The sequence below is a fragment of the Candidatus Zixiibacteriota bacterium genome (genome assembly GCA_040752815.1).
Classification (GTDB): Bacteria; Zixibacteria; MSB-5A5; order GN15; family FEB-12; genus JAGGTI01.
Map to the genome: position 1 here is coordinate 1 of JBFMGC010000001.1, position 115,343 is coordinate 115,343.

A 115,343-nucleotide genomic window follows, 5' to 3' on the forward strand; every position below is an offset into this window, starting at 1 on the left:
CTTTTGCCTGGCTGGGAAATAATCGTCGCTTGGTGGTCCGCTGGGACCGTGATATTGTGGTTTATGAGGCGTTTTTTCATGTCGCTTGCCTGCTCATCACGCTGAAGAGGTTATGAAATGGCTTCTACAACCGGCATGTGGACTACATTCATTACAATCCCGTGAAACACGGCCTCGTCGCTGCACCCAGAGAGTGGCGCTTAAGCTCTATTCACGATAATCGTTTCGAGTCAGTGTACAGCCCCGACTGGGGAGTTGAAGAGCCACCGGGGATGACTGGGGAGTTCGGCGAGTAGAAGTGATGGCAGGACCGCAGGGGTCCTGCCCTACGAAACAACCACCAAGAGGCCCGCCGCCACCCTTCCCTTGTTTTTGTTGCGCCCCGCGCCCTCTACCCCGTATCTCTGGCGCCATGGCACGTATTCAAAAACCCCCCAAAGGACGACTCGTAGTCTCTATCATCTATAACTCCCTCGACGGCCTCGCCGACGCCCTCAAGCTTCTCGAAAAACAGTTCGGCCGGGTCCAGTGCGAAACCATGGAGCTTTCCTACACCTCCGACAAATACGCCGAGGAAATGGGCACTGAACTGCAGCGCCGGTTCTATTCTTTCGAGCGGCTGGTCGAGCGTGACCGCCTGCCTGAAATCAAGGCCGCCTGCCATAAGGTCGAACAGCAACTGGGCGACCTGGTCGACGATTTCGCCTTCCGCACGGTCAATATCGACCCCGGCATCATGACTCCGGACAGTCTGGTGATGGCCTCGCATCGGGAGTATAACCACCGCATTTACATGCGCGACGGAGTTTTTGCCGAACTGGCCCTGGTGTACTCGCGCGGGCGGTTTGTGCGCCTGCCGTGGACCGTGGTTGATTTCTGCCAGGGCGAGGCGATCGAGTTTTTCCTTCGCGTAAGGCAGTCGTTTGAGATGGTCGAAGAATCGGTAACCCAGCCGGCGCAGTAGCTCCACATGAGCTGGTAAGTGACTCCTCGCCAGCGACGGCCGAGTGACTTGTACCCCACCCAACGGGTGGGATCTTCATTGCGACAATCGAGTCAGATCACGGTGAATTCAAACAATGTAGGTCAAAACCCCTGAGTCGAACGCGTTAGCGTGAGACGTGGTTTTGACAATGAGGCTTCGTTCAGAAGTTCTGCTCAGATGCAAGCAACCCACAGCAAGCTGTGGGCTACCGGCACACTGCCGCGTCGTCCGGCGGCAGGCGCGGAGGCCTGCCGATCAGATACAAGGACATTTCCATCCCACCCGCAAGCGGGTGGGCCACCGAGGACATCTTCATGCTGGAGTCATCACCATCCCACCCGCAAGCGGGTGGGCCACCGGGGCATGGAGCGGGCCGACGGGCCACAACTGCTTGCAAGGTTGGTCGGCGTTGGATATAATGTTACCAAGGATACGGACATCGGGACCGAGTCTCGCTGATGTCATTCCGCGACCATGGCAGACCCTAAGACCAAAACCCCCGCCGAGCGGTACGCGCTGCTTACCCGGCTTTCGTCCAACAATTCTGCCGAATCCTGGTTGGCCGAAAACCGTCTGACGGGTAAAAAGTGCTTTGTTAAGACGGCGCCGATTTCCGGTGACACGTCGGTTTCATCCCCCGCAGGTATACTTGAAAGGTCGTTTTCTTTTCAGTCGCGACTCCGGAGCGGGCTGATCCTGACCGCGGTGGCCTGCCATAAAGATGACAGCCGCGTGTATGTCGAATATCCGTATGTCGAGACCCTGACCAGCGATCCGATGTCTTCAGGCGTGCTATTCAAAGAGACCGGGCAACTGCTTGTGGATATCAGCCTGGCCGCCGACTTTCTCCACGCGATGGGGCTGGTACACTGTGATCTCAAGATCGAGAACTTTCGCTCACGCCGGATTAAGGGCGAGATGCGCCATATCCTGGTCGACCTGGACACGCTCCACGAAATCAACACCAAGTGGTCCGGACGGGTGGTCGGAACACCCGGGATGGTCGCGCCCGAGATCATGACAGGCGATTATCTCACTGGTAAGAGCGATCTGTTCTCGCTGGGGAAATCTCTCGAAGAGCTTATTACCGGGCATGTCGCCGAGGGCGACGAGCCCGCGCGAGCGACTGAGATGCTGGAACGCCTGCACCGGTTAACGGGTCTCCTGACCCTGCCCACTCCTGATCAGAGACCGCCGTCGGCTATCGACGCCCTCCGCTCGTCCGGGCTGATCGACGATTCCAAAGCGGCCGAATTCAAGAAGACGCTCCTGGCGATGTTGCTTACCGGGACGTTTCGTCGGGTGCGAACCAGGCTGGCGGACGAAAGGGTCTCGATTCAGAAGGCGCTCTTTCAAGAGTCAGGGTTATACTCGGTCCCCGACGACCTGGCCGGGGCAACACTGTCGGCCTTCCGCGTGAGCCCCCGCGAAACCCTGGACACCTTCAAGTGGCTCTGGCGGGTGACGTATATCCACCAGTTCGGCGACTATTGGCAGCTTGCTCTCACCGACGAAAACCTGCTTGAAGCGTTCGTACGATTGGATCGTGTGGCGCCGGTCCAACACCGACAGGCCAAGCAAAAGAGCGAATCCCCCACAGGGGGACTTCGGCAATATCTCTTTCTCAAACAGGAGTGGCGGGGGCGATGCGCGGATGGGGTTGTCGGACGGGACGTGTTGGCGATGCTGACATCGCTAAGTGACCTCGCCCGCCAACTGAATCGACCCGACGAAGCGGCTGAGTTTCTCGGGGAAATGCTGCAGCGACTGACACCCGGGGTGTCGGAGCATTCGGAGACAGCGGAGCGGCTTGTCCTTCAGCTTTATGCTGCCGGAAAAGTAGACGAGGGTTTTCACAGGTCCGTCGCGTTTGCTGAACAGTATCTGGTCCTTGAACCCAGATCGGCATTCCCATTCGAACGACTTGCCGCCTGGGCGATGATCGTCCGTGGGGATCAGACCGAAGCAGAGGTAAGGCTTCGCGCACTGATCGAGCGCAGTCGCGATGCCGGAGACATCACCTCACAGGTGCGAGCCATCGGCATGCTGGCGGGCGCCCTTAAGGCGGGAGGCCGAACCGACGTTGCCCATCAGACGTATGCGGAGTGTCTGAAGCTGGCGCGCAAGAACGGACTTGAGCCGGCGATATCGTCGGCCATCGCCGCCTACGCAGCCTTGTGCTACGAGACTGGAGATTTTTCAAAAGCAGTGAGATTAGGCCGGCTAGCTCACACGTCTGCGAGCGCAACCGGTGACTTGTATCTCGCCCACCATGCTCTCGAATCCGTTGTCGCCGGGCTGATCCGGTTGGGCGATTACCGCGAGGCAGAGCGAGTTATCGGCCAGTGGCTTCAAACCATCCACCTTCACGGCGGCAAGCTGCAGTACGCCGAATACTACCTGAACCTCGGCTGGCTGCACACCGTGCGGTGCGAGGTCGTGCCGGCACGCCAGAACCTGGCCAAAGCTCTCGGCATAGTGGAACACAGTCCGACAAGCGTCGTCACCGTTCTCGCCAACAAGAACCTGGCTTACCTGGCCTTGATGCAGGGGCGGCGCGGCGATTGTCTCGAGCACGTCGAGCAAGGCTGTGCGGTCGCCGGCAATCTCAAAGACGCGGTCTCACTCGCTGAGTTCGAATACCTTCGCACCGCATGTGATCTCCTCTACGGCGCCCCGCCCGATGCCGAGCGGCTGGCCAATACGCTTCTCAACTTGATGAACCTCAACTGCGCAAGTTACGCGGGATTGGCCTACCTGGTGCTACTGGCAGGACGGCAGGACGACATCGCTCGGCAGGCCCGGGGGTATTTCTCGGATGACAATATCGATCGAATGGCCCGGCAGGGTCCAATCGGCGGAGCCGCCCGGCCGCTCTTCAAGTGTGAAATCGATTCGGCTTTGTCGTGGGATGACTGGCTCCGCACCGCAAAATCCTCCTGCCGCATACTCGATTCGGCGGGCCACCGGTTCACGACCTCCCTGCTGTGCGAGCGCATCGCCGACCAGTGTCACCTGCATGACCATCCCAAGCTGGGTGAGCGCTTCCTGGCGCACGCCACCACACTGGCCAACGATCTGGGAAACGGCCCACTCACCCAACGTCTAACCTCGAGACAGAACGAACGGGGTCGCCTGCGCTACGAGAAACGGGCGTTGATGGACACGATCGCGGGAATTTCACAGGTTATCAAGAACCTCGCCACTTACCGAAACGCGCTCGAGAGCATTGTCACACTTGCCACGAGAATGACCGAGGCGGAGCGCGGCGTGCTGCTCACGCGTGAAAGCGCCGGCGGCGAGCTCCAAGTGAGGGCATATGTCAACTGCGACGATAAATCGCTCAGGCCTATTACCGATTTCAGCCGGAGCATTGCCGCAACGGCTCTGGAGAGACAACAGGTGTTCGTCGCCCACGACGCTCTTGCCGACGAGCGAACCAAAGGCAGTAAGAGCATCTTCGAACACAACATTCGGTCCCTGCTGTGTGTCCCGGTGGCGCCCGCCGGGCAGGTCGAGGCAATCCTGTATCTGGATCACCATACCATCCCGGCCCTTTTCGACGATGAAGACGTGCAGTTCGTCACCGCCCTGGCCGAGGTGGTGTCCGTAGTGCTCAGCAAGGCACGGGAACAGCGACGGCTCAACGCCCGGACGTCGTATCTGGAAGAGTACCTCGCCAGCGAAGGCCACAACCTGGTGTTTATCAGCCAGGACCCTGTGGTGTTGGGGCTGCTCGAATCGCTGCCGGCGATAGCCACGTCGGACGCAAGCGTACTAATTCGGGGAGAGAGCGGCACCGGCAAGGAAATTCTCTGCAATTTGATTCATGCCCAGAGCGGCCGCGCCGACCGTCCTTTGGTCAAGCTAAACTGTGCCTCGATGCCCGAAACGCTGGTGGAAAGCGAGCTGTTCGGCACGGTGAAAGGGGCTGCCACCGGTGTGGCTACACGGGCAGGCCGATTCGAGGCAGCCGATGGCGGCACGCTGTTTCTCGATGAGGTCGGCGATCTGCCGCTCAAAGTCCAGGCGAAAGTGCTGCGGGTGATCGAGAACCAGGAATTCCAGCGAGTCGGCAGCAACCGCACCATTCACACCGATATTCGCTTCGTCTACGCGACTCATCAGGATCTTCGTGCCATGGTGAGCCAAGGGACCTTCCGCGAGGACCTGTTCTACCGCATCTGTGCCGTGGAAGTCGATATCCCCCCGCTCAGGGACCGGCCCGGCGACATCCAGCCGCTCATAGATCATTTCGCCCGGCTGTTCGCGAAGGGCAATGCGCGGCCGGTCCGTTTCTCACCTCAGGCCGCTGCCCTGCTCGGCGTTTACGACTGGCCCGGCAATGTGCGGGAGCTCCGCAATCTGGTCGAGCGGCTTTCGATATTCGCTTGCCGCGACGGCACGATCGGGGTCAGCGAGCTCCCCCGCGAAATGCGGCTCCCCGGCGGAGACAGTTTCGGCTCGAAAGACCGCACGGCGCGTCTCGAGAAGTCTGTGATTCTTGGCGCCCTGATCGCCAACGAATGGAACCAGTCGGCGTCTGCAAAGGAACTGGGTCTTACTCTGTCGACGCTTCGCCGAAAAATCAAAAAGTACAACCTCAACCGTCCCTAATCCGCTCTTCACCTTGCCGACTTGCCGCTTTTGACAAGGGCGGCGGCAAATGTAACTTACACTGCCGCAGTGGCTTGACCTCCTGCGCTCGATTCTTGTGCATGATACGCGGCATTACCAAGTCACTCCTGAATCGGCAATCTGAAGGTAATCGTCTGATACTCAACGCGATGCCACAACTGCCTTCCTCGCCCGTGGCGCCGGCACTTCGCTTGCCATGGACTCTGTAGCAATAGGTTTCCAAACCTATTTCAGGCATAAAGAGAAAGAGGCAAGAAGATGCGTTTGATCAGACTTGGATTTCTGGCGCTGGTGGCTTTCTCATTAGTGGTCGCCAGCCTGAGCGGACCGGTGGCGAAGGCGGATGGTGGAGGGGGGATACTCCCGCCGGGAGAGGAAGATTCCACGGACATGGTTGTACAGGATCCTGACTCGACCGGGTCAGCTCCGGACACCACTGAGGAGTCGACCCAGACCAGTTTCTGGTACTGGATCTTGATGGTGATAATGTAGCAAAACCAGCTTGAAAGGGACGTGGTCCAAACCAGCCACGGGGGGGAGGGCAAGCTTAAGGCTGAGGGCGGAACAGAAGTTTACAAACGCACCGGGGAGATCATGCCCTCTGGCGGTGGACGACTCAAACTACCTGGGAGGTAGAAGAATGTTACAACAGACCTCGAATGGAACCCTCAACCTGTTGCTTCACGCGGCAGACCAGAGACTCAAAGTGAACGTCACCTATGCACGGCGGTGGCTCCCGCCGAAACGCGTTGTCGTCCAGCCCACGATGAAGTACGCCAACGGCTGGTATCTGTGCGGGCTGCCCGATGACAACTCGCTGGTTCTCTCGCTGAACTCAATCCTCAGAGTGCAGATCATCTGAGCGGCGCTGACGCTGCCGAGCAGCAAGCAGTACGGAGGCAGAGGTAGGGCAGAATCCCAGGATTGCTCGCGTGAGCGAGCAATCGGCGATGCTGCCATCCGTGGCTAGTGGACGTCCCCGTCCACCAGCTTGCTGCGGAAGAACTGGCGCACCGGGAGGTACGCCAGTCACGGGAGTCGGGCTCACGCGCATTGTCCACCCATTAATCTTTTCGTTGCTTTGATGGGTCACTTAGAGGGTTATTGGGACGATTCGCTCCCTCGTTGAAGGGCTCTGTGAGAGAACTCGGCGTGGTTTCACCCGAGCCGCGGCGCGCGGACGGGCATGGTAGCTCACATGACCGTCGGGCTGGGTCGCCCGACGGCACGCGGGTGTACTCGAGTCTTTCTTTGGCACAAGGCGAGAGGAACAAACACCGCAGGCTGCCATACAAAGGTAGTACATGGACAAGTTCGTTATCAACGGCCCCGCCAAGCTCCGAGGCAAGATTAAGGTCGACGGCTCCAAGAATGCCGCGCTGCCTATCCTCGCCGCCACCCTCCTGATTGAAAAGGGCGAGACGGTCATCAGGAACGTCCCTCCCCTGATGGATATCTACACGTTGTCGCAGATGCTCGAGTATATCGGGGCGCGTGTTACCTACGACGGCGTGGCCAGAGTTGTCACGGTCAATGCGGAGCATCTCACCGAGAACACCGCTCCGTACGAGCTGATGCGCAAGATGCGCGGCTCGTTTCTGGTGTTGGGACCGCTCCTAGCCCGGCTGGGTGAAGCGCGCGTCTCACTACCGGGCGGGTGTGTGCTCGGCGCCCGGCCGGTCGACTACCATATCAAGGGTTTCGCCTCTCTGGGCGCTAAAGTGACCGAGGACAGTGGCTACGTGATCGCTCGGGGGAAGCCTCTCGAGGGCGGCGCCGTTTATTTCGACAAACCCTCCCACACCGGCACCGAGAACCTTCTCTACGGCGCGGTGATGGCTAAGCGTAAGACGGTGATTACCAACGCCGCCTGCGATCCGGAAGTGGTCGACACAGCCAGTTTTCTCAATGCCGCCGGAGCCAGGATCCACGGTGCCGGCACACCCAATATCGTGGTAGAGCCGGTTAAAAGACTCAGAGCAATCGAGTACTCAGTCTCAGGTGACCGATTAGTCGCGGGAACATACGCTATCGGCGCCGCCATAACCGGCGGACAACTCGAGATCTCCGGAGTGCCATCCGAGCAGCTTGCCGTAGTGTTGCATAAGCTGCTGGAAATGGGCTGCCAAATCGAGACCAAACGAGCGAGCTTCACGGTGAGAGGCCCAAAGCGACTCACTGCTACCAATGTCACCGCGTTCCCTTATCCCGGATTTCCCACCGATCTCCAGGCTTGCATCTCGGCGGCATGCGCTATCGCGACGGGAACCTCGCATATTCGGGACACTGTTTTTGTAGATAGGTTCGCCCACGCCATGGAGTTTCGCCGTCTGGGCGCCGACATCAGCGCCGCCGGGGGCGAAGCAGTGATCAATGGCGTCGAAAGATTGCAGGGCGCGGGCGTTATGGCGCCGGACATCAGGGCGGGAGCCGGCATCGCCCTGGCCTGCCTCGTGGCGCATGGACAATCGGAGTTGTCGCGAGTGTACCATCTCGACAGGGCTTACTACCGACTCGAGGAACAGTTGTCGCGCCTGGGTGCCGATATTAAGAGAATGAAGGCATAGGCTCGGTGTATAAAACCAAACAGACCGTCCGGTACGGCGTCCTGTAGAAGAAAGCAACCCGAGATGCGTAAGAATCTGTTACTCGTAGTATCAATTATCCTGTTCGCGATCAATGCGACCGGTCAGGAGACTTATTTCGGCAAAAACAAGGTCCGCTACCGGGACTTCGACTGGAGTTACATCCAGACCCGCCATTTCGACATTTATTTCTACGAAGACGCCTACTCCATCGCCAAGTTCTCGGCCAATGTGTTGGAGGCGGCCTACAAGGAAGTCTCTGACGAACTGAATTATAATCTCCAACATCGGGTGCCCGTCTTTCTTTACAATTCCCACAACGAGCTCCAGCAGACCAACATCATCCCGAACCTGTTGAGCGAGGGAATCGGAGGGTTTACCGAACCGTTCAAGAATCGCATCGCGGTTCCGTTCACCGGTTCTTACGAAGACCTCCGCCACGTGCTTCATCACGAGCTGACTCATGCCGTCGTGCACAACATGCTGTTCGGGAACAACCTGTCGTCGATTCTCTCCCGTCAGCGCTTCTTCGACCTGCCCGCCTGGTTCTCCGAAGGATACGCCGAGTATTCGTCGCGCCACGGCTGGGATTACAATTCGGACATGTTCCTTCGTGACGCCACGGTCAACAACTACCTCGTCCCGCCCCAGTATCTCGAATACAACTATTTCGCCTATCGCCAGGGTCAGGCGATGGTCAAGTATATCGCCGATAAGTACGGCGAAGACAAGCTGCATAAGCTGATCCAGAAGGGCAAGATCCTCCTAACCATGAGCAAGACCATGAAGGCGGTGCTGGGGGTCGAAGAGAAAGACTTCTGGGATGACTTCTCCAAAGAAATGAAGCGCCGCTACTGGCCTTCCATTGCCTCGCTCAAGGAAGCCGATGAGATTGGCAAACAGTTGACCAAGGCTCGCGAGGACGGCTCATATTTCAACGAAAAGCCGGCCTTTGCACCCGACGGTGATGTGATCGCGATCTTCACCGATAAGTCCGATTACACTGAGATTGTACTGATTTCACCCTACGACGGAAAGACGATCAAGCGCCTGGTCAAGGCGGAGCGTTCCGGCGATCTCGAGTCGCTCCACGCCTACGTTTCGGGGATGTCGTTTTCACCCGACGGCGAGAATATCGTCTTTGCCGCGAAGTCGCGCGGCAAGGAATCGCTCTTCTTTGTAAGGGTTGCGGATGGCGACGTCTATCTCAAGCGGCGATTCGAGTACCAGAATATCGTCAATCCGGCCTGGTCGCCCGATGGCCGCATGGTTGCCTTTGCTGCGCTTGACGGCGATCAGCGCGATTTGTATGTGTATCACATCGACAGCGACAAGATTACCCAGGTCACGAATGACCGGTATGACGATGTTGAGCCAAGCTGGATGCCGAATTCTGCGGAGCTAGTGTTTTCGTCCGATCATCCCCACCCGCAGAATCCGGTCATCGACAATGTCGGCCACCCGTATCTTATCTCGGCCGACGCTTATATGCCGGGCGACTTCGATTACGGCATGTACAACATCTTCAAAGTCGGCATGGACGACAGGCGAATCGGGCCGATCGATGTCGGCCCGGGACAAAATCACCAGCCCATGGTCTCTCCCGACGGTACCCGGCTGGCCTTCATATCGAACCGCAACGGTATTGACAACATCTATGTCGGTGATCTGGACAGCACGCGGTATTTTGCGGTCACCGATATTCTGACCGGCGTGAGGCACGTGTCATGGTCGCCCAAGGGCGACCGGCTGGTCTTCTCTGCGTTTTACCAGGGCGCGTTTGACATCTTCCTGCTCGAGAACCTTGTACCGTTGGGAGAAAACGGCGCCCTCGCCGAGACCGACTTCGTCAAAGGCAATTACGATCTGCTCGGCAAGGCGATAACCGAACCGGCAGCCGCTACCGGACAGGTGACAGACTCTACTATAGTCAACACTGCGATGGTAACAGGTACCATTGCTGAGTCTTCCACTCCACTGGCGGTTACCGACAGCGCGGCTATCACTCCGGGCGATACTCTGGCAGTCGCCGATACAACCCGTGTAGTGGAAGAAACGGGAATTTACGACGATGAATACGTGTATGTGGGCAGCGCCGCTGACGCCGCGCTCGATTCGGTACTTCAGGATGTCCGCCGCGATCATGACAGCACGATGACCGAGACGCGGCGCAAGGAACCGGCCTCGTTCGATTCCATCCCCCCGCCGTTGCCCGACGGCGAATACAGCGTGAACAAGTACCGTCCCAGGCTGACCACCGACTTTGTCGGCGGCGGTTTCTCGTATGACACATTCTTCGGTGTGCGCGGGCAGACGATTTTTGTCTTCTCGGACTATCTCGGCAATCACCAGGTGCTGGTGGCCACCGATCTGGTCAACAGTCTCGACCAGTCGTTCGTGCAGGCGTATTATTTCAACAACACGAACCGCACCAGCCTGGGCGTCGGAGCGTTTCACACCAAAAACTACTACGAGGATTCTTACGGCTTTATCTTCTCCGATCGCTTCTACGGCGTGCAGGGTTTTGCCAGCCGACCATTCTCGATATTCAGCCGACTCGAGGCCTCGGTAGCCGAGGTGTTCATAGATCGCAAGTACTATGACCGCGCGCTGGGAGATACTCGACCGAACCGGAGCGCCCAGATAACCAGCGTCACCGGCTCGTACGTGTTCGACAACGTCCTCTGGGGCTACACCGCGCCGGTCAACGGGCGACGGTTCAAGTTCACACTCGACGGCGGCACCGACCTGTTCGACGCCGAGGGAATCGGATTCTATTCAGCGGGATTTGATTATCGCAAGTACTGGCATATCGCCCGGACGGTATCGATGGCCCTCCGGTTCAGCGGCGGAGCGTCGTTCGGGCGGACACCAAAGCAATACTTCCTCGGCGGCACAACCAACTGGATCGGCACGCGCACGCTCGAGGCCAAGGTGTACGACGTCGAGAACCTCTATTTCGCCGATGTCGTCACTCCCCTGCGCGGACAGGAATACTACGGCATATCGGGCGACCGGTACGGCCTGATCAACTGGGAGCTCCGCTTCCCCATGATCCAGTATTTCGCCATGAAGTATCCCCTGCCGATTCTGCTAAGCAACGTTACCGGCGCGGTATTCACCGATGTCGGTGCAGCCTGGTTCGGCGGCAAATTCAAAGGGGGCACATCTGACAACGGGGTCAGCCGGCTTCAGGATATCAAGGCCGGGTTCGGTGTCGGCATGAGGATCAACCTGTTCGGTTTTGCGCTTCTTCGCTACGATGTCGCCTGGTCCACCGATCTTGACGATGTCGCCGACAAACCATCACACTATTTCTCCTTCGGCGCAGACTTTTAGAGCAAAAACAAAAGGCGCGACTGGGAGGAGGTCACGCCTTTTTCGTCGCTACAAGACCGTCAATAGTAGGAGGGTTGGACTGATTGCCGATCTCGTTAGCTTTGCGCATTAAACCTGATAGGTTCGCTAAAACATAGGTCCACTCGAATATAAGTCAAGGGAAAAATGTGGACTCCAACCGGTGGAGCACCTGCTTTCGACGGCGCGGCCATCTACGCCTCAGTCATCATTGGCGCCGCCGGTAGAACGTTTGCCGCGATTGTTCTTCTTGTCATTCGATATCGAGCGACCGAAGCGATCCAGCTCCAGCGCCATCTGCCGCAGCTTATCATCCGCCTTGTACATCACCGATCCCCTCGTGAATCCGCCCCGAGCAAGGCGTTTTCCACCGGAAACTCCCGTGAGAATCGCAATCCCTTCATCGACTGTTCTGATAGGATAAATGTGAAACTTCCCGGCCTTGACCGACTCGATTACGTCAGGGCGAAGCAACAAATCCTGCACGTTCTGCTGCGGGATGATCACACCCTGGGTACCGGTCAGACGGCGGCTCTTGCAGACGTCGTAGAAACCCTCGATCTTCTCGTTCACGCCGCCGATCGGCTGGATCTCGCCCTTCTGATTGACCGAGCCGGTGACCGCGATCCCCTGCTTGATTGGCAGACCTGTCAGCGACGACAGAATCGCGAAAACCTCGGTGGCCGACGCAGAGTCGCCGTCGACTCCGGAATATGACTGCTCGAATGAGATCGACGCCGACATGGCGAGCGGTTTATCCTGCGCAAACATCTGGCGGAAGTAGCCGGCTAAGATGGCCACCCCCTTGGTGTGCAGCGGACCGGAGAGATCCGCCTCCCGCTCGATATTGATAATGCCGGCCTTACCCAGCGAGGTATTCACGGTGATACGCGTGGGACGGCCGAAGGGGTATTCTCCTGTGCTGTACACCGCCAGCCCGTTGATCTGACCGACTGCACGACCAGTGGTCGACACCAGAAGCACCTCGTTGTCGTACAGTTCCTGTACCTTATCCTCCACGAGATTCAGGCGCCGGCGTCGATTGACAATGGCGTCGAAAACGTCACGACGCGACACCATCGATGCTCGACGCTGTTTCCCGAAATACGAACCCTCGCGGATGATATCGGCCACCGGCGTAAAGCGCACGCTCAGCTTGTTGCGGTGCCCGGCCAGGCGACGGCCGTACTCGACCACGGCCTGCATACCGCTGATATCGTACGGCAGCAGGTTTTCGTCGCGTACAAGGCGACTTATAAAGCCGTAGTAGTTCTTCATATTCGCACGGTCAAGAGGCATGACCGTATCGAACTCGGCTTTGATCTTGAATATCTTCTTGAAATCGTCGTCGTATTCCCACAGTATGTTATAAATGTAGGCGTCGCCGATCAGCACCACTTTGACATCGAGCGGAATCGTCTCCGGTTTTATTCCCGATCCGGCCATCATCGAGAACGGATCGTACGCCGAGATTTCGAGCTCGCCGTTGCGGATCGCCCGCTTCAAAAATGTCCAGACCCCCGGCTCGGTGAACATGTCGGTGGCGTTCATCACGAGATACCCGCCGCTCGCTTTGAGAAGCGAGCCTCCGAAAATGCGCGTAAAATCGGTGCGCCAGTAGCCGAACCGGTCGACCACGCGCTCCAGTGAGCCGAACAGGTTCTTGTACGTAGGCGATTTCTCGATTATGATAGGTACCCCATCCGTCTCGGAATTATCGAGAATCAAATTCACCGCAAATTCTTCGAATGGTTCCTGTTTGCGAAAGGCCGGCGGCTCTTCCTCGCCGCGACGCGGGCGCGTCTCGCGGAAGCGATCGAGATCACTGAGCAGCGCCTGCTCCACTTCCTCCAGATACCCCACCACCTTCGTGCCGGGATAACGCCGCTTCAGCAGATTGACCTTGTCGGATACCAGGGGCGCCACCATGGATAGGTTTAGCTTCTCGAGTGCGTCCTCGAGTTTGGCGCTGATCTTTTTCGATTCGATGGTTGTGATGTCGAATTCGCGGCGAAGGCTGTCCCAGGCTCTGCGCAGTTCGTCCAACCGGGCCTCGGCGAACTTGCCTTCTTTGGCGAGCCGCTCGATTTTCTCGATCGACACCGGCTCGCCGTCGATAAGCGGCTGGATTTCGTTGCGCACGCCCACCTGCCCCTGAATCTGGACCATCACAAAACCGGCCTCGTTTAACTTGGCCTCGAAGGCTCCGATCAGTTCCTTTTGCCGGTTTTCATATTCGCGTACGACCCGGTTCTGGCGGTCCTTGTAGTCCTCGGACATGAAGATCTTGGGGACGACCTTGCGCACGGAGTGAATAAGATACTCTATATCTTTCTTGAATCGCTTGCCGTCGCCGGCAGGGAAGGTCAACGCCAGCGGATTGTCGACCTTCTTGAAGTTGTTGACATAGCAAGCGTCCATTAGGTGAGGATCGTCGCGCTCGAGCTGCTTCAACAAATGGCTGATCGTGGTCGTGCGACCGGTGCCGGGCATGCCGGTGACAAAGATGTTGTAACCGCGACTATGCACCGCCAAACCCACCCGGATAGCGTCGATTGCCCGCTGCTGGCCGATTATTCCCTCGCACGGCTCGATTTCATCCGAGCAGGTCGCCGTCCCAGGGCTGTAGGTGACGCTGTAGTCGAGCTGACGGGCGGTTATTTCCCGCGGTTTTCTGGTTCGAGTGATGCGGCCCTTGGGCATGATTCCTCCGTTGCCTGATGCCAACGCGGGCGGAATATACGGCCGGCAGGAAGCCCGGAGAAGCTAAAAAGGGCTGTGTGTCGACACCAGCTTCAGAGACCGCTGGGGGGTGGAGGTGCATATCCAACAGGAGTTTCAACAGATCCTGGTCCGGACCCCACCCGCCGAGGCGGGCGGGACCCGATTGAGATCAGCCGCAAGAGACTTTACCCGTGGGCCAGCCTCCCCTGTCCCGCAGGCTCGCGGGTGGGTTCTAGAGTTTAACTTGTCAAGACGGCAATTCAGCGCCGCGAACCGCCTGCCAAAATGGCAGATATGTCTGACACTGACTCAAGGTCACTTTTCAACAGCACACTAAAAAAATGTGGACTTTTGTCCCCACACTAAGCTCTTAGGACTCATAGTATTACCCGAGATTCTCGCCGCAACTTATTATAACACAACGTATTAAATTAGCTTGACAGCCGTTTTTGAAAATATGATTATGTGGCCCGATGCTACTCTTTAGCATTGCGCATTGAATCGGCGGTATCGTCTAGTGGTCTAGGACGGATGGTTCTCAGCCATCAAACCGGGGTTCGATCCCCCGTACCGCTAAAAGGTATTCGGGTGGTCGTGCTTGTCTATCCCTGTGGGCGACTTGGCCACCCGAATCTTCTTTGTGCCCCTATAGACACGGTTCTCCACCGATGAACTTCCACGAACTGTCGCGTCTTCCTAACCTGTTTAGTCTCTCGCGAGTCATTATTGCGCCGGCACTTCTGATCTTGCTTGGGCGCGATGATACAACGTCCGTGGTTGTCGCTTCGGTACTGTTCGCTTTGGCGGGGCTGACTGATTGGGCCGACGGTTACGTCGCACGCAGAACCGGTGCTGTCACGCCTCTGGGCATCGCACTCGACCCAATAGCGGACAAGATTTTCGCAGTTGTTCTGGTGTTAGGGCTAATCGCATTCCGAGAGTTCCCGATATGGCTTGCGGCCCTGGTTGTGGGGCGAGACCTGCTGATTCTTGCCGGTGGAGCATACTTGCTGAAGCGTCGCGACGGCCTGACCCTCCCCTCGAACCTTACCGGCAAGTGGGCATTCGCGGCACTCGTGGTTTTATTGGCGACATACCTGATTCGCTTCCCATTCGGGATTCAGATCATGACTCCGATTGCATCCGGTCTGCTGCTGCTATCGTTGACTATCTACAGCCGAACGTTTGTGAGGCATTGGCGGAATCAGATCGTAGAGCCATTTGCGGACAGGACGGCATACCGGATCATCCGTGTCTCACTGGCGATCGCGGTTGCTGCTCTCCTGCTGTTCAGGTTGGCTACCGACTTGATCCGATAGGGTTTCACTGCGATTGCACAAGACGCATCAACTCGTCAGGGCAGGAGCGGCCTGACGCGTACGCCGATATTCCGATCGTGGCCAGCGCATCGGCGGTGGCGCGAAAGTAATCCATCTGAGCCCCAATCGCATTCCGGCTGGCCGAGCGATCTTCTCGCGTCGCCTCGATCAATTCCAAAACCGTGCCTTTACCGGACGTGTACCGAGACAGCAGCTCCGGATACACCTGATTGGCCAGCTCGGCCGCTCTGGCCGCTATCGGGAATTGCTCGCAGCGGCTCAACACCCGCTCCCAGGCCACGCGCAAGGCGGCGGCGGTTTGCAGCGATGCCTGATCTTTGCCCCACGTCTCCTGGTCGAGCAGCGCGTTCATCCGCGCGCGTTCGTGCCACTGTTTTCCACCCAGAAAGAGAGGAAGCTTGATCTGGGCGCCGAGCGACCAGCTCGGAGTGGCCTCGTTTATGCCCGATCGAGCCGCCAGCTCATCGGTAACATCCAGATTCGCATAGAACCCGATGCTTGGATAGAATGCGGCGTTAGTTCGACCGAGTCGTGATCTTTGGACGGACACCTGCAAATCGGAAGCGGCCAGAGTAGGATTGTTCCGTACAGCAACGTCCAACAACGCGGCGACAAGCTCACTTCTTTGCCGCGGCGTTTTCGTGTGTTCTATGATAACAGCTTCCTGCTCGAAGAAACTGGCATCCGTGAAATGTCGTGAGTCCGGAACAAAGGGAAAATCACCTGGCCGACCCAGGAGGGTATTGAGCACCACGCGGGCGACGGCCAGATTGTACTCGGAGTCACGCACTGCCTGAAGCGCCGCCAACCACTGCTGTTCGGTGCGCCAGACTTCGTCGGCCTCACCCTCGCGCAGATCGTTCCTCAGTTTAGCGACCTGGAAACATTCCTGGGCCTGACGGCGGTTGGCCAGTTCCACCTGGCGTAGCTGTTCTGCTTCGAGTGCGCCAATGAACGCCGATGTCACCGCCAGTTCGAGCGCCAGAGCGGCCCTCTTTTGATCCGCCTCCGTACGGTCGCGCTCCAGCCCGGCGGAGCGGATGTCTCGGATAGCCCCGAGCGATAAAATCTCCTGCCGCAGGCTCAGTCGGGCGTGGTAGCGGTTGTTTTCGTAGCGGGGATCGTTGTTGACGGCGTTGTCATCGAAGTAACCAGCTGAGCCGCTGAGCTCCAGTTGCGGAAGATAGACCGACCGCGCCTCAGAATAGGCCGCCTCGGCAGCGTCAAGACTGGCCAGAGTCGCCTGCAAATCCGGATTCTGCGCCAGAGCCACGCCGACCGCGTCGACAACGCTCAGCCGCTCGACACTGTCCGGCGCGGGGGCATCGATGAGCGACACGTCATACCGACGGTCGGTAGACAAAGCGATTCGCAATTCGCGCATCATCTGGGAGTTGAGAGCTAGGCCGCGGGCATCGGCGTAGACGTTCGGCAGGTCGGCCGGAATGACTCCGCCGATGATTCGTACCGCCTTCACCGCTTGATAGTGGGCCTCCACCAGGGGAGTCTCGACCGAACCGCCCGCCAGGGCGCCACGGGTTACCTGGTATTCGCCCTCGCTGCAGAAGACCGGAATCCGGTCGCGCCCGACCATGGCGTGAAACTGGCGCATCCGGTCGCTCTCGCAACCCCACATTGGCGGCAGATAAAGGGCATCAATACTCTTATTCAACTGACGATACGCCTTAAAGAAAGCGTAGGCGCTGTCTACGTCGTACCCCTCCGCCGTGACAATCTCGAAACCGATCCGCCTGCCCAGCACGCGCATGCTGTCGATTACAGTCGGCGCTTCGCTCCCCGATGGGAAATAGAGCACGCCTATGGTGTCGGCCCGCACTAATTCGGTCAGGTATGCGAAGTCGGACTCTATTTTGCGCGGGCGAATCCGGACTGAGAGATTGTTCACAATCGAGCGGCCGTTTTGGTCGACCAGTCCTTCCAATACCGGATCGAAACGAAGCGCCGCCAGAATCGGCTTGTCGAATCCAGCTGCGAGCAAATCCTCGACTGTCCACGGCCCAGTGGCCACCACCAGATCGACATCCTGCGCACCGGCCAGTTCCCTGGCCATGACCCGCGACTGAGCGCGTTTCCACTCAGCAGATTTGTAACCGTCGGTGGGGTAATTGATCGTCACACCGGCTGGACACAACGCCTCCACCTGCTCGCGAAAATGGTTGCGGAATTCGGAGTGGGCCGGATACGGGCCGCCCTCGAAAAAGCCGATTCCGAAGGTGCGAGTTCCGCCCCTGGTTAGGGATACCAAGCTGAGAAGAAGCGTTATACAGGCTACTAAACCGACATTTCTATACAACATGCTTATTACTTCTCCGACATCAACAGGAGCCGGCTGGAAAAATAGACAACGGCTTCGCTGTGGGGAAGCACATTCTGACGGGCTGGGTCTGGGGAAGGATCAGACAAGCTGACATAGTGTCAGAAATCGCGCCTGGCGTACCTCCCGGTGCGCCAGGATGATGAACGAGCCGGGCATTTTGCAACAGATCGGGCCGTGGTGGACAAGAACGTCCCTCACGCACAGCAGAAAAGTGTTGACAAAGCTCCGCCGGTCGATAAATTGCCGGTCAGCATATTCGCCCTTGAAAAGACTTTACGTATATTAAACCCGCTGCCAAGGAGTCGACGAACTAATGATTAAACTCCGGTATCTCTTGTCGGGTGCACCGGTATGCACCCGGTGTGGCGGGACAGGTGTGCCTGGATAGGGCCTGTAACCAGAAGATCACGAAGCCCGCCACGGTCGCACCGATCCTGGCGGGCTTTTTTCATTGTCCCCTGGGGTCATTCACTCGGCAATGTTCGAAACTTGGGGCAATGAAATGACAAGTGCACTATACGACGACGAGAAATCATCAATACCCGATAAGGACCTCGGCATCCGCAAGGCGTTCGGCCATCTGGTACCGTACCTGCAGTGCCACCGGAAGCGCCTGGCGATCTGCCTGGGTTTGTTGGTTTCGGCTACCCTTCTTTCACTGGCCTGGCCAATACTGCTCAAAGAGGCAATCGACTCACCGCTCGCAGGCGGAAACTACCGGGGTCTGCTTTACCTGGCGGCCGGTATTGCCGCGATCCAGATTGTCAACATCGGCGCGCAATACGTGCTTCGGGTACGCCTGGAGACGATCGCGCAGGATATCATGCTGGATTTGAAGCGGCGCCTGTTCGCCCATATCTTGTCGCTCGATCTGTCGTTCTACGATCAGAATCCGGTGGGCCGGCTGATGGCGCGCGTGGAGTCAGATACCGAGTCGCTGCGCATGTTGTTTACCAACACCGTGCTATTGGTGCTGGCCGACATGCTCCTTGTGACCGGGCTGTACGGCGTGTTGTCTTACTACAACTGGCGGATGGCGTCGCTCCTGGCGGCGCTCATTCCGGCAATCGGGCTGCTCGTTTGGATCTTCCATCGCCTGACCTCACACCGCTTCCTGGCGGTGCGTAAACTGATGGCCGAGGTAACGGCCACCGCGACCGAGTTTTTGCAGGGGATGTCGATCATCCAGATCTTCCACCGCGGCGAATACGCCCGACGGAGGTTCTACCGGGCCAACGAGGCCAAGTTTCACGAGGATGCCTTTGTCAACGTGGCGGTCTGCGTCTTTTTCAACTCCGCTTTCATCTTCGAGTACGTGAAGATCGGCCTGGTGCTGCTGCTCGGTGCGCAACTCGGGCTGACACCCGGCCTGATGGTGCTGTTTCTCGTCAATATCTGGCGGTCATTCGACCCGATTTTCCGCATGTCGGAACAGTTGGCCAGCTTCCAGAAAGGAGTGGCCGGCGCAAGACGTATTTTCGCGCTCCTGGAAACCAAACCGAAACTGCTGGACTCGCCCAAACCGGTCGACTGGCCCGGTCTGCGGTCGAAGATACGCTTCGAAAACGTCTGGTTCTCCTACGGCGATGATCGCGAGTGGGTGCTCAAGGATGTCAGTTTCGAAGTCAGGGCCGGCCAGCGGGTAGCGCTGGCGGGTGTCACCGGAGGTGGAAAATCGACTGTCATCGGACTGCTCCTGCGCTTCTATGATTCGCAAAGGGGTCGGATCACGGTCGACGGAATCGACATCCGCGATATCTGCATGGCGGAGCTTCGCCGCCGATTCGCCCTGGTGCTGCAGGATATCGTGCTCTTCCCCGGCGATGTGAGCGGCAATATAGGCCTCGAAGCCGAGGAGATACCTGCCGAGCGAATCGTAAACGCCGCGCGCACGGTGGCGGCCGACAGGTTCATCGAGCGGCTGCCGCATCAGTATCAGACCGAGGTATCGGAGAAGGGCGCCAACTTCAGCCGGGGCGAGAGGCAACTGCTGTCATTTGCGCGGGCGCTGGCTTTCGACCCGGAGGTACTGGTGCTTGACGAAGCCACCAGCTCGGTCGACCCGGAAACGGAGCGGGCAATCCAGGAGTCGCTGCACAAGCTTATGGCAGGGCGCACATCGCTGGTGATCGCCCACCGCCTGACGACCATTCTGGATGTGGATCAGATTCTGGTGATTCGCCACGGTGAGATAATCGAGCGCGGCGCGCACACGGAGTTGATCATGCAGAACGGTTACTACACCAAGCTCTTCCACCTGCAGTACAAGAACATGAACGGAGCGACCGCCTATGTTAAGTAAGATAAGATGGCTGTGGAAATACTACCGCCGGCACCCGTACGTGCTGAGCGTGCTCGTGTTCCTGACCCCGGTACAGGCGATGATTAGTGTCACCGTGCCGCAATTGTTCGGCTTTGCGGTCGATCATCTCACTACCGGTAACGTCTCCGACCATTTCGTGGCGCGCTGGGTGATCGGCTGGGGCGACGCGTTCGGCCTGACGCCCGCCTCGGCGTTCGGTGTCGCCTTTATCGCGCTGGGCGCGTTTTCGTGCGCGTTTTACGCTTTCGTGCAGTCACATCGGGCCTGGATGAACACCAAGCTGGAATGGGAATTCCGGCAGGATGCGTTCAACCAGATCACTACCAAGGGACCGGACTTCTTCAATAAGTTCCGGACGGGTGACATTGTCACTCGCCTGACCGACGATGTCGCCGAAAAGCTCTCCTGGTTCGCCTGCTCCGGTATCTTCCGCCTGTATGAGGCGCTGCTGTATGTGATCGTCATCACCGTAATGATGCTCAGTCTCGACCCGTGGCTCACCCTCTGGGCGGCCGCGCCGCTGCCGATTCTTGTGTTCATCTTTTTCCGGAGCTCGTCGGCGCTGGACAAACGGTACGATCATCTGCAGACGCGGATATCAAAGTTCAACGATGTCATGGAGGCCTGCTTTTCCGGGGTCAGAGTGGTCAAGGCGTACGTACGCGAGAACGCCCAGAAGAAGAAATTCGAGCAGGCGGCGCTTGAACGCCGCAAAGCCGAACTGGGCGCGGTGCGACTGACCGCGGTGATCGAATCGATGTACCAGTATCTCTGGCAGATTGCGCTTGTCACGGTGTTGGTGATCGGCGGCTACAAAGTGATCTCCTCGGGTCTGTCGGTGGGTGCACTGGCCGCGTTCATCTACTATGTGGCCTGGCTGGTCTACCCGATGTTTGATATCGGCCAGTTCCTGGTCAAGTCGCGGCAGTCGGCAGTATCGATCGACCGCCTGAAGGCGATGGAAGATGTCCCACCACTCGTGACCGATCTCGGTGCAGCGGTCACGGATTCGCAGCCGCACGGCGACATTGCCTTCGAGGGTGTCACCCTCACTTTCCCCGGATCAGACCGGTGCGTGCTCGATGAAGTCACGATGACGATCGGCGCGGGCCAGAAGATCGCTCTGGTGGGAAGGGTCGGCGCGGGCAAGAGCTGGCTGATCAATCAGATTCCGCGTCTGGTCGATCCCACCGGGGGTAACATCAAGCTCGACGGGAAGGAACTGCGCCAATTCCGACTGGAAGACCTGCGCCGTGCTATCGGCTATGTCCCGCAGGAGCCGGTGCTGTTCAGCGACACGATCCGCAATAACATCCTGCTCGGCCGCGACGAAATCGCCGAGCCGGTGATTGAGTGGGCAATTGATGTGGCCCAGTTGAAAGACGAAATCGCCGCCTTCCCGCAGGGCCTGGACACGACAGTCGGCACGCGCGGCATGATGCTCTCCGGCGGTCAGAAACAGCGGCTCGGCCTGGCACGGGCGCTGGTCGGCAAGCCGAAGATCCTGATACTGGATGATTGCACGTCGGCGCTGGACTCTCGCACCGAGGCAGCACTGTGGGACAGGCTGCATCAGGTGATGCCCGGCCTGACCGCCATCCTGATTACGCACCGCCCCGGCACACTGGCGCTGGTCGACCGGGTGTTCGTGCTTGACGACGGCCGTATAGTTGAATCCGGCACCCACCATGAACTCATCAACCGCGCCGGACAGTACGCCAAGATTTACCGACGGTATCAGTTGGCGGAAGAGGTGGGGTAAGCTCTGGATGCCCCTCCGCCTGGGACCTGTCTCAATAGCCGAGAGATGTTGCGTGATGTGCTGTCGGGCGCCACTGCCCGACAGTTCGAAACTTACGACTGTCGGCCAGCCCGCCGCGGCGGGGGCCGCCACCACACGGTGAGTTTCTCGACAGGGACCTTGCAGTGGGTAATGATGTGGGTGTGACGGAAGCAAACCCGCCCCCAAGACCACATCAGTAGCGGATGAGTCACGCTTCGACAGGTTCCGTGCGATTCGTGGGTGTCTGGACCACAAGGGTCCGGACCTACATTCTACAAACAATCCGGCAATCCCAGTGTCGCCCCAGTAATAAACAGATAGTCAATCAGGTAGGTCACATCCCCGATAGACAGATCCGTTAACTGCGGGTTCTGGCCGCCGGACTGGTTGACATCGGCCTCGGCCACGCACGGGATAAACTCCGGCTGCTGCGATATGAATAACACGTCGATGATGGTCGTTATGTCGCCGATAGTCGGTTCGTCGCCGCCCTCACCGTTAGCGTCACCCACCCGCCCCATACAACAGTCGGAGTCGCAGGCGTCGCCGACCCCATCGGAGTCCTCATCCTCCTGCCCCGGGTTCGATACAAAGGGACAGTTGTCCAAGGTGCACGTTGTGGCCGCATAACCCGGATTGCCGAAACCGTCCTGGTCGGTGTCCGTACATTCATCGCAATCGTCGCCGACAGCGTCATTATCCGCGTCAGCCTGACTTGGATTGAACAGGCCTGGACAGTTGTCCCAGGTGTCGCCGACCCCGTCGCCGTCACCGTCAGGACCAGCATTAACACACTCCTGGCCGCGCCAGTTGACACTGTACTCGCCGGCATCGGGATCGACAAACGACGCACGCACAAAATCGGCTGAGTCGATACAGAACGATTCGCCACCGGCCCACCCCGAAATGGTGAAATAGTAGGTGACAATCAACTTGGGCGAGGACGACGCCACGAGCGCTCCCGACGGAAGCCCGCCACCGGTGCACTGAAACAGGCGGCGAGTATTGGTGCTATCACGATTCCCCTTGAAGTCAACAATCCGAAACAACGAGAAGGCTGCCGAGGCAGCCGGAGAGAACACGGCGGAGTCAAAGCTGAAGCGATCGCTGTCCCACGAAAGACCTAACGACGCACCCACTACCGGCTGGGCATCATTGAAAAAATACACGGCGACTGCTGCGACCGAGTCCACTCCGAGGCGAGGCTGAGATATCGCTGCGAAAATCGAGTCCGGTGCGCCGAGATCGCGCGGGTCCTGGGCCGACGCTCCTTGTGCCACTGACAAACAAATGACTGTGACCAGCATGGCGGAGAAAATCAGGGTAAATCGAGAAGTCGGATGCTGCATCGTAACAGGCCCTTCGGAGCGAGTACTATAATGAATATATCCGGTTCCGGAGGGTTGTCAATCGGCGATAGCGGTTGGAAAATGTGGAGTAGCGAATCGTGGGCGGCAGACCTTTCGGTTGCCACTCGGTGATTCGTGGGCGGCAGACCTCCGGTCTGCCCCTCGATCAATTGAAAGCGCCTGAGAAGAAGAGCACGAGTACGATAGTGATAGCGAGGATTGCGCCGGCAGCGACCAACATCCACGGCGGCACCGACTGCTTTTCGGGCTGGATCGGCGCAACCTGAGTTTGCTCGCGGCGAAGCGCGATCTGTCTGCGCTTATCAAACTCCTCGTAGTCGAGCTGCATCTCGCCCATCGCATGGTAACGCTGGTTGGGTCGAATTGCCAGCAGCCGCGTGAGTATCTTCTGGATCTCATCGGGTAATTGGCCGGCTATGTCGTCCAATCGAAGTGTACCGGAGGCGTCGTACGTGGGGGCCCGCCCGGCTAACAGTTGGTGAAGAATGACACCAATGGCGTAGATATCGCCTAGTTTCGACTGTTTCCGTTCCGGCGGCCCGTACCAATTCTTGCCGGGGGTGGCTTCATAGTGAGCGGGGAGACCAAAATCGGCAATCTTGACTGTGTCGTCGGCGTCGAACAGGATATTCGATGGTCTCAGGTTGCCGTGCACGATGTTGTTCTTGTGGGCGAAATCAAGTCCGGCGGCGATTTGGAGGCCGATGGCGATCGCTTTTTCCCAGTCGTACTTGCGGACCATCCGCTCCGCCAGCGATCCGCCCTGGGCGTAGTCGGACACTACGACAGTATGTTTGAGATCACCGCCCGAGCCGAGAATGTTATTGATGTTCTTGTGCTTGAGCGTGGTCAGCAGCTTCGCTTCCTTGCGACCGATTTCTCCTCGAGTATGCTTCTTAATCACGTACAGCCGCTTGTTGACCTTATTCTCAACGAGAATAGTCGACGCGAACTTGTTCTCCTTGATTGTGTCCAGATACTGGCAGTGCCCCACAAACGACTCGACATCGGCCACCGCGTAATCGGAGGTCCGCTTCATCGTTGTGCCGCCGCCTATTGCGTTCAAAATCGCGTTCTTGAGATCGTTGGCCGACTGGAAGCGGTCTTTCGGTTCCGGGGCGAGGCATTTTTGGACGAGATGATCGTACTCGGGAGGATTCGATGGATCGAGCTCCGACGGCATCTTGAACCGTCCCAGCGGCTTCTTATCGGTGAGGATTTCGTAAACAATGACGCCGAGCGCATAGATATCGGTGGTCTGGTCGACATTGGTGCTGCTGATTTTCTGCTCGGGCGACATATAGGCCAGGGTGCCCATGACCATGTCCGAGGCGGTCACCTCCCCCTCGCCGGAAGTCACGATCTGGGCAATCCCGAAATCAGCCACCATCGGGTTGCCTTCGCGATCGATCAGGATATTGGCCGGCTTTATATCGCGGTGGATAACGCCGTTCTTGTGAGCGTAGTCCAGCGCTTTGCAGATCTGGGCCACCATCTCGAGCTTGGTGCGGCGGGGAATCTTGGTCGAGTCCATTACTTCGCGGAGCGAGGTTCCGTCGACATACTCCATCACGAAGTAGTAGCGATTGCCGGCTTTCCCCTTGTCGATTACATGCACGATATTGGGATGGTTCAGGCGGGCAATGACCACCGATTCGCGTTCAAAGCGACGAAGAACCTCGGAATCGTTGCAGAACCGGGCAAACAGGATTTTGATGGCTACATCACGGTTGAGCGATTCCTGGCGCGCTCGGAAAATCTCCGCGATACCCCCCTGACCGATCTTGCCGGTGAGAACGTACGGCCCGATTCTGACTTCTTTGGTCTGAGTTTGTATTTCGGCCACCTGGGTCATTCCGACTCCCATATGCCCCAAAAAACAACGGGGACAGCGCGTAAACGCTGTCCCCGTAGGTATCGGCAGAACGGGCCGGTTCGTTTATTTAACGAGCATCATTTTGCGCGTCGCTGTACCGCCATCGTGGCTTAGGCGGTAGAAGTAGATGCCCGATGGCAGCTTACCGCCGTCGAATTCGTACGTGTAGACGCCCGGATCACGGTGCCCTTCAAAAAGCAGTGCAACTTCCTGTCCCAAAATGTTGAAGACCTGGAGCCGTACGCTTCCCGCCCGAGGCAATGCGTAGCGAATAATAGTAGTCGGGTTGAACGGGTTGGGGTAGTTCTGATCGAGAGCGAACTCAGTCGGCAGCAGGCCGTTGCCGGTCTCATCGTCAACCCCGGTGGGCAGCAGCACTTCAACATAGCCCGGAGTGAAATCCGGCAGGTAGACTCCGGTGCCGGTGTTATCGGCAACATCGATTCGGGTGTAAATGTGGATATTGCTGCCCAGTAAGCTGTCGGCGTAAATCGAATCGATCGCCACCCGCTGAGGAGTGGCCGACGTTGCCACCCTGAAATGCAGCACCGCCACGATGCCGTTGGTGAAGCTGAGCGACGGCAGAGGGTAGACCATGTCGTTGGGTAGCACGGTTATTCGCGCGGTACGCGCCGTGTTGTCGATCACATAATACCCGGAGAAGTCGGGACTCCAGATCGTACCCCCCAGAGATACGGAATCAAGCGTGAGCGCGGAACTGGAGAACTTGAGCGGCAGGGTGATCGCGGAAATGGCGATGTCGTTGTTTCGCAGCCAGACATTAACGGCCACGGACTCGGTCGGCTTGGCCCGGGCCGAGTCGACTGTGACCACTCCGTTATACGGCAGTTGGGCGACCACAGCGTCCGTGATCCCGAGAGTTAGGGCGAAGACGATTATTGCCGTTAGCGTTCTTCTCATACTCTTTCCTTTCGCAACGCAGCAGGGCTTGCTTTGATGCCACCGACCGACCATCCACAACTCGGCCTGACTGGCTTTGCGCAAAGCCCGTGCCGCGCCCGACCACGCAGCGAGACCGGTCCGACGCTTCGTCAGAGGCCACGACCAACCCGCCTAACCGCCTGAAACAAGGCGGCTTAGACCGAGGCGCGAAACTCTGTACGAGCCTTGATCAACGCGCTTTAATATACGGCCTTGCGACAGAAATAGGCAGAGATTTTCTCACCTGCCTGGCCGCTGCGAGACTATTCCGCCCGAACATTCACGAAAAGAGTCTGTCCAAAGCGCCAGACGAGAAGGACGACTTCTGACGGCCCGCCCGCTTCGAGCGCAGTCATCGCCGCTGCGAAATCACCCACTGATGCGACTTCCTGATCGTTGACGCGCTGGATGACATCGCCAGGCGACAGCCCGGATACGTCGGCCCGCCCGCCGAGCTGCAGCTTGGTCACGACTACGCCGGTGAGAGATTGCTGCTCGACATTGTAACCGACATAGTCGGAAAACACGAGGTCGCGCACTGTCAGTTCGAACGGTTTGTATTCGAAATCAGCGGCATCGGCGGCCGCCAGCGGGGCCGCAGCAAGCACCGCGAGAACGGTAAGCGTATCGAGTCGGTCGTTGTCCGGGCGAATGACGGTTAATTCAACCGGCGCGCCGACTCCTATGTTGGCGACCTCTCTCTGAAACACCGAAAGCTCTTCCTCACGATCGACCTCGACCCGTCGCCCGTTGACAGCGTAGATTATGTCGCCGACACCCAGCCCGCAGGCAGCCGCTGGGGAGCCAGGTACAACTTCGTTGACTATGATCCCACCCGGTGAGCCGAGCCGGAGGAAATCAGCAATGTCCTGGGTGAGCGCCTGCATGGTGATGCCGAGCCACGAGCGGGCGGCCTGCCCGCGACGGGGTGGATTGGCAATCAGAGGTCTTAATCGTTCAGCAGTGACCACTCCAAACAGGGGAATCTCCATGCGGTCGAAAGATTCCATCCGGCCGGGATCGGAGGAGCGTCCCGAGGGGTCGTCCAGACGCCCCAGCAGTCCCACCGGGTTGAGACGTTCATCGAAGAGCACTGATCCAAGTTCGAGCGGGCTGAAACCGACAATGAGCGGGAATACCTCCGGGTCGGTGATTACCGATGAGATCATGCCTATGTCCGCCGCGATCGGAGGATCGACGAACTCCGGCAACAACGCATGAGTGGCAACCCAACTTCCGACCGGAAACCGGCTCGCAGGCGAAAACTTGACAGGCGAGAACCTGCGGCCTGCGCCCGTAATCTGCGCGAAGGCCAACCCGGTGTAGGAATCAACTCCTACGTATTCGGCCATGTATTCCTTCTTATCCAGTGTCGTCACCCTGATGCGCCGGGGCGTGGAGCGGAAGACCATTCCGCCTGTCGGCACAAACGGGTTGGCCTCACTTAGAAAGCCGCCGTCGAAGACAATCAGACCATCCTCGCGCACAATCGTACCGAGCAGCCGCTCCTCCTGTTCGTTAACTTCGGTCCCAAACGAATACTCCACCTGGATGGTCAGGATGACCGTGTACGGAACTATGCGCTGCTGCAAACGGGCAAAATCAAACGACTGAGCGTACGACTCGGGGGCCAACAGCAATCCCACGCCACACGCAAGGGCAACGGCGCTGGTAACCATCGATACTGGACTTGATGACACATTACTCATTGGTTTGCTCCGCGCCGGCGAGTTCAAGGTTAAGCACGACTATCCGCGTAGCCCCGCTGCGTTTGACAGTCAGCATGACTTTGCGGTCGCCGGCCTCGATAAGCTGATTGTATCGAATTACCAGTGAGTCAAGATTCTCAACCGGCTCACGATTGATCGCCTGCAGGACGTCACCCTGGTTCAGTCCGCCCAGGTCCGCCGGGCCGACCCTCCTGACACCGGTGACAAACACACCGGCCGAATCCCGCAATTGGTGGCTGATCTGCATCTGACGCGTAATATCTCGAACCGTAAAGCCCCACTTGGCACACTCGAAATCCTCGCCCTGCAATTGGCCGAGCGGACGGGTCAGCACCGTGACCTGGCGCTCCTGCACGCCGCGGAGGATCTTGAGCGTGATCGCGGTGCCGGGCGCATGGCTGGCTATGCTGTTGTAGAAAGCGGGAAGTTCCTCAACGAAACGGGCCGAGACCGGTCGGCCGTCGATCTCGAGTATGATATCGCCGGCCATCAGCGACGCCTCGACAGCGGGCGAACCCGGATCTATCGAGGCAATCAGAACGCCGCGATTGTGGTCGGTGCCGAAGTAATCTTCCAGCTCCTGGAGGGCCTGAGCGGTAACACCAATCCAGCTCCGCGTGACATGGCCGTCATTCAGAATGGCTTTGGTCACTTCCTTCACGACGTTTACGGGAATGGCAAAGCCGAGGTTGTTGGCCATGAAAGTAGCGCGCGAGTTGATGCCGATCACACGACCCGATAGATCGACCAGCGGGCCGCCGGAGTTGCCGAAGTTGATGGCGGCGTCGGTCTGAATCCATAGATTGTAGCGGCCGGTTTTCTCGCCCGACGGAAGCCGGTATTCGCCTGAGAAGTAGCGGTCCTTGGTAGAGATCACGCCCGCCGAAACCGACCGGGCCAGTGAGAGTGGCGAGCCCATCGCAAGCACTTGCTGGCCAGCCTGGACCGAATCGGAATTGCCGAGTACGGCAGCCTCGATCTTTCCCTTGTAATCGTTCAGACGGAGCTTAAGAACGGCTATATCGGTGGCCGGATCGCCCCCGACATAATCGGCCGAGAGCTGCTCCCGGTTGCTGAGCGTGCAGATAATCCGCTTGGCCTTGCCGGCCACGTGATAGTTCGTAACGACATAACCGTCGGGGTGAAATATCACCCCCGATCCCACCACCGCCTGTTTCTTCAATTGGCCGGTGCGGTAGTCTTCGACCACCGGCTGGATGTGCACCAGCGCGGGCATGACCCGGTCACGGGCCAGATATACCTGCTCCTGATAGGTGGCTGCAACACCACTCGGTGCGGCAAACAACATTATGCCCACCGGCACAAGCGATAAAACTCGTTTCATCTGACTCCTTGTCTGGTGGCACGCCCAACACAGTCCTAGAACCACCCAAGCGTAGCCGACCGATCCACGCAGGTCAACAACAGATGTCTCCGGTGTCGGTTCCCGTAGGCTTTATACACGGATTTGAGCGAAATTGGATAAGCCGGCGCCGCGAGTTCCGCCCGAGCGGACAGGTGAAGCGTTCCCCCCCGAGACACGCACATTTGAGGGGCCAACCGCGGTACTACCGCTTGGCGTGGATGTCAATCGATCCCATGGCTACGTCGGCGGAAATGACAATGCGATCCGTCGCGGTATCGAAATCTTCCGTCTCCCAGACCCCGTCCCGGACCTTTTCCAGGTCTATACCGCGGAAACCGATATCGGAGAACCAGTGGTCATCGCCTTCCACCCTCACGGCCGTACCCTTCGAGACAATCACGTCCATCGAACCCATCCCCACGCTGATATCGAGGCTGACCTCGCCTTTGATGTCCCCGCGAAGGTCGATCTCACAAGAACCGACACCGACATCGAATTCCATCAACCGCGCATTTGCGTTGGCAAGACCTGTAATTTCGAGTGCCGACGCGCCGCAATCGACTTTGAAATCGTCAATCTCTTTTGGATTGGGCGCGGAGAAGTCTATTTCCAGATCGGCGGCGCCGATATCGAGCGAAAATCCGGTCAGGGGAACGCCGCCCAGGTCCATCCTCGCCTCGCACGCGCCGATGTCTATTTCGAGCGACACGGGGATTTTTCTTGATAACTGGACGGTCCATTCATTCTCCGAGTCGTCGTCGTCGCCCCAGCCGCGACGGCGCTCGCTTTCCAGATACACTATACACTTATCGCCTCTGACCGTTTTGTCCACGTCATAGCGAACGGCATCCGGGGTGTAATATATATCGAGCTTCACCAGATCGGTGATGTCCGCAGGAACGAGAGCGATGGTTCCGGCAGCGAAATCGAGTCGGACCTCCGCCTGGTGGCAGTCATCAGCCGTAACCACCTCAGTGACTCGCTCCGGGCGGTCCGCATGCACCCAACCCGCGGTTGCCAGACAAAAAGCAGCACTGAGAAACGCCGATTTCAAAGTGACCATTAGCCCATCTCCTTAAACCACAGCACCGATGTGTCCATGTTAAGTTTACTGGAGCGGGAGGGAATTTGTTTCAGTTTTCCGGGGAATCGGGTGGCCCGAATGCTGAGGGATCGGAAGGCATCGGACGGATTGGCGGACGGGGCGTACGGGGCTCAACCGGGGGCATGGCCTCCGGCATGGGTGGCGGCGCGGGAGCGGGGGCAGGCTCAGGGTGCCGAGTGGCCGTGGACGTTCGCTTCACATACGGCCGACCACCCATCCGGGTCATCACGGCGGCGCCGATTCCGGCCAAAAGCGGGTAGCAGGTTAAAATGATGGATATGACAAGCAGAAAGACGCTCAGCGCGTCCGCCGCCAGCCAGTGTCCCGAGGCTGCACCCAGCATAAACGCGGTGAGAGTCCAGAGGCCGACATAGAAAGCCACTCCCGCCAGCGATCCCAGCCAGGTTCCGGGGGCGTGGCGGCCAAGACGTCGCGCTGCGAACGTGTACACCTGCATGCCAACCGCGCACATACCGACCGCGAACGCCACGAAGTACGCCAGCGGTACGAGCCACACTACGAGCAGACCGACTACGGTGAGGCATACCAGGGTCACGATTATCGGCAAGAGGAATAGGAACAGCAACCCCATGAAGCTGGATTTAACCGGGTGGTTCTCGATGCATTCGGTGAAATTGGCCACACGCATGGGCGCCAGGGACAGAGTAAGGAAGGCTATCAGCAGGATGCCAATGCTGATTCCGAACACCACCCAGATTCCGGCCATGGAAAAACCGGAGGCAATTACGTCCACCGGAATCTCGTACGTGGGAGTTTCGATCACCCGGCCGAGGACCACCCCCCCCTCGCGAATCTCCACCTGGGGAGCCTGGACATCGCCGTCGACCTGCCCGGTCGACGCAATCAGCACCGCCTTACTGAATGACTGCACCTTCCCTTTGACCCAGCCTTTTACTGTTACCCGGCTATAGGCCACGATGTCGCCGTCGACAAATTCGTCATAGCCAACGTAAACTGCGGTAAGCGCGGGGTAGTCGACCACCTTCCGCTCGGTGCAGCGCACGGCCACCGGCGGAACGACTTCATCGCGATCGCCGGCTTCCCGGCCCCCGGCCTCGGAACCAGCCTCGAGGGGAGCAGAAACAAACCGATGTCTCTCAAAATCGTAGGCCCAGCGCCCGCCGGCGCTGTCGTAAGCGATTACGCCCTCGGCAGTCAATTCGATTTCGACGAATCTCAGGGCTGATGGAGAGGAAGGCGCCGGGCGCGGCTCAGGCCGGACGTCCACAAATCCGGTGTCACCCGACTCCTGCCCGTACGCGGGCATGGCCCCTATCAGTAGGGCAAGCAGCACCGATATGAAAGTGAATTTGCCTGAGCCGGGCCTCATGGTTACACCAGTCCTATGTGTAAACCGAAGTCAGAACTGTGCTACGGTCACATCACCGGACACCGATGTCAAGTTTATCTTTACGCCGCCGAATCCGAACGTTCCTTCCACCTGTTTGCGCGACATTGACTTTATGGTGATGGGTATCTCCGTCTTGATGTCGCCCGTCTGGGATTCTATTCGTAAATCACCCGACGATGTTTCCGGAATAGTCAGTCGGATGTGGCCGCTTTCGGTGTTGACAAAGTAATCACGGGAGCTGTCCAGGTTGGTCTGAATATCGACATTGCCGGATCCAGTGGTCAGATCGAGCGCCCCCTGGTCCTGGCGTATGCTGATTGCTGCGCTCGACGATTTCACTCTGATATCGCCCTCGACGAATTTAAGGTCGATCCTGCCCAGCGCCTGGCGAATATCGACCGAGCCGAACAAAAGCTCGCCGGCCACTGACCCGGAGGAGCTTTCCACGCTCACGCTGCCCTCGATACTTGTTAGCTCGATGTCTGCCGCCGAGCTGCGGACACTAACGTCCCCCGCTACGTGACTGATTTTCACCGCGCCGTCGGTGTTGACAATGCTCACTCTGGTGCCGACCGGCACGCGGATGGACCAATCGACCTGGCCGAAAGCATCCTCGCCCCCAGTGCCGAGAACCTTGGTCCAGAAGGTGCGGGATTGATTTCGCATTCGCAGGTAATTGGCGGCCACGGTTACCTTGCGGCCTTTCTGATCCACCTTGATCTCGATATGATCGGCAGCGATCTGGGCCTCATCGGAGCTGACCGCGCTAACTCGCTTACGGGCCTCGATGATGAGGCGGTCGTCATCGCTCTGGGTCAGAAGCAGATTGCCGCTGACATAGGTCAGGGTCAGTTCGGCATCTTGCCCGGTAGACAGAATCTTCTGGTAGTCGAACTGGAATTCCTTGGCCGTCGACATCGGTGCCGGTCCGAGAGAAAACGCCAAAAGACTCAGCGCCGCTATGAGCCATCCGTTGCGCATATGCTCGTCCTCGCCGGACCGGGATCGGCTAAATGTTCTTGAGTTTCCGCTTTAGAAGCTCCCGCGCCCTGAAAATGCGGGCTTTGACCGTCCCGACCGGTATAACCAGTAAATCGGCTATTTCCTCGTAGGATTTATCGTCCTTGTGCCGATAGATAATGACTTCCCGGTACTTGGGCGGTAGGGAATCAATCGCCTCGTCTATCGAAAAGCGCTGCTGCTTGCGGACCAGCTCCAGCTCGGGGTTGTGGGTGTCGTCCGGGACCTCTATTTCCATCCGGCCGTCGCCGGTTTCCACAGGGGAATCCAGAGACAGCGCCTGTATGCGCCGTTTGCGAAGGTAATCGATCGAGGAGTTGGCCGCAATTTTGTAAAGCCAGGTGGAAAAACGGTACTCCGAGCGGTAGGAGCCCAGCGAGGCGAAGGCCTTCATAAAGGTTTCCTGGGCCAGGTCGCGCGCGGCTTCATCGTTGTGAACGATACGATTTATGATATGAAAAATCGCGGCCCGGTGGGTATCGACCAGTTGCGCACAGGCCTTCTGGTCTCCCTTCAAAGCGGCGGCAATGAGCGCTGATTCGTCCTCGATCAATCCTTCCTCTTTCGAAACCGACCGTAACTCGCTGTGTGATCGGGTACCATAATTTAATAGTATAGTAGTCTTGGGGCCGGTTGGCAATTCAACATGTGGCGTCGCCCCCCGGGGTTCCGACTATCAGCTGTTTACGAATCCCTGGCGATACGATTTGGCGGGATCGTGGCTCCGCAGATCCACTCCGTGTTCGAGAAAGGCCTTCAGGTTTGAAAGGAAGAACGCCCAGCCCTCGCGGCAGCCAAGGTGCATCTGCACCCGGTCACGGGGCGATGCCTTCATGTCATACTGGTGCAACTCGACCAGTGAGCCTCTCCGCTGCTTCCGAATTGTGACCGCCACTTTTTCCCCCTTGCTGCCGAAAGGAAAAACGAACTTGCCCGGCTTCTTGATATCGATGATGCGCGCGTCGAGCTTGTCTCCGGCGAGCCATTCCCATTGCAGGCGGCCGTTGCGGCGTGGTTCCATCTCAGCCTTGACCACGAACCATTTGACAATCGTCTTTGGCTCGGTCCAAGCTTTGAATACTCTTTCCGGTGACGCCTGGATTTCGATCTTCTGGCAGAATTGAGTCCAATCGTATGAAAACTTCGCAGCCATGGGTTCTCCTCGGCGAAAAGCGGGTGTTATGCTACCATCATGACAAGTATAGCGGTCGCCCCGGGGCGTCGGCAAGAGGTAGTCAGCAGACGACTTGTCGGCGAGATCACCGATAATCGAAAGAAGTGCTAATCTCCGTGCCGCGCTCAGCCGACTTGGCATATAGAGGCTCGACGAATAGCCGGTTGTATAAAACTCTATGACTCGAACTATTACTTTGACCATGTCCCTTGCTTCGGCGGCGTTGTTTCTGGGCGCCTGCCACAAAGATCCCACATCCTCGTACATCCCCAACGTGGTAAACCTCCGGGACAATTTCCATTTTCGGATGAGCGATGTCCGGAATCATGACACCGTGATGGTCTACTACTGGCAGATGGAGGGCACCTCGGCGAATATCGATCAGTCGGCCTCGATTCAGGCCGGATATGTCTCGATCACAGTAGAGGACGACTCCCGCGTCCAGGTCTACCAGACCGACATGCGCCAGTCGGGGGGCTTTTCGACGGCGTCGGGCAGCCCCGGGATGTGGCGAATCAGGATTTCCCTGACCGACTTTTCCGGATTGCTTGATTTCCGCGCCCAACGGCGTTGAGAGTTCTAATCCTAACGCGCAATCTTGATCCGACTTGAGTTGTTCGCATTAGCCGCGGTTTCCGGGTCGATCTCGTTAAACAGCCAATTCAGGCCGCGTTCTTCCCAGTCGGCAACAGTGGAAGCGTCGATGTAGCGTTCCCATTTCCCGATGCCGGTTTCCCCGCCGATTCGCCGGAATTGGGCGGCCACGACCGGGCTTGACAGAATCACCACCGACCTGACCATCCCTTTAGCCCGATAAAGCTTCTGTCCCTCGTACATGGGTACCTGGGCCTCTTTGTCGAGCGGAATCAGGGTGCGCATGTCGACGAAGACGTAGAACTCGTCTTCCTGGTTGGATAGTATTCGACGGGACTCCTCCAGCCAGGCCGTCAATTCATTGACATCGGTCGCGCCGCCAAATGTCAGACGGTAGCCCCAATGGGTCTTTTCGATGTTGTACATGATGCGTTGTCTGTTTTTCTCCTGTTTTCTTGTTATCGTCAGGATTGGTGAATTTTGAAGAGTCAAGCAGCGACTCTCGGCGGATAGCGGTCTGGTGAGTCATGATTAGCCCAAGTGAACAAAGGCCAGCGGGATATCCGCTCGCCCTTGACCTTCGGATCTTTGAGCGGTCAGGCTACCTTGACGCCTCGACGTATAAGTCATTGACCCTGTTCCAGTTAATGACACAGAAGAAGGCTTCGATATACTCCGGCCGCCGGTTCTGATATTTCAGATAGTAGGCGTGCTCCCAGACATCCAGGCCCACGATCGGCTTCTTGCCCAGGGACAAGGGCGAATCCTGATTGGCCGTGGCTACGATCTCGAATTCTCCCTTAGTCAAGGTCAGCCAGACCCAGCCGCTGCCAAACAGATTTGCCGCCGCGGTTGAAAATTGGCTTTTGAACTGATCAAAACCGCCGAAATGCTTTTTGATAGCGTCGGCAGCCGGGCCACCGAAAGTCGTCCCCTTTGCCAGAAGCGGCCAAAAAAAGTCATGGTTGGCCGTACCGCCGCCGTGGTTGCGGACCGCGGTGCGAATAGACTCCGGAATTGCAGCCAGATTGCTGATCAACTCCTCCGCTGACTTTGCCTCCAGCTCAGGATGGCCGGCGAGGGCGGCGTCGAGCTTGGTGACGTAGGTTTGATGATGCTTCGTGTGGTGGATTTCCATGGTTTGAGCGTCGATATACGGCTCCAGCGCGTCGTATGCGTACGGGAGTTTAACGAGAGTGTGTGCCATTTTTCGTGACCTCCTTGACGTCGGCTGATTTGGTCGCCTCAGCCGGAACTAAGCGTTCGTTTCAGGCTCATAATGCCGGGTTGCCGGAAAAGTTCCCGAAAATAGACATTGTGGTTCCACTTAGCCAACTGGCGGCGGGGCCATGAGGATTTGTCCGGAGACCCGGCGGAGACTATATTGCTCCGCCCATGGATCTCAAGGACTATCGCTTCGCGTCGTACTGCTCATCGCCGGCCTGGGGCGGGCTTGAGATGCACGTATTGCGATTTCTCCGCTGGATGTCAGAGCGCGGCCGGCAGGCGGTGTTCTACGGTGACCCGGCCACCCGGCTGTACCGCGAAGCGATTCAGGCTGGAATCCCCGCTTACGCGGTGGTGCAGCGCCTTCGCACCGGCGATGTACTGTGCGCAGCAAAGCTCGCGCGAATCGCCAAGGGGGACAACGTCCGGTGGCTCATCGTGCACCGCAGCGCCGATTACTTCGCAGGCGCTTTGGCGCGGACACTGTCGGGAGACCGCCTGCGGCTCATCTATCATCAGCACATGCACATCGGCAAAAACAAAAGGGATCCCTATCACCGGTGGCTGTACCGCCGCCCCGACGCGTTCGTTACTCCGGTGCCATGGCTGGCCGAGCGGGTACTGCAAAAGACAAGCGTCCCGAAAGAACGCCTGCATACAATTCCACAGGGTATCGAAATCGCGCCCCTCACTGCAGGCAAGCCGGACGAATCAGCCGCTCGCGCAAAACTGGGATTGCCGCTCGACGCGATCGTGATCGGCCTGGTGGGGCGGCTGGACCCCAAGAAGGGCCAGGACATCGCCATCGAGGCACTCGCCCGTCTTCACCAAAACGACCGCAGGGCGCATCTGCTGCTTGTCGGCGAACAGAGCTTCGCCGAGGGAGACGCTTTTGCCGCGTCTGTTCGAGCGTTGGTAAACAGACACGGGCTTCGAGACCATGTCCATTTCGTGTCGTTTCTTCCCGAAGTCGAGTGGGCATACGCCGCGATGGACATCTTCGTGCTGGCGTCGAAATCGGAATGCTACGGCATGGTCACCGTTGAAGCGATGGCCGCCGGCTTGCCGGTGGTCGGCACGAATGACGGTGGCACGGTGAGCATTATCGATTCGGGTCGCAACGGCCTTCTGGTGACACCTCGCAATGTCGACGAACTGGCGGCGGCGCTAATGAAGCTGCTCGATGATCCGGCGTTGGCATCGCGCCTGGGGAGGACGGCGCACGAAGAAGCGATCGTCAAATACACGCACTCCCGCCAGTGCGAAGCGTGGGAGAGGTTGTTTGAGAGTTTAGCCAGATGTGACGTCTGACCTTCGGCGGTCACAAGCACGCCGGCAGGCCGAGCTCGGGGCCGGTAATAAACAGGTAGTCGATCAAGATGGTGACATCACCGATCGAGACATCCAGCGGCGACGGCAACGCCCCGCCGGATTGATTGACGTCGGCCTCGGCCAGACACGGGGGCTGGGTCCCGGAGATGAACAGCATATCGATGAGGAGAGTGACGTCGCCGATTGTCGGCTCGTCTCCGCCCTCGCCGTTGGCATCCCCCACACGACCCGAGCAGCACGATACGTAAACACTGCCGTCGCTCGTCTCGGGGGTATAGTCGCCTGCGTAGGTAGTCAGCCAGAGACTCTGGCCCGCATAGCTGGTAAAGACAATCGGACTGCTGCCCGACACCGCCGAGCCGAGATCGGTGAAAAACAGCGACACAATCGAACCGCTTCCGGCCGCAAGCGGCGGCTCATTGCCTGCCCCGAGAAACAGGGTCGCCGACTTGGTGGCGGGCACGTAGCTGACGATAGATTTTATGTCGAAAAACTCGGTCCGGTGGCCCACAATGGAAATGGAATCGAATCTGAGATTGAACGGGCCGGCCCAACTGAAGGGAATTCTCACCTCAGTCAGCGCCAGGTAATTGGTGGCGCTTAGGTCGATTCTTGCCCGGTTATTGACAAGGGGGGCATCACTCATGCGCAGCGTGTCGGCGAACGCCGAGATCATGCCGTCGAATGTGCGACGGTACGTTCGCTCGGGTGTGGTTACGCTGACCGTCACGCTAAAATAGCCCGGCATGTCGTACATATGCTGGGGATGTTGCTCCGTCGACGTAGCGCCGTCGCCGAACTCCCAGAACCAGCCGATGCCATTTAGAGAATAATCTGTGAACTGAACCGCCAGCGGGATCGGCCCGAAAGTGCTGTCGGCGGCTATGTCAACAAACGGCGGATTCGTGTTCCCATAGACCAAATTGACCGTGTCCCAGTTGGCTACCGCCAGGTCATTGTGGAACGAGTACCGGTAGTAGCCGACGGCGCTGATTACCGGCGCCGTCGCGAGCGACAGCCAGCCTGACACAAGGTCGTAACAGTAATCTGCTTCGGACAAAAGCGCGCCGTCTGTTAGCACCGAGTCTATTTCATACAAAGGGCTATGTTCGGTGTAGAACAGCTTCGTAGAACCGTCGACCACAAAGGTATCGGCAAGCGTAACCACCCCAAGCCCGTCTATATCCACCCAGGCCAGCTCCTCGGCCACCATCGAAAGAGCTGACGACCACACCGGCGCCGTAGTAAGGGTCGTACCCAGGTTCTCATACACCCACACCTTTTGAAACCAGCGCCCGGCGGCGAGGTCATCGTCGCCGTCATTGTCATAATCGTATAGCGCTAGCGCCGAGCCGTAACCGCCGGTGGAAGACTGCCAGCCGTGCGTGGTGCTCAGGCTCCCGGCACCGTCGTTGAAATACACGCGAAAACGTCCCTGTCCGCCGAGTTGATTGTTGTAAGCTACCACCAGGTCGAGCCAGTCATCGCCGTTTATGTCACCGAACATCAGCGTATTGCCGGGTTCGACCGTGGCCGCTTGCCAGGTGGGCGTGGTGGAGATAGCCCCCGCGTTGTTGTGGAACACGGCGGTAGCTGCGGCGTCAAACGTGAAAGCCAGGTCGAGATCGCCGTCCCGGTCAACATCACCCCAGGCAACATCGAGCGCCGCCCCCGACGCCGATGACAGCCAGTAGGGACTTCCTCCGAATGATCCCTCATCGTTTAGATAGATGCGCTGCTGCTGGTAATCCTGATTGTACCCCTCGCCACAGGCAAAAGCGATATCAAGATCGCCGTCGCCGTCAACATCGCCCAGCGCGCAGGAAAATGAGAAGAGCTCATCCGGTGTGAACCAGTCCGGCACGGTATGCGGAAAGCCGGTGTTGTTAAGGTACAGATTGCTGCGGTTGGGATCGCCGAAGCCGCTGCCAAGATAGTTGGACACGAAGAGATCCGGAAAGCCGTTGTCGTCGACATCCCCTACCGCGCAATGCCCGGAGTACTCGAGATCGGCTGAAAACCATGATGCCGAAGCCGGGAAGCTCGAGGTACCGAAGATATATATGGTGTTGGCCGCCTGGACGATGTCGTTCCCGTTGGAATAGAACACGTCGATAATTCCATCGCGATTGCAGTCCCGCCAGATCATGCCGGTTGAGTAGACGTCTTGCTCGGCGGAAGACCATATCGGCGTCGTACCGAGTGGGACTTGCGCCGACGTGGAACGGACAACGGGCAGAATCGCGGCGAGGATGATCAAACGGGCGGCGGAATTCATAGTACCTTCACGGATTGGGCGAGTATCACAGATAAAGAAAGCCCGCTATTAGGTTACCGCAAGGACGTTTAAATGTCTCGCCTGTGCATTCGCGGCTGATCGGAGCCGCGGCCCAACTCAGGGACAGGTTGGTAATATCAGCGACGGTCCGGTGACAAACAAATAGTCGATCAGTATGGTCGCATCCACAATTGAGACATCCTCCGACACCGGGTCGGCCCCGCCCGACTGGTTGACATCAGCCTCAGTCAGGCACGCGACCGGTTCCTGGGTGATGAACAGATAGTCCACCAGGCGGGTCACATCGGCAATTGTCGGCACGTCCCCTCCGTCGCCGTCAACATCGCCCACAATTCCGATACAGCAGCCAAGACGAATCGAGCCTGATGTTGTCGCTGTCACGTACTCATAGGTGTCGGCGCGAAAACTGGGGGCGTAACTGCCATACGTGACAAATGTAACCGGATTGGTCGCGGTACCGAACTGAAGAGGTACCCTGAACCACAGACTGACCACCGGACCGCTCCCCGGCGCCAGGGCCGGCTCCTGTTCCGTGTTGGGTGTTCTGAGCGAGATGGTCGCCCGTTTCTGGGCCAGGGCAATGCTGATGATACTCTGTGTGGGGAAATACGACGTTCTAAGGCCGGCGGTGGAAAACGAGTCAAAAGACATTCCCAGTGGACCGTCCCACGAGAACGGGACTTCAATCTGGTTTACCGGCAGAAAATTGCGGGCGTAGACATCCATGCGCACGCGTGAGCCGGCCTGGACCTGTATGTTTGGCAGGGCCAGTGAGTCAGAGTGGGCCAAAACCATACCGGGAATTGTACGAGTGAACTGACCCTCCTCGGTGCCAATGGTAAGCGAAACGTTGTATATCCCGGGATCAGCATACTCATGGGCAGGGGTGGAATCGTCGGACAAGGCCCCATCGCCAAAGTCCCAGGTCAGCGCCGAAGCCGGCAGCAAAGATGAATTCGCGAAAGTGACTGTAAGCGGTGCCTGTCCGCGCGTGGTATCCGCCGAGAACGCCACCGGCCAGGTGAGGGCCTTGCCCAGGTCGATGGTCCCCCAGCCGTAGGAGTTATCGGGACTGGCCGCCCGCGTTGCGGTGGCTTTGAGCGCCTCGCGCACCTGGCGGGCGGTAAGTTCAGGGCGGGCTTCGATTAAAAGGCAAGCCGCCCCGGCAATCAGAGGTGCCGACAGTGACGTGCCGCTGGCGTAGGCGTAACTCTGATCCCCGGATGCCGACGCGCCGTAAGTATCCACACCCAGCGCGCACACCTCGGGTTTGATACGGCCGTCGAAAGTCGGCCCGCGCGACGAAAACGACGCTACAAAGCCACTGGTGTTCACCGCACCGGCGGCCAGAATGTCAAACGCGTCAGCGGGCGCCGAAATCGTGCCAGGCAAATACCCGGCGTTGCCGGCAGAAACCACCAGCACGATACCGAGCGCGTCGCAGGTGTTGGCCGCGAGCGTAATCACCGCCGTGCGACCGTCCATGTCGGAGTAAGTGTACCAGTCGGAATAACCGAGCGAAGTGGAGATTACATCGGTCCCGATCGAGTCCGCGAACTCCAATGCGGCGACCCAGTTGTCTTCCTCCACCTGAGTCTCATCGGTAATATCCTCCGTCTTGCACAGAATGAAATCAGCGCCGTAGGCGGGGCCAATCAGCCTCCCTGGCGCGTAGCCGCCCGCCACCGACCAGGTCAGCGTGCCGTGATTCCACTGATTGGGCGAATCGCCCGGTTCCATGGAAGTGTTCGGGTCGTTCATCACGAAATCGTATTCCGCGAGCACTCGCCCCGCAGCGACAGCGCCCGCTACCGCCGCGTGGGTCTTGCGATAACCGGTATCGGTCATTGTGAGCGCCACGCCCCGGCCCGTCAAACCCTGCGCATGAGCGGTCGCTACGTTTATCTGGTATATCTGCGCCTGGGACTGGCCATAGTCCAGTGCGTCCCCGGACATCGTGCCGCCTTGCGGGCCGGGGCGCTCATCCTCCCCAACCTCGAAAGGCCGTCGGAAGACAGCCACCGGTCGTACCTCGGCCACCATGGGAAGGGCCGCAAGGTCGGCCAGTCGGTCTATGGAAATATCAAAAGATGCGGCGTTGAGCCAACGGGACACACGGCGCACCGTGCCGCCAAGTGCCAAGACCTGACTTACATAGCTTGCCGAGAGGGGAAGATCGGCGAACTGCACGTCGGCCGCGCCCAAACGCATGCGACGACTCAAAGCGCGATCGGTTAAACGTACTCTCTTGGCCGCCGACAAAAACTCCGCGTGCGTCCAAACCCCCTTATCCGTAAAGAAAACCCAGACACGCGCAGTATCTTCATCGCGCCCCGCGAGGTACGAGAGGACTCTCTCGGGCACAAACCCAGAGGCTTTTTGGCGGACAAATACTGTTTCTCCAGCTACGCCAGTCACGATTCCCCCGAGAATTACCGAGCAGGAGGCTAATATTGAGGTTACGGCGGTTAAGTGATGTCGACGCGGTAAGTACATTTGCTTTCGATGCTCGGGAGTCCTATGTCTGCCAGCCCGCACTCGCCTACTTCAAGAAAACCGAGCCCGCTCAATTGTCAAGAAATATTCCTAACTTGTTAATTAACAAGGTGATAAATCGATGATACGGCCCCAATCAGGACCGGAACTTTTTCTGCGGTCCGCTGTTTAGTGCATAACGATAATGATAACGATTTCTAATAAGGACAAGATCAGTCAGGTATGACAGCCCGGCGCAACACCTTACAGAGGAAAATAATCCTCGAGGAGGTCCGGGGATCGCTCGAGCATCCGACCGCAGCCGAAGTGCACGCCGAGGTACGCAAGAGGATACCGCATATCAGCCTGGGTACTGTTTATCGGAACCTCGATCTCCTGAGCCAGGAAGGGCTGATACGAAAACTCGAGCCGAATGGCCGCGAGGCGAGATTCGACGGCATACTGACACCCCACTATCATCTGCGATGCCGCGTTTGCGGCCGGATTGAAGATGTACTTGATCCGGTAACCGTTCGGGTGGATGGTGGCATTGATGAACCATCGGGCTGGCAGGTATTGATACCGCAAGTTGAATTCGCAGGGCTCTGTCCCGACTGTGGGACGGGTTCCCAGGTTTCACCCAGGGACAACGCGACCAGAGAGTGACATGTTACGGAGTGTAGCAGGACAGGAGATCCTCGGTATTGACAAGGAGTAGATTATCCGACATGCTGTGGTGAACGAGCTGCCGCCGGGCCGCCATGTGGGCAGGTGGCCAAGTATCTTACTCGCCACAGCCAAGGGGCGCTCGATCATGACAAGAACCGGGTAAGGCAAAAAAGTTCCGGAGGAGCTAATGACTCTCGAAAAAGCGATCAAGACAGCAATCGACTATGAAATCAAGGTCCGCGACTCTTATCTGGCTTCGGTAAAGAAGATCCGCGACGAAACCGGGCGCCGGGTTTTCGAGGTGCTGGGGAAGGAAGAGCAGGGCCATATTGACTACCTGCAAGCAAAGCTTGCCGAATGGCAAAGCACGGGTCGGATCAAACCGGGAAAGCTTAACACGGTTGTGCCGGCGCGGAAGATAATCGACGCCGGAGTCAGAAAGCTGAGCGCCCACATATCGGCCAACGAGTACGATACGGAACTTGAGATGCTGCGTAAGGCGCTGGCTCTTGAGCAGGAAACGTCCGGTTTCTATCGCCGCATGGTTAGCCAGCTCAAGCAGGACGGCGAGCTGTTTGGCAGATTCCTCGAAATCGAGGAAGGTCACCAGGCGATCGTCCAGGCTGAGATAGACTATCTGACTCGCAGTGGTACGTTCTTCGACTTTCAGGAGTTCAATCTCGAAGACTGAAGGCAGCCGGAATCGTATGTTTGACGCAAAACAGGAAACCCTGGCCAAGGCGCTGCTCGACGCAATTCGCGCCGAGAAATACGGGCACAGTTTCTACCTGATGGCCGCAAACAGCACCCAGGATTCCCGAGGCAAGGAGGTGTTCGAGACTCTCGCGGCCGAGGAACTCGATCACGCCCGCTTCCTCCAGGCGCACTACGAATCGGTGCTCAAAACCGGCAAGCCGAGCCGTAGTGTTTCGCTGGGAGACCGAGCCGAACTGTCCGAGATATCGCCGATATTTTCGGATCAGCTGCGGGCACGCATCCAGGACGCGGCCTTTGAGATGACCTCGCTGTCTATCGGCATACAGCTCGAGAAGGACTCCATGGCGTATTACCGTGAGCAGGCCGAGAAGTCTCCCGACACGGAGATGAAGCAGATCTTCGAGTTCTTGTCGGACTGGGAAGCGGGGCATTATCGCGCGCTGCTCAGGCAGCACGACATGCTCAAAGAGGACTATTGGGCAGCCGGTGGCTTTGCGCCCTTCTGAGTGACAGGGCAGTTTGAAGATGAGGACTTTCGGATTTTCAATAGACGTACCGAATACCGGAAAGGAGCCATGAAGATGGCTACCCAGAGGCTACAGATTTATAGATGCAAGGTCTGTGGAAACATGGTGGATGTGGTTCACGCAGCGGGCGGCACCCTGGTCTGCTGCGGACAGAACATGTGGCTGTTGAAGGAAGGTGAGACCGACGCCGCCACGGAGAAACATGTCCCCAAGGTCACGAAAATCGACGGGGGCTTCCGCGTGGCGGTCGGCGAGATCACCCATCCGATGGAAGAAAAGCACTACATCGAGTGGATCGAGCTTGTCGCCGACGGCAAGGCGTACCGCGAGTTTTTGAAAGCGGGACAGCCGCCCGAAGCGACCTTTCACGTGGCGGCCGATAACGTTTCCGCCCGTGAATTCTGCAACCTGCATGGACTATGGAAAGGATAAGACATGATCAGCAAGAAGATGCAAGACGCATTCAACGACCAGATCGCCGCCGAGTTTTCGTCGGCGCATCTGTACCTGTCGATGGCGGCCTACCTCTACTCGATCGACCTGCCCGGTTTCGCCAACTGGATGCGGGTCCAATATCAGGAAGAGGTCTTCCACGGCATGAAAATGTTCGACTATGTAGTCGAGCGTGACGGGCGGGCGATAATCAAGACCTGGCCGGCTCCCGAGTCCGAGTGGAAAGGCCCACTTGACGTGTTCGAGGCGGTGTACAAACACGAGCAGAAAGTAACCAGCCTGATCATCAACCTGGTCGAAATCGCCCAGGCGGAGAAGGACCACGCCTCGCAGATATTCCTGCAGTGGTATGTCAACGAACAGGTCGAGGAAGAAGCCTCGGCGAACGCCCTCATCCAGCAGCTCAAGATGATCGGCGACTCGCGCGCGGCGTTGTTCCAGATCGATCGCGAACTTGCCCAGCGGACGTTTTCGGCCCCGAGCGAGACGGAATAGGGCCTATTAGTACAACCTGCTCGCGTGCTCGCGCGCGGGCAGGTTACTTGCTCGACTATTAAGTATGGGGTCGCACATTCGCAAGGAAACCGTGCGGGAGCTTCTGCGCCGTCGCGATTGGGCGGCATTGATCCAGTTGTCTCACGTAGAACGCGGTTTGCTCAGGACACTTGTATCATTCACTTTTGATCCCGACGAACTGGTGCGATTTCGGGCGGTGGAGGCGATAGGTGTTGCGTCGGGAGCCCTGGCCGAATCCAACGAAGAAAAAGTGCGGGATTTCATACGCCGGCAGCTCTGGCTGATGAACGACGAATCCGGCGGATTGTCTCCCCTCGCACCGGACATAATCGGCGAAGTACTGGTGCGAGTGTCAGGATTGGTCGACGAATTCGGCCCGCTGCTGATATCTTACCTGAGAGAATCGCCGTTTGAGCGCGGCACCCATGCGGCAATCGTCCGGCTGTCTGAACGCCGACCGGACTTATTCGTCAGCGCGGTAGGCGATCTCCGCCAATCACTTCATGACTCAGATCCGGCGGTGCGCGGCCTGGCTGTGCGGGCGTTGAGTATGATCGACCCGATCGGCTCGGCGCCACTTTTCGACGCCATGAAAGACGATCCCTCTGAAGTCGAGTGGTATGATTTTGATCGGGGCGATCTGATTCGTACCACTCTTGCCGATTTTATCGGCGGGGCCAGACAGGGATCGAATCCGACCGCCAGCCCGGTGCACCCGAATACGAGACAACAGATATGACAAGGGAGTTGACGCCGAAACGCCGGAAGCGTAATCTTCGCCGGTGCGGCCGCTTCGAGCGGGGCAAATGCGCCCGGTGCGAGCAGCCTGACGATGACGGCCACGTGTGCGACATAAAAAGAAAGCGCGGCGGTTTATCTACACCTTCGGAAGGAGACAGCGATGGACGTTTATGAACATGCCATGAAAATGGAACAGGATGGAAGGGCCTTCTATCTCGAACAGGCCGGCAAGACTGCCGAACCTGCGCTCAAGCGGATTCTGCAGGAGCTGGCCAACGACGAGCTCAAACACTACAACCTTTTCAGGGCGATGCGCGACCGCGAGAGTGCCGATTACAAAGACGCAGAAAAGACTACTATCATAACGACTGCCAAAAACGTGTTCGAGGAATTGAGCGAACGAGGGGGAACTATCGCGTTCTCCAATGATGTTCGCAAGCTGTGGGAATTCGCCTGCGAAGTGGAAAAGAAATCGGAGACTTTCTACCGGGAAAAGGCCGGGGAGATGAATGACGAAAGCCAGAAGCGGATTTGGAATCGAATTGCCGATGAGGAACACCGCCACTGGAATACGATCGAGCTGGTGATCCAGTTCCTCGAACGGCCCAAACAGTGGCTAGCGGACGCCGAGTGGAACACCCTGGAGGATTAGTTCACTCGGCATTGAGGTTCACTTCCGCGGCCCCAACCACGTGACTGCTGCATCGACGCCAGGATGGCTGAAAAAACACTGAACGCTCTGGTTACCCAGAGAATCGAAATCACTCCCGGCCTTATCAAACTGCGGGTCGTGCCGCAGGGATGGGAATTGCCGGAGTTTTCGCCCGGCCAGTATGCCACTCTGGGCCTGCCCGGTACGACGCCGCGCATTGCGCTGGCGGAGCCGGAAGAACGGCCGCCGCTCGATCCGAGCAAAATGGTGATGCGGGCCTATTCGATCGCGTCTTCGTCGGTCGCGCGGGAGTTCCTTGAGTTCTATGTGGGCCTGGTGCGAACCGGATCGCTCTCGCCGCGCCTTTTCGGCCTCAAGCCGGGCGATGCGCTCTGGATGTCTAATCGCTTTCGCGGCATGTTCACATTGGCGGAAGTGCCCGAAGGGTTTCACGCTGTTCTTATCGCCACCGGCACCGGCGTGGCACCTTACATGAGCATGATTCGTACCGAAATCACCCAGGGACTCAAGCGCCGCTTTGCGGTGTTTCACGGGGCCTATCATTCGTCTGATCTGGGCTATCACTCTGAACTGACCACGCTGGACGCTGTCAGCCCGAATTTCACATACATCGCCACGCTCAGCCACGCCCACGAAGAACCGGTGCCCTGGAAAGGCCATCAGGGCTTTGTACAGAAACTCTGGAACGACCGAATACTGGACAAGGTATGGGGCTTCCGCCCTGGCCCGGACAATACACACGTATTCCTGTGCGGAAACCCATACATGATAGAAGAAATGACTGAAATCCTGCTTGGAGAGGGATTCACCAGCCATTCCAAGGGCACACCGGGGCAAATTCATTCCGAGCAGTTTTTCGTAAAATAGGCTCTCGCCATGCGCGCTTCAGCGCTCGCCGCTCGTCTCGGCTAACCTGCTGAGCGATTGGCGATTGGCGGCTGCGGATCGCACGCCACGAAGGCAAGAATAGCGGGAACTTTTGTTCGATGGGCCAATTTATAACTCTGATGTTTGGAAAGAGGTGCCATGGGAAGGTATGTTTGTGACTCCTGTGGGTGGGTTTACGATCCCGAGCATGGAGTCCCTGAGCTTGATATCGAGCCGGGTCTGCCGTTTGAGGACCTGCCCGATGAATTCGCTTGCCCTGAATGCGGCGCCGGTAAAGAAGAGTTGTACCCGGAAGAGCTGGAGCTGCGATAGACCCGGGTCAGAGGACGACCCGTCGAACCAGTTTGACCGATCTACGCGACTGAGCGAAAAGGCCACCCGACGAGACAGAGTGAATCCATGATCGACTGGCTCAGCCAATTCCATCCGATCCAACAGGCCCTTATCGGCACTCTGTTCACCTGGTTTCTAACAGCTCTTGGAGCGGCCCTGGTGTTTCCGGCTCGGGAGCTAAGCCGCCGCGCCCTCGACGGCATGCTCGGATTCGCGGCCGGCGTGATGATCGCCGCCAGTTTCTGGTCTCTTCTGGCGCCGGCGATAGAGATGTCCGGAGAAATGGGCTATCTCCCATGGGTTCCGGCAGTAGTCGGGTTTCTCCTGGGAGCGGCGTTTCTGCGTTTGATCGACCGCTTCCTCCCCCACTTACACCTTTTCTTGCCGCGTGAAAAAGCCGAGGGAATAAAGACCACCTGGCGGCGGACCACACTTCTGGTGTTGGCGATCACCCTCCATAATATCCCGGAAGGCCTGGCGGTGGGCGTGGCGTTCGGTGCGGTAGCTGCCGGTTACGATTCCGCAACTCTCGGCGGGGCCATCGCGCTCGCTCTCGGCATCGGCATTCAGAATTTCCCCGAGGGTACGGCGGTATCGATGCCGCTCCGCCGCGAGGGGATGTCCTTGCCAAGGTGCTTTTGGTACGGGCAACTGTCGGCGGTTGTGGAGCCGATCGCCGGCGTTTTTGGAGCCGCGCTGGTGATTATCGCCCGCCCCATTCTTCCCTTCGCGCTCGCCTTTGCCGCCGGGGCGATGATCTTCGTGGTTATCGAGGAGCTGGTTCCTGAATCGCAGACCAAAGGGCACTCACATGCGGCCACCATGGGTGGCATCCTGGGCTTCGCGGTGATGATGACACTCGACGTTGCCCTGGGCTGAAAGGATAGTTATAGTAGTTCTTTGATAATGAACAGTAAACACGTGAATAGATCGTTTAGGAGGTCAGATGCCTGCGAACACCAAATCTGCCGGCAAAACCGCGCTTGCTGAAACCGGGCTTTCCGAGCAGACACTGATGGGACTTTACACCAACCTGCTCAAGACCCGGCTGCTCGACGAGCGTTTTCGCAAGCTGTTTCGCCAGGGACGCTTTGCCGGAACCTACTTTTCTGCGGTCGGCCAGGAAGCGACGACAGTCGGCCCGACTTACGGACTTCGTGATGACGATATAATCGCGCCCTCGCACCGGGAAATCGGCGCCAACGTAACCAAGGGTGTGCCGATTGAGATAATCGCCGCCCAGGTGTACGCACGGGGCAACTCTCCGGATAAAGGCAAGAGCCATCCGTGCCATTACGGCTGGCGGCCGAAGGGCGTGATTACGCCGGCTTCAACAGTCGCCGGACAGACTATTATCGGCACCGGCTGTGCGATGGCTTTTCGTATTCAGAAGAAGGACAATGTGGTCGTGGCGTTTTTCGGCGAAGGTTCCACCGCTCGCGGCGGCTGGCATGAGGCGCTGAACTACGCCGGCATTTACAAGCTGCCGATCGTGTACGTCTGCCAGAATAATCTATGGGCCGAATCGGTCCCGGCCACGCTGGCCGCAGGGATCACTGATTTTGCTGATCGCGCCAAGGCCTATGGTTTCCCCGGGGTAACGATCGACGGCAACGACATTGTCACGGTCCACAAGACGGCTGCTGACGCAATTGCCAAGGCCCGCAGCGGCGGCGGCCCGACCCTGATCGAGTGCAAAACCTACCGCTGGTACGGCCACTCCGAAATCGACCCGGCCGACTATCGCGCTCAGGAAGAGCTCGAAGCGTGGAAGAAGAAAGATCCGGTTCTGCGCGCTGAAAAACTGCTTACGGATCTTGGACTGCTCACCACGGAGAAGCGGGAGGCCATGGTCGAGCAGATCAGCGCCGAGATCGATGCGGCGATTGACTCGGTCGATAAGGCGCCATACTCCGCACCGGAGGAAGCGTACAACGACGTCTACTCGGCGCAGTTTCCCGTTCGCCGGGATGAATACTAAGCGGAACCACGATTAGCAAAATGGTGAGAACATGAAGAAAGTCACGTACATAGAAGCAATCACTCAGGCGCTGGACGAGGAGATGGCGCGCGACGAGCGAGTGTTCCTGATCGGCGAAGATATCGGCCTTTATGGTGGTGTTTTCAAAGCAACCAAGGGCCTGATGGACAAATACGGCGCCGAGCGGGTGATCGACTCCCCCATTTCCGAGGTGTATATCGCCGGAGGTTCGGTCGGCGCGGCGATGGTCGGCATGAAACCGGTCCCGGAAATCCAGTTCGCCGATTTCATCACGCCATCGATGGACCAGATCATCCAGCAGATGGCCAAGCTGCGCTATCGCACTGCCGGCCAATGGACCTGCCCGGTCACTATGCGAGTGTGCTGCGGCGCGGATGTAGGCGGCGGTCTGTATCACTCCCAAATCAACGAGCAGTGGTTTGTCTCCCAGCCCGGCCTGATCGTGGTCATGCCGGCCACACCCTACGACGCCAAAGGGCTGCTCAAGGCCGCAATCCGCGGCGAGGACCCGGTGATCTATTTCGAACACAAGCGGCTCTATCGCTGGATCAAGGAGGAAATCCCGGAAGACGATTTTACCGTCCCGATCGGCAAGGCGGCCGTACGTAAGAAAGGGAACGACATCACGATAGTCTCCTACGGTCTCATGTACCATCGCGCTGCTGAAGCGGTGACTGCTTTGGAGAAGGACGGCATCTCGGCGGAGCTGATCGATATGCGCACGCTCCTCCCGTGGGACCGCGAGACGATTTTCGAATCGGTCAAAAAGACCTCGCGGGCCGTGCTGGTCCAGGAAAGCTCCAAGACCGGCGGCGTGATGGGCGAAGTGGGCGCGGCGATTGCCGAAGAGATTTTCGATTACCTCGACGCCCCGGTTACGAGGGTGTGCGGTATCGATGTTCCGGCGGTGCCGTTTGCTCCGCCCATGGAGCATTTCTTCCTTCCCAACGCCGACAAGATTTCGCGCGCGGTAAAGAAAGTGCTGGAGTACTAAGGGGACTATGATGGAATACAAAGTGATCGTACCCCCGCTGGGCGAATCGGTGGTCGAGGGGACCATTGTCAAGTGGCTCAAGAATGAAGGCGATTCGGTCAAGGCCGATGAGCCGCTAGTCGAAATCATGACTGACAAGATTAATGTCGAGCTCCCCTCCGCCCACGCCGGCAAAATGAAGAAGCACCTGGTGGCGATCGGCACCGTAGTCGAGATCGGTCGCGAGATTGCCATCATGGATGTCGAGGGCGTGGTGACTCAGGCCAAGACATTCGACACCAAACCTGACGGTAAAGAGCATATCCCACAGGAACAGGAAGTGGCCGCGCCACCGGAGGAATTTGTCGGCACCGTGCAGCATCACGCGGAGATGGGTATCCACGCCGATGAGGCGGCCATCGCCGCAGGCATTAAAGCCGCCCGCTCGTCCCCGGTCGTACGCCGCCTGGCACGCGAGCACTTCATAGACCTTCGCAAAGTGAGCGGTTCCGGTCGTAACGGCCGCGTGTCCAAGAGTGACGTACTCAAGTATATCGAGATGCGTCACACTGTCGATCTGGTCCAGCCCGACTTTGTCTTCCCGCAGGAAGAGCGGGAGGAGATCATCCCGGTCATCGGAGTGCGCAAGGTGATCTCCGAGCACATGACGGCATCGGCGTTCACCATTCCGCATGTGACCACGTTTGACGAGTGCGATATGTCCGCCCTGGTCGAATGGCGCCGGAAGTACGCGGACAAGATCCAGGAGGAGAAGGGCGTGCGCATCACCTACCTGCCCTTTATCGCCAAGGCGATCATATTCGCGGCCCGCAAATATCCCTGGATAAACGCCACGTTTGAAGGCGACAATCTTCATGTCAAGAAGTACTTCAATATCGGCATGGCGGTGGCGCGCGAGAACTCGCTGATCGTGCCGGTGGTCAAGCACTGCGAACGGAAGTCGCTGCTTCAGATCGCTCAGGAGATGCGCGACCTGGGCGAGAAGGCCAATGCCGACAAGCTGCAACTAAGCGAAATCAGCGGCGGCACGATCTCGATCACGAACGCCGGCGGCATGGGCGCTCTGGCCTCGACCCCGATCATCGCCAAGCCGCAGGTGGCTATCTTGGGCGTGCACAAGATTGTCGACAAACCGGTGGTGCGCGACGGCCAGATTGTCATCCGGCCGATTCTCAACTTCGGCCTGTCTTTCGATCATCGCGTGGTCGACGGCGCTTATGCCGTGCAGTTCCTCCGCCTGATGATCGAGTATCTCGAAGCGCCCGACAAGTGGCTGCTCGACGTGATCTGAACTTAGTGAGGTTGGTACATGGCTGAAAAGTACACGCTCGTGGTTATCGGCGCCGGGCCGGGCGGCTATGTCGCTGCGATCCGGGCCGCGCAACTGGGCATCAAGACCGCGGTGGTCGAACGTGAGTACTTCGGCGGGGTCTGCCTCAACTGGGGGTGTATCCCGTCGAAAACGCTGCTTCACGTCACCGAGATGAAGCGCCACATCGAGGAGGCCAAACGGATCGGCCTGGTCGCGGAGAATGTCAGGATCGACCTGGACCTTCTGCGCAAGCACAAGGAAGCCACGGTCAAGCGGCTCACCGGCGGAGTCAAGATGCTTCTCGACAAAGCAGGCGTGAAATCGTTTGTCGGCGCGGCGCGGTTCGTCTCCCCCACCAGGATCGAAGTCACCGGCGAGGCCGGCAAGACTGAGATCGAATCCGAGAACATCATCATCGCCACCGGAGCCCGCACGATGCAGTTGCCGATGCTCAAGCAGGACGGTAAGCTGATTTTCGGCGCGCGCGAGTCGATCGATATCCCAAACGTGCCTGCCGAGATGCTGGTGGTGGGCGCAGGGCCGATCGGGGTTGAGATGGCAACCGTGTATCAGACCCTCGGCTCGAAAGTAACCATTGTTGAAATCCTCTCGTCGGTTTTGCCCACGCTTGATACTGATATCTCGACTGTCACCGAGCGAGCGCTCAAGAAACAGGGAATGAAGATCCTGCTGTCATCTAAAGTGACCAAATCTGAAATCTCCGGCGGCAAAGTGAAAGTGACGATTGAAACGGGCGGCACGAGCGAGCAGCAGACATTCGACGCGGTTCTGGTCGCAGCAGGGATGATTCCGAATACGTCAGACATGGGGCTGGACAAAATCGGCGTTAGGCTAGATGCCAGGGGTTTCGTGCAGGTCGACAAGAAGATGCGCTCCAACGTGGCGAACATATTTGCGATTGGCGATGTAGCAGGCGGGCTGCTGCTGGCACATAAGGCCTCGCATGAGGGAATTGTCGCGGCGGAAGCGGTCGCCGGCTCTGGCGCGAGTGCCGACTGGAAAGGCGTGCCGTACGCCGTGTTCTGCGACCCTGAGGTGGCCGGTATCGGCCTGTCCGAGAAAGAGGCGGCGCAGAAGGGCCTGAAAGTGCGAGTGGGCAAGTTCCCGTATCAGGGAGTAGGCAAAGCTGTCGCCACGCTCGCTACTGATGGCTTCGCGAAAGTCATCTCCGACGCCGAGACCGATGAGATCTTAGGTATACATGTAGTCGGGCCGCACGCTGGCGATATCGTCTTCACCGGCACCGCGATGATGGAGCTCGACTGCACCGCCGAGGACCTGGGCCACCTGATGGCGGTCCACCCGACCTTATCCGAAGCCCTGATGGAAGCCGGCCTCCACGCCCACAAGCGGGCGATACATATACCGAATTAGGGAGACGTCCCTCAAGACAATCGTGCCCGGCAGATGCCCGCCCTCGACTTGATCGGGGGTCCTCATCTGCCGGGTCTTTGTTCGTCAAAGAGGTTCAAGGATGTCGAAACCACAGGGGTTTCGACCTACATCTGTCTCGGGCACTGATAATATCCGTCCTTCAAATAGTCTGCGGCCGAGGAGAAGTCCTTGTAGGTCGAAACCCCTGCGGTTTCGACATTCTGTTATTCTTCACTCGCCAAACTCACCTTCGAACTCAATCGGTTCGCGCACTCCCCAATCCGACTGATAATATCCGTCCTTCAAATAGTCCGCGGCCGAGGAGAAGCGCCACATGAACGGATTGTCGATCAGCCCGTGCTTCACCGGATTATAATGAATATAATCGATGTGCTTATTCAGATCATCCTGGTCGCGCATAATCCGATCCCAGAATCGATATTGCCAAATTCGCCCCTCTCGCATCCCCAAACGGGCTCTCAGATTGGTCGAGAACGACAGCTTGATCCGGCGCACGATACTCGATATGTCACCGTCACTCACGTGGACCAGCATGTGCATGTGGTCAGGGAGAACAACCCAGGCGGCGAGAGCTAGCATGTTTCTGACGCGCGGTCTCCATCGCGTGCCAAAGCAGGTCAAAGTGATCGATTAGAATAGGCATCCGACGGTAAGTAATATGTGTGAGAAAACACGCTTGCCCCTCGGTGAAATACCTCCGGATGTTGGTCATTGAAGGAATATATACATGGTCGCATTTGAGTCAATCACATTCGACGGTCGAAACCGCAGGGGTTTCGACCTACAATCTCTCCAACACAAAGCACTTCAAATACTGCGTCTCGGGCATCGCCTGCAATATCGGATGATCGGCGGATTGGGTCAGGAAGGCGCGCTGGCGAAAACGGACGTGAGCGTCGCGGGCGGCGGAGCGAAGCAATTCCTGAAACGCCGACACGCTCAGGTTCTGCGAACAACTGCATGTCACGAGTATTCCGCCCGGTGAGAGTAGTTTCATAGCCGACATGTTAATCTCGCGGTATCCCGCAACCGCTGCTTTCAACTGGCTCTTGCTTTTGACAAACGCGGGCGGATCGAGAATGATCAGGTCGAAATGCCCGCGCTCGTCGCTTAGCCGACGCAACAAGTCAAAGCAGTCTTCGCGTGTGGCTGTGATTTTGTCGGCGACCCCGTTTAGTTCAGCGTTTTCCCCCAGCAGTTCGAGTGCGCTCTGCGAACTGTCGGCTGCTACCACGCTCGATGCACCACCCAGCGCGGCATTGACAGCGAATCCGCCCGAATAACAGAAACAGTCCAGAGTGCGACGGTCTCGTGCGAGTTGGCGTACGATTGCCCGTGTGTCGCGCTGGTCGAAAAAGAACCCGGTCTTCTGGCCATGATACGGGTCGACCACAAAACGCGCGCCGCTTTCCTCGATCTCTATTCGCTCCGGTACGGCACCGTAAACGGCATCGACTGACTCAGGCAGCGTCTCAAGCTGGCGATAAGACGAGTCATTGCGCAGTAGTATCCCTTCCGGCCCGAAGACCTCCAACAGCGCTTCGACGATTGACGCCCGCAATCGTTCCATTCCAAGCGTCAGTATCTGCACTACAAGACAATTATCATACTTATCGACAATCAGCCCCGGCAGCAAATCTCCTTCGGAAAACACGACCCGTCCCGACGAAAACACTCCGAACAGTTGCTGCCGGTACGCCAGCGCCGCTTGGAGTTTTCGCACGAGGAAAGCTGTGTCAATCTCTTCTTTTCTATCCGTCAGTATGCGTGCGGCTATCAGGCTGTGCTTGTTGTAGTAGGCACGGCCGAGGAATTTGCCGCGGTCGCTAAGAACGTCGACCAGGTCACCGTTCTCGCCGAAATCGCACACGTCCGCGATTTCATTGCTGAACACCCAGAGATGTCCGGCGCGGATGCGGCGGTCTTCTTTCGGCTTGAGTCTGAGCGTGGCCATGACAAGGGAAGGTTACAGACATTCAAACCTAATTGCAAGAGCGCACAGCGAGTGGTCTGTGCCGCAATTGGTATCCACTTGTATAGTCACTATCCAGTGTAGGCGGCGACCGCACACAACAAGCTGAATCGGGAATTGTCGACTACGCAGTCTCTTACAGCACTTTCACAAATCATGCGCACTCCGGCAGCCGGATTGCAGTGCCTGTTAGTGACAGGAACCTTAAACCAATGGAGGTGAGTTATGAAAAACTGTCTAACGACTGTGTGCGTAGTGTGTATCGGATGCGCGGCGTTCGCAGCCGACAGCCCGATTTCCAAAGGAAGCGTGAGTCTCGGCGGGCAGATGTTCTTTCAATCCTTGACGGACGAGGCTTACGAGAACTGGCGTGGCGACGGGCTGACCACAATCACCCTTAATCCGCGAATAGGGGGATTCGTAGCGGACGGCCTTTCTCTCGGTGCGGAGACCGAATTCCTCTGGGGATCGCGAGGGAGTTACTCCGAGACTCTGTTCGGAATCGGTCCGAGAATCGCGTACTACTTCCCCACCAGGAAGAACCGAACAGAGATCAAGGGGTCGGTGTATCCGTATGTCGCCGGGCTGGCTACTTTTGGCTCGTGGAGCTGCGATGGCGGCGACGACGATCTCTTTATAATCAAGTTCGGTGGCGAATTGGGTGCGTTACTGATGTTCGGAAATTCGGCAGGAGCTGACGTATCGCTTCGGGTGAAACGCGACGTGTATGACGTTGGTGGGCACCCCGCATTCGGCACGAATGTCCAGTTCGGTGTGGGTCTCACCGCGTTCGTGCTCTGAGCGTCCGCGATTATGAGGGGGGACAAAGCCCGGCAGATGAGGACATCTGCCGGGCACGTTTTCATACGTATCGTGTGTGCGCGACTCAGTGACCCCTCCTGCGTCAATCGCGATTCGGATTATGGCAACCTGTAGTCACCCTTCGACAGGCTCAGGGTGACTTTAGAGTTGGCCTAACAATGGTTTTGGGCACAACACTGCCAGTTCAACACAATCTACACATAAGTCAGACTGAGCCTGTCGAAGTCTGACTAATCGCCGCGAGCAAAGACACCCTTCGACCGGTCGATAGCTCAGGGTGTTTCTAGGAAGGAATCTAACATGTATCGAACGCCATCGGGAGCATTAACGGCCTCATAACCGAAGTAGTCTGCGAAGTGCTGTACCAACAGTTCATTGAAATGCGCCGGCTTGATCTCGCGCCCGACTAACTGCGAAACCGATCCGACCGGATACTGTGTGATCCCGCACGGATTGATGAGTTTGAAGTAGTCGAGGTCAGTATTGACATTGATCGCCACACCGTGGTACGAGATCCACTTTGACACGGCCACGCCGATCGCCCCGACCTTGCGATTCTCGACCCAGATACCGGTGAGCCCCTCTTTGACACTAGCCACCAACCCCAGATCGGCGAGCGTCTCGATGACCATCTGTTCCAAATCGCGCAGGTACCGGCGCACGTCGCGGCCACGCTCTCGCAGATCGATAATCGGATAGAGCACCGCCTGCCCGGGGCCGTGGAAGGTAATGTCTCCCCCGCGCTCGATTTCGTGGAGGTCGACACCACGTGCCGCGAGATTGTCAGCAGTGACCAGCAGATTTGTTCGATCCGTTCCTCGACCCATCGTGATAACCGGCTCGTGTTCAGTCAGGATAAGACAATCCGGGACGGCGGACTCGGCCCGCCGCCGGACGAGATCCTTCTGGAAGTCCCAGGCGGTCTGATAGCGGGTGCGACCCAGGTCTATTATTCGCAGTTCACAACTCAAAGCGGCGACTCCGGAATCTCCTTCAGCGGGCCTCAAACGCTCGGCGGCAATATTGCGTAAACCGGTTGCGCAGGCAAGCCGTTCCCGTTATAATGGACCAAACCGGCCCAAACGGTCGGGGAACAATCTTCGCCCCAGGCTGTTGCAGCGGTGTGGTTTACACAACGATGTGGAACGCAAAGACAGAGGGAAATGTCAATGTATCCTGAACTGAAAGGCAAATGTGCGCTGGTGACCGGCGCGGCACGCGGTTTTGGACGGGCGATCGCCATTCGTCTGGCCGATGAGGGGGTCAAGGTGATTGTCAACTATCGACGAAGCAAAGGGGACGCCGAAGGCGTTGTTGCGGAGATCAAGAGCCGCGGCGGGCAGGCGATGGCGATCCGCGCCGATATCGGCAAAGAAGATAGCCTCGAACGCCTGTTCGAGGTCATTCGGTCAGAATGTGGACATCTTGATATAGTAATTGCCAACGCCGCGTTTGGCGTGCCCGGCAAGCTGATCGACACCACCGCCAAACACTGGGATGTCACCCTGGCGGCGTCGGCGCGGTCGCTTCTGGACATGGCCAAGCGGGCGGTGCCTTTGATGAACGACTTCGGTCGAATAATTAGTATCACCAGCGACGGCGGCCGGCGCGTTATCCCCGGCTACGGAGTTGTCGGTCCGGCGAAAGCAGCTCTGGAGTCACTTACGCGCGGATTGGCAGTGGAACTGGCGCCGCGCGGAATCCGAGTCAACGGCGTGCTGGCAGGCCTCGCGGATACGCGCTCGTCGCGCTCGATCCCCGGCGCCGACACGGTTATCTCCCACGCTAAGTTCCATACACCGTGCGGCCGTATTGTCGAGCCGGAGGATGTGGCTCAGGTTGTTGCCTTTCTCTGCTCGAATCAGGCCGACATGATCTGCGGGCAGTTTATTACCGTAGATGGCGGCCGGAATATCATGGGGTGAGTTACACCGACAGGACTAGAGACTGAACAGACGCCATGCTGTTCCGCATCGGCAATCCAGTCCTTGACATCTACCGACAATAAGTCGAGTTTGCAGGGGAGTATCGGCTTCAAGCCGCATTGAAGGAGTCCGCCATGCTTCTCAATGAGTACGACAAACCCACCAAAGCTCATTATCAGATTCTGTTGATGAGTTGGGCAGGGTGGGTGTTCGACTTCTATGATCTTATTCTCTACACTTTTCTGCTGACTCTCATCGGCAAAGACCTAAACCTTTCCAACCAGGATCTCTCATACGTACTAGGGGCGTCGCTGGCCGCGACCGCGCTCGGAGGTGTGGTATTCGGGGTGCTTTCTGATCGCTGCGGACGGAAGACGGTATTGCAGTGGACGATTCTGACATACAGCCTGGGGACGTTATTGTGCGGCTTTGCCACCGGTTTGTGGACGCTGATCGCGTTCAGGATAATCACCGGACTTGGCGTTGGCGGAGAATGGGCAACCGGACAGACGTATGTAGGCGAGACCTTTCATCCTAAAGTCCGAGGCAGATACGGCGCATACATGCAAACCGGCGCGCCGATCGGCATCGCGCTGGCTTCGGTCATCGGCGGCTTCGTCGCGCCGGAGATTGGCTGGCGGTGGTCGTTCATCATATCAGTTTTGCCGGCAGCGATGGTAATTCATATCAGAAGGAGTCTCCCAGAGTCTGATTTCTGGCTGGAACGGAGAAAGACGGCCGCTTTCAGCCTGACGAATTCCCCTACGCCGAAATCGAGTGAGCAGAACAGGCTTAGCCTACTTCTCTCCAAGGTTCACCGCAGACCGTTTATACTTGTGCTAGTTCTTGCGACCCTCGACATGACCGCCTACTGGTTCACGTATTCATGGCTGCCGGGCTATCTCCAACAGCAGCGGCAGTTTTCGCTCGTGAAGTCGGCGCTGTGGATGCTTGTCACCCAGACCGGCGGCTTTCTCGGCTATACATCATTCGGTTTCGTAGCGGACAAACTCGGGCGAAGGCCGGCATACTCGATCTACTGTTTCATCATGGCTCTCGGCCTGTTGATGATAACGCTCATGTGGGATGCGATCGCAGCGAATCCGACAGTCATACTGCTGTTCATGTTTCTTGTGGGTTTCGGCACTGGGATGTTCGGCGGTTATGGGCCGCTGATCTCTGAGTTGTTTCCGACCGGAATCCGAAGCACGGCGATGGGAGCGGCGTTCAATATCGCCCGTGGGCTTCAGTTCTTCACGCCGGTGACTATCGCCAGAATCGCAGAGAAGCACGGTCTCGGCACAGGGATATCATTAGCGGCGATTTTCGCGCTCCTGACAGGAATTTGGATTTGGACCTTTCCGGAGACCAGGGGTAAGCGCTTGGACTCGGCATAACAGCCGGTTGCGCTGCGTAAGCGCGAAAGCCCCTCGACATGGTTTTCGAGAGGCCTAATCTGGATTTTGGCTGGGGGACAGGGATTCGAACCCCGATTCTACGGTCCAGAGCCGCATGTCCTGCCGTTGGACGATCCCCCAGTCTCACAGCATGCTATCGGCATCCCAACCGACAGCGCTTATGTCTGGTCGGGCCAGAATATAGGCCCTGCAATCAAACTGTCAAGCTGAACTCAACATCGGCCTGAAGGAATTTCAACGCCGTGAAACCAGCCGGACCACAAAGGCTTGCCCCACAATCTGAAAATCGGCTCGCGCGGCCATAATGCGGTTGCGCGCAGGTCGGGTCTCGCCCCGACTGATCCGCACGCCGGAGATATCGAACGCGGTCCCCCGGCAGGTCAGGCGGATGCGGTCGGACACCGGTATGATCGAAACGATACTGCCTCGCGCGCCGGAAAACCTGATCCCGCTGTCCTGAAGAAAGAATGCCTCGTAGGCGGGGCCGACCAGGCGCATTTTCGGAGCCTTGGGCTCAAGCGAGACGCAACGTCGAGTGAGCAGAAACAGGTTAGCCAGAAAATGGTCCGGCTCACCGATACTTGGCTCTACAATATCGATTGATTTCGCCCCGCGTTCGATACACTGATCAACCGCCAGTTCGGTATCGGTTTTGTCTTTGTTCACCGGGTACGTGAGCACCTTCGTGCGTGCACTGAGCTTCTTGGGCAGGCGTTTCAGCGAATCGAAGTCGCCAATCAGGAGATCGGGCACCATGCCGGAGCGCAGGAAAAAACGATAGCCGCCGTCGACAGCAACTTTGAAACACCCTCTCGCCAGCCCACGATAATACGGCAGGTCTCGTGCCAGGTAGCGGCCGGTCAAAAAACAGGTAGCTTTGTCCATGAGCACATCACAGGGTCATGCCGATTGCCGCCGCGCCCAGCAGCGGAGTTTTCTCTTCTATGATCACACCGACCGGAATTTGCCTCAGGAGATTCTCCATCTTGCCGTGATGCACAAACCGGCGCATGAACCGGCCCTGATCGAGAATCGTGACAATGCCTGGCGCTATATGGCCGCCGATATAAACGCCGCCGAGAGTCATCCCTTTCAGGGCGAGGCTGGCAGCCTCCGAGGCGTAGCAATCGACAAAGACCTTGACCGCCCGCGAGGCGGTTTCGTCCTTTCCGGCCAGGGCCATCTCGATGATTTTGGCGGGGCGGTCCTCGGCTGATTCCAGCCATGGGCCGCGCCGCCCTCCCTGGGTGTCTACGAGGAAATTGAAGATGTTCTCCAGCCCGCGATAGGATACAACGTCCTCCACTTCGACCCGCCCCAATTCCGAATAGAGATACTGCCACAGTTCCACCTCGAGTTGGTTGGCAGGCGCGAAATCTGAGTGGCCGCCCTCGGACGGTATCGGCCGGTTCTTGCCGCCCTCGACATGAATCAGCGCCTCGCCCAGACCGGTACCGGCAGCGATCAGCCCAAGGTTCCCATTGGCCGGTTCGACACCGCTGTTGAGCATGTAGATCTTTTCCCTGCCCAGTTGTGACAAACCATGCGCGGTGGCGACTACGTCGTTCACCAGGCGCACCTTGCGAAAGCCGAAATCGCGCTTCAGATCAGCGCTGGATAGTCGCCACGGAAGATTGGTGGTGGCGACAGTTTCGTGTATGACCGGGCCGGCCACACCCAAACAGGCGGTGGTGAACTCCGCGCGGCTTTTGCGCACGTAGAGTTTGAGAATATTGTCAAAACTGGAAAACTCGCGTACATGGAATACGGACTGCCCAATCAGGCGGAGGCCGTCTTTCCGCTCGGAGACTCGCGCCAGCTCGACCAACGAGCCGCTGATAAATCCGACCAGTAGACTTGCCATTAGAGATTATCCATCCGCCTCATGGTCTGTCGGGCAGGGTCGCCCGACAGCACAATGAGGGAGTCACCCGACAGCATGGTTACACTGTTATGCTCAACCTCACAGACGCTCAATGGAAACCGCCGTGCCGGTAACGTTGACCATCAGCATGCTGCCGCTGCCGCCAGGATGAATCGTTTCGTAGTCGAGATCGATACCGACAATTGCGTTCGCGCCGAGCGCCTGCGCGCGGGCCTCCATCTCGCTTACCGCGATTTCCCGCGCCTTCTGTAGTTCCTGTTCATACACCTCGGAACGCCCGCCGACAATATCTCGAATCGACGCAAACAGATCCTTGAACAGATTCGCGCCCAGTATGGCATCGCCGCTGACCAGGCCATGGTACTTGATGACTCTGTGCCCCTCTATCGTGGGCGTGGTTGATTTCAGCATCTCCATCTCTTGTTCTTATACTTCAATGTCATGATACCGACTCCGTTTCGATCACGCCAATCAATTGCTTGATCCTGAGAGCCACCGAGGCGCCATCCAGCCCGAGCATCCGGTACAGGTCGGCCGGTTTCCCTGACGACGCATAGCCGCTCACACCCAGTTTTGTCAGACGCGAAGCGCATCCCTGCTGGGCGAGGGCTGAGCCGATCGCGGTTCCGAGGCCGGTCTTCACATTATGATCTTCCAGTACGACAATGTCGGAGTACGTAGCGAGATGAGCGAGATCGTCGGGATGAAGGTCCGACCAGTCGGAAACCGAGATCAGTTCGACCCTGATCCCCTCGGCGGCCAGACGGTTCCAGGCGTCAAGGGCGTTAGCCAGTATATTCCCGGCTGAAACCAGTACGAGGCGCTCGCCGGAGCGGATTGTCTCCATCCGGCCATAGCGGTAGACATACTTGTCGCCAAAGAACGGCCGACCCTGTTCATCCGTCATCACCGACACAACCGAGCGACCCATGATTATGGCGAAATTGCCGCTTGTGCTGAGTGCGTGGCGTACCGCCCGATCGGTCTGGTTCGGATCGGCGGGCGTGATGACCTTCCAGCCGAAGGTCGAATTAAGCAGCGCGAAGTAGTCGATACATTGGTGGGTCTTACCGTCCTCACCGACATCGACCCCCGAATGCGTGCATACGAGTTTGAGATTGGCGTGGTTGATATCACTGAGGCGGGCCTGGTTGTAGGTCTCCACTATGCCAAAGACACCGAAATCGGCCCATATGGAAAGTGCCTGCTCTGCCGAGAGTGACCCGGCAGTCGCAGCAGTCGCGTGCTCGGTGATTCCGAACTGGAAGAAGTTGTCCGGATATTTCGCGGCGAACGAGTTGGTCTTAACCGAGCCGGTCAGGTCACAGTCAAACACCGCCACGCGGAAATCCTCGCGCCCGATATTGGCATCGGCCACGGACATAAGCGCCTTACCCCAGGCGCTGCGGTTGTCGCTCTTGGCATCTGGCGCATAGGTAGTCGGTGTGCCCGGATTCACCTTGAGCATGTGTGCTAGAGGTGGAGGGAATTCAGCAGGCGGTCCCTGCTTGCGACGCGCCTGATATGTGTCCAGGTCATCATGAGGTACTCCCAGCTCCTTGAGAGCGTCGACAACTCGATCAGGCTTGACCGCAGCGCCATGGTAGGCCTCATCGTTCTCCATGAACGACACCCCCTTCCCCATAATCGAGTGCGCCAGGATCATGTGCGGCGCGTGGTGATCGTGCGTGGCATGGTGCAGCGCCATGTAAACCTGGTCCAGGTCATGCGCGTCAATCTCCATCACCCGCCAGCCGTCGGCTTCCCATTCGCCGCGGATGTTTTGTGGCAGGATTTTGTCAATCGCGCCCGAGATTTGACGTTTGTTGTAATCGATCACGACGGTCAGATCATTAAGGCCGTACTTGACAACGTGGCGGCGCGATTCCCCGATTTGCCCCTTCTGCTGTTCGCCATCGCCCATGACCACGTAAGTATGGAACTTATGGCCCGACAGGCGCGCGTAAATTGCCTTACCGACACCCACCGCCAGCCCCTGGCCGAGATTGCCCGTTCCCCACTCAACACCGGGCACGCCACGTTCCACGTGCCCCTCGAACGGCGACCCGGCCATGCGAAAACCGTAGATCGCGAGGTCGACATCGTAAAACCCAGCATAGCCGAGCGCCACATAAACGCCCGGAGAGGTATGCCCGTGCGAGATGATGATCCGGTCGCGATCATCAGCATGCGGTTCCCTCGGATTGACCCGTGCGAAATGATACAGCGTCAGGTATGTCTCGAGCGAGGACATCGAACCGCCCGGATGTCCCGAGCCGGCGATAGAGGTCATCTTGATAATATCTCCGCGGCCGTGTTTGGTCAGCGCGCTCAGTTTGCTGTGCCACTGCTCGGAGAGTTTGCTTTCGGCAAATCCACGCCAGGAATCAAACATCTTATGCAACTGTCCTTTCGTTAGCGAAATGCGCGGCCTAGTGCCTTTGCGAAATACTCGAGGCCGGCCGCCGCGGAACCGTCGATAGAAATCACCAATGTAGGCAACCGGCGTGCGATCAACGCCTGGGCGTCGCCGATCGCCTGCGCGGCGATCAGTTGATCGAAACTGAACGGCTGCCCGGGAATGGCCAGATGCGCGTAGTTGTCGCGTACGAAGATCACGAACATGCCGACCGGCGGCCCACCCTTATACAACTGACCGATCGAGTGCAAGTAGTGCGGGCCGTAGCCGCGAAGCGTGGCCATGCCGGTCTTGTCCCGCACCAGACGCCGAAGTCTGCCTAGAGCCGACTCGGAATTGCGACTTGATTGAAAGTAGTTCAGGATAGAAAAATAGCGCGGCGCCCTGGCCCCGGCGAAGAACCGTTTCAGAAGATGGCCGAGATCGGTTTCCCGTTCGGCACGAGCCTGGACGCCCTCGTACGCGATCAGCGACAGCCGGCCCCAGCGCGAGTGTACCCGTGGCAAGGGAAGTCCACCCGCCCGTTCAAAGGCCGCGAGTATAGCGTTTGTGTTGTTCTTGCTTTCGGTGACATTGGGTTCATCGAATGGGTTGATCTCCAGATGATAGCCCGCAACCGCAGTGGCGGCCTCCCAGAGCAGGAACTGCCGGCCTAGCTCATCGGTGGAACCGAGTGTGATGTCTACCAGGGCGAACTTCTTCGCCGAAAGCGACGGCCTGAGTCTGTCCAACTCCGGTGTCCGTTCACCTGACATCTTCAGAAATACAAACGTCCGATCCGCGCCGTATTTCTCCGACTTGGTCAAGGGTTCCGCATCTATCGGGATGACTCCCTTGCCGTTCTTGCCGGTGGATTCCGCCACGAGCTGCTCAATCCACGGCACGAGCGGCGCGGCTTTCTTCGATGACGCGAATGTCAGTTTGTCACATCCATTCGCTGCACCGACAGCCAAAAGTGAACCAAGTAACAGGGCCGGATTGGTATCGTCGCGACGCTCCGCCAGGATCTTCTGCATCAGCAGGGCGTCGCCGACCAGGGCGCGCAGATCCACACCGGCAAAGATGCCGGGCACGAGCCCGAAATACGACAAGGCGGAATACCGCCCGCCGATATCCGCCGGATTCAGGAAGATCTTACGATACTTGTTGCGCCGCGCGAAGCGATGCAGGCCGCTGCCGCCGTCGGTGATGGCAACAAAGTGCTTGCCAATATCGCGCACGCCGGCATCCCGCAGTAGTCCCAGAAAGTAGGCCTCATGCGAGCGCGTTTCGACCGTGCCCCCGGATTTTGATGCAACTATGAAAAGCGTCTTCCTGAGATTGAGTCTGCGGGCAAGCGTCGTTATGGCACGTGGGTCAGTGGAATCCAACACGTCAAACGACTGCAGACTTGCCGGAAGACGGCACATACGGCGAAACAGGTCGGGGCAGAGCGATGATCCCCCCATGCCCATCAACACCACATGCTTGACGCCGTCGCGCAATACGTCGAGACCGAAATTCTCAATCGCGGCAACGCGGCGTTTCATCTGTGTCGCCGAATCGACCCAACCGAGTCGGTTGGCAATCAGCTCACGCACAGGCTTTGACGCAGTGAACACCGATGCGTCGCGACGCATGATTCGCGGGACGATTTCATCTTTGATGCCTTGTCGGACAGCCCGTTCGTAGGCGCGGGCCAATCGCCCCGGAGTTATCGCGATGCTTCCCTGCTTGACACTCATTGGTTGTATCTGACCTCTACTTCAGCGCGGCGATTTGTTTGACCAGCCCGGCGCGGTCCTTGGCTCCAAAAAACGCCGAGCCCATGACCAGAATGTCCGCACCTGCCGCGACCACGTCGGCGGCATTTGAGCTATCCACTCCACCATCGACAGCAATCTGTGTTCGCAGGCCATGACGCTTGATATAATCTCGCGCGGTTCGGACCTTTGGAAGTGCTCCCCGGATAAACTCCTGTCCTCCGAAACCGGGAAAGACCGACATGATTAACAGGTAATCAAACTGGTCCAGAAACGGAAGTACATTTTCGACCGGCATATCCGGGTTTATAGAAATGCCCGGTGCGACTCCAAGTTGTCGCAACTGCTCGGCGTGCGGCCCCGGCACCGGGTGAACCTCAAGATGAAACGTAATGCTGTCAGCCCCGGCTTTAACAAACGCCTCGAAGTACTTCTCCGGCTCGCTTAGCATCAAATGAACGTCGAGATAGCAGTCCGTGAGCCGATCGATGGTTTTGACGATTGACGGCCCGAAGGAGATGTTCGGCACAAAATGGCCGTCCATAATGTCGAGATGAAGAATATCGACGCCGGCCCGGTCGGCGCCGGCTATTTCGTCACCCAACCGGGCAAAATCCGCTCCCAAGATAGATGGTGCCAGCCTTGCCATGCGGGAATCTGGCGAATTGCTCCCGCATGGTCAACCCTCAAGTTGCGACCACTCGAGCCGCGCGAATTTAGTGGGGGCGGGTCCGCCGTGGCGGGAACCCGCCATTCAACTTCATTCCACGACCGTAAAAATCTCCCGATAGCCGCTTTCCACCAGTGTCGTAAATCGCCGATACCACGCCGCCCAGGCCTTGGACCCTCCGGCCGACAGGTGAGCCTTCTCGTACGCTGCGAGCGATGGGTAGGTGCTTTCCAATACAAGAGTATAATACTGGCCGACCAGGTCCGTCATAAGCCGAGGTTTATTGACGCCAGCTTCGCGAAGAAATTTCGCTCCTTTTTTCCATTCCTGTCTGGCCTGTTTGGCCTTTCCGAATTTCAGTTGGAATACATCACGTACTACGATCATCCTAACATCCTTTCCTGGTTTGAATCTTGAAACCGTAGAGTCCGACTCTGACTACAAGACCGCATGCAAACAAACCCAACCGGAATAACAGTTGTTCTCGCCGCTTGCGTATCCGGATCAGTCGCCAGAGTCGAAGCCATCAAGGCTGGTACGCAGGTGAGGCTCAAGTTCGGAGTCGGAATGCTGGCCTGAACAGAAAGAAATCTGACCAAAGCCCGCCACAGGTCCCGCATCGATTCGCAGAGGGGTCGAAGTGATACATCGAGTATGCGGTCTAATAAATTGTGTCACAATCAGTTACGACATCCGCTTGCTAATGTTGTCACTCACGACTCGGGCGTTGGTCTTCAGACCCTCCAAACCGGGTCGAGTCAGAGTCGTGCCGGCGGTGAGTTGAAGAAACTCCTCGCGGGTCTGCATCGACAATACGGCCGATGTATCCAGGAATTCGCCCAACCCCTTTGAGGACTTCAACTCCGCGTGAGTGGTGGCCTGTGCCCGATGGTTATGCGGGCAGACTTCCTGGCATATGTCACACCCGAATATCAGGTTCCCCATTTTCGCGGCCAATCCATCGGGAATTACACCCGGTCGTTCCACCGTCAGGTAAGAAATGCATCGATTGGAATCCACCACGCCATCGCCGATTATCGCATTAGTGGGACAGGCATCGATACAAAGTCGGCACTTGCCGCAGCGTCCGTGACTGATTGCATCGGGATCGTCGGGCTCAAGCTCAAGATCCGTGACAATTTCGGCGAGAAAGATCCATGAACCGAACTGTCGGTTGATCAGCATGCTGTTCTTGGCGAGATAACCAAGCCCGGCCTTCGCAGCATAGGTGCGTTCGAGAAACGGCCCATAATCGACCCACCACTTGAACGCCGTGTTGTCAGTCTCAGGGAATCGAGTGCGAATCAATTTCAGCAGACGCTTTATCATCGCCTCGACAACCTTGTGGTAGTCGCGTCCGCGAGCATAACGTGATATTCTTCCGTGGCCATCGGGTGCGGTTTCACTATTCGGCTGATAGTAATTCAAACCCAACATGATTACCGATCTGGCCTCGATACCGACTTGTCCCGGATCAGTCCTTCTGGCGCGGTTTCGCTCCATCCAGCTCATTCTCGCCTGGTATCCCTTATCCAGCCAGCGGTAGAGCGCCTCAACAGCCTCGGGGACGATTTCGGCTGTAGTGACACCGCAGAGATCGAATCCAACGCGACCGGCTAATTGCTTGATATCCTTGGACGTAATCATGAAGCTCATCACGCCGATTTGTACCTGTGACAATATACTTACGTGTAATGCGCGAAAACATGCAAAAGTGAACTCTAAAGCGGAGCCTTATTACTGTCGAAAGCGTTATGAAACAGAGCGCAGATATCGCCGTACTACTGCAGAGGCTCTTGACGCCGGATTTTAAAGTATTATTCTAGAAGGCTAATTGGCCCGATTCAACACGGCACGAGTACGAGGTGAAGAATATGAACAACATCACAGTGAACAGCAAACCGACAATCGGATACTCCCAGCTTTCCGACAAACAGATTTTTGATCTCGAGCACACCAGCGGCGCTCAACATTATGGACGTGTCGGCCTGGTGGTGCGCCGGGCGGAAGGCGCCTGGTTGTACGACGCTGACGACAACAAGTATCTCGATTGCCTGGCCGCGTATTCGGCCGCGAATCAGGGACATCATCATCCGAAGATTGTCAAGGCGGTCAAGGACGCGCTCGACGGCCAGTATGCATCGGTGATTTCTAATGTCGTCTACACCGACACGCTCTCGGTTTTCCTCGACAAGGTGTCGCATCTTCTCCCGCAGCTTGGGCCGCGGTTCGGAGATCATGGCAATAAGTCGCTTCCCAAGAACGGCGGCGTTGAGTCGGTCGAGACCGCGATCAAATTGGGACGCTGCTACGGCTACAAGGCGAAAGGTATTCCCGACGGCAAGCAGGAGATGATTGTTGTCGAGAATAATTTTCACGGCCGCACGCTGGGAATCATCTCGTTCTCGAGTTCTGAGAAGTACCGCGAAGGTTTTGGACCGATTGTCCCCGGGTTTGTACGAGTTCCCTACGGCGACGTGGCCGCCATGAAGAAAGCAATCTCGAAGAACACTTGTGCTATCCTGATTGAGCCGAGCCAGGGCGAGGGCGGCATGTACATTCCGCCGGACGGGTATCTCGCGGCCTGCCGCAAGCTGGCCGACGAGAACGATCTGCTCCTGATCTTCGACGAGATCCAGGTTGGACTCGGCCGCACCGGCAAGATGTTCTGTTTCGAGCACGAGAATGTCATTCCGGACGCCATCGTGCTGGGCAAGGCGATATCGGGCGGCCTGGTGCCGGTATCGGTCATGGTCACCAACGCGAAACTGATGGACATGGTGTTTCAGCCGGGGCGCGACGGCTCCACGTACGGCGGTTACCCGCTGGCGTGCGTAGCCGGATGCGCGGCGATTGATGTGTTGGTCGAAGAGAACCTTCCGGCACGCGCCGCGAGGATGGGCGCTATCCTGAAGAAGAAGATCGAAGATGTCTGCAAGCGCTCCAAGCATGTCAAGGAGGTGCGCGGTCGCGGTCTGTTTATCGGGATCGAAGTCAACAACGGCGACGCCATGCACTACTGCCGCAAGCTGCTTACACTCGGCGTGCTGGCCAACGACAGCCACGGCCACACTATCCGTATCTCCCCGCCGCTGATTATCGGCGAGGCTGAGATCGACTACCTGGTGGAGCGCCTGGAAAAAGTGCTGGTGGACTGAGTATCCACTACTTGAGCTGAACGTAGGGTAGGACCCCTGTGGTCCTGCCTTTCATTTTTGCTACCGCATAATGGGCCTGTACAATCCCACGCTAAGGGTGGGCCACCCACCTGTTTGGCGTCGAGCCCGCGTGAGCTGAGCATCATCAAATCCCACCCGAAGGGTGGGCCACCCACCGCTAAATACACTCGCCGTTGCAAGAAATGCGGCCACCATGTCACTGCGTCTCTCCCCCGCCGATTGTCGGAAGGGGCTTTTTTCCGTTCCTCAGGCCACCGAAATAAATCGCCGTGAGCGTTATCGCGGCTCCGAGCACCTGAGTGACAGAGAATTGTTCAGCGAACCATAATACACCCCATACCACGGCAAGTGTTGGCTGTAGCAACAACACCAGCCCGGCGCGCGAGGCGACTGTTTTCGCCAGCGATGTCGTAATCGTCCACCATCCGAGCGCCTGCGGAACCAGGCCGAGAAGAACGAGATTGAGCCACGTTGCTCTATCCGGCGGAACTATCGAATCGGATTCGATCAAAGAGCTTATGCCGAGAAAGATCGCCGCGTTGAGCGACACCCAGGCTATGAATACCAGAATATCGGGCGCTGCCTCCCGATGCGCCGACCATCGCATGGTGATAATATAATGCGCGTACACAACACCGGTAGCCAGTCCGAGTATCACACCGATTAAGTATCGCTCAGAGAACTGTATATCTCGACTGAAGAAACCCACCAGTAGCGCCACGCCGACAATGGCGCTGAACGCCGCCACCCAGAATCGCCGGGTCAGCGTCTCTTTGAAGATGATGAAACTGAGCACCGCGGTCATGAACACCTGTGTGTTGCCGAGAATAGTCGCCATGCCCGCGCCGCAGTATATCACGGAGCGGTGCCAGATGAACAGATCGAGGAAGAATATGAACCCGGCCAGCGCCGAGAACAGATACAGTCTCTTGTTGAGTGTGAACCGCCGTCGCTGCGACGCCGCCATGCCGAAAAGAATCAGCCCGCCCAGAAATGTCCGCCAGAAACCCATCGCGGTGGGACCGAGACGTTCCGGCCCGATGAGCTTGACGAACACTGGCGCGAAGCTGATACAGGTCGCACCGAAGATGAGCAACAACAGCGGACTGAACGTTGAGTTATTCTTTGGGGCCGGCATGGTCGAAACTTAATCGTGCTCATGCGCAGCCGCAATGTTATTCGGCGGAGCGACGTGATGTTTATTGTCACAGGGACAGATTTGTCTAGATGCCAGCGGACTTTGTCATGGGGACAGTCCCGTTAGAGGTGCCCACCGCTTGCGGTGGGCTGAGATTGGGAAACTCAACTTGTCTGTAGAAATCTCGGTCGCGCCCTCGACTCCGGTTTCAGCAAGTCGACTGCCTCGTTTTACTCGAAGGGCGAGTCCGGACTCCTCACCCACCGCAAGCGGTGGGGCACCCGGCTATCAGAAAATCGAAACCGCCAAGGCCCTGAGCAGAGTCGATCTTTTCCAGAGTGATCGACACATCCTGATATAATCCCTGAGTCACCTCGCGGTGATAACCAATTCTAACCGCATATGTCGCCTCCAGCCAGAAGGTGTCAAAGTAGAAGCGGCAGCGGCTTGTGATGCGTCCTGACGTAAAGGCAACCTCGGCGGAAAAAGTCGCCCCGGAGTCGGAAGGAGCCGGGATGAAAGTAATTGTATTGTTTGAGGTGTCGAATTCAAACAAACCAACCGGTGCAGGATTCATCCAGACCGAGTCGATTCTGGGACTGTCGCACCAATCGGCATCGGTAATCGACAGAGCAACTATCTCTGTATCTCCAGGTAAACAGGTGTACCGGGAATGGCAACGCGGCGTGATTCGCGGAGGGGCATTGTCCAGACGTAGACTAAAGCGGCAGTGGCTGTCGTCGGTGGTGCTGTCGCCCCTGTGGCTGGCGCCGATCACAACTTGCTCGTTATAGCCGGGCAATGAATCAGCGGTCTCCGGATGAAATACCCACAGCCCGGTCTGCGCATTCACCGAACCGGGACCGGAGACCAAAAAGTACCTCATTCCCGGTACCGGTCGGCCAGTTTGCAAATCAACCGCCACCACGCTGTAGTACATGGAATCGCAACGATTGCCCTCGACATACGGCGGGCAGCCGGTGAAGACGATCTGCGACGGATCATCCTGGGCACTGATCGTGCCGACCGCGAGCAATGTCGGGAAAAGGGCGAGTAACTGGAACAGAGGCGTACGCCACATGACGAAAACCCCCGTTTTCGAGTTCCCAATAATATACTGCGATATCCGGGTTTGTCAAACGGGTATTTCGCCGCGTCAGCATCAATCCATCGACCAAGAGTCAGACCTGTCAACATCTTGGTGTTCTTTGCCTTCGGTCGTTATTGTCCTTGACTAATCTGCTTGGGTTCGTACTTTAGGGTAGCCCTTCGCTCCCTTCAGGTCCCACCGGCAAATGTCCGATGATAGGACTGTTGCCCTTTGAGGAGAACGGATGCATAAACGCCTGTTTTGGTTATCTGCTGTTATCGCTGTTTTCGCTCTTGCCAATCCCGGCAACGCCGCCCAGAGCGAGCAGTACTGGCAACTCGTGTTTCGCTACACGAGCTCTGATCTACAGCTAGTCAAGGCCGACCCGATCGCTCAAATAGAAAAAGAAATCAGAACTCCCGGGCTGGAATCAGCGGCAATTCGAGTAGGCTACCGTTGCGAGTGGCTGGATAACGCAGGTCGACCCGTGTTCGTTTCGTCCACGGAGATGCCAGTCGGCATTCGCGTACCCCTGGGCGATTCCCTGCCCTGCCAATGGCTGGTACCTGAAGAGGGAATCATAGTCGTGCGGACAACCGGACCTGATCCGAAAGCGAATTCGGAGAGCATCAGGCTGACGCAGACGGGCATAGTCAACCGCGCACGACCGGCGATAAGTCTCCCCGCGCCGTTTCTCCAAACCGAGGTCTCGGTGAGTGTTGCGTCGGCGACGCGAACCGCCGCCCTGGCGCCGGGGCCGGTGGGAGTTCAGAAGATCAGAGACACCGGCCCGGACGCCAATCGTCTGGTCATGGTTATCATGGGCGACGGTTACACGGCGGCTGATCTGAGCGGGGGCGCGTTTTCGGGCGCGGCCGCATCGCTGGGAGCGGCTTTCGAGTCCAAGCCGCCATGGGATGTTTTGTTCGCCGCGACTAATCTGTACCGTATCGATATCGAGAGCAACGAGCAGGGCGCCGACCACGAGGTGTTCGGTGTTCTCAAAGATACCTATTTGAATTCATCGTTCTGGATCAACGGCATCGAGCGCCTGCTGTCGCTGACCGGGGACGGCTACTTCAAGGCGATTCAAGCATCTGACAATTTGGTCGGGCCGGGTGTCTGGGATCTTATCCTGGTACTGGTGAACTCGACCAAGTACGGCGGTTCCGGCGGTGGGATTGCGGTTTCATCGGTGCACTCGGCCGCGGCAGAGATCGTCATACATGAAGTTGGCCACACTTTTGCCAACCTGGCTGACGAATACGAAACCGCATATCCGGGGTATCCGCCGGGCGACAGCGAGCCGAATGTTGATTTCGATTACGACGGTCCCGGCCTCAAGTGGCTGATCTGGGTCGAACCGGGCACGCCGCTGCCGACACCTGAGTCGTCGCCATATCTGACCACGGTGGGTACTTTTGAAGGTGCCCGTTACTTGTCGAGCGGCATCTATCGACCGTGGTATAACTGCGAGATGCGTTCGCTTAATCGGCCGTTCTGCCCGATCTGCCAGGAGGCTCACGTGCTTGATTTCACCGGCATGGTTTCCCTGACCGACCTGGTCGCACCGCCCGTCGGTACGAATCAGAATATCGACGAAGGCGGAACGCTGTTCGCCGTTACTCCGATTCCGTTGTCAGATCTCGAATACGAGTGGTTTCTTGACGGGGTCCCGATACCGGCAGGCGTGGGGCCGTCGCTGTCACTCACTCCCGACATGATGGCCGAGCATAATCAGACCCTGCAGCTTAATATCGTGCTGAACACGCCCCTGGTCCGAAAGACGACTGTCACGCGAAGTTACCTCTGGCCGGTAACGACAGAGGTCAGTCTTTGTTGCACTGGCGTAGTCGGCGACGCCAATTACGACGGCGCATACGATCCAACCATCGGCGACATTACGGCCATCATAGATCATCTCTTCGTGAGCGGCACCCCTCTGGCCTGTTACGAGGAAGCCGATGTCAACCAGTCGGGAGGCACGTCGCCAGGTTCGACCGATATAACGATTGGAGACATTACCATTCTGATCGACAATCTCTTCATCACCGGGGTCACTTTGCCCGCTTGTTTCTGAGTCGGCGGGTGCCGAAGGCTGGTGAGTCAGCGGATCAAAGTTCGGTCTGATTATGCAACTGCTCGACAGGCTCGCCAGGGGCGAGGCGCTCGTGTGCGATGGAGCCATGGGCACTATGCTGATCGAGCGCGGCCTGAAACCGGGCGAATGCCCTGAGCAATGGAACCTGGAGCGGCCGGAAGTGCTGGTTGACATCGCGCGTCAATACGTAGATGCCGGCGCCGACATAGTCGAGACCAACACTTTCGGCGGCTCGCCGCTCAAGCTGGCGCAGTACGGACTGGAGGCACAGACCGAGGAAATCAACCGACTGGCGATTCGGGCGGCACGCCAGGGAGCGAGCGGCCAGGCCCTGATCGCCGCATCATGTGGGCCGACTGGGCGAATCCTAATACCCTACGGGGATACCGAACCGGGGGAAGTCTCTGCTGCCTTTCGCCGCCAATTTGCGGCGCTGCTCGGCGAAGGTATCGACGCGCTGGTAGTCGAGACCATGACAGATCTGAGCGAGGCCACACTCGCCGTCAAAGCAGCCCGAGAACTCGCCCCCGATCTGCCTGTAATTGCGACGATGACTTTCGATTCCACGTCGCGGGGTTTCTTCACTATCATGGGGGTAACTGTCGAGCAGGCGGCCAGGGGCCTTTCTGACGCCGGCACCGATATCGTAGGATCCAACTGCGGTAACGGAATCGACAATATGGTCAAGATCGCGTCCGAGTTTCGCAAACATACACACATGCCCATTATCATTCAGTCCAACGCCGGGCTGCCTCGTTTTGAGAGCGGCCGGGCGGTCTATGCGGAGACACCTGAGTTCATGGCGGCTCATGTGCGGAACCTGCTCGAATGCGGAGTGTCTATAATCGGCGGATGCTGCGGCACCACCCCGGAGCACATTGCGGCTATTCGGCGGGAACTGGACAAAATCAAACCCGGCAAAAGACCTTGAATTCCTGAGAATCCCCCGTTAGCTTCAATGCGGCGAGGACGGGGGTTGACGATTTCCGCTGACTCCGCACGCGGCCCCGACTGAACATCCGCCACCATCGTGGTATCATGGACGAAAAAGAGCTATTGCAGCAACGCATCAAAGTGGTTACCGGCTGGCAGCAGGTCGGCCGGGTGCGGATTGTGCGCGATACCTCCGACTGCATGCGCATCCAACGTGGCCATGTGGTCCGGCTCGGCGGCCACGACTACGTGATCGAAGGCAACCGCCACGAGACCCGTTTCGGCATCGCCGATCAGCCGAAATACTGGGTGTTCGGAGCTATCGAACTTAAGTCCGGACGCCGGATGATCCTCAAAACGGTATTTCACGAGGAATTCAATGTCCATATCGGCGTTTTCAAGATCCGCTGCTACCGCAGCCCGGAGAAGGAAGCGCGTGTGCTGGATCTCGTCAGGGGCGATTTGCGATTCATGCAGGGGTTCACGGAGCAGGATGAGGCCGGCAATTATGTCCGCATAATCGATCTCATCCGGGGGCCGTCGATTTTTCAATACATTCATAACAATCAGAAAAACCACGAGGCATTTTTCCACGAGGACCTGCCGCTCATTCTGCATCGGTTGACCGGCTGCATGGAGGCTATCAAGTTCCTGCATGACCGCGGGACCTGTCACGGGGATATCCGCAATGATCACATAATCATCGAGAATGAAACCGGGCGGTATCGCTGGATCGACTTCGACCTGAACCAGCATGTCTCTGATTTCGACGTCTGGAGCATGGGCAATATCCTGAACTACGTGGTGGGACAGGGCATAAACTCGTTTCATGTCGTTATGAAGAGCGATCGGTTCCCCGACGCCGTCAAGTCCAGCTTGACGGCAGCCGATGCGTCCGCGTTTTACCAGTACCGGGTGATGAATCTCAAAAAGCTCTTTCCTTACATTCCGCGGCGCCTTAACGATATCCTTATGCACTTCGCCATCAAGCCGCAGGGCAGCTATGCCACCATGGATCAACTGATCAGCGACTACCGCGAGATGCTGGATGCGGACTTCCCGCTCCAAAAACCTGGGCCGATAACAAATTCAATCACGCACAATCGAGGGGGGCGTCCGTGAAGACCGCGATTATCGGCGGTGGCAAGGGGTGTGTGGCGATTCTCGATCTCGCCCGCGGGCCGTTTCTGCGCGAGCTGACAATCGATGTCATGTGTGTAGCCGATCTTGATCCAGACGCGGCCGGAATGCGGCGAGCGCGGGAGTTGGGCATTCCCACCAGCAGCGACCCGATGGCCGTGCTGGCTATGGACGGGCTCGAACTGGTGATCGAGCTTACTGGCCGGGACCGAGTGGTCGATGAAATTCTCGAGATTCTGCCGCCGGGGGTGCGGCTGATCGATCACACAATCGCCCACGTATTCTGGGATCTGGCTAAGGCCCAGCAGGAACAGGAGTGGCACCTTGTGGAGATCACTACGCTCGAAGAGAAGATCGAAACCGAGCGCCGCTTCCTGCAAAGCCTCTTTGACACGATTCCGGAACTGGTGGTCGTGTTCGACACTCACAAGAAGATCGTGCGTACCAATGCAGCGTTCCTGAAATTCGCCGGGCTGACATCCGATGCCATCATCGGGACATCGTGTCAGGACCTGCTGGCGGCCACGGAGCTGGCGGCCGCACGGCAGGAGATCGGGACGGTGATTGACGAGGTGCTTCGCACCGGTAAGGCGCGCACGCTAATATGGCAAACCGCTCATCCTCGCGAAGCGTACTGGGAGGTGATCCACACCCCGATATTGGGGAAAAACGGCGTGCCGGAGGGGGCGGTCGGCACCTGGCACCGCATTACCGAAAAGATCATGCTGGTGCGCGAGATCGAACAGGCCGAGCAGCAGTTCAAGGCGTTTATCGATTCGGCTAACGACTGGATTTCCATCAAGAACCTCGAAGGACGATACGTGATCGTGAACCCTGCTTGTGCGCACGCTTTCGGTCTCCAACCGCAGGATTTCACTGGCCGGAAACCGGAGGAGATCCTCTCACCCGAGGCTGCTGAAATCATACGCCGCCACGATGCCGATGTCATTGAGAACAGTCAGTACTATACCTATGACGAAGTATTCCATCTGGCCGGCGGTGACCGACACCTCCACACCGTGCGCTTCCCGCTGACCGATTATCGCGGCGATGTCGCTGGCGTGTGCACAATCGCCCGCGACGTCACCGCCGAACGGGAGCTGAACGAACAGCTCGTTCAGGCGGCCAAGCTGGCCGCTGTGGGCAAGCTGGCCGCGGGAGTGGCCCATGAGATAAACAATCCGCTGACCGGGATACTGGCCTTCGCCGAGGATTTGCTGGCCGATCTGCCTGACATTCACCCCCATCGGCACGATTTGGGCGTTATCGCTCGGGAGACGATTCGCTGCCGCGAAATTGTGCGCAATCTTCTCGATTTCGCCCGCCTGGAAAACCTGGTCCTGGAGCGGCGTGATCCCAACCAGGTGGTGCGCGAGACTCTCGTCCTGATCCACAAGTTGCCGCAGTTCAGGAACATCAAGATAGTCACTGAGCTCGCGGATGTCCTCCCGCAGGTCGAGTGTGACCTCCCGCAGCTTCAGCAGGTACTGCTCAATCTTATGATGAACGCCGCAGAGGCCATGAACGGGCAGGGAACTATCGTACTACATACGGAATATGAATATACGGCGGAACGATGCCTCATATCGGTGCGTGACAAGGGGCCGGGCATTCCCGATGAGCTCCATGCCCGCATATTTGAGCCGTTCTTCTCGACCAAGGGAACCAACGGCCTCGGCCTTGCTGTCAGTTGGGGCATTGTCGAACGGCATCGCGGAACCATCGAAGTCGCCAACGCCCCGTCAGGCGGCGCCGTCTTCTTGATCCGCCTGCCAGTAGCAGGAGCCGGCCGCCGCGTCTCCTAACACCGGAGAGTGCTGTTATGGATAAGCAACTCTGTATACTTACCATAGATGACGAGCAAATCGTGCTCGATAGTGTCCAGAAGCATCTTAAGCGCGAGAACTACGAACTGCTCTTTGCCCTCTCGGCTCGTGACGCGCTCGCCAAGCTGGACAAACAGTCTGTCGATATCGTCCTGACTGATCTGATGATGCCTGAGATCGACGGGCTTGAATTCCTGGAGCTGATTAAGAAACGCTCGCCCCAAACCCCGGTGATCATGATCACCGGCTACGCGACCATCAGCTCCGCCCTGCAAGCCACCAACCTGGGCGCGTTCGATTATATCGCCAAGCCATTTACCAAGGCGGAGCTGCTTTCGGTAGTTAACCGCGCGGCGCAACTGGTCCGGGCGGCGCAGTCGCGTCCCGGGGACCTCGAGTCGCAAAATCATCCCGACAACCCGCCAATTGCCGGCAAATCGGGCGAGCATGTCATCGGTGAGTACGGATGGAACTGCCTGCAGGACGACGGAACAGTGGTCCTGGGCGTTGGGAAAAACTTCCTCGACGCCATCGGAAAGATTCAGAACATTTTCCTGCCGTCCAGAGGGGACGAGCTTCGCCAGGGAAGCGTGTACCTGCGAATCTTTTCGGCAGATCTGCGGTCCCATGTCGTCCTCTCCCCACTTTCGGGCACGGTTGCGGACGTGAACGAGAGGGTGACTTCGGAGTCAGAGACCGGGCCGCGCCTGAGCTCCGAGGACTGGCTGGTGCGGCTAAAACCGTCGAAATTCGAGCTCGAGGTTCGCGACCTGGGACTGTAGATAAATAGCACTAACTGGCTCCAGCCCTGGATTATTGCCAGAGTGCAACCGATGGGGATATCATTAAGAAAGACAGTGAGTTATGGCTTAGCGTTTGTTTCGGAACGGCCGGGTAAGTGTACCCGAGATTGTGCAAAAAATCACTTGCAAAAGGACCGGAGTTTTCCGATATCATTATTGGCACCAGCCGTTCGACCGAGTAAGAAAGTGAAAGGCTGCCGAATTGAATTGATTACGATGTCGCCGCGGCCAAACGGCGGTCATCATTGGTGATGGTTGGTGACATGAAAGCACTTCGACAGATTCTCCTGGCAACCTGGTTACCGGCCACGGGACTACTGTTCAGCGCGGGGGTGTTACGGGCACAGGTTGAACCACCCGAGACCGCCAGCTGCCTCACCTGTCACGATACAGAGACATTGCGGGGGAAGGATCACGATCTGACGGCGCTGTTGGACGCCTCCGCACATGCTGGATTCGACTGCGTGGACTGCCATGCGGAGATCACGGAAATCCCCCATCAGGACTCGGTGCCGGCTGTAAATTGCGGCACCTGCCACACGACCGAGGCCGCGGTTTATGACCGTCACGGCCGCGTTCCGGTCGGTACCGATCCCGACATCCCCGGTTGCGCCGGTTGTCACGGCAACCATGACATTCTTCCGTCCAGCGATCGTCACTCTCGGACCAGCGCGGAGAATCTGCCCAATACGTGCGGAAGCTGCCACGAGAATATCGACCTCACTACCAAGCACGAGATCCTCTACGGCGAGGCAATTGCCGCGTTCAAAAGCTCGGTACACGGCCGGGCCATAACGGGCGGGGTGCTGCTGGCGGCGTCGTGCAACGACTGCCACTCGGCCAACGGCTCCGCGCACAAGATTTACGCCCCCAACAATCCTCACTCCACAATTAACCACTTTAACATCCCACGTACCTGCGGTAAGTGCCACTCAAGTGTGGAAGATGAGTTCTGGGAGGGAACACACGGAAAGCTGGTAGCCCGCGGCGAGGTGGACGCGCCGGTTTGCACCAACTGCCATGGCGAGCATGGGATCATTGCTACATCCGATCCGCGATCGCCGGTGAGCCCGACCCGTGTTGCCGAGGCCACCTGCTCCCCCTGTCATGAGTCGGCGCTTTTGAATGACAAGTACGGTATCCCTACCGGCCGCTTGCGTTCATGGTATGACAGTTACCACGGCTTGAAAAGCAAAGTCGGCGATGTGACGGTTGCCAACTGCGCCTCATGCCACGAGGCGCACATGGTACTCCCTCACACCGATCCGAGATCGTCGGTCTTTATCGACAATCTCACGAAGACCTGCGGCTCGTGCCATCCGGGGATTTCCTCCGAGATCGCCAGCGTGCCGATCCATGGGGAGCCGGGGGTATCACATACTCCGGCGGCGAATGTCGTCAAGAATATATACATCGTGGCCATAATCCTGATAATAGGTCTAATGGTCATTCACTGGCTTATCGACCTGCGGAAGCAGATCAACCAGGTACGCGGCCGGCCCAGCATACGGCGCATGACCACCAATGAGGTCGGCCAGCATTACCTGCTGATGTTCACGTTTATCGTGCTGGTGATCACGGGATTCTCGCTGCGATTCAAGGAATCCTGGTGGGTAGTCTGGCTGTTCGGCTGGGAGGGCGGGTTCCCACTGCGCGGGCTGATCCACCGGATCGCCGCGGCCCTGTTTACCGGCGCGGTGATCTGGCACATCGTGTACCTGCTGACGCCGCGAGGACGGCAGTTCGTTGAGGACATGTGGCCAAATCTCCGCGACTTCGCCCAGTTTTTCAACATGATCTCCTTCAACCTAGGCCTGCGCAAGGATCGCCCGCAGTTCGGTCGGTTTTCCTATGTGGAGAAGGCTGAGTACTGGGCGCTGGTGTGGGGCGCAGCAGTGATGTTTCTGACCGGGTTCTTTCTCTGGTTCGAGGGACTTGCGGTAAGCTGGTTCCCCAAGGGCGCGCTGGATGTCATTCTCGTCATTCACTATTATGAGGCGTGGCTGGCGACGCTGGCGATTCTGATCTGGCACATGTACTCGACCGTTTTTAGTCCTAGCGTCTACCCAATGAACCCGTCGTGGATTGACGGCAAGATGCCGCTGGACATCTATCAACACGAGCACCCGGCCGACTCAGCCTTCGAGACCACCACCATCGCGACTGGATCGACCGACCGGCCCGATGATCAGCGCTCTGCCGGCCGAGACATGAGCGCCCGTGAAGGGGCCTGATTGAGTACGCCTTTCCGAGGACCGGAGTTGATCAGCCCAGCCGCCACATATAGTCAGCCCTCACGTCTGCCGTTACTCCTGTGGGTTGCGATTTTTCTCTTATCGACTTCCGCGGCGGGACAATCTGTCGATGACTGCCTGGCCTGCCACGACGACAAGGACTTGATGGGCGATCGTGATGGTCGAAAGTACTCGGCGTATGTCGACCCTGCCCGATACGCCAGATCCACTCACGGCGAGTTGGAGTGCATCAATTGTCACCCCTACCTTGACGGGGTAGAGGATTTCCCGCATGACGAGATCGAGCCGGAACCGGTGGACTGCGCCACCTGTCACGACGACGTGGCGACCATGTATGACCAGAGTCTCCATGGTCAGGCGGTAGCTGCCGGAGCCAAGTTGGCGCCGAGGTGCTGGGACTGCCATGGCGCGCACGATATCGAGCCGCCAACCGCGCCGGACTCGCGCGTCAACAAATTCAACATCCCGGTTATGTGCGGACGCTGCCACAAGGAGGGTTCGCCGGTCGATCGCACCTATGACATCCCGCAGGACAGCATCCTCGATCACTACTCCATCTCCATGCACGGCGAGGGGCTGTACCACCGCGGCCTTACGGTCACGGCCGTGTGCACGGACTGCCACACGGCCCATTTTGTCCTCCCGCATACCGACGAACGCTCCAGTATCCACCGCAACAATGTGGCCGCCACCTGCCAGAAGTGCCACGGCCGGATCGAGCAGGTGCACCAGAAAGTTATCCGGGGTGAACTGTGGGAGAAAGAGCCCGCAAAGGTGCCGGTCTGTGTGGACTGCCACCAACCGCACGAGGTGCGCAGGGTCTTCTACGAGGAGGTGTCCAACGAGGAGTGCCTCAAGTGCCACCTCGATCCCAATCTGAGCATGGTACGCGACGGGGTTACGATATCGCTGTTTGTCGATACGGTCGAGTTTCGCAACTCGATTCACCATAACCAGGCGTGCGCCCAGTGCCATATCAACACCAATCCGCGGCTCAAGCGACCGTGCAGCACCGTGGCGACCAAAGTCGACTGCGGTATTTGTCATACCGAGGTCGTGGACATGTTTGCCACCTGCACGCATGGCACACTGGTAGAGCGGGGCGATCCCAACGCCCCTACCTGCACCGATTGCCACGGCCGCCACGGTACGCGGGGCAAACGGGACCCCAAATCCCCCACGTTTCCCACCAACGTGCCGGCCCTGTGCGAGCACTGCCACAGCGCCGGCGGCGCGGCTGCGGTCCGGCGGGAAGCGCGGGGCGAGAGTATCGACGCCGGCCGATACCCGGAGAGCATTCACGGCAAGGGACTTCTCGAGAGCGGTCTGGTAGTTACGGCGATGTGTACGGACTGCCACACGGCGCATCATGTGCTTCCAAAGGACAACCCCGAATCGAGCATCAATCATGCCAACGTTCCTCACACCTGCGCCAGGTGCCATTCGGGCATATATGAGCAGTTCGTCACGAGCATTCACGGGGATACGCTGGAGCTTTCCGAAAGGAAACTCCCCAACTGCTCTGACTGCCATCAATCTCATACCATCACTCGCACCGACAGCGAGGGGTTCAAACAGCAGATACTGAACCAGTGCGGCGGCTGCCACCAGGACGTGACCGAAACCTATTTCGAGACATTTCACGGTAAAGTATTCCAGCTCGGCGCAACGGTCGCTGCGAAATGTCATGACTGCCACGGCTCTCATGATATCCTGCCGCCGGATAACCCGGCCTCACACCTGTCGCGACAAAACATCGTAGCCACGTGCGCGCAGTGCCACGAAGGATCTCATCGGCGATTCGCCGGCTACTTGACCCACGCTACTCACCATGACCGTGACAAGTACCCGGCGCTCTTTTACGTTTTTTGGTTCATGACGATTCTGCTGATCGGTACGCTCGCCATAGCCACGACCCACACGTTGCTCTGGCTGCCGCGGTCATTCCAAATGATGCGACAGCACAAAAAAATGCTGACCGAGGGCGGCGACCAACGGATCTATCGCCGCTTTACTCGTCAGCAAAGCGTTCTGCATATCCTGATGGTGATAAGCTTCCTGGGGCTGGCAATCACCGGTATGACCCTGAAATTCTCGTATCTCGGCTGGGCCCAGTGGCTGTCGGGGCTTCTCGGCGGGTTCGAATCAGCGGGATTCATCCATCGTTTTTGCGCGGTGATCACCGCCGTCTATTTCATCAGCCACGTGTGGTCGCTCATTCAGACTAAGCGCCGCGAGAAGTTGAGCTGGAAAGAGCTGCTCTTCAGCCGCAACACCATGGTGCCGACAAAGACCGATCTGAAAGAGGTCTGGGGTACGCTCAAGTGGTTTATCGGTATCGGTCCACGGCCGGAGTACGGTCGCTGGACTTACTGGGAGAAGTTCGACTACTTCGCGGTCTTCTGGGGAGTGGCCATAATCGGCTCGACCGGACTCATGCTCTGGTTCCCGGAGTTCTTTACCCATTTCCTGCCGGGCTGGATGATAAACGTGGCCACAATCGTGCACTCCGATGAAGCTCTGCTCGCCACCGCGTTTATATTCACCGTGCACTTCTTCAATACGCACTTCCGACCCGACCGCTTTCCCATGGACACGGTCATTTTCACCGGCCGGATGACGGTCGAGGAGCTGAAGGCCGACCGTCCCAGAGAATACCGGGAGCTGGTCGAATCGGGTGAACTCGAAAAGCATATCACGTACCCCCTGCCTCAGCCGGTGATCAAGGCTCTGAGGATTTTCGGAGCAGTTGCATTAATCGTTGGACTGTCGCTTATTCTGCTCGTGATCTACGCGGAGGTGTTCGGGTACCGATAGCCCGAGGGCGAGCCGTGCCTCGCGCTTACCCCTGTGCGTCTTGAACGAAAAGGATTCATTCGCATGACCGAGCGCAAACTGCCGCTTTCATATTATAACTGGATCAGCATTATCGGGGCTTATATCGGCTCGGTGTCGCTGCTGTTGATAATTCTGTTTCTGGGTATCAGCTTTTTCCTCGATTTTGCCACCAACCCGTATCTCGGTATCGTGCAGTTCTTGATCCTGCCGGTGTTTCTGATCGGCGGATTGCTTCTTATACCGGCCGGGGCCTATCTGCAGCGGCGGCGTATCCGCAAGGGTGTCGGCACCGAGCGCCGCCAGTGGCCGAGAATCGATTTCAACCAGAAAAGTCACCGCAACGCGCTCACCGTATTCGCATTCGGCAGTGTGCTCGTAGTTTTCGTTTCGGCGGTGGGAAGCTACAAGACCTTTCATTACACCGAGTCCGTGGAGTTCTGCGGGACGGTCTGCCACCAGGTGATGAAACCGGAGTACGTGGCGTACCAGAACTCGCCGCACGCCCGGGTTGCCTGCGCGGCCTGCCATATCGGTTCCGGCGCCAACTGGTACGTGAAATCCAAGCTGTCCGGCGCATATCAGGTCTATGCCGTGCTCGCTAACAACTATCCCCGCCCCATCCCCACTCCGGTGGCCAACCTTCGCCCGGCGCAGGAAACCTGCGAACAGTGCCACTGGCCGGAAAAGTTTTTCGGCGCCCAGCAGAAACGGTTCAATCACTTCATGTACGACGAAGCCAACACGGCCTGGCCGATTGATCTGCTCATCCGGACCGGCGGCGGCGATCCGCGCACCGGCCAGGCGCACGGCATCCACTGGCACATGAATATCCAGAACAAGATCGAATATGTCGCCCGCGACCACGAACGGCAGGATATCCCGTGGGTTCGCCTGACCGACCGCACCAGCGGACGGGTGATCGTATATCAGAACCAGAACAGCCCGCTGAGCCCAGATTCGCTCGCTGCCGCCGAGATCCGCAGCATGGACTGCATGGACTGCCACAACCGGCCGAGCCATATCTACCGTTCCCCTGACCAGGCGATCGATCTCGGCCTGCTGACAGGGCGGATCGACGCGGGTCTCCCGTCGATCAAAGAAAAAGCTGTCGCTGTAATGGCGCGCGAGTACACCACCGAGGCGGAGGCGCTCAGCGCGATCGCAACCGAACTGAACGATTACTATCAAACCGAGCGCCCGGATGTTTACGAAACCAAAAAGGCTCAAGTGGATGCCTCGGTCGCAGCTATACAGGAAGCGTTCGCGCAAAATATCTTTCCCGAGATGAAAGTCCGCTGGAGCGAATATCAGGACAATCTCGGTCACTTTGACTCCCCCGGCTGCATGCGCTGCCACAATGAGGCCATGGTCGGCGAAAAGGGTCAGAAGATAACCACCGATTGCCGCGCCTGCCACACTATACTGTCGCAGGGCGCCGGTGAGAGCCTTCAGATGGCCACCAGTTCCGAGGGACTCGATTTCGTCCACCCGGTGGACATCGATGACGCCTGGACGGAGATGGGCTGCTACGAGTGCCACACCGGCGTGCAGCCGTAGTGGTTGCTGACGAAGCTGCTGTCGCGCAGTGAGCGCTCAAGAAGTCAGTCGCACGAAGTGCTGTCTGGCGACCCTGCCCGACAGACCCCATTACACGTGTGCCCGGGAGATACCCTCGTAAGTGTGCCCGGCAGATGCCCTCATCTGCCGGCTCCTCGCTGAATGCTCTGTAAGAACTGTCGAAACCGCCCCGCGAAGCGCGGGACTGGTTTCGACCTTCGAACTCAGCAGACTATCGCCAATACAACATCAGATAAACAACAACCCCGGAGATCGAAACAAACATCCAGACCGGCCAGACGTAGCGCGCCAGTCGCCGGTGCCGGTCAAACCGTCCATGGAGCGCCAGCCAGACCAGCGCGATCACGAACGGTATCTGTAGCGCGGCCAGTATCACGTGCGGCGTGAGGACGACGAAGTACAGTGCCCGGGTCCAGTCGTGATATGGGTACGGAACCGAGCCGACTTGGGCGTGATAGATCGAATAACTGATCAGAAACAACGCTGAAGTTACCAGCGCGGTGAGCATGATCCGGCGATGTGTGTCCTGCTTGCCCTGCCTGATCTTCATCCGCCCGACCACGAGCAGGGCGGTTGTTATCGCGTTCAGGATGGCGTTGAGTGTGGGCAGGAGCGGCATGGTCAGGGATGTTCGGACGGGATGACGTCTACTGTGCGAGTGGTGCCGGATGTATTGTTTGCCAGTGCGGTTTGCTCGCGAGACTGCATCGCCTGATCGATTACCAGCCATGCGCCCACACCCATTAGTATTACAAATACAAGAGTCGTAGCTGCGAGCTTTCTGAAGCCGGTCCCCCACTCGAAGGCGAGCCTGACCGGGCCGCGAACAACTGACCAGAGCACCAGCAGCAGGCCGATATACAAAGATGCAAACCAAAGGTGGAAGAGGTCGGTCAGGGCCGGCACGCCGGACACAAGCAGCTTCAAGCCCGATCCTGCTTGAAGTACTACCAGTGCCATCATGCCAAAAACGACATAGCGTACAGTGGCGGCTTTGCCAGCGTCGGAGCGAAGCACCACCAGTCCGGTATACACTGTCAGCAGACCCACAAGTATGCCGACAATCAAGTGCAGTTCGTTGATAGCGCCGACATGGGCAAACCACTGGGCGTTGCTCATCCGCGGGTATTGACTTGCCACGGTTTCCAGCGCCTGGCGCACCTGGCTTCCGAGAATAATCTGGATTATAGTGACGGGCCACAGCACGCCGATCAGGGTGCGAATGTAGCGCGGGAATTCAGCCGTTCGCTTGTCCCTCTCTGCACTCACCGTGTAGCTCTCAAGGGTTGCGAATATCAGGAGCGAGACAATCACCAGCGCCAGCACCATGTGGATAGTAACGATTAACGGCTCAAGCTCGGAGGCCACGACCTGTGAGCCCTGCCACCCTTGTATCGCCACGAGGATGGCTGCAGCCAACGACGAGTAGAGCACTCTCGGCGTTTTGCGGAAGTGGCGGATCGCCAGAACCGCCACCGCCAGAATCAGAAAGCCGACCGTTACTCCCACGAGCCGATTGATGTACTCGATCCAGGCCAGAGTGATGTTGAAGGTCGACGGGTCGATATCGGGCGGCAGTTGGTCAAGCGAGGTCGGCGGAATCCACCGGCCGAAACATTTCGGCCAGTCAGGGCAGCCGAGTCCAGCGCCAGAAACGCGCACCAGCCCCCCAACGAAAACGAGGAAATAAGTTGCACCAGTGGTCAGCAGAGCTAATCGACGAAATGCAGTCATACGAGTCCCGGGCGCCAGTGGTTCTCAAATATCGCCCGCTGGTTCCAATATGAGCGAGTTCAGTGGCCGCTGTCAACAGGAGTTGAGGCCGGCGATGCCGCGCCGGCCGATGCAGTGTCAGGAGTTTCGGAAGAGGTAGGGTTTTGCTGATAGATAATCGCCTTGTCGCTGATCGGCCTGGCCTCGAACTCGTAGATTTTGTCCCGGTACATGGTATCAAACATCGTAAAAACGATGAACACGGTCAGCATCAGCAGAGCGCCGACAAAAACAGTCGCATACAGCCGGCTGGCGTATTTGAGGTGCATGAAGAACATCGCCACCAATGTCCCCTTGGTAACCGCGATCAGCATCGCCACAAACAGATTCCACGGCCCCAGGTGATACTGCGCCACCCAGACCGTCACAATAGTCAGCACCAACAGGGCAATCCCTATCCTGAGATAGAGCCAAAGTGGCAGGATGTGGGGTGTGTGTGTGTCGTGCGCCATTAGCTCACCTCAGCCGATCAGGTACAAAAGGGGAAAGAGGAAAATCCAGATAAGATCCACCAGGTGCCAATACAGGCCAGTCAGTTCCAGCGGCGTGTAGTATTCAGGCGAGAATTCGCCCCGCCGAGTGCGCTGGATCATCCAGGCGATCACCCCCATGCCGCCGATCACGTGAAGCCCGTGCAGGCCGGTCATCAGGAAGTACACCGAAAAAAACACGTGCGGATTGGAGCCGGCGATGCCCTGAAAGGTGTAGAATTTCCCCGGCAATTGACCAAGGTGGATCTTGTGCTCGTACTCGAAGTATTTGATGATCAGGAACACGGCGGCCAGAAGGAGTGTCGCCACCAGGTTGTAGACCGCCTCGCGACGCTTACCAAGCTGCGCGGAGCGGATAGCCAGAGCCATGGTGACTGAACTGGTAATCAACACGACTGTATTAGTGCCGCCGAGCCAGACGTTTAGATGCCGGTGGGCATTGATGAACATGTCCGGATACCACGACCGGTAGATGGCATAGAAGCAGAACAGTCCGCCGAACAGCAGGATTTCCGTCAGCAGGAAAACCCACATCCCCAGTCGGGCGGCGTCGCCCTGCTGATAGGTGTCCGCAAAGTGGTGCTGCAGATGCGCCGGACGTGTCGACAGAGATTCGCTGCTCACGCTTTCACCATCTCCTCGTCCTCGACCTCAACGCGGTCAAAATCGTACGGCCCGTGCTCCAGCTTCATGTCTTTATCGAAATTGTGCGTTGTCGGCGGCGAGGCGGCCTCCCACTCCATGGTCAGCGCCCCCCACGGGTTCCGGGCAGCAGGTTTGCCGCGATAGAGTGAGTGTATCAGGTAGATCACCATGATCAGGAAGCCGAAGCCCAGGATATAGGCGCCCACCGACGAAACCTCGTGGAGAAACGCAAACTGATCGGGATAGCTGTAATACCGGCGGGGCATCCCCTGCGAGCCCATGATAAACTGAGTAAAGAAAGCGACATTAAAGCCCACGAAGACGAGCACTGCCGTGATGCGGCCCCAGGTCTCGTTGTACATCTTACCCCACATTTTGGGCCACCAGTAGTGAATGCCGCCAAGAAGCGCCATCACCGTGCCGCCCATCATCACATAGTGGAAATGCGCTACGATAAAATAGGTGTCATGCAGGTGGACATCGACAGCGAGCGTCCCGAGAAATATGCCGGTCAATCCGCCAATGGTAAACAGCAGCAGAAAAGCGATGGCGTAAAGCATGGGTGTCTTGAGCGAGATTGAGCCCCGGTACATGGTCGCAACCCAGTTGAAGATTTTAATACCGGACGGAATACCCACCAGAAAAGTCAAAAACGAGAAGATCATCGCGGCCAGTTCTGACTGACCCGACGTGAACATATGGTGACCCCACACGAGGAAGCTGACCAGGGCGATCCCCAGCGAGGAAAAGGCGATCGCTTTGTAGCCGAAAATCCTCTTGTGCGAGAAGGTGGCAATCAACTCCGAGATTATCGCCATCCCCGGCAAGATCATGATATAAACTGCCGGGTGTGAATAGAACCAGAAGAAGTGCTGGTATAGAACGGGATCGCCGCCCATGGCGGGGTCAAAAATGCCGATACCGAACAGCCGCTCAAAAATCAGCAAAACCAACGTGATGCCCAGTACTGGTGTAGCCAGCACCTGGATGATCGCGGTGGCGTACAGTCCCCAGACCATCAGCGGCATTTTGAACCAGGTCATCCCCGGCGCGCGCATCTTGTGAATCGTGACAATGAAATTGAGCCCGGTAAAGATCGACGAAAACCCAAGCACGAAGGCGCCAAACGTCAGAGTGATTACAGCGCTGTTGGTGCTCGTGGAATAGGGGGTATAGAAAGTCCAGCCGGTGTCCACTCCACCCTGAAGTATCGAGGCCACGGCGATAAGCGACCCGACCACGTAAATGTACCAGGAGGCCAGGTTCAGGCGAGGGAAGGCAACATCCTTCGCGCCGATCATCAGAGGAAGGACGAAATTGCCGATCGCCGCCGGAATCGACGGAATTATGAACATGAAGATCATGATGGCGCCGTGCAGGGTGAACAGCCGGTTGTAAAGCTCGGCGCTGACGACATCCCTGGCAGGTGAAGAAAGCTCCACCCGCATCAGCACCGCCAGGAGGCCGCCCACCAGAAAGAAGAACATAATGGCGGTGAGGTACATCACGCCGATGCGCTTATGATCGAGAGTCAGCAGCCACGACTTCAGGCCGCGCGGTTGCTTGAGGTAGCTGTTTTCCGGACCGGTATACATGAACTCCTACTTCTGGTTTAGCGATTTGATATAGGCGATAAGGGCATCGATCTGGCGGTCTTTCAATATCCCCTGGAAGGTAGGCATCACCGGCTGAAATCCATTGGCCATTTTGGCTCGGGGGTCAAGAATTGATTCTCGCATGTAATTTTCGTCCATTAACAAACGGGAACCGTCACTCAATAATATCTCGGTGCCGAATCGTCCTTTGAAACTGGGACCGTCCTTGGCCGTACCGTCCAGGCTGTGGCAAGTCACACAGGCTTTGGTTGTATAAAGCTGCGCTCCGTACTGCTCCAGAGTCAGCCCGGCGCCCATGACCGAGTTGGCGTTCAACCAGGCCTGGTACGACGAATCGCTCACCACTCTAACCGCCGCCAGCATCTCCGAGTGCCCCTTCCCGCAATATTCGGCACAGTAAAGTGGATAGACACCCTCGGCGGTCGCCTCGAACCAGGTGACCGTATACCGGTTGGGCAGCACGTCCATCTTGACGCGGAAATTCGGCACGAAGAAGCTGTGAATGACGTCCGCTGAGGACATCAGCAGCTTGACCGGTTTGCCCACCGGCACTACCAGTTCGTTGACTGCGTTGGCGCCGTCGGGGTGATCAAAGGTCCAAAACCACTTCTGGGCGGTGACTTTTATCTCGAGCGCCCCGTGCGGGACGACATTCATCCGCATATAACCCTTGAATCCCCACACGAATACGATGACGATGAGGATTACGGGAATCACGGTCCAGGTGATCTCAAGCGCCAGGCTATGATCTTTCCCGTAGGTTAAACCGGCTTTTCCGCGGCGACGGTGCCGCAGGACGAACGCGATCACACCCGCGGTCACTATGAGAAAGAAAGCCAGGCCGGCAAAGAGAATGAAATTGAACAAGGCGTCGACGTCAGCCGCGGTGGTCGAGGCCGCCGACGGAAGCCAGGGAAATGAAACGGTATCCACGCGGAAATCAGCCCTTTATGTCAACCTTGGGGAGTTCGATCGGAGAGACGGAACGAGTCATGCGACGGCGCAGCCTTTCGCCGTACCAAAGCAGGCCTACAAAGATACCCAGCGCCGTCACGGTCGCGGCGCCGCCGAGCTTCATAAGGTTGCCCGCCGCGACGGTGTACCCGCGCGATGACGGGTCATAGTGGTAACAATACAGGATCAGTTTATCTAGCGGGCTGCCGAGCCGGCCCTGGGATGCTTCGAGCAGACTCAACTTCAGATCGGTCTTACTGAACTCGATGCCGTACAGGGTGCGGGAGATGCGCCCCTCCGGCGTAAGTACGAACGCCGCCGCTGGATGCGCCCATTCCTGTCGTTCAGGGTTATAGAAGTACTTGAACCCGACCGCGTCAGCCAGCGCTCGCGATTGAGTCGAGTCGCCTACCAGAAACGCCCAGCCGGAGGGATCGACCTCGCCCTTCAATGACGCCAAATAGTTGGCTTTCTTGGCTGCGGCCAGATCGGGAGTTTCGCTCCCGTCGATGGTCACATTTACCAGTTGGAACTGCTTGCCGATCGACCAATCAAGTTGATTCAGGCCGCTCGTCATCCCGTTGAAAACCAGGTTGCAGAGCATTGGACAGCGGTAGTACCCGAGAATCAGAATGACCGGGCGATCCACCGCGAAGAACTGAGCGAATCTAACAATATCCCCCGACTCGTTGCGAAACACCAGGTCGAGCGGCACCGTGCCGCCGGTGTGATCGACTACGTCGATCTTCTCAAGATCGGGCGCATTCTCCAGCACCACTTGGGGAAAAACGTTGCCGGCAGCGCCAACGATTACTAAAGTGAGCCATATAGTCCATAAACGAGTCATAGCGCATTGACTTTCACGAGTAATGGAGTCATCGACCCACCTAACAGCTACCTTCCAGACGTAGTTCCCGCCGATTCGGTCGCTATCAGGCCCATCGCCTGCGTAATCGGAATGCGAAACGTTCCGCTCGCCGAATCTATTAGCTCATAACTGGTTAGGACGGAATCCTCGATCCGTCGCAACTCCTTCAGCTCGGGTGACTGCGGTTTGAGCGCCTGTTCGTAGAACACTTCTTCACGGGTCTTGATAAAGTAATCATACATCGCGATGACCAGGATCACGATGACGACCACGGTCACGACACTAGTGATTATTATTCCGCGAATGCTGGTATCGCGCGTCTCGTATCCGGAGGGGTGGTCGCTCATGGAGTTACTCACTGGTTTACTAACTTAACCGACTTCTCCAGCCAGGGATCGCCGGTCGGGACGACCGGGCGCGAGCTGAAAGTACGCCAGAACATGGCGAAAAACAGTCCGCCTAGCCCGATCACGCAGGCGATCTCGAGCCAGCCGAATTGCGCGCCCTGCGGCGAGTGGGTCGGATAGACCAGCCAGTACATGTCGGCCCAGTGGATCACCAGGAACCAGCCCGCCACCAGCCCGAGCAACAGGGGGCTTCGCTTGACCGCTCGGAAGATGAGCACCGTGAACGGGATCGCGAAATGCCCGAAAAACAGCAGCAGGCTGACCGTGCGCCAGGAACCTTCCCAGCGCGCAAGGTACCAGACCGTTTCTTCGGGAATGTTGGCATACCAGATCAGGAAGTACTGGGAGAACCCGATATACGCCCAGAATATGGTGAAGGCGAACATCAGCTTGCCCAAATCATGGTAGTGTTCCGCGGTGATGCTTTCATCGAGCACACGATTCTGCCGGAGAAACAGACTGATGACAGCAATTAGAGCCAGGCCGCCGAGGAATGTCCCGCCGAAGAAGTAGACGCCGAATATGGTCGAGTACCAGTGCGGGTCCAGTGACATCAGCCAGTCGAACGCGGCGAACGTGACTGTCAGAGCGAACAGCAGCATACCGGCGGCGGATACTTTCCGGAGACCCGAGATGTGGTCGACCTGCGGCCGTGAATCCTGCGCCAAAGAGCGCTTTCTTAGCTGAAACACGATGATAGTCCAGACAGCAAAGAACGCCACCGCCCGAATGACGAAGAACGTGATATTGAGATAACCCGCTTTTCGCTGGAGCAGGTGATCCTCGGCCACTGCATCGGCATGGGTCCAGTGATACAAATCGTGCGCGCCGATCAACACCGGTATGAAAGCCACAGCCAGCCAGGGAAGCTGCTGCATCAGGCCCTCGGAAATGCGGCGAAGTACCACACTCCAGCGCGACGCTGTCAGGTAGTGCAGCATGGTAAAGAACAGGCCCCCCAGGGCCAGCGAAAGCCAATAGACGAACGCCGTCAGCCAGGCATGATAGAACCGGGCGGAATCGCTGTACCAGCCCCAGGCGCCGGCTGCCAGGCCGACCACCCCGATCGCGAGCGCAATCGGGACGACTTTGCCCCGGTCCGTGATACGATATGTCTGAGAGTCGTATTTCACAGCAGTGCCAACTCCGATCAGCGGGGAACCTGAATGCCGATGGGCAGATCGTTTATAGTCGCATTGTGGCTTCGTTGCAGCGCCCGCACATAGCCGACAATCGACCACCGGTCATCGACCGGAATCTGATACTTGTAGGGCGGCATGGTGCGGATGCCGTTGCTGATCACCTCGAATATGTGACCGTCTTCGACATCGCGCAGGCGCTGCTCATGGAAACTCGGCGGCGGCAGCATCCCTCTCCTGACCATGATACTCTGGCTGTTCCCGAGGCGCCCGTGACACGGAGAACAGTAGATGTCATACCGCTCGCGGCCCCGCTGAAGCCTTTCCATGGACATTATGACCGGGGCCCCGGCGATAAGAACGCTGTCGGCATCGCGTCCGGTGTAGTAAAACGACGAGTCGGCGCGCAGCCATCCGCGCGCGACTGTCCCCTCTACCGGCTCACGCATGGCGGAGCCGTCGGCAAAAAACCGGCTCTCCGCCTGCCCCCTGACCTTCGGCTGATCGTCCATGTTCTGCACGATATGAACGGGGGGTTGGTCCGACGGCTGATGGCGCGAGCAGCCAGCAACCAACAGGATTGTCAGCGCTATGATTGATAGCCTCTTCATTCGCCCGCTACCACCTCGATATTTCGGCCGCCGATCGTCTCAAAAAACTTCCGCACGCGTTCGGGCTCGAAGTTGGGATCGTCGGACTCGATACTGATAATGAAGGCATCGTCGGAAAACCGCTTGAAGTTCTCCGAGTAAAAGTTGCCGTGAAACCACTGTGGCAGGCGGTTCAGGAAGAGCATGCCCACTACCGCCCCAAGCGCCGCGCCTAGAATAGTCAGGCCAAAAGTCACAATAATGAACGCCTGAAACGAAAAATACGGCTTGCCCGAAATCACAACAGGATAATCGACGGAGCTGGTCCACCACTGCATCCACATGCCGAACAGGCCGCCGCACAGGCCGCTAATTCCGGCGATATAACCGACTTTCGACCTTGGCAGCCCCATAGCGGCATCCATGCCATGAATCGGAAAAGGCGAATGGCAATCAAACTTCCTGTAGCCGGCGTCGCGCACTTTCTCGGCGGCCTTGAGGAGTTCACCGGACGTGGCGAATTCGGCCAGCACCGAGTAGACTCTCTTCTGCGTAGTCGTCGCCATCAATGTGTCCCTCCGTGGTGCGGGTCGGCCTGAGGAAGCACGGCCTTGACCTCGGACATGGCGATCATCGGCACGAAACGGGCGAACAGCAGAAATAACGTGAAGAACAGTCCGAACGAACCGACCAGCGTGGCTACGTCCCAGATAGTCGGTTTGTAGTAGTCCCAGCTCGACGGCAGGTAGTCACGCGCCAGCGACATGACGATCACGAAGCGCTCGAACCACATGCCGATGTTGATGAGGATTGATGCTACAAACATCACGGCCACGGTGCGCCGCCATTTCCTCACCCAGAAGAGCTGCGGCACGAGCACGTTGCAGGTGACCATAATCCAGTATGCCCAGGCGTACGGACCGAAGGCCCGGTTTATGAACGCGAACGACTCGTAGATGCTCCCCGAGTACCAGGCGATGAAGAACTCGCAGGCGTAGGCGTAGCCTACCATCATGCCGGTGACCAGCATGATCTTGTTCATCTTCTCGAGGTGATCCACCGTGATGAAGTCATGCAGGTTGAGCAGTTTTCTTGCGACCACCGCCAGCGACATGACCATCGCGAATCCGGAGAAGATCGCGCCCGCCACAAAGTAGGGCGGGAAAATCGTGGTGTGCCAGCCGGGAATAACTGACGTGGCAAAGTCGGTAGAAACTACCGAGTGCACGGACAGAACGAGCGGGGTCGATATGCCCGCCAGGATCAGGTAGGCGAGCTCGTAGTTCTTCCATTGGCGGTTTCCGCCCCGCCAGCCGAAACTGAGCAGGCCGAATACGAACTTGCGGACCCGGGTAACCGCACGGTCGCGCAGCGTGGCCAGATCAGGAATCAGTCCGACATACCAGAACAAGAACGAGCAGGTGAAATAGATCGACACCGCAAAAACGTCCCACAGCAGCGGCGACCGGAAGTTCGGCCACATGCCCATCTGGTTGGGCAGCGGGAAAACCCAGTAGATCACCCACACTCGGCCGACATGTATAGCCGGAAACATCAGCGCGCAGATAACCGCAAACAGCGTCATCGACTCTGAAAACCTGTTGATCGATGTCCGCCACCTCTGACGGAACAGGAAGAGCACCGCCGAGATGAGCGTACCCGCATGTCCAATACCGACCCAGAAGACGAAGTTCACGATATCGTAACCCCATCCGACCGGGACATTCAGGCCCCAGATACCAGTACCTTCCCAGAACAGGTAACCGATCGAGCCAATGAGCAGCAGGACAAAAGAGAAGGCCGCGCCGAATGACAGCAGCCAGACCATCGAGGTCTTGCGCTCGACAATCTCGCTGATTTTGTTGCTGATCGAGGCGAACGTATGTCCGCCCGTGACCAGCGGCGCCTCGGCGCCCGGGGGCAATCCTGTCTTCTCTACCACACTCATCGTCTAAAGCTCATCCGTGACCATGCTCGTCGGTCGGTTCGCGCCTGCTCGCCAGCGAAGGATGCGGATTGCGCAGCTTGGCCAGGTAGGTCGTTCTGGGCCGTACGTTCAACTCTTCCAGGACTCGGTACTTGCGATTATTCTTCTTGAGCCTCGAAACTTCACTGTCGGGATCGGCGATGTTGCCGAATACAATCGCCCTGGCCGGACAGGCCGACTGACAGGCGGTCCTGATTTCGCCGTCGGCCACCGGGCGGCCCTGGTTCTTGGCATTTGATTTGGCGACACTGATCCGTTGTATGCAATACGTACACTTCTCCATCACTCCACGGAAGCGCACGGTCACTTCCGGGTTCTGGGCCATCTGCACCACCTCCGGCAGGTCTTTTGTGTAATTGAAGAAGTTAAACCGGCGCACTTTGTACGGGCAGTTGTTGGAGCAGTAACGCGTCCCTATACACCGGTTGTACACCATGACATTAAGGCCCTCTGTGTCATGGTTGGTCGCCGCTACCGGGCAGACCTGCTCACAGGGGGCCATCTCGCAGTGCTGGCAGTTCATCGGCTGGACGGCAACCTCAGGGTCGTTGATATCGCCCGCATAGTAGCGATCGATTCGCATCCAATGCATTTCGCGCGCCCGGGCCACTTGCTCCCTGCCCACTACTGGTATGTTGTTTTCCGACTGGCAGGCAATCACACAGGCGTTGCAACCCGTACAGGCGTTCAGATCGATTGACATCCCCCACTGGTAGCCCTCGTCGTACTTGTGCTCGTTCCACATTGAAGCCAGCGACGGGTGTTCGATTTCTTTCGGGTAGAACTCCCCGCTTTCTTTGTAACCGGCCAGGGTGTTCTCGCGCACGATCGGCCGACCCTCCATGCTGCCATGATCCTGCGTACAGGCCATTTTGATTGTCCGGCCGGTCTTACGTACTTTCACACCTGACTCGAACCACATGTTCTCTGAAGTTCGAAGCGGGCTGACATCTACACCGACACCGTCGCCCACTTGTCCAGCCGCGGTGCGCCCGTACCCTAGAGCGACAGAGATCGAATTATCCACCTGACCCGGAGAAATCCAGGCGGGGATTTCAATCGAACGACCGCCCATATCGAGTTCGACCATGTCTTCGCTCTTCAAACCGAGAGCATCGGCCAGTTTGGGACTGATTAGCGCGGCGTTGCCCCACGTCAGCTTGGTGGCGGGATCAGGCAGCTCCTGCAACCAGGCGTTGTTGGCACAGCGGCCGTCGAATACGGCTCCACAGTTGAAGGAGACCTCCATATCATCCGAATGCGACGTTTCTAAAGACAACTGTACCGGGCTCACACTCGGCCGCACCGGCCCGGCATCTTTCGGATGAAACACTCCGTCGTGAAGTACCCGTCGCCAGTTGGCCTCGAAATCTCCGCTTAGAAAACGCTGCCGCCAGACTTCGCGTACCAGTTCATGAGCCGACTTCTCTTCCGCGGTCACGAGCAGGCCGGCAAACTCGATATCTCCGTGAGCGCCGTGGAGAGGGCGTATAGTCGGCTGCACCACGCTGACAGTGCCGTCGGCAGCGCGGGCATCTCCCCAACTTTCCAAGTAATTCGCGCGAGGCAGGTGCCAGGAGACGTTGGTCGACGTTTCATCCACGTGGGTCGCCAGGTGAACACGTGCCGGGACTTTCGACAGCGCCGCTTCGAACTCGAGGGTGCGCGGCGCATGATATACCGGGTTGCCGCCAAGCATGACGAGTGCCTGCACCTTACCGATGTTCATATCAGCGACCAGTGCACCAAGTCCTGCGGTGTCAGCGATCACCATGTCGGGGGATGGATGGAACGCCACCGTAGTGCCGATATTTCCCAGCGCCTGATTCAGCGCCATCACAATATGGTGGACAGCAGGCGGCTGGCGGCGACCAGCGATCACGAGAGACCGGCCACGATTGGCCAGCAGATCGTCGGCTAAAACTCGAAGCAGTATGGCATCGAACGAGTGGTCTGCTGTTTCTGGGATGAAACCGGCGCTGGTCCCACGCCTGTTCACCTCGGCCGCGAGTGCCGCCAGAAAACGAACCACGTCCCCACCGGAGCTCCTCACCCGGTGGTCAGCCATCATGCCGGTAATAGTCAGACTCGGTTCGACCGCATAGAGGCGATTCATCTCGTCCTGTTGCGAGAAGACCCCTCGCGCCTCGGAGAATCCGGCCGTATTCGCTATCGCATCACTCTCGGTACCCAGAAAATCGCAATCGAGAGCGAGGACCACTTTTGCATTGGCGAAGTCATACACTGGCTGAAGCACTTGGCCGGTGGCCAGCTCGATCCCTTTGTAGATGTTCTCGTCAGAGATCGGCTCCCAGGCCACCCACTTCGCTTTGGGAAATGTCTCATGGAACTGGCGCTTGAGCCGGGCCAGAGTCGGCGAGCTAAAAGTCTCGGAAAGCACCGCCAGCCCTTCCCCGCCGCCCTGCAGAAATCTCGCGTGCTGCTCTTTCCACCAGGCGACAAAATCTGCCCAGGACGCGGGGCTCCCGTCTCGCAGGACCGACTTGGAGCGATCTGGATCATACAAATCGAGTATGGATGCCTGGACTATCGGGTTGACCGCTCCGCGCGATGACGGATGCAACTCGTTGCCCTGAATGAACGTCGGGCGGCCCTCATAGGTAGTAACCACCACGCCAATTGCTGACAGACCGAAAGGCATAGTCGTAGCGTAGTAGTTGGGAACACCCGGATCGATCTGCTCGGGGCGCGTGACATACGGAACGATCTTCTCCACCGGCCGACGGCACGAGGTCAAGCCGGCCAGCGCCAGTGATGCCCCCATGGTGGTCAGAAACGACCGACGGGTCCAGGCGTTGTCGGCCAGTTCAACCGTGCCCCTCGGGAATTCCCGGTAGAGGAACTCCTTGAACTCGTCGGTCTGAGCCAACTGGTCAAGTGAACGCCAGTAATCTTTGCCCTTCGATTCCATCTCAATCTTCTATCTGTGGCACGCCGAACAATCGGTCGGGGGCTTGATGTTCTTCTCCAGCTCCCACTCGGCCACCCACTCGGCGTGCCCGGCGAGCTGTTCCCATTTCATATTCGTTACCTCGCTGACCGGCCGAAGATTGGGGTCCGGGTTCCGATGGCAGTCGAGACACCAGCTCATGCTGAGCGGCTTTGCCAGAGTGATTTCCGCCATCTCGGTTACATCGCCATGGCAACTGACACAGCCCACCCCGGCATTGACATGAGCCGAGTGATTGAAGTAGGCAAAATCGGGCAGGTTGTGCACGCGGACCCACTTCACCGGCAAGCCGGAGGTAAAGCTGCTGCGGATCAACTCCAGTTTATCACTCTCTGTCTTGACCAGAGTGTGGCAGTTCATGCAGGTGCGGGTGGGCGGCACATTGGCGCGCGCCTGCTTTTCCACGCTGGTATGACAATAACGACAATCGATGCCCAGATCACCGGCATGAATCTTATGGGAGTACTCGACCGGCTGTTTGGGTCGATACCCCACATCCGTGTACTCAGGAGAGAAATAGTACCAGACAAACCAGACGGCGCCTATCAAACCCAGCACCCCGCCTACCGCAGCAACGGTCGGCACGTAGTTGGTCCATTTAGGGAATATCTGTGCCAAAGGTCAAATCTCTGTCGCTGTAATAACCCAGTCCCTACGCCAAACAGGGATTAGCGGAAAAGAACCAAACCAAATTCCTGTCACCTGCCGCCTGGTTGTCGAAATCGGCACCCAAAATAGAGAATCGACCGCCGCTGTCAACATTTTCCTGTTGCTGTCATACCGAGTCAGACGAAATCGGCTGTCGACTCAAAACCAGTTGGCGATCCGGGAATCTATCAGGAGCGCCAAAAATAGCCCAAAAAGGTACAAGATCGAAAACCGGAACAGCCCACGAACCCTCTCCATGGAGCCGCTTCTCAGCGCGCCTACGCTCCGCCACAGAAAGACCAGGCCGAGAGTCGCCGCAAACGCCAGATAGACCCAGCCCGCCCCGAATAGCCCGGGCAGCAGCGATGTCACCACCAGCATGACGGCGTACACCAGCATTTGCCTGAGCGTAGAGCGCTCACCCCGCACAAGAGGCATCATCGGTAAGCCGGTGAGGCGGTAATCGTCCTTGTAGGCGATTGCGAGCGCCCAGAAGTGGGGCGGGGTCCAAAAGAATATGATCCCGAACATGAGCCAGGGGAGCCAGCCGGTTGTCCCGGTTGCCGCTGCCCATGCTCCTACCGGAGCCATGGCGCCGGCCGCGCCGCCGATAACAATATTCTGCGCCGTGGTCGGCTTAAGTACCAGAGTATAAAACAGTCCGTAAAACAGAATGGTCGCCAGCGCCAGCAGCGCCGCCAGCCAATTGAAGAAAAGGGCGAGGATCACTAACCCCGCAATGCCAATAGCGACCGAGAAGGTCAGGGCGCTGCCGGGTGAGAGCCGGCGTTGGGGCAGCGGCCGCCGTCCGGCGGTGCGGCTCATCAACGCATCCAGATCGCGCTCGAAATACTGATTGAGCGAGTTGGCACATCCGCCGGTCAGAAACAAAGCCACCATGAAGAGTAGGAAACGCCACGGCTGAGCCAGCATGCTGCCCTCGACCACGAGCGCAGTCGCACCCGTGAAGATGACCAGCAGCATGATGGTCGGTTTGGTCAGTTTCAGGTATTCAGCTACTGTTGCGGACATGGCTGTTTTCCAAAATCAACTGTCTCAACCGGTCTGCTCGGGAATGGTTCCCGCGGAGTGTGAACCTCGAAGAGCAGGCCCGAACGGCTCGCGTCAGGGCTCCACGATACCGCGTTCCGCCATCCGAGCAAACATAATTTGATCACTCCCCTCTGCAACCGCCGCCCGGAGAGCCGGCATCCCTAACCGCTCTCGGATCTGTCATGGCGCTTGGCCCGCGGGCGCAGTCGAATTATATTGGGCGGCGGCAGTCGACACAAACTCAGCTTCAAAGGAGCCCTGATTGAAAGAACGTAAACTGGCAAGCCCCGAGGGGTATGATTCCTCGTCCCAGCGGGTTTTGGCATACTTCGCCGCGCAGCTCGACGACCAGTTGCGACGGCTGGAAGACTCGGTCGCCGAACTAGACACAAGACACCTTGAGTGGCAGCCGCACCCGGGAGTGAACACTATCGGGATGCTCCTGGCCCATTTGGCGGTGGCGGAGGTCTACTGGATAAACGTCGCCCCCGCCCAGATGCCGCTCACACCCGACGGCGATAACCTGATCCTTGAAACTATTGGCATCCGCATGGATGACGACGGCCTGCCGCTGGCCGCCGACGGGTGCCACCCGGCTACGCTATCCGGCAAGAGCCTCTCCGATTACCTGGCGATGCTCGATAAAACTCGCGCGTCGACACACGCCACGCTCCGGACCTGGCGCGATGCTGACCTCGACACCGGCTACCGATTGAGGGACATGTCGGTAACGCCTGCCTGGACGCTCTACCACGTACTCGAGCACCTCGCCGGGCATTTCGGACAGATCCTGGTTTTGAAGCATCTCATGCGGGATGCGGGGGTGCTGGAGAAAAAGCCGGAGTGAGCCGTGACGCGGAGAGGACCTTATCCGACAACCTGCATTCTCGGTCTGTCGAGTTGCTTCTTTCCTTTATGTACCAGAAGATGAAGAATGATCGAAGCATCCTGTCTGGAAATGTTCACTATACTGTACCCGGATTCATAACCAAGGCCGCTCTCCCCTTGGCGGCACCACATGCACCTGACGTCAAGTACAAGGTACTCTCGCTGAAACACCTGCTCCGGCAATTTCACGCGGCAATGGAGCACCGTATCTTTATCGACCGGCTTAGGGGTAATGATTCGAATTCCGCTGAGGCTGAAATCGGCCAGTTCGCCGATCTGGCGATAACTGTTCCGTTCGAAGACCGGCAGGGGACGATCGAGTTCGTATCTATCTGATTTCCTCCGGTTCCTTTTTTCCACTGTCTTGGCATCGGGGAGGTCCTCTTCGCCCCAGAACCTTAACTTTAGACCGAGAATCAGGTACGAGATAAGAACCGCGTCGATTCCAGTAACTGTTAACCGGTACCCCGATTCCCATCTATCCTCCTTGACGTTCTTCCTGCACCAGCGACACTCGGCATCGAAGATGATTTCGTCGCGTCCCATTATCTGGTCCACCAACTGGACTGCGCAACGACGAGTGCCGGACACCTTGACAGGCCCCGGCGTAATCAGCATGGCCCCGTCGGATGACAGGTTTACAAGTCGCCCAAGGAGTTCTCTCGTAGAATGATCGTGGACTTTCAGATACTTCCTTGAACTATGGCGCTCGTTCTTTCTTCGCTCGCCCGACATGATACCTCCAAGATCGCTTCCCTTATCTTCTCTCGAGGTCTATTGTATATTGTATCGGCCAATTGGGACTAAAGTGGATGTCCGCACCCCAAAGCGAGTCCGGGGAAGGACCTGCTTTTCGGCGACATGAACGGATCGTCGATTCAACATTGGATTTCGCGCCGATCCCTGATCCAATGCCGGGGGGCTGATTAAGTATTTATGCGGCAACAGCTTATTCGTCGGCTCGGAGCGATCAGCAATCTGAGCGTAAACGGGCCGGGGTCCTTACTATAGACCGCCCGGCACCCCACCCCATTTGAATTGGATCAGACTGTTCCCGAGGATGGCAGGGACCCGGGCGGCAGATCAACTTCGCGCGTTCGGTGGCCGGTGTCGTGGGGTTGATCCTCCGGGACCCACGGCGGCAGAAGTTTGGCAAGTATCCACAAGAATAGCACCGGCAGCAGAAGCAGGATTACTGCGGCAAGTAGACCCTCGATTCCAAAGAACTCCAGCTTATAGGTAGTGAGTCCGCGAAGCGATTTTGAGAACAACTGCCCGCCGATTACCACATTCCAGCGTGTGGCGAAGATGCCTACCTGAACCAGAATAGCCGCAATAAAGTAGAACATCCGCCGCATCTCGTCCGGCAGCCGGCCAAACCGCGCAAAAATCAGAGTAAGAACCGGCAGCGCCGATCCGATCAGAAGCTGCGTTACAATCAAACTGATGAACAGCCGGCTGCTGATCATCTTTGACAAGATTTCGATTGATTCCTCCGACTCATATAGCCGGTGTATGAAATCGAGCATCTCCAGCGACAGGTCAATAATCATCGCGTACAACAAGAGCTCGGCCAGCTTATTCAGGCAGGGCATACTGATGCGCCGCCACCGCACCAGCGAGGTAATGACATAGACCAGCAAAACCAGCGCAATACCGGAGACAATCGCCGAGAAGAGAAACACGATCGGCATGAGCACCGAGCTCCACCAGGGGTTGGCTTTTACCGACCCGAAGATAAAGCCTACATACCCGTGCAAGAGAAAGGCCGATGGAATGCCCAAGACAGTGATGAACTTGCATGCCTTCTGGTCGAAGGCAATCGCCCTTTCAGAGATGTCGGTCACGCCGAGCGTGAGAACCTTATATACATACTTGATTAGCCCCTTTTTATCGCGTGACCAGATCACGATATCCTTGCGGTAGTCAAACCAGATCTCGAGAAGCAACACTACCATCAGATACCATGCATAGACAAAACCGAACATGGCCATCGCTGACGACGTGTGCGGAGTCAAAAACATCTCAGGCGAGCGCTCGGGGTGCCCCAGGTGCGCCATCAGCGGCAGGGGCGCGGCAATCAGGAAGGCGAGCGACGTGATCAGGGCCAGACGATAGATCGGCTGCAGGACCTTAACGTTGAAAACTTTTTCCAGCGACGCCAGGATAAACGCGCCTGCCACCAGACCGGTCAAATACGGATAGAGCACGATATGAATCGACCAGTGAAGTTCGTACTCATTCGGGTAGATATACCCCTCGGCCCCGGGGATAGTCAGCAGCAGCAACGGCAGGATCGGGGTCATGGTCAGATCACCTCTCCGTCGGCGCCGGCGTAATACACTTTCGGCTCCGTGTTGAGATAAGGCTTGAGCTGGGTAATCTCATTGAACCGGAGGAACCGGTGGAGCGGCGAGCTCTTGTGGCCGATCTCGCCAAAAACCCGCGCCTGGGTGGGACAGACCTCCACACAGGCCGGTAACAGGCCCTCGCGAAGGCGGTGGTAACAAAACGTGCACTTGTCCGCGACTTGCTTCTCCGGATGCAGGTAGCGTGCCCCATACGGACACGCCTGGATACAGTAGCGACACCCCACACAGTAGCTCTCGTCAACCAACACGACTCCGTCGCGGCTTAGAAACGTCGCCCCTACGGGACAGACCTGGACACAAGGTGCCTTCACGCAGTGGTTGCAGAGTTTCGGCACAAAGAACGACCGAAGGATATCAGTGTCATCAGGCAACGCCGGGAAGCCGTCGATTCCGCCATTGGGGCTGTCCACGTGGGCCTCTCGATCGGTAGTGACTACATACCGTTCGACCCAACTCCGAAAGAAGTGCTCGTCGCGTGGGACATTATTCTCCGACTTGCAGGCGTCGGCACACCGCCCGCACCCGATACACTTGTGGATGTCGATACCCATCGCGTAGTTATGCTGCTCAGGGTCGTACCCGCCCGGCTCGTCGGCGCCGGCTTTACCCGGTTTAGCCAGAGCGAAAAAGGCGATTAGGCCCGGTAACTTGGCCGAGAGGTTTTGCAGAAACGTCCTGCGGGCCATGCCCGGCGACCGTGATTCCGGCCGCGAGTTTGTCATTAATTGGCCTCCGGATGGTGCGGGTAGTGGCAATCCCAGCATAAATACCGCTCCCCGTGAGACTCAAAATTGATTGTGGGTGCCTCGAACTTGGCCGTCCCGCTCTCGCTGTGGCACGGGGCGCAGGTGCCGGGGTCGGTCGGTTTGAGCGCCCGGGCCGACCGCGGCGATAACAGGTGCTCGTTGGGTACAGAATGACACTGCGTACACGCCAGCATGGTGTGCGGCGAGACCATCTTGTCGTTGGCGATCTCCCGATGGCAAGCGTCGCACTCCTCCGGCGTGCGCGGCAGAGTCGGTGCGTGTGGATCGTGGCAGGCGATGCAGGGACGGCCCGGATTATGGCGGTCGGAGAGAATCTGCGGGAAGCCGGATGGGCGCGACGGGTTATAACCATGACACAAGGGACAGTATCCGCGCCCGCGCGGGATCTGCGGTGATACCTCGTCCGGCGCGTCGACATGCCCCGCAGCCGGACCGTGGCAGGCTTCGCAGGCTACCCCCTGGTGGTGCGAGTCAGACTTGAGCGCGACGATATCATCGTGGCAGTCCTCGCACGCTTTCGCGCCAGCATACACAATCGGTTGGGCGGCGATCTCGTCAACTGAATTGGCCCGGTATGGGCCGTAATCCCCGAAGGTCTCCGGAACGAGAAAGGCCCTGGCGACCAGCAACGCTGTCATCGCCAGTACGAAAAGCACCGCCAAAGGGACAAGTTGAGCGGGAAACTTGTGCCGGAACATTGTTTTGTCTTGCCTAAAAACCAGATCGCGTTACTTTATAAGAAAACCACTTAGACCGTAGTAGTCAAGTTTCAACATTACTTTGAGGCCGCCTGGGCCGACAAAACCCCGCAGCGAGTGGCGCGGACGCAGCGGCCTGACCTCGCAGTAACTGAGTCAGTAGAACGAACGATGGCGCAGGTTATGGACTCCTAACCGAATCGAAAGGACGGTTCCTGATGAGTCCCTGGCTTCTTATCATAGTTGTCTTGCTTGTGGCGTTTACACTTGCGGCTGCGGTACTGGCGGTGCCGGTCCTTCGCGACCTGTACCGGCATCAGAAAGGGCGCATTGAGGGGTCGAAAGAGCCGGAAAACGGGGGGTAGGGCACCAGGGTTTCGTGCAGCGTGTCGAACGTGGTGGATGAGGACGTCCACTACGCACTAAGCAGTGCCCGGCCTCGCGCAGAAGCGCGGGATCCTCATCTGCCGGCAGAAAGCAGTTCCTCACGCAAGGGCGACATACTTCCCACCCGCAAGCGGGTGGGCCACCAGGGTGGAGACGGTACGTTTCAGTTGGCGTAACACTTTGGCGCGGGCGTTTGGCCGTACCATCTGTTTGCGTCCGAACTGGACGGCGACGGTGATATTGACCTGGCAATCGCAAATTACACTACGAGTACGATATCGATTCTACTAAACCTTACTGCCCTGCCACCCAAGGATGTCTTTGTCGATATCAAGCTCGGCTCCTGTCCTAATCCGCTCAACGTCAAAGAAACCACCAGCGCAGGAGATACTGGCCGCAGTGGCGTGATTGAATTCTAAGGCCGCGGGGTGAGCAGGTATCCAATACTACCCCGGCCGGGGTGAGGCGCCCGGCCGGGGCCCGAAAGGAAACAGCATGCTACAAGCAGTCCGGCAGACCGAGGGTCTGTCCGGTAATAAAGAGATAGTCGATCAGGACCGTGATATCGCCAATCGTAACGTCATCACAGACAGCGCCAGGACCGCCCGACTGATTGATGTCGGCCTCCGTCATGCAGTTGAGGATACCGACACACGATCCGGTGATAAACTTGGCGTCGATCATCGTGGTAACGTCGCCGATCGTCGGCTCGTCCTCGCCGCTCCCGTTGGCGTCGCCGACCCGGGCCACACAGCAGCCGATCGGGAAGGCCAACACGAACGGCGAGAGCGACGACGTCTCTCCGCAGATGACGTTGTTCAGAACATCCGGATATCCCACTACAGTAATATCCTCCCAGCCCGACCCGGTGTAATGCTGCATGGTCAGCGCCTGCTCTTCCTCGGCTGACATACCCGCGTCGTCATAGTCGATGCACACCTGAATCAGGCCGGAGTATGCGGCGTCGGTAGAAATGTTGTAGGTAATCGGCGCGTCGGAAGGTACCACCTGAAAGCCGCCGGGACCGGTAGCGGTCGGGGTCATGGTCATGGCTGTACTGCCTCCCTCGTCAACCCCGTCAAACGTCACGCTTACGTCAGTGCCCAGTTGCACATTGACGTCATTACCTGGTGGTGTCGACTCCGAGAAAGAACAGACGTCGCCGACTCCGTCCTGGTCGGCGTCCTCCTGCCCGGGGTTGGCCGCCCAGATGCAGTTATCGCAGGCATCGCCTCGTCCATCACCATCGGCGTCTGCCTGATCCAGATTAGACACCGATGGACAGTTGTCATCGCCATCAGCGATGCCGTCCCCGTCGGCGTCCGCGCTCTTGGTCCACATGGCAATGTCCACCGAGACCTTGTCTCCTGCTGTTCCGAAGTTTCCCCCCGCACAAAGACGCCCAGCGTATGTGGCGAGCGCGTACACAGTTGCCCCATAATAGGATATTCCCGACCCGAGCGGCGTCCAGGTGCTGCCATCCCAGGCGGCGATCCCGTCATACTCGTGGCCCGCAAAGTCGGTATAATGGCCACCCGCGATCAGCTTTCCGGAATATACATCGAGAACAAGGGCTGAGGCTGGATCAGTTCCGGAGGTGAGCGTTGTCCAGGTGGAGCCGTCCCACGAGACAATGCCCACCGTCCCCGCGATGAGTTTGCCATCGTAAGTAGTAAGTGAATAGACCGCTAAACCCCTGCCGGGCCCCAGGGCTGACCAGGATGAGCCGTCCCAGGCAGCTACGCGGGAGATTGGAATCCCACCAGCAGTTGTGAAATCACCACCGGCGATTAACAAGCCATTGTGGACGGTGAGTGCGTTGACCACCCAGTTCATACCTGCGCCCAGATTGTGCCAGGTAGAGCCGTCCCATTCAGCGATGAATCTGGCACTATCTCCGTCGGCGATTGTGAACCAGCCACCAGCTATTAGTTTACCGTCGTAGACCGTCAAAGCCTTAACTTCTTCATTCAATCCCGACCCTAAGGGTGACCATGAAGACCCATTCCAGGCAGCAATGCGGGTGCAGGGAGTGCCCCCTGCGGTGGTAAACCAGCCTGCGGCAATCAGATTCCCATTGAAAAGAGCCAGGGCGCCAACGCCCCCGTCCATCCCCGAACCTAAAGGAGACCATGAAGATCCATCCCACTGTGCGATGTTGTTCACATTTTGGCCATCTGCGCTGCCAATCACACCGCCTGCAATCAGGTTGCCATTGTAAACAGTCAATGCATTAATACGGTCCCATCGCCCACTAAGCCCCATACCCACAATGTCCCACGATACGTCATCCCATGCCGCGACGCCTGCGGCACGTACTCCGCCCGGGTTACCTGCCACTCCGAAACCACCCGCCACATACAAGCGGCCATTGTAGACGCCGGCGGACATAACGCCGTTGTCCACGCCACCGTCGAGGTCCGACCACGTTGCTCCATTCCAGGCCGCGACAAAACTGACAGTGTTTCCACCAGCGGTCGTGAAAATTCCAACCACTATCAGCCGACCGTTGTACTCTGTCAGATCCCAGACTAACGCGTTCACCCCTGAGCCCAGCGCCGACCAGGTTGATCCATTCCAGGCTGCGATATTGTTAACAGGCGATCCGCCCGCCGTGGAGATGGAACCGGCAACAATCAACTGGCTGTTGTAAACACGCAAAGCATTCACTTGTGAGCCCGAAATTCCAGACCCCAGGGGCGACCAGGACACACCGTCCCACGACGCTATCTGGTTTGCGCTGACACCGCCTATCGTTGTGAACCGTCCGCCTGCGACCAAAGTTGAATTATAAACTGCAAGGGACGTGACAATATTATCGGCGTCGGTTCCAAGGGGAGACCATGACGTCCCATCCCACGATGCGATGTACTTTACAGGTGAGCCATCCACCCCAGTGAAGTCACCTCCAACAATTAACTTCGAATCGAATACCGCGAGCGCAAATACCCCGCCACCCACCACACCCGTTCCCAAAGTCGACCAGGACGACCCGTTCCAGGCCGCGATGTTATTGGCCGGCATACCCGCTACGGAGGAGAATTGGCCTCCCACTATCAGGTCGCCGTTAAATTCCACAACTGCGTAAACCCAGTCTGACTCAACGTCCAGGCCGGAACCGAAGCTCGACCATTCGCTGCCATCCCACACAGCGAGACCATGCGTGAACGCCTCCCCGGCGATAGCCCGTGCCGAGCATCCGATGACAAGCTTGTTGTCATAAATAGTCATACCCGTGTAGGGGTACGATATGCCGGCCAAGCCAAACCCGCTCGCCCAGTAGATGTCATCGGGATCGCTGGCGGATGCCGGGGCGAACAGAGCGACTGTAAGTGTGACGAATAGAATCGAGAGAGCTAACGGCTGGCGCATAACCATCTCCTGTGCAGAATCGGTGTGTGATGCTATATCTAAGCGGCAACCGAACAGTGTGCGGTTGCCCGTTGTCGTCACGGAGTGATAGTGACCCTCAAGAGCGAACTGAGGCGATAGCCGAACAAGGCGTCGCCACAGACGACCCTTATGCGTCTGCCAGAAGATGCTGATGTAAATCCAGAAGCAGGAACCAAGGTGCACGCGCGCAAGGGCGGAATGTTCATAAGCGTCAAACGTGCCGTAAAAGAGAGTTGTAATAAATAGCGTGATGCGTATCGAGATGTCGATCTAATAATGCACTAAGACGATCAATTTTGTCAAGTTATTTTTTGTGAACATGACTGGTGCTGACGCAGTACCCGATTCGATAGATCGCAGGGCGGGAGGCACCATCCGTTCGCGACAGCAATCGACCGACGGCAGCAGCTCTCCGCGGTAGCGCAGTTCGCGGTACGGACTGTCTTCGATCAGCGGCAGATCGTACTTCGCGGCGATCTGCAGTACGCGGTGGCGACGCTCCAATGACAGGTTTCTTCCGGAGGGATTCTGGAAGTCAGGGATCAGGTAAATGAATTTCGGGCGGCGGCCCTGTGCGATTAGTCGCTCGACCGTGCTTTCCAACTCTTCCGGAATGACACCCTCATCGTCCATCTCGACTCCGTGGAACTCTGCCCCGAACGCGCGGAAGGCCTGAATCGTGCCCACGTAGCTGGGCCGCTCGATGATTATGGGATCGCCCTGGTCAATGAATACCTTCGCCAGCAAATCCAGACCCTGCTGGGACGAAGCCACGACAAGCATATCTTGCGGCGCGGCAGGATCGCCTTGCCGGGCCATGAAAGCGGCCAGCTGCTTTTTGAGAAACGGCTCCCCCTCGGTGGGACTGTATTGTAGCGCGAGATTGCCCCGCTCTCGCAACACCCTCGAAGCAGCATCTTCCACAGCCGCCAAAGGGAAGATCGAAGGGTCGGGCAGACCACCGGCAAAAGAGATGGCTCCGGGAAGACGGGTGAGCTTCAGAAGTTCGCGGATTTCGCTCCGCCTAAGGCGGGTACTCATGGTCGAGAATCTAATATCAGCCATATCTGGTCTCGGTTTCCTTTCGAGTCATTGCTTTTTTGTGTTGACTCTACACTCATATTACATTATCTATTGCATAGATGTTACAATTTTGTTATCACTGTGACAATAAACGTGACAGACACCGGTAACAACTGAAACTGAGATTCGTAGTTTTACGTAACAATATGGCCTATAACGGATAAATTGTCATGAATACAAACTGGGCACCTGCGCTTGCGTCTCACGACGAACTTCTGTACCTGTCGATCGCTAAAGCGATAGCCGAGGATGTCGATAGGGGCAATCTCAAGCTTGGTGTGAGGCTCCCCACCCAGAGGGAGCTCGCCGACCGGCTCGGGGTAGCCCTCGGGACCGTCACCCGCGCCTATGCTGAGGCCGAAAGGCGGGGCCTGATACGAAGCGAGGGGCGTCGCGGAACGTTTGTCGGGCCGCCGATGAGCAGCCGGGCGGTGCTGACTGCCATTTCGAGCGCGTCGCCGCACGGTATCGACCTGAGCAAGAATCATCCGTCGTACGCCCTTGATCCTGACCTTAGCTCCGCTCTGAAAATGATCGCGCGAGGTCCGCGAGTGGCCGAGTTGCTGCACTATCCTCCCGCGGCCGGCCTGATGCGGCACCGCCAGGCCGGAGCCGCCTGGCTCAACCGCATAGGAATTGAGGCGACTCCTGAATCAGTGTTCCTGACCACCGGCGCCCAGCATGCACTGGCGGTGATATTCTCCGCGGAAACCCGGCCGGGCGACATAATTGTCTCCGAGCGGTACACGTACCCCGGTGTGAGGGCTCTGGCCGAACAACTCGATCTCCAGATGGTGGCGGTGCCCAACGATGATCAGGGAATTCTGCCCGATGCGCTCGATACGGTCTGCCGCCAGCGGACGGTCAGACTGCTCTATTGCAATCCGTCGCTCAACAACCCGACCAACATCGTATATCCGCAGGCACGACGGGTCGAGATTGCCGCGGTGGCGGCTCGCCACGGGCTTATAGTCGTGGAGGATGAAATCAACCGTCCGCTGCTAGTCGACCCACCGTCCACTCTGGCCGATGCGCTGCCGGAACAAACGTTTCTGGTGATATCGGCGTCGAAAGCGCTGGCGGCCGGCCTGCGAGTCGGCTTCGTGCGAGCGCCGTCGAAAGCCCACCAGCGTGTAATTGACAGCTTGAATGCCTCCTGCCTCGGCGCACCGCCGCTGATGGCAGAACTGTTTACCAACTGGCTTGAGAATGGGACAATCGACCAGGTCATTTCAGAGCGCCGCGCCGAAACCGCCGCCCGACAGGAATTGGCCGCGGCCATGCTCACCGGATTCAACCACCGGGGACATCCCAACAGCTACCACGTCTGGCTGGAGCTTCCCGAGGGCTGGAGCGGTTTGAAACTGGCGATGGAGGCCCAGGTGCGCGGCGTGCTGGTGACCCCGGCGGAGGCATTCGCGGTGGATCGCAAGTCGCCCACCGGTGCGGTCCGGTTGTCCCTTGTGGTTCCGCCCTCTGTCGACAGTCTCAAGACCGGACTGAAGACTGTGATCGGCCTCTTGCGCGGTGATGCCAGCCATCATCTGGCGACCGTGTAAGATGGAGCGCATCGGCATGTTACATCAGGTCTTCAGTCCACTCGATCACGCGTAGTTGGATCGAATGGGGGCAAGAACTGACGCAGCTGTTTTCAGCGTTTTTGAAGTAGTTCCGAACGAGCGGCCCTCGCCTTATCGCCCACAAAAAAACATGTCACCTCTGAGCCGTATCTGCGTATACTTGCGGATTAGATAATCATGATCGATGTACTCTGGGCTAGTGAATGAACCAACTCAATGCCGGCAGCAGTGACCTTTCGGCTCTAAAGATAGATCGCAACCGACAATCCGGCCCTCCCGGACGGTGGAAACGGTGGCTGCACCTGCTCTGGATCCTGTTGCCGATAGTTGTCTATCTGGGCTATCGGATCGCGATCAAGGAAGTCACTCCTGCCCTAAAAGTAAAAACCGATGTCGTGAGATTTCTGTCAGGCTCCGATGCCGCCGTGGAGCTGGTCGCCACGGGCTACGTGGTAGCGCAGGTAAAAGCCGATGTATCGGCCAAAGCCACCGGACTCCTCAAACGTATATATGTTGAAGAGGGTGATTCGGTCTTGTCCGGTCAGGTGCTGGCCGAGCTTGACAATCAGGATTTGGTTGCAGCGGTCGACCTGGCTCGCGCCAATCTGAAGCAGGCGCAGGCGGATTCCATCACCGCCGAGCTCAACTACAATCGCCAGCGTGACCTTCGCGCCAAAGGGTTAACCTCGGATGAGCTGCTCGAAAACGCGGTGGCCGGATATCACAAAGCGATGGCGGGTGTCGACGCCATGAAGGCCAATTTGCGGGCGGCCGAAGTCGCGTATGAAAACAGCATCATTCGCGCGCCCTTCAAGGGTACGATCCTTACCAAGCAGGCGGATATCGGCGAGATGGTGGCGCCGCTGGCCGCCGGGGTATCGTCGCGCGGGGCGGTAGTAACCATGGCCGACATGACCTCGCTGGAGGTGGAAGCTGATGTCTCCGAGTCGAACATCCAGAAAGTGATTGTAGGACAGCCGTGCGAGATCGTTCTTGACGCCTACCCGCAGGTCAGGTACGAGGGCCGGGTCAAGAAGATCATTCCCACGGCCGATCGCACCCGGGCCACGGTGCTGACCAAAGTGTCGTTTGACAAAATCGACAGCCGGGTGCTGCCGGAAATGTCGGCCAGGGTCAATTTTCTGCTGGTCAAAAGTGACTCCTCGGAGGCCCCGCCGACTTCGGCACTGGTGGCAAGCAGCGACGCAGTAACCCAGCGCGATGGACAGGCAGTCGTGTTTCGTGCCCAGGAGGGGTACGCGCGAAAGGCGATCGTTGTTGTCGGGCGGCAGCTCGGTAATGTGCGGGAGATTATCAGCGGCCTCTCTGCGGGAGACCGAGTGATCCTATCGCCCCCGGGTGGACTCAAGGATGGGGACAAAATAGAAGAAGTTCCGCAACTCTAATTGGGATTGAACCGATGAGCGCACCTATTGTCCAAATTCAGGGCCTTTTCAAGTCGTATTACCGTGGGTCTCTTGAAATACCGGTTCTGCACAACATCAACCTGGATATCCCGCAGGGGCAGTTTGTTACCCTCATGGGGCCATCGGGGTCGGGGAAAACCACCCTGCTCAACCTGATCGCGGGTATAGACAAGCCGACCGCCGGCAGTCTCGCGGTCGCGGGCGAGGATGTCACTCGCCTCAGTGAGGGCGCTCTGGCCAAATGGCGAGCGCGCCATATCGGGTTCATCTTTCAGTTCTACAACCTGCTGCCCGTCCTGACGGCGTTCGAAAATGTGGAGCTTCCGCTCTTGTTGACCAGTCTCTCGCGCAAAGCACGGCGCGAACATGTGGAAACGGCGCTATCGATTGTCGGCCTATCCGACAGAATGAAACATTATCCCCGCCAGCTCTCGGGCGGTCAGGAGCAGCGGGTGGCGATTGCGCGGGCGATCGTCTCGGACCCCACCCTGCTTCTGGCCGATGAGCCGACCGGTGATCTGGATAAAACCTCGGCGGAAGAAATCTTGACCCTGGTCACGCGCCTGAACAAGGAGTTCGGCAAGACCATTGTGATGGTCACTCACGATCAGCGAGCCGCCGAAAAAGCCACCGTGATCCGGCATCTCGACAAAGGGGAACTTCAGTAATGAAAGTTCTCAAGCTGATCTGGAAAAATGCCGGACGCCACAAGCTCCGGTCTGTGTTGACCGTGCTTGGTCTCGCCCTGGCAGTGATGGCGTTCGGGCTGATACGGACGTTTATCGACGCCTGGTACGCCGGAGCCCGGGCCGCCGCTCCGGATCGATTGGTCACTCGTCACGCAGTTTCGATTATCTTCACTCTCCCTATCGCCTATCGTGAGCAGATTTTACAGGTGCCCGGCGTGAAGGACATCACCTACGGTACCTGGTTCGGCGGCATCTATGTCGATCCGAAGAACTTCTTCCCTCAGTTCGCGGTTGAGCCGGAGTCGTTCTTCCGCGTGTACCCGGAATATGTCGTGCCGCCCGACCAGATGCAGGAATTCCTGCAGGATCGCCGCGGCGTGATTGTCGGGCAGAGCCTGGTAGATCGTTTCGGCTGGAAGGTCGGCGATCCCATATCCCTGATCGGAACCATATACCCCGGCGACTGGCAGTTTGTAATCAGGGGTGTTTACTATGGTGAGAATCCTGATATCGACGAGACCGCTTTCATATTCCACTTTACCTACCTCGACGAGCGCATGAGGCAGGAGACACCTGGCCGAGCGGGCCAGATAGGCTGGTACATTCTCAGGATCGATGATCCCTCGCGCTCCGCCGAAATCGGCGCCAGGGTCGATTCCCGCTATGACAATTCCTGGGCCGAAACCAAGACTGAAACGGAAAAAGAATTCGCCATGACGTTTATCCAGATGAGCGAGGCGATTATCATCGGGCTGCGGATTGTCTCCTACCTGATAATTGGCGTGATCTTCCTCGTGCTGGCCAACACGATGGCCATGACCGCCCGCGAGCGGGTTTCGGAAAACGCCTTCATGCGTACGCTCGGGTTCCGTGGCTACCATTTGACCGGCCTTATCCTGGGTGAGTCGATTGTCATAGCCCTGATGGGCGGTTTGGTTGGTTCAGTGCTGCTATATCTGGTGGGTACCGGCGCCGGCATCGCCCTTAGCCAGTTCTTCCCCGGCTTCGCGGTTACTCTGCCGACCTATCTCGGCTCCGTGCTGGCAGCGCTTGTAATCGGCATTGCCGCCTCGATATTCCCGGTTACTCGCGCCCTGCGAGTGAATATCGTCGACGGCCTGCGTGTGGTGGATTGAGTAGTCACACAGGAAAGACAATGATCCCTCCGAGTTATGCCATAAGAAATATCGCGAAGCGGAAGATAACTTCCACGCTGACCATCCTCGGCATCAGCCTCGTGGTATTTGTCTTCGCCGGCTCGCTCATGCTGTCAAACGGCCTGCATGAGACGCTGGTTGCAACCGGGCATCCGGCCAACGTGACGGTCATCCGCAGGGCGTCGCAAACCGAGGTGCAATCCATCATCAACTTTGACCAGGCACAGGTCGTAAAGAGCGCGCCGGAAATGTCACGCGACGAGAACGGCAATCCCTATCTGGCCAACGAAGTGTACGTTCTGATAAGTTTGCCCAAACGGGCCACCGGCGATGAGGCAAACATCGTTGTGCGCGGGGTGAATGATATGTCCATGGCGCTGCGCCCCAACGTGAAACTGATCGAGGGACGGATGTGGCAAGACCCCGGCTCCGAGATCATTGCCGGCAGATCGGCGTCGGAGCGTTATCAGGGCTGCGGAATCGGCGAGAAGGTGCGATTCGGCGCTCGCGATTGGACGGTAGTGGGGCTCTTCGATGCCGGCGGCACCGGCTACGAATCGGAAATCTGGTGCGACATCATACAGGCCTCCGACGCATTTCGCCGTCCTGTCTATTCCTCGCTGACGCTGCGTTTGGCCGATACAAGCCAGTTCGATTCGTTCAAGGCCAGGATCGAGAATGATCCGCGGCTGCCCCTGGACGTTAAGCGCGAGAAGGACTACTACGCTTCCCAGTCCCGCACGATCAGCACTTTCATCAACGTTGCCGGCACGGTGATCAGCTTCATATTCAGCCTCGGGGCGATTGTGGGTGCGATGATAACGATGTAC

At 57.8% G+C, this 115,343-nt stretch carries 93 protein-coding genes, 2 tRNA genes and 1 pseudogene (1 of these 96 running past the window's edge); 45 read left to right on the plus strand and 51 right to left on the minus strand.

What is annotated here, in order from left to right; all coding sequences use genetic code 11:
• Window positions 1-412 precede the first annotated feature (412 nt).
• The 6 genes from AB1772_00005 (at window position 413) to AB1772_00030 (ending at window position 11,547) form a co-directional block, all read left to right on the plus strand.
• Window positions 413-964, plus strand: a complete 552-nt coding sequence (locus AB1772_00005) for a DUF4416 family protein (protein ID MEW5794717.1) — start codon at window positions 413-415, stop codon at window positions 962-964.
• 495 nt (window positions 965-1,459) lie between these two features.
• Complete coding sequence (locus AB1772_00010) at window positions 1,460-5,602, plus strand: sigma 54-interacting transcriptional regulator (GenBank protein MEW5794718.1); 4,143 nt, start codon at window positions 1,460-1,462, stop codon at window positions 5,600-5,602.
• A 279-nt stretch (window positions 5,603-5,881) separates the two neighbouring features.
• Window positions 5,882-6,115 (plus strand): hypothetical protein, encoded by a 234-nt coding sequence (locus tag AB1772_00015; protein ID MEW5794719.1) that lies wholly within the window; start codon window positions 5,882-5,884, stop codon window positions 6,113-6,115.
• Between the two features lie 148 nt (window positions 6,116-6,263).
• A complete protein-coding gene (locus AB1772_00020; protein ID MEW5794720.1) occupies window positions 6,264-6,485 on the plus strand; it encodes a hypothetical protein in 222 nt (73 codons plus the stop codon).
• A gap of 442 nt (window positions 6,486-6,927) precedes the next feature.
• Window positions 6,928-8,190 (plus strand): UDP-N-acetylglucosamine 1-carboxyvinyltransferase, encoded by a 1,263-nt coding sequence (murA, locus tag AB1772_00025; protein ID MEW5794721.1) that lies wholly within the window; start codon window positions 6,928-6,930, stop codon window positions 8,188-8,190.
• 63 nt (window positions 8,191-8,253) lie between these two features.
• Window positions 8,254-11,547 (plus strand): hypothetical protein, encoded by a 3,294-nt coding sequence (locus tag AB1772_00030; protein MEW5794722.1) that lies wholly within the window; start codon window positions 8,254-8,256, stop codon window positions 11,545-11,547.
• A 219-nt stretch (window positions 11,548-11,766) separates the two neighbouring features.
• On the opposite strand, the gene AB1772_00035 is transcribed toward AB1772_00030, so the two are convergent.
• Window positions 11,767-14,268, minus strand: a complete 2,502-nt coding sequence (locus AB1772_00035; protein ID MEW5794723.1) for an AAA family ATPase — start codon at window positions 14,266-14,268, stop codon at window positions 11,767-11,769.
• Between the two features lie 524 nt (window positions 14,269-14,792).
• On the opposite strand from AB1772_00035, the gene AB1772_00040 reads away from it, so the two are divergent.
• Window positions 14,793-14,865 (plus strand) — tRNA-Glu (locus tag AB1772_00040).
• 92 nt (window positions 14,866-14,957) lie between these two features.
• Window positions 14,958-15,608, plus strand: coding sequence for a CDP-alcohol phosphatidyltransferase family protein (locus AB1772_00045; GenBank protein ID MEW5794724.1), 651 nt, complete (start codon window positions 14,958-14,960; stop codon window positions 15,606-15,608).
• A gap of 4 nt (window positions 15,609-15,612) precedes the next feature.
• On the opposite strand, the gene AB1772_00050 is transcribed toward AB1772_00045, so the two are convergent.
• The gene (locus tag AB1772_00050) at window positions 15,613-17,946 is read right to left on the minus strand and encodes an ABC transporter substrate binding protein (protein ID MEW5794725.1); all 2,334 of its coding nucleotides are present in this window, start codon (window positions 17,944-17,946) and stop codon (window positions 15,613-15,615) included.
• A 523-nt stretch (window positions 17,947-18,469) separates the two neighbouring features.
• Between AB1772_00050 and AB1772_00055 the strand changes: the two genes are divergently transcribed.
• Window positions 18,470-20,269, plus strand: coding sequence for an ABC transporter ATP-binding protein (locus AB1772_00055; protein ID MEW5794726.1), 1,800 nt, complete (start codon window positions 18,470-18,472; stop codon window positions 20,267-20,269).
• Window positions 20,259-22,052: an ABC transporter ATP-binding protein gene (locus tag AB1772_00060; protein ID MEW5794727.1), complete on the plus strand. Its 1,794-nt coding sequence runs from the start codon at window positions 20,259-20,261 to the stop codon at window positions 22,050-22,052. Before AB1772_00055 ends, AB1772_00060 begins: the two co-directional genes overlap by 11 nt.
• 548 nt (window positions 22,053-22,600) lie before the next feature.
• Here the strand turns inward: AB1772_00060 and AB1772_00065 are convergent.
• The 10 genes and pseudogenes from AB1772_00065 to AB1772_00110 form a co-directional block, all read right to left on the minus strand.
• Window positions 22,601-22,849, minus strand: a pseudogene (locus AB1772_00065) (thrombospondin type 3 repeat-containing protein).
• Between the two features lie 739 nt (window positions 22,850-23,588).
• Window positions 23,589-25,298, minus strand: a complete 1,710-nt coding sequence (locus tag AB1772_00070; GenBank protein ID MEW5794728.1) for a protein kinase — start codon at window positions 25,296-25,298, stop codon at window positions 23,589-23,591.
• A gap of 84 nt (window positions 25,299-25,382) precedes the next feature.
• A complete protein-coding gene (locus AB1772_00075) occupies window positions 25,383-26,240 on the minus strand; it encodes a T9SS type A sorting domain-containing protein (protein MEW5794729.1) in 858 nt (285 codons plus the stop codon).
• 284 nt (window positions 26,241-26,524) lie between these two features.
• Entirely contained in the window at window positions 26,525-27,970 is a 1,446-nt protein-coding gene (locus AB1772_00080; protein ID MEW5794730.1) for a PDZ domain-containing protein, read from the minus strand.
• The gene (locus AB1772_00085) at window positions 27,963-29,336 is read right to left on the minus strand and encodes a trypsin-like peptidase domain-containing protein (protein ID MEW5794731.1); all 1,374 of its coding nucleotides are present in this window, start codon (window positions 29,334-29,336) and stop codon (window positions 27,963-27,965) included. Before AB1772_00085 ends, AB1772_00080 begins: the two co-directional genes overlap by 8 nt.
• 223 nt (window positions 29,337-29,559) lie before the next feature.
• Window positions 29,560-30,420, minus strand: a complete 861-nt coding sequence (locus AB1772_00090) for a toast rack family protein (protein MEW5794732.1) — start codon at window positions 30,418-30,420, stop codon at window positions 29,560-29,562.
• A gap of 70 nt (window positions 30,421-30,490) precedes the next feature.
• Complete coding sequence (locus AB1772_00095) at window positions 30,491-31,813, minus strand: polymer-forming cytoskeletal protein (GenBank protein MEW5794733.1); 1,323 nt, start codon at window positions 31,811-31,813, stop codon at window positions 30,491-30,493.
• Window positions 31,814-31,843: 30 nt separating this feature from the next.
• Entirely contained in the window at window positions 31,844-32,815 is a 972-nt protein-coding gene (locus AB1772_00100) for a DUF4097 family beta strand repeat-containing protein (GenBank protein MEW5794734.1), read from the minus strand.
• Window positions 32,816-32,843: 28 nt separating this feature from the next.
• A complete protein-coding gene (locus tag AB1772_00105) occupies window positions 32,844-33,407 on the minus strand; it encodes a sigma-70 family RNA polymerase sigma factor (protein MEW5794735.1) in 564 nt (187 codons plus the stop codon).
• 123 nt (window positions 33,408-33,530) lie between these two features.
• Window positions 33,531-34,007 carry an SRPBCC domain-containing protein gene (locus tag AB1772_00110; protein ID MEW5794736.1) on the minus strand — a complete coding sequence of 159 codons (477 nt, stop codon included), beginning with the start codon at window positions 34,005-34,007 and terminating at the stop codon, window positions 33,531-33,533.
• A 199-nt stretch (window positions 34,008-34,206) separates the two neighbouring features.
• Between AB1772_00110 and AB1772_00115 the strand changes: the two genes are divergently transcribed.
• Window positions 34,207-34,602, plus strand: coding sequence for a hypothetical protein (locus AB1772_00115; GenBank protein MEW5794737.1), 396 nt, complete (start codon window positions 34,207-34,209; stop codon window positions 34,600-34,602).
• Window positions 34,603-34,613: 11 nt separating this feature from the next.
• Here the strand turns inward: AB1772_00115 and AB1772_00120 are convergent, their stop codons facing one another.
• Together AB1772_00120 and AB1772_00125 are read right to left on the minus strand one after the other, a co-directional pair.
• Entirely contained in the window at window positions 34,614-35,048 is a 435-nt protein-coding gene (locus AB1772_00120) for a hypothetical protein (GenBank protein MEW5794738.1), read from the minus strand.
• A 175-nt stretch (window positions 35,049-35,223) separates the two neighbouring features.
• On the minus strand, window positions 35,224-35,829 hold the full coding sequence (locus AB1772_00125; GenBank protein MEW5794739.1) for a superoxide dismutase: 606 nt from the start codon (window positions 35,827-35,829) through the stop codon (window positions 35,224-35,226).
• A gap of 188 nt (window positions 35,830-36,017) precedes the next feature.
• Between AB1772_00125 and AB1772_00130 the strand changes: the two genes are divergently transcribed.
• Window positions 36,018-37,160 carry a glycosyltransferase family 4 protein gene (locus tag AB1772_00130; protein MEW5794740.1) on the plus strand — a complete coding sequence of 381 codons (1,143 nt, stop codon included), beginning with the start codon at window positions 36,018-36,020 and terminating at the stop codon, window positions 37,158-37,160.
• Between the two features lie 10 nt (window positions 37,161-37,170).
• Here AB1772_00130 and AB1772_00135 read toward each other — a convergent pair whose 3' ends face one another.
• Together AB1772_00135 and AB1772_00140 are read right to left on the minus strand one after the other, a co-directional pair.
• Window positions 37,171-39,459, minus strand: coding sequence for an FG-GAP-like repeat-containing protein (locus AB1772_00135; GenBank protein ID MEW5794741.1), 2,289 nt, complete (start codon window positions 39,457-39,459; stop codon window positions 37,171-37,173).
• A 117-nt stretch (window positions 39,460-39,576) separates the two neighbouring features.
• Window positions 39,577-41,691 (minus strand): S8 family serine peptidase, encoded by a 2,115-nt coding sequence (locus AB1772_00140; GenBank protein MEW5794742.1) that lies wholly within the window; start codon window positions 41,689-41,691, stop codon window positions 39,577-39,579.
• 507 nt (window positions 41,692-42,198) lie between these two features.
• Here AB1772_00140 and AB1772_00145 point away from each other — a divergent pair.
• The 14 genes from AB1772_00145 to lpdA all read left to right on the plus strand — a co-directional run bounded on the left by AB1772_00145 (window position 42,199) and on the right by lpdA (window position 53,175).
• The gene (locus tag AB1772_00145) at window positions 42,199-42,621 is read left to right on the plus strand and encodes a transcriptional repressor (protein MEW5794743.1); all 423 of its coding nucleotides are present in this window, start codon (window positions 42,199-42,201) and stop codon (window positions 42,619-42,621) included.
• A 190-nt stretch (window positions 42,622-42,811) separates the two neighbouring features.
• Complete coding sequence (locus AB1772_00150; GenBank protein ID MEW5794744.1) at window positions 42,812-43,315, plus strand: hypothetical protein; 504 nt, start codon at window positions 42,812-42,814, stop codon at window positions 43,313-43,315.
• A gap of 16 nt (window positions 43,316-43,331) precedes the next feature.
• Window positions 43,332-43,847 carry a ferritin family protein gene (locus AB1772_00155; protein MEW5794745.1) on the plus strand — a complete coding sequence of 172 codons (516 nt, stop codon included), beginning with the start codon at window positions 43,332-43,334 and terminating at the stop codon, window positions 43,845-43,847.
• 75 nt (window positions 43,848-43,922) lie between these two features.
• Window positions 43,923-44,300, plus strand: a complete 378-nt coding sequence (locus tag AB1772_00160) for a desulfoferrodoxin (protein ID MEW5794746.1) — start codon at window positions 43,923-43,925, stop codon at window positions 44,298-44,300.
• 3 nt (window positions 44,301-44,303) lie between these two features.
• The gene (locus tag AB1772_00165; GenBank protein ID MEW5794747.1) at window positions 44,304-44,816 is read left to right on the plus strand and encodes a ferritin; all 513 of its coding nucleotides are present in this window, start codon (window positions 44,304-44,306) and stop codon (window positions 44,814-44,816) included.
• A 64-nt stretch (window positions 44,817-44,880) separates the two neighbouring features.
• On the plus strand, window positions 44,881-45,576 hold the full coding sequence (locus AB1772_00170) for a DVU0298 family protein (protein MEW5794748.1): 696 nt from the start codon (window positions 44,881-44,883) through the stop codon (window positions 45,574-45,576).
• A gap of 162 nt (window positions 45,577-45,738) precedes the next feature.
• Window positions 45,739-46,230: a ferritin family protein gene (locus tag AB1772_00175; GenBank protein ID MEW5794749.1), complete on the plus strand. Its 492-nt coding sequence runs from the start codon at window positions 45,739-45,741 to the stop codon at window positions 46,228-46,230.
• A gap of 63 nt (window positions 46,231-46,293) precedes the next feature.
• Window positions 46,294-47,118, plus strand: a complete 825-nt coding sequence (locus AB1772_00180) for a ferredoxin--NADP reductase (GenBank protein MEW5794750.1) — start codon at window positions 46,294-46,296, stop codon at window positions 47,116-47,118.
• Between the two features lie 159 nt (window positions 47,119-47,277).
• A complete protein-coding gene (locus tag AB1772_00185; protein MEW5794751.1) occupies window positions 47,278-47,451 on the plus strand; it encodes a rubredoxin in 174 nt (57 codons plus the stop codon).
• Between the two features lie 87 nt (window positions 47,452-47,538).
• Window positions 47,539-48,351, plus strand: a complete 813-nt coding sequence (locus AB1772_00190; protein ID MEW5794752.1) for a ZIP family metal transporter — start codon at window positions 47,539-47,541, stop codon at window positions 48,349-48,351.
• 67 nt (window positions 48,352-48,418) lie between these two features.
• Window positions 48,419-49,453, plus strand: a complete 1,035-nt coding sequence (locus AB1772_00195) for a thiamine pyrophosphate-dependent dehydrogenase E1 component subunit alpha (protein ID MEW5794753.1) — start codon at window positions 48,419-48,421, stop codon at window positions 49,451-49,453.
• Window positions 49,454-49,484: 31 nt separating this feature from the next.
• Window positions 49,485-50,468 (plus strand): alpha-ketoacid dehydrogenase subunit beta, encoded by a 984-nt coding sequence (locus AB1772_00200; GenBank protein ID MEW5794754.1) that lies wholly within the window; start codon window positions 49,485-49,487, stop codon window positions 50,466-50,468.
• A gap of 7 nt (window positions 50,469-50,475) precedes the next feature.
• A complete protein-coding gene (locus tag AB1772_00205) occupies window positions 50,476-51,759 on the plus strand; it encodes a dihydrolipoamide acetyltransferase family protein (protein ID MEW5794755.1) in 1,284 nt (427 codons plus the stop codon).
• 18 nt (window positions 51,760-51,777) lie between these two features.
• Window positions 51,778-53,175: a dihydrolipoyl dehydrogenase gene (gene lpdA, locus AB1772_00210; protein ID MEW5794756.1), complete on the plus strand. Its 1,398-nt coding sequence runs from the start codon at window positions 51,778-51,780 to the stop codon at window positions 53,173-53,175.
• A gap of 231 nt (window positions 53,176-53,406) precedes the next feature.
• Here lpdA and AB1772_00215 read toward each other — a convergent pair whose 3' ends face one another.
• Both AB1772_00215 and AB1772_00220 read right to left on the minus strand, forming a co-directional pair.
• Window positions 53,407-53,775: a transposase gene (locus AB1772_00215; protein ID MEW5794757.1), complete on the minus strand. Its 369-nt coding sequence runs from the start codon at window positions 53,773-53,775 to the stop codon at window positions 53,407-53,409.
• Between the two features lie 202 nt (window positions 53,776-53,977).
• Window positions 53,978-55,150 (minus strand): class I SAM-dependent rRNA methyltransferase, encoded by a 1,173-nt coding sequence (locus AB1772_00220; protein MEW5794758.1) that lies wholly within the window; start codon window positions 55,148-55,150, stop codon window positions 53,978-53,980.
• Between the two features lie 243 nt (window positions 55,151-55,393).
• Between AB1772_00220 and AB1772_00225 the strand changes: the two genes are divergently transcribed.
• The gene (locus tag AB1772_00225; protein MEW5794759.1) at window positions 55,394-55,969 is read left to right on the plus strand and encodes a hypothetical protein; all 576 of its coding nucleotides are present in this window, start codon (window positions 55,394-55,396) and stop codon (window positions 55,967-55,969) included.
• A gap of 293 nt (window positions 55,970-56,262) precedes the next feature.
• Here AB1772_00225 and lipB read toward each other — a convergent pair whose 3' ends face one another.
• The gene (lipB, locus tag AB1772_00230) at window positions 56,263-56,961 is read right to left on the minus strand and encodes a lipoyl(octanoyl) transferase LipB (GenBank protein ID MEW5794760.1); all 699 of its coding nucleotides are present in this window, start codon (window positions 56,959-56,961) and stop codon (window positions 56,263-56,265) included.
• Window positions 56,962-57,159: 198 nt separating this feature from the next.
• Here lipB and AB1772_00235 point away from each other — a divergent pair, with 198 nt between their 5' ends.
• The gene (locus tag AB1772_00235; GenBank protein ID MEW5794761.1) at window positions 57,160-57,915 is read left to right on the plus strand and encodes an SDR family oxidoreductase; all 756 of its coding nucleotides are present in this window, start codon (window positions 57,160-57,162) and stop codon (window positions 57,913-57,915) included.
• A 134-nt stretch (window positions 57,916-58,049) separates the two neighbouring features.
• Window positions 58,050-59,312: an MFS transporter gene (locus AB1772_00240; GenBank protein MEW5794762.1), complete on the plus strand. Its 1,263-nt coding sequence runs from the start codon at window positions 58,050-58,052 to the stop codon at window positions 59,310-59,312.
• Between the two features lie 67 nt (window positions 59,313-59,379).
• Here the strand turns inward: AB1772_00240 and AB1772_00245 are convergent.
• From AB1772_00245 to queG, 9 genes are all read right to left on the minus strand, one after another.
• Window positions 59,380-59,453 (minus strand) — tRNA-Gln (locus tag AB1772_00245).
• Window positions 59,454-59,567: 114 nt separating this feature from the next.
• Window positions 59,568-60,218, minus strand: a complete 651-nt coding sequence (locus AB1772_00250) for a thiamine diphosphokinase (GenBank protein MEW5794763.1) — start codon at window positions 60,216-60,218, stop codon at window positions 59,568-59,570.
• Between the two features lie 7 nt (window positions 60,219-60,225).
• Window positions 60,226-61,197 carry a glucokinase gene (glk, locus tag AB1772_00255; protein ID MEW5794764.1) on the minus strand — a complete coding sequence of 324 codons (972 nt, stop codon included), beginning with the start codon at window positions 61,195-61,197 and terminating at the stop codon, window positions 60,226-60,228.
• Between the two features lie 99 nt (window positions 61,198-61,296).
• Window positions 61,297-61,629, minus strand: coding sequence for a heavy metal-binding domain-containing protein (locus AB1772_00260; protein MEW5794765.1), 333 nt, complete (start codon window positions 61,627-61,629; stop codon window positions 61,297-61,299).
• A 28-nt stretch (window positions 61,630-61,657) separates the two neighbouring features.
• A complete protein-coding gene (locus AB1772_00265) occupies window positions 61,658-63,613 on the minus strand; it encodes a transketolase (GenBank protein ID MEW5794766.1) in 1,956 nt (651 codons plus the stop codon).
• 20 nt (window positions 63,614-63,633) lie between these two features.
• Window positions 63,634-65,361, minus strand: a complete 1,728-nt coding sequence (locus AB1772_00270; GenBank protein ID MEW5794767.1) for a hypothetical protein — start codon at window positions 65,359-65,361, stop codon at window positions 63,634-63,636.
• Between the two features lie 16 nt (window positions 65,362-65,377).
• Window positions 65,378-66,028, minus strand: a complete 651-nt coding sequence (gene rpe / locus AB1772_00275; GenBank protein MEW5794768.1) for a ribulose-phosphate 3-epimerase — start codon at window positions 66,026-66,028, stop codon at window positions 65,378-65,380.
• Between the two features lie 111 nt (window positions 66,029-66,139).
• The gene (locus AB1772_00280) at window positions 66,140-66,436 is read right to left on the minus strand and encodes an NIPSNAP family protein (protein ID MEW5794769.1); all 297 of its coding nucleotides are present in this window, start codon (window positions 66,434-66,436) and stop codon (window positions 66,140-66,142) included.
• A gap of 297 nt (window positions 66,437-66,733) precedes the next feature.
• On the minus strand, window positions 66,734-67,729 hold the full coding sequence (queG, locus tag AB1772_00285) for a tRNA epoxyqueuosine(34) reductase QueG (protein ID MEW5794770.1): 996 nt from the start codon (window positions 67,727-67,729) through the stop codon (window positions 66,734-66,736).
• 194 nt (window positions 67,730-67,923) lie between these two features.
• Here queG and rocD point away from each other — a divergent pair, with 194 nt between their 5' ends.
• On the plus strand, window positions 67,924-69,207 hold the full coding sequence (gene rocD / locus AB1772_00290) for an ornithine--oxo-acid transaminase (protein MEW5794771.1): 1,284 nt from the start codon (window positions 67,924-67,926) through the stop codon (window positions 69,205-69,207).
• A gap of 217 nt (window positions 69,208-69,424) precedes the next feature.
• On the opposite strand, the gene AB1772_00295 is transcribed toward rocD, so the two are convergent.
• On the minus strand, window positions 69,425-70,366 hold the full coding sequence (locus tag AB1772_00295) for a DMT family transporter (protein MEW5794772.1): 942 nt from the start codon (window positions 70,364-70,366) through the stop codon (window positions 69,425-69,427).
• Window positions 70,367-70,622: 256 nt separating this feature from the next.
• On the minus strand, window positions 70,623-71,447 hold the full coding sequence (locus AB1772_00300) for a hypothetical protein (protein ID MEW5794773.1): 825 nt from the start codon (window positions 71,445-71,447) through the stop codon (window positions 70,623-70,625).
• A 253-nt stretch (window positions 71,448-71,700) separates the two neighbouring features.
• Between AB1772_00300 and AB1772_00305 the strand changes: the two genes are divergently transcribed.
• The 8 genes from AB1772_00305 to AB1772_00340 all read left to right on the plus strand — a co-directional run bounded on the left by AB1772_00305 (window position 71,701) and on the right by AB1772_00340 (window position 84,909).
• Entirely contained in the window at window positions 71,701-73,536 is a 1,836-nt protein-coding gene (locus AB1772_00305) for a M64 family metallopeptidase (protein ID MEW5794774.1), read from the plus strand.
• 52 nt (window positions 73,537-73,588) lie between these two features.
• Entirely contained in the window at window positions 73,589-74,488 is a 900-nt protein-coding gene (locus AB1772_00310) for a homocysteine S-methyltransferase family protein (GenBank protein MEW5794775.1), read from the plus strand.
• 107 nt (window positions 74,489-74,595) lie between these two features.
• The gene (locus tag AB1772_00315) at window positions 74,596-75,612 is read left to right on the plus strand and encodes a serine/threonine protein kinase (protein MEW5794776.1); all 1,017 of its coding nucleotides are present in this window, start codon (window positions 74,596-74,598) and stop codon (window positions 75,610-75,612) included.
• Window positions 75,609-77,435, plus strand: a complete 1,827-nt coding sequence (locus AB1772_00320; GenBank protein MEW5794777.1) for a PAS domain-containing protein — start codon at window positions 75,609-75,611, stop codon at window positions 77,433-77,435. Before AB1772_00315 ends, AB1772_00320 begins: the two co-directional genes overlap by 4 nt.
• Window positions 77,436-77,452: 17 nt before the next feature.
• A complete protein-coding gene (locus AB1772_00325) occupies window positions 77,453-78,238 on the plus strand; it encodes a response regulator (protein MEW5794778.1) in 786 nt (261 codons plus the stop codon).
• Between the two features lie 284 nt (window positions 78,239-78,522).
• Entirely contained in the window at window positions 78,523-80,493 is a 1,971-nt protein-coding gene (locus tag AB1772_00330) for a cytochrome b/b6 domain-containing protein (GenBank protein MEW5794779.1), read from the plus strand.
• Window positions 80,494-80,658: 165 nt separating this feature from the next.
• Window positions 80,659-83,331, plus strand: coding sequence for a cytochrome c3 family protein (locus tag AB1772_00335; GenBank protein MEW5794780.1), 2,673 nt, complete (start codon window positions 80,659-80,661; stop codon window positions 83,329-83,331).
• 63 nt (window positions 83,332-83,394) lie between these two features.
• Complete coding sequence (locus AB1772_00340; protein MEW5794781.1) at window positions 83,395-84,909, plus strand: NapC/NirT family cytochrome c; 1,515 nt, start codon at window positions 83,395-83,397, stop codon at window positions 84,907-84,909.
• A 232-nt stretch (window positions 84,910-85,141) separates the two neighbouring features.
• On the opposite strand, the gene AB1772_00345 is transcribed toward AB1772_00340, so the two are convergent.
• From AB1772_00345 to AB1772_00415, 15 genes are all read right to left on the minus strand, one after another.
• Complete coding sequence (locus tag AB1772_00345) at window positions 85,142-85,549, minus strand: DUF420 domain-containing protein (GenBank protein MEW5794782.1); 408 nt, start codon at window positions 85,547-85,549, stop codon at window positions 85,142-85,144.
• Window positions 85,550-85,551: 2 nt separating this feature from the next.
• On the minus strand, window positions 85,552-86,664 hold the full coding sequence (locus AB1772_00350) for a COX15/CtaA family protein (GenBank protein MEW5794783.1): 1,113 nt from the start codon (window positions 86,662-86,664) through the stop codon (window positions 85,552-85,554).
• A gap of 59 nt (window positions 86,665-86,723) precedes the next feature.
• Window positions 86,724-87,155, minus strand: coding sequence for a cytochrome C oxidase subunit IV family protein (locus AB1772_00355; GenBank protein MEW5794784.1), 432 nt, complete (start codon window positions 87,153-87,155; stop codon window positions 86,724-86,726).
• Window positions 87,156-87,164: 9 nt separating this feature from the next.
• Window positions 87,165-87,818 carry a cytochrome c oxidase subunit 3 family protein gene (locus tag AB1772_00360; protein ID MEW5794785.1) on the minus strand — a complete coding sequence of 218 codons (654 nt, stop codon included), beginning with the start codon at window positions 87,816-87,818 and terminating at the stop codon, window positions 87,165-87,167.
• Complete coding sequence (gene ctaD, locus AB1772_00365; GenBank protein ID MEW5794786.1) at window positions 87,815-89,434, minus strand: cytochrome c oxidase subunit I; 1,620 nt, start codon at window positions 89,432-89,434, stop codon at window positions 87,815-87,817. Before ctaD ends, AB1772_00360 begins: the two co-directional genes overlap by 4 nt.
• 6 nt (window positions 89,435-89,440) lie before the next feature.
• Complete coding sequence (coxB, locus tag AB1772_00370; protein ID MEW5794787.1) at window positions 89,441-90,388, minus strand: cytochrome c oxidase subunit II; 948 nt, start codon at window positions 90,386-90,388, stop codon at window positions 89,441-89,443.
• Between the two features lie 7 nt (window positions 90,389-90,395).
• Window positions 90,396-91,256, minus strand: a complete 861-nt coding sequence (locus tag AB1772_00375; protein MEW5794788.1) for an SCO family protein — start codon at window positions 91,254-91,256, stop codon at window positions 90,396-90,398.
• A gap of 47 nt (window positions 91,257-91,303) precedes the next feature.
• Window positions 91,304-91,624, minus strand: a complete 321-nt coding sequence (locus AB1772_00380; GenBank protein MEW5794789.1) for a hypothetical protein — start codon at window positions 91,622-91,624, stop codon at window positions 91,304-91,306.
• Between the two features lie 8 nt (window positions 91,625-91,632).
• Complete coding sequence (locus AB1772_00385; protein MEW5794790.1) at window positions 91,633-92,817, minus strand: hypothetical protein; 1,185 nt, start codon at window positions 92,815-92,817, stop codon at window positions 91,633-91,635.
• Between the two features lie 17 nt (window positions 92,818-92,834).
• Window positions 92,835-93,434, minus strand: coding sequence for a cytochrome c (locus AB1772_00390; GenBank protein ID MEW5794791.1), 600 nt, complete (start codon window positions 93,432-93,434; stop codon window positions 92,835-92,837).
• Window positions 93,431-93,979 (minus strand): DUF3341 domain-containing protein, encoded by a 549-nt coding sequence (locus AB1772_00395; protein MEW5794792.1) that lies wholly within the window; start codon window positions 93,977-93,979, stop codon window positions 93,431-93,433. Before AB1772_00395 ends, AB1772_00390 begins: the two co-directional genes overlap by 4 nt.
• Window positions 93,979-95,361: an NrfD/PsrC family molybdoenzyme membrane anchor subunit gene (nrfD, locus tag AB1772_00400; protein MEW5794793.1), complete on the minus strand. Its 1,383-nt coding sequence runs from the start codon at window positions 95,359-95,361 to the stop codon at window positions 93,979-93,981. The genes AB1772_00395 and nrfD (AB1772_00400) overlap by 1 nt, the downstream gene beginning before the upstream one ends.
• Before the next feature lie 10 nt (window positions 95,362-95,371).
• Window positions 95,372-98,332 (minus strand): TAT-variant-translocated molybdopterin oxidoreductase, encoded by a 2,961-nt coding sequence (locus AB1772_00405; protein MEW5794794.1) that lies wholly within the window; start codon window positions 98,330-98,332, stop codon window positions 95,372-95,374.
• 9 nt (window positions 98,333-98,341) lie between these two features.
• Window positions 98,342-98,989 carry a cytochrome c3 family protein gene (locus AB1772_00410; protein MEW5794795.1) on the minus strand — a complete coding sequence of 216 codons (648 nt, stop codon included), beginning with the start codon at window positions 98,987-98,989 and terminating at the stop codon, window positions 98,342-98,344.
• A 189-nt stretch (window positions 98,990-99,178) separates the two neighbouring features.
• Entirely contained in the window at window positions 99,179-100,051 is an 873-nt protein-coding gene (locus tag AB1772_00415; GenBank protein MEW5794796.1) for a heme o synthase, read from the minus strand.
• Between the two features lie 283 nt (window positions 100,052-100,334).
• Here AB1772_00415 and AB1772_00420 point away from each other — a divergent pair, with 283 nt between their 5' ends.
• A complete protein-coding gene (locus AB1772_00420) occupies window positions 100,335-100,919 on the plus strand; it encodes a DinB family protein (protein ID MEW5794797.1) in 585 nt (194 codons plus the stop codon).
• A 20-nt stretch (window positions 100,920-100,939) separates the two neighbouring features.
• Here the strand turns inward: AB1772_00420 and AB1772_00425 are convergent, their stop codons facing one another.
• The 4 genes from AB1772_00425 to AB1772_00440 all read right to left on the minus strand — a co-directional run bounded on the left by AB1772_00425 (window position 100,940) and on the right by AB1772_00440 (window position 104,797).
• Complete coding sequence (locus AB1772_00425) at window positions 100,940-101,695, minus strand: PilZ domain-containing protein (protein MEW5794798.1); 756 nt, start codon at window positions 101,693-101,695, stop codon at window positions 100,940-100,942.
• A gap of 308 nt (window positions 101,696-102,003) precedes the next feature.
• Window positions 102,004-103,266, minus strand: a complete 1,263-nt coding sequence (gene nrfD / locus AB1772_00430; GenBank protein MEW5794799.1) for an NrfD/PsrC family molybdoenzyme membrane anchor subunit — start codon at window positions 103,264-103,266, stop codon at window positions 102,004-102,006.
• 2 nt (window positions 103,267-103,268) lie between these two features.
• The gene (locus AB1772_00435; protein MEW5794800.1) at window positions 103,269-104,054 is read right to left on the minus strand and encodes a 4Fe-4S dicluster domain-containing protein; all 786 of its coding nucleotides are present in this window, start codon (window positions 104,052-104,054) and stop codon (window positions 103,269-103,271) included.
• A complete protein-coding gene (locus AB1772_00440) occupies window positions 104,054-104,797 on the minus strand; it encodes a hypothetical protein (protein MEW5794801.1) in 744 nt (247 codons plus the stop codon). The genes AB1772_00435 and AB1772_00440 overlap by 1 nt, the downstream gene beginning before the upstream one ends.
• 218 nt (window positions 104,798-105,015) lie before the next feature.
• On the opposite strand from AB1772_00440, the gene AB1772_00445 reads away from it, so the two are divergent.
• Window positions 105,016-105,162, plus strand: a complete 147-nt coding sequence (locus tag AB1772_00445) for a hypothetical protein (protein ID MEW5794802.1) — start codon at window positions 105,016-105,018, stop codon at window positions 105,160-105,162.
• A gap of 520 nt (window positions 105,163-105,682) precedes the next feature.
• Here AB1772_00445 and AB1772_00450 read toward each other — a convergent pair.
• Both AB1772_00450 and AB1772_00455 read right to left on the minus strand, forming a co-directional pair.
• Entirely contained in the window at window positions 105,683-108,556 is a 2,874-nt protein-coding gene (locus tag AB1772_00450) for a thrombospondin type 3 repeat-containing protein (GenBank protein ID MEW5794803.1), read from the minus strand.
• Between the two features lie 291 nt (window positions 108,557-108,847).
• On the minus strand, window positions 108,848-109,642 hold the full coding sequence (locus tag AB1772_00455) for a PLP-dependent aminotransferase family protein (GenBank protein ID MEW5794804.1): 795 nt from the start codon (window positions 109,640-109,642) through the stop codon (window positions 108,848-108,850).
• Between the two features lie 188 nt (window positions 109,643-109,830).
• On the opposite strand from AB1772_00455, the gene AB1772_00460 reads away from it, so the two are divergent.
• From AB1772_00460 to AB1772_00480, 5 genes are all read left to right on the plus strand, one after another.
• Window positions 109,831-111,219 carry a PLP-dependent aminotransferase family protein gene (locus AB1772_00460; GenBank protein MEW5794805.1) on the plus strand — a complete coding sequence of 463 codons (1,389 nt, stop codon included), beginning with the start codon at window positions 109,831-109,833 and terminating at the stop codon, window positions 111,217-111,219.
• Between the two features lie 224 nt (window positions 111,220-111,443).
• A complete protein-coding gene (locus AB1772_00465; GenBank protein ID MEW5794806.1) occupies window positions 111,444-112,646 on the plus strand; it encodes an efflux RND transporter periplasmic adaptor subunit in 1,203 nt (400 codons plus the stop codon).
• Window positions 112,647-112,660: 14 nt separating this feature from the next.
• Window positions 112,661-113,335 (plus strand): ABC transporter ATP-binding protein, encoded by a 675-nt coding sequence (locus AB1772_00470; GenBank protein MEW5794807.1) that lies wholly within the window; start codon window positions 112,661-112,663, stop codon window positions 113,333-113,335.
• A complete protein-coding gene (locus AB1772_00475; protein MEW5794808.1) occupies window positions 113,335-114,492 on the plus strand; it encodes an FtsX-like permease family protein in 1,158 nt (385 codons plus the stop codon). Before AB1772_00470 ends, AB1772_00475 begins: the two co-directional genes overlap by 1 nt.
• Window positions 114,493-114,512: 20 nt before the next feature.
• Window positions 114,513-115,343 carry the 5' portion of an FtsX-like permease family protein gene (locus AB1772_00480; protein ID MEW5794809.1) on the plus strand. 330 nt of this gene lie beyond the right edge of the window, so 831 of the gene's 1,161 nt are visible here — the first part of the coding sequence; it begins with the start codon at window positions 114,513-114,515; the stop codon falls past the right edge of the window.

Bases quoted from the DNA above. Each gene is read 5' to 3' on its own strand.
- AB1772_00200 (MEW5794754.1), top strand. From the start codon at position 49,485: ATGAAGAAAGTCACGTACATAGAAGCAATCACTCAGGCGCTGGACGAG.
- glk (MEW5794764.1), bottom strand. From the start codon at position 61,197: ATGGCAAGTCTACTGGTCGGATTTATCAGCGGCTCGTTGGTCGAGCTG.
- AB1772_00070 (MEW5794728.1), bottom strand. From the start codon at position 25,298: ATGACCCAGGTGGCCGAAATACAAACTCAGACCAAAGAAGTCAGAATC.
- AB1772_00300 (MEW5794773.1), bottom strand. From the start codon at position 71,447: ATGTGGCGTACGCCTCTGTTCCAGTTACTCGCCCTTTTCCCGACATTG.
- AB1772_00355 (MEW5794784.1), bottom strand. From the start codon at position 87,155: ATGGCGCACGACACACACACACCCCACATCCTGCCACTTTGGCTCTAT.
- AB1772_00470 (MEW5794807.1), top strand. From the start codon at position 112,661: ATGAGCGCACCTATTGTCCAAATTCAGGGCCTTTTCAAGTCGTATTAC.
- AB1772_00240 (MEW5794762.1), top strand. From the start codon at position 58,050: ATGCTTCTCAATGAGTACGACAAACCCACCAAAGCTCATTATCAGATT.
- AB1772_00280 (MEW5794769.1), bottom strand. From the start codon at position 66,436: ATGATCGTAGTACGTGATGTATTCCAACTGAAATTCGGAAAGGCCAAA.
- AB1772_00310 (MEW5794775.1), top strand. From the start codon at position 73,589: ATGCAACTGCTCGACAGGCTCGCCAGGGGCGAGGCGCTCGTGTGCGAT.
- AB1772_00305 (MEW5794774.1), top strand. From the start codon at position 71,701: ATGCATAAACGCCTGTTTTGGTTATCTGCTGTTATCGCTGTTTTCGCT.
- AB1772_00050 (MEW5794725.1), bottom strand. From the start codon at position 17,946: ATGTTGTATAGAAATGTCGGTTTAGTAGCCTGTATAACGCTTCTTCTC.
- AB1772_00195 (MEW5794753.1), top strand. From the start codon at position 48,419: ATGCCTGCGAACACCAAATCTGCCGGCAAAACCGCGCTTGCTGAAACC.
- AB1772_00220 (MEW5794758.1), bottom strand. From the start codon at position 55,150: ATGGCCACGCTCAGACTCAAGCCGAAAGAAGACCGCCGCATCCGCGCC.
- AB1772_00415 (MEW5794796.1), bottom strand. From the start codon at position 100,051: ATGTCCGCAACAGTAGCTGAATACCTGAAACTGACCAAACCGACCATC.
- AB1772_00135 (MEW5794741.1), bottom strand. From the start codon at position 39,459: ATGAATTCCGCCGCCCGTTTGATCATCCTCGCCGCGATTCTGCCCGTT.
- AB1772_00250 (MEW5794763.1), bottom strand. From the start codon at position 60,218: ATGGACAAAGCTACCTGTTTTTTGACCGGCCGCTACCTGGCACGAGAC.
- AB1772_00115 (MEW5794737.1), top strand. From the start codon at position 34,207: ATGACTCGAACTATTACTTTGACCATGTCCCTTGCTTCGGCGGCGTTG.
- AB1772_00265 (MEW5794766.1), bottom strand. From the start codon at position 63,613: ATGTTTGATTCCTGGCGTGGATTTGCCGAAAGCAAACTCTCCGAGCAG.
- AB1772_00110 (MEW5794736.1), bottom strand. From the start codon at position 34,007: ATGGCTGCGAAGTTTTCATACGATTGGACTCAATTCTGCCAGAAGATC.
- AB1772_00155 (MEW5794745.1), top strand. From the start codon at position 43,332: ATGTTTGACGCAAAACAGGAAACCCTGGCCAAGGCGCTGCTCGACGCA.
- AB1772_00150 (MEW5794744.1), top strand. From the start codon at position 42,812: ATGACTCTCGAAAAAGCGATCAAGACAGCAATCGACTATGAAATCAAG.
- AB1772_00190 (MEW5794752.1), top strand. From the start codon at position 47,539: ATGATCGACTGGCTCAGCCAATTCCATCCGATCCAACAGGCCCTTATC.
- AB1772_00160 (MEW5794746.1), top strand. From the start codon at position 43,923: ATGGCTACCCAGAGGCTACAGATTTATAGATGCAAGGTCTGTGGAAAC.
- AB1772_00465 (MEW5794806.1), top strand. From the start codon at position 111,444: ATGAACCAACTCAATGCCGGCAGCAGTGACCTTTCGGCTCTAAAGATA.
- AB1772_00425 (MEW5794798.1), bottom strand. From the start codon at position 101,695: ATGTCGGGCGAGCGAAGAAAGAACGAGCGCCATAGTTCAAGGAAGTAT.
- AB1772_00045 (MEW5794724.1), top strand. From the start codon at position 14,958: ATGAACTTCCACGAACTGTCGCGTCTTCCTAACCTGTTTAGTCTCTCG.
- AB1772_00475 (MEW5794808.1), top strand. From the start codon at position 113,335: ATGAAAGTTCTCAAGCTGATCTGGAAAAATGCCGGACGCCACAAGCTC.
- AB1772_00020 (MEW5794720.1), top strand. From the start codon at position 6,264: ATGTTACAACAGACCTCGAATGGAACCCTCAACCTGTTGCTTCACGCG.
- nrfD (MEW5794799.1), bottom strand. From the start codon at position 103,266: ATGACCCCGATCCTGCCGTTGCTGCTGCTGACTATCCCCGGGGCCGAG.
- AB1772_00435 (MEW5794800.1), bottom strand. From the start codon at position 104,054: ATGACAAACTCGCGGCCGGAATCACGGTCGCCGGGCATGGCCCGCAGG.
- AB1772_00130 (MEW5794740.1), top strand. From the start codon at position 36,018: ATGGATCTCAAGGACTATCGCTTCGCGTCGTACTGCTCATCGCCGGCC.
- murA (MEW5794721.1), top strand. From the start codon at position 6,928: ATGGACAAGTTCGTTATCAACGGCCCCGCCAAGCTCCGAGGCAAGATT.
- AB1772_00010 (MEW5794718.1), top strand. From the start codon at position 1,460: ATGGCAGACCCTAAGACCAAAACCCCCGCCGAGCGGTACGCGCTGCTT.
- AB1772_00030 (MEW5794722.1), top strand. From the start codon at position 8,254: ATGCGTAAGAATCTGTTACTCGTAGTATCAATTATCCTGTTCGCGATC.
- AB1772_00440 (MEW5794801.1), bottom strand. From the start codon at position 104,797: ATGTTCCGGCACAAGTTTCCCGCTCAACTTGTCCCTTTGGCGGTGCTT.
- rocD (MEW5794771.1), top strand. From the start codon at position 67,924: ATGAACAACATCACAGTGAACAGCAAACCGACAATCGGATACTCCCAG.
- AB1772_00145 (MEW5794743.1), top strand. From the start codon at position 42,199: ATGACAGCCCGGCGCAACACCTTACAGAGGAAAATAATCCTCGAGGAG.
- AB1772_00100 (MEW5794734.1), bottom strand. From the start codon at position 32,815: ATGCGCAACGGATGGCTCATAGCGGCGCTGAGTCTTTTGGCGTTTTCT.
- lpdA (MEW5794756.1), top strand. From the start codon at position 51,778: ATGGCTGAAAAGTACACGCTCGTGGTTATCGGCGCCGGGCCGGGCGGC.
- AB1772_00015 (MEW5794719.1), top strand. From the start codon at position 5,882: ATGCGTTTGATCAGACTTGGATTTCTGGCGCTGGTGGCTTTCTCATTA.
- AB1772_00205 (MEW5794755.1), top strand. From the start codon at position 50,476: ATGATGGAATACAAAGTGATCGTACCCCCGCTGGGCGAATCGGTGGTC.
- AB1772_00090 (MEW5794732.1), bottom strand. From the start codon at position 30,420: ATGGTCACTTTGAAATCGGCGTTTCTCAGTGCTGCTTTTTGTCTGGCA.
- AB1772_00325 (MEW5794778.1), top strand. From the start codon at position 77,453: ATGGATAAGCAACTCTGTATACTTACCATAGATGACGAGCAAATCGTG.
- AB1772_00455 (MEW5794804.1), bottom strand. From the start codon at position 109,642: ATGGCTGATATTAGATTCTCGACCATGAGTACCCGCCTTAGGCGGAGC.
- AB1772_00175 (MEW5794749.1), top strand. From the start codon at position 45,739: ATGGACGTTTATGAACATGCCATGAAAATGGAACAGGATGGAAGGGCC.
- AB1772_00035 (MEW5794723.1), bottom strand. From the start codon at position 14,268: ATGCCCAAGGGCCGCATCACTCGAACCAGAAAACCGCGGGAAATAACC.
- AB1772_00215 (MEW5794757.1), bottom strand. From the start codon at position 53,775: ATGCTAGCTCTCGCCGCCTGGGTTGTTCTCCCTGACCACATGCACATG.
- AB1772_00225 (MEW5794759.1), top strand. From the start codon at position 55,394: ATGAAAAACTGTCTAACGACTGTGTGCGTAGTGTGTATCGGATGCGCG.
- AB1772_00395 (MEW5794792.1), bottom strand. From the start codon at position 93,979: ATGGCGACGACTACGCAGAAGAGAGTCTACTCGGTGCTGGCCGAATTC.
- AB1772_00295 (MEW5794772.1), bottom strand. From the start codon at position 70,366: ATGCCGGCCCCAAAGAATAACTCAACGTTCAGTCCGCTGTTGTTGCTC.
- AB1772_00075 (MEW5794729.1), bottom strand. From the start codon at position 26,240: ATGAGAAGAACGCTAACGGCAATAATCGTCTTCGCCCTAACTCTCGGG.
- AB1772_00390 (MEW5794791.1), bottom strand. From the start codon at position 93,434: ATGAAGAGGCTATCAATCATAGCGCTGACAATCCTGTTGGTTGCTGGC.
- AB1772_00185 (MEW5794751.1), top strand. From the start codon at position 47,278: ATGGGAAGGTATGTTTGTGACTCCTGTGGGTGGGTTTACGATCCCGAG.
- AB1772_00340 (MEW5794781.1), top strand. From the start codon at position 83,395: ATGACCGAGCGCAAACTGCCGCTTTCATATTATAACTGGATCAGCATT.
- AB1772_00180 (MEW5794750.1), top strand. From the start codon at position 46,294: ATGGCTGAAAAAACACTGAACGCTCTGGTTACCCAGAGAATCGAAATC.
- ctaD (MEW5794786.1), bottom strand. From the start codon at position 89,434: ATGTATACCGGTCCGGAAAACAGCTACCTCAAGCAACCGCGCGGCCTG.
- AB1772_00375 (MEW5794788.1), bottom strand. From the start codon at position 91,256: ATGACTCGTTTATGGACTATATGGCTCACTTTAGTAATCGTTGGCGCT.
- AB1772_00260 (MEW5794765.1), bottom strand. From the start codon at position 61,629: ATGCTGAAATCAACCACGCCCACGATAGAGGGGCACAGAGTCATCAAG.
- AB1772_00080 (MEW5794730.1), bottom strand. From the start codon at position 27,970: ATGAGTAATGTGTCATCAAGTCCAGTATCGATGGTTACCAGCGCCGTT.
- AB1772_00085 (MEW5794731.1), bottom strand. From the start codon at position 29,336: ATGAAACGAGTTTTATCGCTTGTGCCGGTGGGCATAATGTTGTTTGCC.
- AB1772_00270 (MEW5794767.1), bottom strand. From the start codon at position 65,361: ATGAGTGTCAAGCAGGGAAGCATCGCGATAACTCCGGGGCGATTGGCC.
- rpe (MEW5794768.1), bottom strand. From the start codon at position 66,028: ATGGCAAGGCTGGCACCATCTATCTTGGGAGCGGATTTTGCCCGGTTG.
- AB1772_00125 (MEW5794739.1), bottom strand. From the start codon at position 35,829: ATGGCACACACTCTCGTTAAACTCCCGTACGCATACGACGCGCTGGAG.
- AB1772_00140 (MEW5794742.1), bottom strand. From the start codon at position 41,691: ATGCGTTTGGGCGCGGCCGACGTGCAGTTCGCCGATCTTCCCCTCTCG.
- AB1772_00315 (MEW5794776.1), top strand. From the start codon at position 74,596: ATGGACGAAAAAGAGCTATTGCAGCAACGCATCAAAGTGGTTACCGGC.
- AB1772_00380 (MEW5794789.1), bottom strand. From the start codon at position 91,624: ATGAGCGACCACCCCTCCGGATACGAGACGCGCGATACCAGCATTCGC.
- AB1772_00350 (MEW5794783.1), bottom strand. From the start codon at position 86,664: ATGACTGCATTTCGTCGATTAGCTCTGCTGACCACTGGTGCAACTTAT.
- AB1772_00060 (MEW5794727.1), top strand. From the start codon at position 20,259: ATGTTAAGTAAGATAAGATGGCTGTGGAAATACTACCGCCGGCACCCG.
- AB1772_00235 (MEW5794761.1), top strand. From the start codon at position 57,160: ATGTATCCTGAACTGAAAGGCAAATGTGCGCTGGTGACCGGCGCGGCA.
- AB1772_00095 (MEW5794733.1), bottom strand. From the start codon at position 31,813: ATGAGGCCCGGCTCAGGCAAATTCACTTTCATATCGGTGCTGCTTGCC.
- AB1772_00450 (MEW5794803.1), bottom strand. From the start codon at position 108,556: ATGCGCCAGCCGTTAGCTCTCTCGATTCTATTCGTCACACTTACAGTC.
- AB1772_00055 (MEW5794726.1), top strand. From the start codon at position 18,470: ATGACAAGTGCACTATACGACGACGAGAAATCATCAATACCCGATAAG.
- AB1772_00460 (MEW5794805.1), top strand. From the start codon at position 109,831: ATGAATACAAACTGGGCACCTGCGCTTGCGTCTCACGACGAACTTCTG.
- AB1772_00170 (MEW5794748.1), top strand. From the start codon at position 44,881: ATGGGGTCGCACATTCGCAAGGAAACCGTGCGGGAGCTTCTGCGCCGT.
- AB1772_00330 (MEW5794779.1), top strand. From the start codon at position 78,523: ATGAAAGCACTTCGACAGATTCTCCTGGCAACCTGGTTACCGGCCACG.
- AB1772_00345 (MEW5794782.1), bottom strand. From the start codon at position 85,549: ATGCCGCTCCTGCCCACACTCAACGCCATCCTGAACGCGATAACAACC.
- AB1772_00165 (MEW5794747.1), top strand. From the start codon at position 44,304: ATGATCAGCAAGAAGATGCAAGACGCATTCAACGACCAGATCGCCGCC.
- AB1772_00405 (MEW5794794.1), bottom strand. From the start codon at position 98,332: ATGGAATCGAAGGGCAAAGATTACTGGCGTTCACTTGACCAGTTGGCT.
- AB1772_00005 (MEW5794717.1), top strand. From the start codon at position 413: ATGGCACGTATTCAAAAACCCCCCAAAGGACGACTCGTAGTCTCTATC.
- AB1772_00120 (MEW5794738.1), bottom strand. From the start codon at position 35,048: ATGTACAACATCGAAAAGACCCATTGGGGCTACCGTCTGACATTTGGC.
- AB1772_00335 (MEW5794780.1), top strand. From the start codon at position 80,659: ATGGGCGATCGTGATGGTCGAAAGTACTCGGCGTATGTCGACCCTGCC.
- AB1772_00445 (MEW5794802.1), top strand. From the start codon at position 105,016: ATGAGTCCCTGGCTTCTTATCATAGTTGTCTTGCTTGTGGCGTTTACA.
- nrfD (MEW5794793.1), bottom strand. From the start codon at position 95,361: ATGAGTGTGGTAGAGAAGACAGGATTGCCCCCGGGCGCCGAGGCGCCG.